The following is a 115,343-nucleotide window of genomic DNA, read 5'->3' as shown; positions in this document are numbered from 1 at the left end:
ATCGCGGAAGCGACCGGACTGGACATTGAAGAATTTCAGCGCGATATACATTCTGCCTGTACCCGGAAAGCCCTGAATTGTGATATCAGGACCTCCCGTGAAATGGAGGTCGATCAGGCGCCAACATTCGTTTTCTTTAACGATCATGTTGAGGATGGAGGACTGAAGGTTTCCGGGCTGTATCCCTACCAGGTTTACGAAGAAATCCTCTCCGACATGCTAGGACATGTGCCGGAGCCTTCTCACTCATTAACGCTTGAAAAGTTTCTTTCCCGCTATCCGCGAATTACGACGAAAGAAGTTTCTGTTGTATTCGACTGGAGTGAAAAAGAGGCTGAAAAGCAGCTGAAGCAGCTTCTGCTGATGAGAAAGATGAAGCATGTCCCACTAAAGAATGGGGCCTACTGGGAGTATGTATCTTCCTTTACCTAAAAAAATAAAAATCCGCGGAGATGCTTTACATCTCCGCGGATTTTTTTATTGAAGCAGCAGTTCTTCCAGTTCATTCAAGGTATCCTCAAACGACTTCATGGCCAGTTCAATCGGCTTAGAAGTAGTCATATCGACCCCTGCTTTTTTCAGAACCTCGATTGGATAATCCGAACTGCCGGATTTCAGAAACTGCAGGTAGCGTTCCACTGCAGGCTCCCCTTCCTCTGTGATCTGTTGGGACAAAGCAGCAGCAGCGCTGTAGCCGGTGGCATACTGATATACATAAAAGTTCATATAAAAGTGAGGGATTCTTGCCCATTCCAGCGCAATATCATCATCGAGTGTCATATGAGGCCCGAAATACTGTTCATTCAACTCATAATAAAGAGCATTCAGCAGATCCGGAGTCAGTGCTTCCCCTGCTTCTGCCTTTTCATGAATTAACTGCTCAAACTCAGCAAACATCGTCTGGCGGAATACTGTGCCCCGGAATCCTTCGAGGTACTGATTCAATAAATACGCTTTTTCTGTTTTGCTTGTCGTTTTTGCCAGTAAGTGACGGGTAAGCAGTGCTTCATTGACAGTAGAAGCTACCTCCGCCACGAAGATGGTGTAATCAGCATAAGGGTACGGCTGATTTTGATGAGTCAGATAGCTGTGCATTGAATGCCCGAGTTCATGGGCCAGCGTATACACATTGTTTATACTGTCCTGCCAGTTCATCAAAATGTATGGCATTGTTCCATATGCCCCGGAGGAATAGGCTCCACTCCGTTTCCCAACGTTTTCATAAACGTCCACCCAGCCTTTTTCAAATCCGCCGGCAATCGTTTCTGTATATTCTTTTCCCAACGGCTGCAGTGCTTCGAGAACGGTTTCTTTTGCTTCCTCGTACGTCATTTTCATATCAATATCTTTAACAAGCGGGGTATACAGGTCATAGTTATGAATCTCATCAAGTTCAAGCACCTGCTTACGCAGCTTTACGTAACGGTGGAGCAGCGGCAGGTAATCATGAACGGTCGAAACAAGCTGGTCATAAACCTTTTCCGGAATATGATTATTGCTTAGCGCAGCTTCTCTGGCTGAACGGTACTTACGAATACTTGCATTAAACGTATTCTTTTTCACCTGTCCGCCAAGCGTGCTTGAAATAGTATTTTTAAACCTGCTGTATGTGCTGTATACAGCCTTAAAAGCTTCTTCCCGCACACGACGGTTGTCGCTTTCCAAAAAGTTAAGCAGGCGCCCGTGGGTCACCTGGGCATCATTTCCGTTCTCATCCTTTATGGACGGAAACTCCAGATCTGCATTATTGAGCATGCCAAAAGTATTTCCAGGTACAGCCATCACTTCAGAAGCCTGGGCAAGCAGTGCTTCTTCTGATTCTGTCAAAACATGCGGACGTTCTTTATTGATCGCATCAAGTGCGTGTTCGTATAACCGGAGCTCCGGCTCTTCCTCATAAAATGCTTTAATCGTTTTTTCAGGAATAGTCAGGATTTCAGGCACGAGAAAAGCCGTTGCCTGTCCGAGCTGGCTGGCCAGTCTTCTTGCACGGTCCTCCATTCCCTGATACAGCGATTCGTTTGTATTCTGATCATAACGCATATGCGCATAAACAAATAAACGGCTGAACCGCTCTGTAATTTTATCCTGCTGCTGCAGGGCTTCATACAGCATATGACCCGAATCTCCGAGGCGTCCTTTATATGACTCGATTGCCGGAATCATGCTTTGAATGTGTTTAAATTCTTCTTCCCATTCTTCATTGCTTGAAAAAATATCCTCTAAATTCCATTTATACTGTTCACTGATTTCTTCGCGTTTTGGCAGTTGTTCTACAGCAGATGAACTCAATGGAACGCACCTCCCTTTATCTTTCTCTCCTATTGTATCGAACTATTTCCAGTTGTTCCAATGAATCGTTTTTCTGCTTCAAGCTTTTTGATATAAGCCGTAAATATTCCAGCGATGCTTTGATCCTGCGACCATCCCGTTTCCGCCAATGCTTCAGGCAGCAGGTCTTTCTTCAAATACCAGTGCCCGTGATGAAAATAAACCGTCTTCCGGACCTTCAGCCACTGCAAAAAATGCCAGACTGCCTGACGCAGGTAAATCTCTGCACGCAGACCAGAACGTATTAACGGAGCAAGCAGTGGATCTTTTTGCACTAAAATTAAAATATTGTTTAATGTATCACTTTTTTGGTGAATAATCCGGTAAAACAGCAGGGTCTGCCACACGAGCGGTGGTCCTCGGAAAATGTAACAATACGGCGTCGGCCAGCCCAGGTCCGCAGGATGCATACTAATATGAGAGAGGTGCCGGGTATATATCCCAAGACTCTCCCAATACTTTTCGCACCCGGAAAATTGATAAGAAGAAAAGCGCCAACTGTTTTTATGCGCCAGTATTTTATCAATAAAACTGAATGACAGCTGTGCAGGGGCGAAAAAATAATCCAGCTTTATGTCGGCTACCGGCAATCTTAAGGCATGGGCTACGATACGCTTGGGCGAAGCTTCAAATAATGGCTGCACGATTAAAAGCTCCCGGGAGGATGGCATCAGCACAGGTACTGCATTAAAATATCCGGAGAATATGGAAGACCATACCGCTTCATTCCAAAACCAGTGCCCGGGATTTTTTCGTTGCACTAGTTTCGGAGAAAAAAACCAAAGTGGAAGGATTCCTTTTTCTTTATATGTTCGGCTTCTCGTCAAAAGCTGCGGTGAATCAATCGCACTCCTCTGTATCTCGAGAGCTACGTTTTGTCCTCTCCACTGAACGAATACGTCTGCCCTTCTCCCTTCCTCAGGTAACTGTTTCTCAATAACGGGAGAAAGATTCTGTTCTTTAAGCCAGCTGGCGAGCAGAGCTTTCCCTTCAGTATGCTCTTCGGATTCTCCACCAAGCAGGCGGCAGTCTGCACGCCGGGAGTGAACAAAATGAGGACGGGTATTTGATTTGTTACGCAGATGCACTTCGTGCCCGCAGTCCGGGCAATAGTAAGGGGGATAAATAGTGGGATCCAGGCTTGAAACCGCCCGGCCGTTCGCAATGAGGGCATTAAACATGAGTATCAGCCTTTCCAGGAGGGGGTGTAATACGGGGATTTTTTATAAAATAAAAAGGCCAGCGTCACACGCCAGCCTTTTAGAGATACACACACTTATGAGAAGTTTTCATTGAAGGTTTGAAGACCATATTCAGATGCAATTGTCGTACCGTACTCACGTATACGGAAAATGGACAGGTCAGATTCATTTCCGTACTCCAGCACATGGCTTACCATGTTGTCCTGTTCATCCTCTGTATAACGCTGATCAAATACTAAATAAAGATAATACCGATTTTCAAAGAAGTATACTTCGTTGTGGACATCCGATACATGGAAGGCCTTACTCAGACTGATTAAGTCTTCCATATCCTGGAAGGAAATAACAATTTCCAGGTCTTCCGACTCAAGTGAGCCATTTCTGTCTGATTTGGACGAACGGTATTGTTCATCAAGCATATCCACAATGTTATCGTCCACCGGAGGTTCCTCTTTATTTTCTGATACCGGAATTTCCAGCTTCACATTTCCATCGGTAACCTGTCCTCTGGTAACTACGATTTCCATGCCCTGATCGAGTGCCTGTACCTGAATCCATAAAGGTCCTTCTATTTCAAAGTTTTCTAAGTCGTGAGCTTCGTTGATCATATCAAAGAATAATTCTTCTCCACGTTCACGGTTATACCAAATCTCATCCCGGTCGAAACCACGGTCTTCGATATCCGTGTACGTAATGTAAAACTTCACTGTCGACTCGTTGATTCTTTCGATTTCCACTATTTTTCTCCCTCCTCAAGCTAGGGTCGGTCTTCTACTTACTATGAAATACTATACCCTAACAATAACATATAGTAATCCTTTTAATCATAGCACCATACAGGACCCTTTGTGAGTTGTGCTCATCCCAGGATGCAACGTTCGTTGAGGGAGCGGAGCATCAATAATTTAACACTGGTTTGGTTTTATATTTTCAGATAAAATCACACTCATGTCAAGGAAAGAAACTCATTTTAGCAAAACAAAGCATAATTATAAAAAGAAGAAAAATCCCGACCGGCGCCGAAATTTTTCTTTCTTTTTAGTTTACCATTTTTTGCGCTTCCATCAAGTTAAAAGTACGAACTTTTCTTGGGAGAAAACGACGAATTTCAGCTTCATTATAGCCTACCTGTAAACGTTTATCATCATAAATGATCGGCCGTCTTAATAGACCGGGATGTTCGCTGATTAATTGGAACAGACGCTGCAGTGGAAGGTTTTCCATTTCCACGTCTAATTCCTGAAACACCTTCGAACGACGGGAAACGATTTCATCAGTGCCGTCCTCCGTCAGACGGACGATTTCTTTTACTTCATCCACTGTTAATGGCTCCGCAAAAATATTTCTTTCATTATAAGCAATCTCATGTTCGTCCAACCATGCTTTCGCTTTCCGACAGGATGTACAACTTGGAGATGTAAGCAATGTCACCATGTTAACAAATCTCTCCTTCCCCGACTATGGGAGTAAAATGGGCGAAAACAACGTATAATATTCTCTACTTTTAGTCACAAGATTATTATACAATAATTATTCTAATTTGAAAAGAGGTTTTAACTGGTTTGTGAATGATTGTACTTTTGGACTTTAATTCAACAATACTTTATTTATTCCTCTTCATCATGGTTTTGAAACTTTCTGAGCGCACAATTTGTTAACGTTTTGTGACAATTCATTTAAACTGTTCACTTTTTACATTAAATGAACGATTCTCAATTACCTGCTTTGTTTTTCAACAACTCATATAATTGTTTCCGCCCTTATTATGTATACGTTAGAAAATGGCTGGAGGTTCACCCTCCAGCCAAATTTCTTTAATTTTTTTCGTTATTGTACTGCATATAAACAACGTGAGTGGCTAAAAAGTCTTCCACTCCGTGCTTGCCATCGGCGCCGCCAAGTCCGGATTTCCGGAAACCGGCGTGATAGCCCTGCACAGCTTCGAAATTCTCCCGATTAACGTACGTTTCGCCAAAGCGCAGTTCGTTTACCACTCTCATAATTTCGTTCATATCTTCACTGTAAACGGAGGAAGAAAGACCGAATACGGTATCGTTGCCTTTCTCTATTGCTTCATCAAGCGTTTGGAACGTATCGATAGGAATAACCGGACCAAATATTTCTTCCTGCATAATTTCCATCTCATGCCGGGCGTTGCTGATTACTGTTGGTTTGTAAAAATAACCATTATTCTGATCGCCTGGTTCACCGCCAGCTACTACCTTCGCTCCGTCTTTTTTAGCATTTTCCACCATCGCATGCACTTCATCGAGGCGGTCTTTGCTTACAAGAGGGCCAACGTCAGCATTTTTGGATGCGCGCGGATCGCCCATTGTTTTTTGTTCAAATGCTTCCTGCAGTCGTTTGGTGAATTCTTCAGCAATACTTTCATGCACATACACCCGCTCTGCGTTCGTACAGGCCTGGCCATTATTGGCAAGTCTGGAGGTTGTAATATGCTTCACCGCAGTATCAATATCTGCGTTCGCTGTTACAATAGCCGGTGCTTTTCCGCCGAGTTCGAGATTAACTTTTGTAATGTTCTGCGCCGCAGCTTCCATAACTTTTGTTCCCGCAGTTACGCTGCCAGTCATTGTTACCATATCTACATCTTCATGCGAAGCCAGAGCGTTTCCTATTTCTGAACCTGTACCTGTAATCAGGTTATAAACCCCTTTTGGTACTTCATCCATTTCATCGATGAGCTTTGTGAATTCAACAGCTGTATTTGGTGTCTGCTGGCTTGGCTTCAGCACAATCGTACAGCCGGTGACAAGCGCTGTTGCTACTTTTCTGGCCAGGATAAACACGGGAAAATTCCATGGCACAATACCGCCTACAACGCCGATAGGTTTTTTGTAAATGAAAATATTCTCATTTTCCCGGTCACTTGGCAGAATTTCTCCTTCTATTCTTCTTGCCCATTCGGACATGTAGCGGAAATAGTCAATGGCAAGATCCACTTCACCGCTCGCCAATCCGTAATCTTTTCCCTGCTCTTCCTGAAGAAGGTCAATAAACCGGTCTCTGTTTTCTTCAATTTTATCTCCGAGGGCACGGACAATTTTTCCGCGTTCGATATTTGGTGTCAGTTCCCACCCTTTTTGAGCAGCGGAGGCGGCAGCAACAGCTTTATCCACGTCCTCTTTTGTCGCTTTTACCGTTCGTGAAATAGTTTCTTCCGTCGCCGGATTTTCAATTTCAATATATTCATCACTAGAAGCGTTTACGTATTCTCCGTTAATGTACAATTGATGTGTCTGCATCAGGAACCCTCCAATTTTTCTTCAACGGTTAGAGTGTTCCACCTTAATTTAACTTTTAAACCTTCCAGCATAAAAAAGCGCAGCCCGTCTGAGCTGCGCATGCATTGTATTAAGCGGAGTGTCTTGAAGGAGTCGGAACGCCCTTTTCGGGCGATTTTTCTTTATTCAGGCCCTTGAGGTTCTTCTTAAGCATATCCCGGAGTACTTCTCTTTTCATTTTCCTGCGTTTTTTTGCAACTGCGTTTTTCATAACCTCTTCGCCCTCCTTTCTAAGCGTTCTTCAATTCGTCTTTGTCATCATACGTAAGAACTTCCGTAACGTCCTGATAGGCTTTTCCGTAGATCTCTTCATCTTTATACGTATGAATGTTTTTGTACGTATGCTTCATTTTTTCATAGATAACTTCTTCCGACGCATCGTCCGGCGACCAATATAAAATTTCGAGCGTATTCACTTCATTGGTTGCCAGAGAGATTCTGCTGTAGCCAATGGATTTCGCCTGACGAAAGCCGGCTCTTTCATAAAAACGGAACCGTTTTGTCGTATCACTCTCTTCATAATCGAGAGGCTCCACTTCCAGAATAATCGGTTTATTCTTACTTTTCAGGCTATCAAGTAATTTCTGACCGAGTCCTTCCCCTCTTGCTTCTTTCGATACCAACAAATAATCGATAAAAACAAATTCCTCTGTCTCCACATACATCATAACATGAAGAGGTCCTTCATCTTTATGGTAAATATCACCTTTTTCATCCAGCAGCACTTCCATGTGTTTTTTCGATTTCATTTCTTCAACTGGAAAGTATTGGTTCAATTTTTCGTACCAGTTTAGTTTAGACATAATGACCCCCAAATTTGTGTTACATATATTATAACGCGAAATTCTGTATATAGTAAGTGCCTTCAGTACTTATTTAAGACGCTTAAGTGCGCTCTTTACGGGATATTGACTTCCCGGAGAGTTGTGGTTGCATTTACTCTTTCTCAGCTTTGCATACAGCAAAAAGGAGCGGTTTTTGACTCCCGCTCCTTTGGTTTTGTTTTTTTACGGCGTATAATCTGTACCTTTGGAATAAGAGTTCTGGGCGTCCCACAGCAGATACTCTTCAATACCATTATCCTGCAGCGCCTGAATCTGCGCCTCCACTTCGGTGCTTCCATACTGCAGATAATTACCGCTTCCTAAATAGCTTGCTGTAAAGTCCTGAATCCAGGGCCGGGTTATCGGTTGTTCATCAAGATCCGATAAAATCTTCATCTCTGCCTTCGCATAAGCATCGATAACCTCGTACGGCTTTGTATCCGGCTTATCGATATTAAAATAACCGCTTCCCCAATGGCTTGGGTAAATCATGGAGCTGATGACATCTACATTTTCAGAGATTAACCGAAAGTCCTGTCCGATGCCCGGGGCCTGTTCCTGAGTCGCAGAATAGCCGAAGATATCCGCCGATACATTTACATTGTATTTTGTTTGAAGCGTCTCTTCAGAGTAGGCGACAAAATCCGTAACAGCATCTACTCTTTCCTGCACGTTGTCGTCACCGCTGTCATAGTCCCCTGTGGAATAAGTGAGCTGGTCATCTCTCGTTTCAAATCCTTCAGGGAACCGGATATAATCGAACTGGATGTCCTGGAAGCCGAGCCTGGCTGCTTCTTCCGCTATTTGAAGATTGTAATCCCATACTTCTTTCATAAACGGGTTTGTAAACATATGGCCGCTTCCATTCGACCATGTATCCCCGTTACTTGTCTGGTAGGAGTATTCCGGATGCTTTTTGGCAAGTACATTATCTTTAAAAGCTGTAATGCGTGCGATTGGGTATATATCGTGTTCTTCCAATTTTTTCATTAGCACTTCGGGATCCTTGATCATATTTTTTCCTATATCAGGCAGATTTGATCCTTCCGGTACATTGAATGTTAAGTTGCCGTGATCATCTTTAATATCTATTACCATAGCGTTCAATTCCGTCGAATCAATGAGGTCAATTAATTTATCCATTCTGTCGCCTCCGGCCGAGTGACCAGTAACATATATCCCTTTGACCCCTTCTTCTGGATAGCTGAAATTAAGACCGGAATCATATGTAAATCGCGGCATGCTGCCTTCAAGCGTTAATGTATGTCCACCAGTCGTCATTGATGCCAGATCGTTCCCGTTTCCTTCTTCCGCGTTAGCCTCCGCTGCAGTTAATCCCGATGTAGCAGTCAATGCAGCAGTTAAGGCCCAAATACCCAACTTTTTTTTCATATTGTCCCTGCCTTCATTGTTTTTTGTAAAAAATACACTCTAATAGTCACTATTTAATGGAATATTTTTCTTAGTTTAATTATACGTTTAAATACACATATTACCAACCATATTTTTTATTTTCCGCTATTTTTTTATTAATTAATATTTATATTCAAAATGATAATTGAATGTTAGTTAATCTTTCATTTCCCTTGCATTCCAGTCGCATAGTTATTATAATGTTAAAAATATCTTTAAAAATTGCGAGACTTTCACAGGGTCCTCAGCCTTTATTGGCCGGGGCCCCTTTTGCAAAATAATCTATAAAGGAGGAGCACCAATGAGCAGAGTGACGATGATTGATATTTACAAACACCCTATTACTCAAAAATATGTCCGCCGTTCCGGACTTGCCCATGCCATCCGCGTGGCTGATATAGCATTAGAGCTTGCCAGAGAACGAAATGTGGATGTTGATTTAGCAGTAAAAGCCGGTTTTCTGCACGATATGGGCCATTATCTTTTTTACAAAAACGGAAAATGGGACTTCGAAGAATATCAGACGAACGATATTCACGCTATCAAAGGAGCAGAACGGGCGCACAAGCTCTTAATCCGGCTCGGCGAAGAACCTTCGCGGGCAAAGGAAGTCAGTATGGCTGTTTTACTTCATACTGATTCGTATCTCCCGGCTGCCAATATTCAGCGAACGCCGCTGCAGCAGGTAGTTGCCGATGCAGATGAACTCGATGAAGAGCCATCCGGACGCCATCACTACCGGACTATTACTGATGAAGATGCATTCACCCGACTGCATTCCCTCGACGAACGCGTTGAGCAGGCCGTTGCTGAAACTATGCATTCGTAAAACGTAAAGAACCCGCCTTCATGAAGGAAGGCAGGTTCCGTGTCTACATATTTTTTATTTTTTGTTGTTTTTCACGTAGTAAAAAAGGCTGCTCATGTCTTTTTCTCCAAACCCTTCGCGATCCGCCTCTTCGAATAAGGATAAAACTTCCTTTCCTGCCTTTGGAATTACTCCTACACGATTACTCATTTCATTAGCCAAGCCAAGATCCTTTAAAAGCAGTTCCAGAGCAAATCCGGGTTCCTCTTTGTTTTCCTGAATGAATTCCGTATAGTGCCGGTCATAGATTTTGCTCTGCCCCATACTGTTTGTAATAACGGAATGAAGCATTTCCAGATCAACTCCTGCTTTTTCCGCCATCGTTAATCCTTCGCTTACCGCTGCAGTATGCATACCCACCATATACTGATTAATCAACTTCACTTTCGTACCTTTGCCAATGCTGCCGGCATACGTAATATTTTTTCCTACCGCTTCAAAAATCGGTCTGGCTTTTTCAAAGGCCTCTTTGCTTCCGCCAACCATCACAGCAAGTGTTCCAGCTTCTGCTCCTGTCGTTCCCCCGCTAACCGGAGCATCCAGATAGTCTACACCCTTTTGCGCTGCCTCTGCTTCAATCTTTTCATGAAGCTCTGCAGACACGGTACTGAAATCAATGACAAGAAGTCCTGGTGAGGCATTTGTAATAACGCCGTTTTCACCGAGCATCATTTCTTCTACATGCTCTGGCTTCGGAAGGCAGGTCATAACGATATCCATCTGTCCAGCTGCCTCTCCCGGTGTAATACCGACAGTACCTCCTGCTTCCTGAAAGCGGTCTTCCTTTTCATTTCCTTTATTAATCCCGTAGACGTCAAATCCTTTATTCAAAATATTCACAGCCATTGGCATGCCCATGTTTCCAAGTCCGATGAAAGCAGCTTTTTTCATAAGTATTATTCTCCCTTCGTCCAGACATGTGATTTCATATCCCACTCATGCATATGATAATCCCGGGCACCAAGCTGTATGTAAGGATCCTGTTCTACAATTTCCCGGACAGCTTCCTCTTCTTCTCCGCGGTACATGATTAAGCCGCCGGTACCATCGACAAACCGTCCATAAGCAATCACATTTCCGTTCAGCTCTTCATCCTCGAGAAATTTCAAGTGCTGCGAGCGGAATTTTTGTGATTTTTCTTCATCCTTCATTGTAAGAAATACGGCAAATATCTTCATTATAGCCCTCCTTTGAATTCTTTCTACTTTATTATAGTCGTTGTTATCCAATATTTACATAGATGAAGGGGTTTTCACACGGCTTCCTTTTGACCTTCGGGGTAAGTTACGATACACTAACCCTGTTCTAAAGCGTTTTATGCTGAAATTATCGTTTGTGAGAGGGGACACCATCGTTGGTCTTTTTATTCTTTCTTTTGGCAGCTGTCGTTACAGTTATCGCAGCCACCAAGCTGTCTTCATACTCTGACATCATTAGTGAAAAATCTTCGCTTGGCGGTATGATGGTCGGCACCCTTTTGTTGGCCGGGGCCACTTCCCTGCCCGAAGTTACCACCAGCTTAACGGCTGTGTTTTTGGATAACCCGGACATTGCCGTGGGCAACGTGCTTGGGAGTAATTTATTTAACATTCTTATCATTGCTGTATTCGATATTTTTTATCGGCGCAAGCAGCTGTTCAACCGCGTCTCCCCTGGTCATACATATACTGCCGGGCTGGGAGCCGTGCTTGCTTTTGTCACGGGGGCGGCTTTTCTCCTCCAGCTTTCCTGGAGCGTTTTTGGCGTCGGTGTTGATGCGCTTATCCTTCTGGTATTCTATGCGGTAGGAATTGTCTGGGCAAACCGCCAGAACGAAGGCGTGATTCCTGACGAAGAAGAACAGGACGTGCCAAAGCCCGATCTCTCACTGCGCCAGGCCGGTACGGGATTTATAATCGCTGCTTTATTTACGCTCGCTGCCGGTACTGTTCTAACTACCACCGGTGACAGGATCGCTGTTATCACCGGACTCGGCTCGAGCTTTATCGGAAGTTTTTTAATCGCTGCTTCGACGTCCCTCCCCGAAGCCGTTTCTGTTTTTGTAGCAATGAAGCTGAGAAACTATAATCTGGCCCTGGGGTCCATTTTGGGCAGCAACCTTTTCAATTTGACTCTGCTTGCCCTGAGCGATATTTTCTATAGAGGCGAACCGATCATTTCCGCAGCAAGCCGGACGAATCTGGTGACTTCTCTCGGCATTACGCTGCTCGCAGCCATAGTATTTTACGCTGTTCTCCGGGGCAGTAAACGAAAAACACCGGCCATTTATCTTTGGCCCTCCATCACTCTTGTCGTCGTTTATTTTATTGCTTCCTATTTAACTTTTATTGGTCTCGGGTCAGAGTGGTGATGAAGCTATGACAGATCAGATACGTTTTTGGATGGCCGTTACAGCTTTCTTGTGGGCAGCAGCACTTGTCCTTCAGGTGAGATTGTCAGACTTCCCCTCCTGGCCGGGACTTCTGCTTTTTATCTTACTCGTGCTTGAATGGGCCGCCGTGCTTGTCCTTAAGTATAAAAGCCGGCAGAAATAAGTTTTTGACAACGAAAGGATGTATACTTATGAAAACCGTTTTTTCCGGTGTTCAGCCGAGCGGCACGCCCACCATCGGTAACTATTTAGGGGCGATAAAACACTTTGTGGATTTACAGAAAGACTACCGAAGCTTTTTTTGTATCGTGAACCAGCACGCTATTACAGTGCCTCAAAATAAGCAGGAGCTTCAGCACAACACCCGGAGTCTCGCGGCTTTATACATCGCTGCCGGACTTGACCCGGAAAAAGCAACTATTTTTGTTCAATCGGAGGTTCCTGCTCACGCCCAGCTTGGCTGGATGCTGCAATGCATTGCCTATATTGGGGAGCTTGAGCGCATGACCCAGTTTAAAGACAAGGCAGAGGGCCGCTCCGGTGTTCCCGGTGCTCTTTTGACTTACCCGCCGCTGATGGCTGCGGACATCCTTTTATATGGCACAGATATTGTTCCTGTCGGAGAAGACCAGAAGCAGCACCTTGAACTGACGCGGACGCTAGCGGAGCGGTTTAATCAACAGTACAACGATATATTCAACGTCCCGGAAACAAAAATAGCGGGCAGCGGAGCACGGATTATGTCTCTTCAAAATCCAGAGAAAAAAATGAGCAAATCCGACTCCAATCAAAAGGCTTTTATTTCCATGCTTGATGATGAAAAGACGATCATGAAGAAGATGAAGAGCGCTGTGACTGATTCCGGACGCGAGATCCGCTACGATCCTGAAAGCAAACCTGGAGTAAGCAACCTCCTCACAATTTACGCCATTTCTAAAAACATCAGTATCGAAGAGGCAGAACAAAAGCTCAGCCAAGAAAGCTACGGCTCTCTTAAAGAAGAAACCGGTGCCGCCGTTGCTGATATTCTCGTACCACTTCAGGAGCGCCATGCGGAGCTGATGAACTCTTCAGAACTCGATGACATCCTGGACAAAGGCGCAGAAACAGCCCGTCAGGCTTCCTCAAAAATGCTCGCAAAAGCTGAGCGTGCCATGGGGCTTGAACGAAAAAAACGGTAGGAGCTCCCAAGTCGGGAGCTTTTATTTTTTTCTTCCCGGGTATTAGTATAGGGAAAACACATCCAGCACATGGAGGGTCGCAAGTGACTGTACGAGAAGAAAAGCAAAAACAGCTGCGTGAACTGCTGAAGGAGTCTGAACAGCTGCAGCATTCAATCAATCAGCTTGCCCGGGAGCTTGCGAACGAAACCCGGGTTCTGCAGGTGCACTTATACAAAGAACAGAAAGACCAGCTTGAAGATATCACCCGGTATTTTGATGAAGTGAACATGGAGGCCGATCAGACGCGCCCCGAAGCCATTCTCACTATGGCCCTCAATCACTTCCACAACCATTTAATGCATGTGAAAAATAATGACTAAGGAGGCAGCTGCCATGGATGTAATTTTAACGCACCGCCATATGGACTTTGACGCCCTCGCTTCTGCTGTAGCTGCTTCCAGACTTTATCCTGAGGCCCGCCTCGTTTTGCAGGACGACCAGTCCGAGGAAGTCAACGAGTACCTCGCTCTTTTCAAGGATGAATTTCCGTTTGTTTCTTCCCGGCATATCGATTGGGATAATTTGCATACGGTGATTTTAACCGACGTCTCCGAGCCGGATCGGGCCAGGGACGGCCTTACCTTTTCCGCGGCTCCGTACTGGATCATTTATGATCACCATACAAATAAGGTAGCGCCTGATTCCACAGAAGCGGCCATTGATGCCCGAATTGAACCAACAGGCGCCGCTGTCACTATCCTCATTGAAGAATTGATGCAGCGCCAGCTTTCCCTTACTCCGGTCGAAGCTACCCTTTTTGCTCTCGGGCTTTACACTGATACCGGGTCGCTCGTTTATCCGAGTACAACGCTTCGGGATCTGCAGGCTGCTGTATTTTTAATGGAGCAGGGCATGAATTTAGATACCGTCGGCCAATACATGGAGGAGTCGCTTTCTCCGGATCAGCAGTATGCTCTGCGAGCCTACCTTGGGGCAGCAGAGGTCATTGAGCGCGAAGGGCTTCAGCTGTTGATTACAAAATTTGATTCCGGCGACAAGCATATCGGCGGCTTGAACACCGTTACCTCCAATTTAATAGAAACGACCGGTGCGAGCGCTGTCATTACTTTAACCAGAGCACAGGGCAAAATATTTGTTATCGGGCGCTCGGCCACCGACCGCATTCACCTCCCGGACATTTTAGCCCCGTTCGGCGGAGGCGGGCATTCCCGGGCCGGGTCGGCCACTATCAAGGATCAGCTGCTCGACGACGTTTACGACCAGATCAAATCACAGCTTCAATCTGCAGTCGGCCGCTCCATTACGGCTGAAGAGCTGATGAGCCGGCCGGTAAAAACACTGAAGCCGGAAACGACAATCAGGGAAGCGGAAGATATGGTTCTCCGTTACGGCCACAGCGGCTTTCCGGTAGTAAACGACCAGTATGAATTAGTCGGCATTATTTCCCGGCGCGACATTGATAAAGCCATGCACCATCAGCTCGGGCACGCCCCTGTCAAAGGCTACATGAGCTCCAACCTTCATACCGCCTCCCCCTATCACCGGTTTGAAGAACTGCAGCAGCAGATGGTCCACCATAACGTTGGCCGGCTTCCCATTATTGATCACCGCGGTGCATTAATCGGTCTCGTCTCGCGCAGCGATATCATTGCCCGGCTTCGTGAAGATTCCACTGCATCAGAAACCGTCAATATGGAAGAAAGCATGCGCACGACTTTGCCGGATTCCATCCAGCAGTGGCTTCGGGCTGTCGGAGAAGAAGGCGCCCGCCAGCATTTGCGCACATATCTGATTGGTGGAGTCGTTCGCGATATTATTTTGCAAAAGGAAAATGAGGATATCGACATTGCCGTTGAAGGTGACGGCATAGCCTTTGCTTCAGACATTGCCTCCAAATGGAACGGAGAACTCCACAAGCACGAAGCATTTGGCACTGCTACGATCATCTGGCCGGACGGATTAAAAATGGATATCGCAAGCTCCCGGACCGAATTTTATGAAAAACCCGGATCCCTGCCAGACGTGGAGAGCTCTACATTGAAAGAAGACCTGTTCCGAAGGGATTTTACGATCAATGCCATGGCCCTTGCCCTTCATCCCGAAGAGTTTGGGGATCTCATCGACCACTTTTCAGGACTTGAGGATTTAAAACGGGGAGCCATCCGGGTGCTGCACAATTTGAGCTTTGTGGAGGATCCGACCCGTATTCTCCGTGCCGTCCGCTTTGAATACCGTTTTGGATTTGCGATGGATCATGAAACAGAAGCGTTTATTGCGCAGGCGGTTAACGCGATTCATGCCCTGTCTACAGATAGAATACTCGCTGAATTTCAGCGTCTGACTGCAGAAATGCCTCCTGCCCAGTTGTTTTATCGTCTCCAGAAGCTTGACGTTTTATCGGCATTTCTCCCTGGTGCTGTATGGGACGATACAGCCGAGCGACTGCTGCCTTATATTACCGGGCTCCAATCATCCTTGTTTATGATCCTGCTGCCATTATTTCTGCAGGAAAGCGGCCGGGTGCTTTCTGCCGAGCGGGTCGCCGTGCGAAAGCAGGATAAACAGCTCGTGCGGCACGTGCACTACCTGCTCGATGAAAGCTGGGACGTCTCTATCGAAAGACCCGGTGATTTCCACCGCACTGCTGCCCATGTGTCTCCTCTTTCTGTTGAAATTGCTGCTTACTGCCTTGAGTACAGCGCCGGGCAGCCGGGAAAAGCGGCTTTGCTCAGACAATACCAGGACAAATGGCAGGACCTGCCACCGTGGGTTTCCGGCGCTGAACTTCAACGTCTCGGCCTCCGCCCCGGGCCGCTCTATAAATTCATTATAAGCGAAACCGAAAAAGGCATTATTAACGAAGAAATCACTTCATCCCGAGAAGCACTGGATTATGCTGAATCCCTTATTCACAGCTATCAGTCCTAAATGCAAAAAAGTCTGGGCGCGTTGGCCCAGACTTTTTTTATGACTGCCATTTTTTAAATGCCAGGGTAGCGTTATGTCCGCCAAATCCAAAGGTATTGCTTAAAACGGCCTGAATATCACCTTTCCGGGCTTCGTTTGGAACATAATCGAGATCACATTCCGGATCCGGCTCGTGCAGGTTAATAGTCGGCGGCACTACATTATCCTTTAAAGAAAGAATACTGAATATAGCTTCAATACCTCCGGTTGCCCCGAGCAGGTGACCAGTCATCGATTTTGTTGAACTCATCCATACACTGTCCGCATGATCCTGAAATACCTTTCGTACAGCTGTCGTTTCAAATTTATCATTGTATTGCGTGCTGGTACCGTGAGCGTTAATGTACTGAATGTCTTCTGCTGTAAGCCCTGCGTCGTCCATAGCCATCTGCATGGAGCGCTGAGCGCCTTCGCCGTCCGGTGCCGGAGCTGTCAGATGATACGCATCTCCAGTAGAACCGTATCCGACGATTTCAGCATAAATTTCCGCGCCCCTCGCTTCGGCGGACTCCAGGCTTTCAAGCATCAGTATGCCCGCTCCCTCGCCCATTACAAATCCGTCCCGGTTTTTATCAAACGGACGGGACGCCGTATTTGGGTCTTCATTCATCGTAATTGCCTTGGCCGAGCTAAAGCCTGCAATCGCCATTTTTGTAATCGGAGCTTCTGTGCCGCCTGTAATCATGGCATCGGCATCGCCGCGCTGAATCACTTTATATGCGTCTCCAATCGAGTTAGAGCCTGTGGCACAGGCCGTAACCGTACAGGAATTCACTCCTTTGGCCCCTGTATAAATGGACACCTGGCCGGAAGCCATGTCCGGGATCATCATCGGTACAAAGAACGGGCTCACACGTTTATAGCCGCGCTCCATGAAGTTTTGAAACTGGTTTTCATACGTTTCCATACCGCCAATGCCAGAGCCTATCCAAACGCCGGTCCGTGCTGCATTTTCCTCTGTAATTGTATACCCTGCGTCCTCAAGCGCCTGCATGGAAGCTACAATAGCAAACTGGGTGAAACGGTCCATTTTCCGCAGTTCTTTTTTTTCCAAATAGGCCGACGGATCGAAATCCGTTACTTCTCCCCCGATTTTCATCGGAAGCTCGGAGACATCCACCCTTTCGATAGCACTAATGCCGGAGACGCCGTCCACAGCATTTTTCCACGAGGATTCCACTGTCTGGCCCAGCGGGTTGACTGTCCCCATTCCTGTTACAACCACTCGCCTGTTTTCATTCATGCTACTCTCTCCTTTGTTATCTTCCGCATTCTCATGTATATACTCCCTGCCTATGTACGAACCAGGCTGGACGTTTTCATTAGTCTGGGAATAATTTTATACGAGTCACGCACGGTTGTCTACTTTCTGCACGCTGTTTTATTCATATAATCTTTATTCCTCTACGAACGAACGGTGGTATGTCCATTCGGCGATCAGCGCTCCCGTGATAGCTGTAAGAATGGCCGTCGTTTGGCTTCCCTGAAAAAAATAAACGATACCTAAATACACAGCGATCAATACGCAAATAAAAATAATCACCCCTGCTGCAGCACGTTTCACTGTCATGTCATCCCTCCCGCTGCTTACCGGCTTCCCGGCAATTATACAAGCAGAAACACGCTAATCCAAGTGATTATCCTCCTTTCTTCACATAAAAGAAACCGTCCCTGTATTATTAGGAACGGTTTCACAGTCTAGCTGATGACCGAAGCAAGTATAGCCTTTTGTACGTGCAGTCTGTTTTCCGCTTCATCATAAACAGCTGAATGGGGACCATCAATGACTGAAGCCGCCACCTCTTCTTCCCGGTGGGCCGGGAGGCAGTGCAAAAAGATGTAGTCTTTCGCAGCTTTCGCCGTAAGCTCTTCAGAAATCATAAAGCCTTTAAAAGCCGCGAGGCGTTTCGCCTGCTCCTCTTCATAGCCCATGCTCGTCCACACGTCCGTATAAATAACGTCCGCCCCTTTTGCCGCTTCTTCAGGGTCTGTCGTGCGGGTAACGGATGCTCCAGACTCCTCCGCTGCCTGCTCAATCTGCTTCCAGACGCCCGGCTCCGGACCGTACCCTTCCGGCGCTGCGAGCACCGCGTCCATTCCCATTTTGATGCTTGCTATGATCCAAGAATGGGCGACATTGTTTCCGTCTCCGATAAAAACACTTTTCAGGCCCTCGAAGCTCCCGTTCCGCTCCTGCACAGTCAGCAGATCGGCAAGTGCCTGGCACGGGTGATACAGATCCGTAAGGGCATTAATTACCGGCACATCTGCATGCTCTGCGAGTGCTTCGACTTTCCCGTGATCGTTTGTGCGGATCATCAACGCATCAACGTACCTCGAAAGCACTTTGGCTGTGTCTTTGATCGGCTCCCCGCGGCCGATCTGCATATCGCGGGGGCTCAGAAACAAAGAATGGCCTCCCATCTGAGTCATAGCTACCTCAAAGGACACTCGGGTTCTCGTCGACGCATTTTCAAAAATCATCCCGAGGGAGCGATGCGCCAGATGATTATAATACGCAGCAGGATTTTTCTTCATGTCTGCTGCCAGCTCCAGCAGTTGTTTGATTTCCTCCGCGGAAAAATCAAGCAGCGTTAAAACGCTCTGCTGATTCAGAGTTGAGGCGGAATTATTCAGATTTGTTGCCATTTGCTACACTCCTTTTTCGGACAAAGCGTAATTTTGCAGCCACGACTCAATTGGTGCAGGCAGCTCCGGCGCCCCTTGAATGGCCTGAACCATCACACTCAGCGTGCGTGCATTCGTTACGATCGTTTTACGTTCAATTAATGCTTTCTGACGACTCTCTTTTCCTGTTTTATGCCCGATCTCCGGAATACTGATTAATGCTGAAGCATCCTCTGAGTAAATCCATTCATCAAACGGCGTCTGCTGTGGAAACACTAATGTGTAACCCAGGCCTTCAAGCTTGTCCAGGGATGGTTTTGCTTTTTCATATTCCCCGTCAGCAATTTCGCAGTAGACGCTTCCGGTTTTTTTGAATAGAAGAGGGATTTGCGTTTCCGACCAGGCAAATGCTTTCTGAAAGGCTCCGGAAAGATCTTTTGATATGCCGATCAGCTCCCCGGTGGATTTCATCTCTGCTTCGAGCACCGGGTCAAGTCCGCTTAATTTATCGTTGGAAAAGACCGGGGCCTTCACTGTGTAATAGCCCGGCTCTTCGTGGAGCCCTTTTTCACTTGTCCATGTTTTAAGTGAATGGCCGAGCAGCAGGTGCACCGCTCCTTCAATCACTTTTTCGCCGGTGATTTTGGCAAAGACCGGTACCGTGCGCGATGCTCTTGGATTTATTTCAATCACATACAATTCGCCGGCGTCGTAAACGAATTGGATATTAAAGATACCGTGAAAATCCATGCCCTCCGCAATTTTCTGCGTATAGTCCACCAGAAGCTGTTTAATCTCTGCACTGATACTGAATGGTGGAGTTACAGCCATGGAATCGCCTGAATGAACACCTGCTTCCTCTACGTGTTCAAATATACCGGGTATCCATATGTCTTTGCCGTCTGTTAATACATCCACCTCAAGCTCTGTGCCCGGCTTATAGGAGTCGATTAATATTGGATACTCAATATCATTGGCTGGATCTTCGATATATTCCACCAGCTCTTCTTCTTTGGTCGCAATCGCCATCCCGCGGCCGCCGATGACGTAGGAAGGTCTGAGAAGCACCGGATAGCCGATTTCTTCCGCCTGCTTCAGCGTTTCCTCTCTGCTGTGGCCGGAGACACCCGGAATATGAGGAACGTTCACATGCTGCATAAACTGGTAGAAGCGGTCCCGGTCCTCGAGCTGATCAATAATATCGGACGTTGTGCCGAGCACTTCCATTCCTGCTTGTTCAAGTGATTCAGTCAGCGCGATCCCCGTCTGGCCGCCAAGCTGTACGATTACTTTCGTTACGTGCTCTTCTCTGGCTACGTGAAGCACATCCTCAGGTGTGAGCGGCTCAAAGTACAAATGATCCGCCATTTCAAAGTCAGTGCTCACCGTTTCAGGATTGTTATTTACAATTACCGCTTCGTAGCCGGCTTCTTTCAACGCGCGCGCCCCGTGCACCGAGCAGTAATCAAATTCAATGCCCTGTCCGATCCGGATCGGGCCGGAACCGACGACCAGCACTTTATTTTCGACCGGTTCGGCCTCGCGGTCGCTTTCCTTGTACCAGCTGGAATAGTAGTACGGTGTTTCTGCGGTAAATTCCGCTGCGCACGTATCCACCATATGATATGAAGGGAACATATTTAACTGCTCACGCAGCTCAAGTATTTCTCCGATTTTTATTCCGGACAGGGCGTGCAGCTGTTCATCCGTAAAACCAGCCTTTTTCCATACCAGCAGCTGCTCTTCGCTCCACTCTCCCCAGGAAAGCTCTGCAATATCTTTTTCTTTTTGAATAAGGGCAGAAAAGGTCCGAAGGAAAAAATACTGAATACCGGTTTTTTCATGAATTGTTTTCATATCCCCGCCGCGGCGAAGCCATTCCATAATGTAAAAGAATCGCTTATCGTTCTGCTGCAGGATTTCGTCTAAAATATTTTCATCAGCCGTTTCTTTGCATTCCGGCAAAGCAAGCCCGTCAAGTTTGATTTCAAGCGACCTTACCGCTTTCTGCAGAGCCGCCTCCAGATTTCTTTCAACGGCCATGACTTCCCCTGTCGCCTTCATCTGCGTGCCAAGGGTGCGGTCTGCGTAGGAAAACTTGTCAAACGGCCAGCGCGGAAACTTCACTACAACATAGTCAAGTGCCGGTTCAAAGCTTGCATACGTATGCCCGGTAACCGGATTCAACAGCTCATGCAGGTGATACCCGATGCTGATTTTGGCTGCCATGCGGGCAATCGGATATCCGGTTGCTTTAGAAGCAAGCGCGGAAGAACGGCTCACTCTCGGGTTTACTTCGATCAAATAGTACTGCTTGCTGACCGGGTCGAGCGCAAACTGGATATTGCATCCGCCCACAATCCCAAGTGCCCGGATAACCTTTAACGAGGAGCTCCGAAGCATCTGGTACTCTACGTCCGTCAGGGTCTGGGATGGGGCCACCACGATGGAGTCTCCGGTATGAACGCCTACAGGGTCGATGTTTTCCATGTTGCACACGGTGATGCACGTGTCATTGGCATCCCGCATCACTTCGTACTCAATTTCTTTAAACCCGGCTATGCTCTTTTCTACCAGGCACTGATGAATCGGGCTTGCCTCCAGCCCGCCTTCGATAATATAACGAAGCTCTTTTTCGTTCTGGGCAATGCCGCCCCCGCCTCCACCGAGTGTGTACGCCGGGCGAACGATAATCGGATATCCGGTTTTCTCCGCAAACGCGAGTGCTTCTTCTTTTTTTTCAACTACCTCACTTTCAGGCACCGGTTCGTTTAGTTCGTGCATGAGCGCACGGAATGCTTCTCTGTCTTCTCCCTGCCGGATGGATTCGATCGGCGTACCGAGAAGCTTCACCCCATGCTTTTCGAGCGTCTGCTGTTCGGAAAATGCAAGCGCGAGGTTTAAGCCAGTCTGTCCGCCAAGGGTGGCAAGCACTCCGTCCGGATGCTCCTGTTCAATGATCCGCTCCACTGTTTCTACGGTAAGCGGCTCAAAATATACTTTATCGGCACAGGTATTATCTGTCATTACAGTTGCCGGGTTGTTATTCAGCAGGATTACTTCAATATTTTCTTCTCTAAGCGCCAGGCATGCCTGGGTGCCTGAATAATCAAATTCCGCAGCCTGCCCAATGATGATCGGGCCGGAGCCGATCACCAATACTTTATTTATTTCTTTATCTCTAGGCATAGGTGGCTTCTCTCCCTTTATTCTCTATCGTTTCGAGAAATTCATCAAAAATTTCTTCGCTGTCTGCCGGACCCGGATGGGCTTCCGGGTGAAACTGAGCTGTCATGATTGGAAACTTCGTATGCATCATGCCCTCTACCGAACCGTCATTGACATTTTTGTACTTTATCCGGAACGACTCTTTTGAAAGAGACGCATCCGTGACAACATAGCTGTGGTTTTGAGAGCTCATAAATACTTTGTTCGTTTCCAGGTCCTGTACCGGCTGATTGGCACCGCGGTGACCGAAACGAAGTTTTTCTGTGTTTCCGCCAAACGCAAGCGCGAGGAGCTGGTGCCCCAGGCAGATGCCCAAAGTCGGGTAGGTTTCGGCAAGCTCCTTATAAGTGCTCAAGTACTGTTCAAGCTGCTTCGGGTTGCCGGGACCGTTGGAAAACAGCAGGCCATCAGGCGCCAGAGCTTTAATGGCTTCCTTCGTCGTATCGTAAGGCACAATCGTAACCTTGCATCCTTTTTTGTTCAGCTGATCCACCATCGACTGTTTGTAGCCAAAGTCCATTAATACTACGTGCCGGTCTCCGCTGCCGATCGTTATCTGTTTATCCACCGTTACAGTATCAATCACATCACGCTCTCCGAGCGGCTCGTATTCTCCGACATTCACAGACTCTGGATCCCCGGTCATTACTGCTCCCATATCGCCTTTTTCCCGGATATTTTTGACCAATGCCCGCGTGTCCACGTTTTCCATAACGGGAATTCCGGCTGCAAGCGCTGCCTCTGCCAGCGTCTGGTCTCCTTCATAGTGACCCGACGTAGCGCAGGCTTCGCTGACAATGATACCTGCCGGCTGCGGCTGCGTACTTTCATTATCTGTTGGATTCACACCGTAATTTCCGATTAGCGGATAAGTAAAAACAACTATCTGTCCGTGAAAGGAAGGGTCTGTCATCACTTCCTGGTAGCCGGTCATTCCTGTGAAAAATACAATTTCTCCATACGTATCCGGAAAGGCTTGCTGCCAGCTGCCTTCAAATATTTCGCCTGTTTCCAATTTTATATAACTTTTCATCTACAAACCCTCCTGGTACGTTTTTTATTTTTCAAGCACTTCTGTTAGTGCTGCTGCGGCTTTTTCCAAGTCATTGTGCGAAATTGTCAGCGGCGGCAGAAGTCTCAGCGTGTTAGGTCCTGCAGCAATCAGCAGAAATCCTTTTTTCTGCATGGCGAGCACGTAAGGTGCCGCGCTGTCGGTAAGCTCTATGCCGATCATAAGTCCTGGGCCGCGTATTTCTTTCACCACGGGCAGGGAGGAGATTTTTTCTTCAAGAAGCTTCGTGAAAAAGTTTCCCTTTTCTGCTGCCATCTTCGGGGCGTTGATACTGATAAGCTTCTGGAGCGTCCCTTCTACAGCAGCCATAGCCAGCGGATTTCCGCCAAATGTGGAGCCGTGCGAACCGGGTCCGAAGGCTTCCTGTAAATATCCTTTGCCGATCATCGCTCCTACCGGAAATCCGTTACCAAGAGCCTTTGCCGTTGTTACAATATCAGGATCCACGCCTGCCTGCTCATAGGCAAACATCGTACCGGTTCGTCCCAGGCCAGTCTGTACTTCGTCTACTATCAGCAGCGCTCCGTGCTGCCTGGCAACCTCCGCGGCTTTTTGAATAAATGCCGGGTCTCCCGGAATGACACCGCCCTCTCCCTGCACCGGTTCAAGCATAATTGCCGCGGTGTTTTCATCCACAGCCTTCTCCAGTGCATTCACATCGTTATACGGTAAATATTCAAAGTCTTCGAGCATGCGGCCGAAGCCTTGATGAATGGCATCCTGGCCGGTTGCTGCCATGCTTCCGTATGTCCGCCCGTGAAAAGACTGGACAAAGCTTTGGATTTTCGTACGCCCGGTATATTTTCTCGCGCACTTTATAGCTGCTTCATTTGCCTCCGTCCCGCTGTTTGCAAAAAATACAAGATCTAAGCCTGTAAGCTTCGTCAAAAGCTCTGCAGCACGCTCCTGCTGTTCATATTGAAAAAAATTGGAACCGTGCCATCCAGCGTGCAGCTGTTTCTCTACATGCTTTATCACATCGGGATCACCGTGGCCAAGGTTGACAACGCTAATGCCAGCCATTAAGTCCGTGTATTCTTCACCCTCCTTATCCGTTACGGTACAGCCTTCCGCATGCGAAAAAGTGAGTTCCCATCTTTTATACGTTTCGAATAGATGTGATTTCTGTTCTGTCTGCTGCATGGTTCTCCTCCTTTCAAGTCAGGGACGGAGCCTGGACCTGTTCTCTTATGATTGCTGTTCCCTTCAGCTTTCCTTCTGCTTCGTCTGTATGTCCGTCCGCACCAGCAATAACGACCTTTTCTAAATCCCCGGTCAGGCTTGCTGCTGCCGCCTGGACTTTCGGTATCATTCCGCCGTAAATTTCTCCATCGTGAATGTGCTGCTCGAGCTTTTCTACATGAATATAGTCAGCTTTGCTCCCGTCAATAAGCACACCTTCAACATCTGTAATAAACAGAAGCTCTTTTGCGCCTACTGCCTGTGCGACAGCCGAGGCAGCCGCATCAGCATTCACATTTAATTTTTTTCCGTTTTTATCCGCTGCAATAGGAGCGATCACCGGAACGAATCCGCTTTCCAGCATAGAGTGTATGCAGGAGGTATTAACGTTTACGACGTTGCCGACGAGCCCGAGATTCTGATCCTCCACCTGTTCTGCTTCCAGAAGCCCTCCGTCAATACCGGACATGCCAAAAGCCGGAGCACCGGCGGACTGAAGGGAGGAAACGAGACATTTATTCACTTTTCCGGAGAGAATCATTTCTGCTACTTCAAGCACCTCGGGCGTTGTTTTTCGCAGCCCGTTTACGAACTCACACTCAATCTGCATCTGTTCAAGCATACGGTTGATTTCAGGGCCTCCCCCATGCACAAGCACCGGATTCATGCCTTTTTCTTTCATCGCAGCTATACTTTTGAAAAACTCAGCTGTTAGTTTGTTTACCGTGGAACCGCCGCATTTGACTACAGTGATGCTGTTCATGCTCTTCTCCTCCTTCTTTCCCTACGTCCGGTATCCGGCGTTAATTCTTACATAATCATACGTCAGGTCGCATCCCCATGCTTTGCCGCTTCCATTGCCCACGTGGAGGTTCACCGTTATCTCCACCGTGTCATTTTCCAGATACGCTTTTGCATCCTCTTCGGAAAAATGCACTGGAGTGCTTGCTTTCAAGGTTTCTATCGGTCCTACGGATATATCCACCGTATCCGGATCAAGCTCTACTTCACTGTAACCGAGAGCGACAATCACCCGTCCCCAGTTGGCGTCTGTGCCGTATACAGCGGTTTTCACCAGGTCTGATCCGACAATCTGCTTGGCTGCCTGGCCGGCTTCTTCATCTGTAGCAGCACCTTCGACCTTCACTTCGATCAGCTTGGTGGCCCCTTCCCCGTCTCTCGCGATCTTTTTCGAAAGGGATTCACATGTCTCCTTCAATCCGGTAACGAACGCGTTCCAATCAGGGTGACCGGGGTGCAGCGGGCTGTTTTCCGCCTTGCCGCTCGCCATGACGACTACCATGTCATTCGTTGAGGTATCGCCGTCAATCGTGATCCGGTTAAACGTTTTGTTCGTTATTTCTGAAAGCGCCGTCTGCAGATGAGCGGGCTCAATGGCAGCGTCCGTCGTTACAAATCCTAGCATTGTAGCCATGTTTGGATGTATCATTCCGGAGCCTTTCGCTACGCCTCCGATAAACACTGCTTTATTGTCCACCCATGTCTGAAAGCATGCGTGCTTTCCAGCAACATCCGTCGTCATGATTGCTTCATTAAAATCCTGCGCCCGTTCGAATCCGGTTTCCGGCTCGAGGTGGGCAATGCCTTCATTTATTTTCTCCATCGGCATCGCTTCGCCGATCACACCGGTAGAAGTGACCGCTACCTGATGTTCCGGCAGACCGAATTTTTCGGCACTGTTTTTTCTCATGGTATAGGCATCCTCGAGCCCCTGTCTTCCTGTACATGAATTGGCGTTCCCGCTATTGACGACGATTGCCCGAAGCTTTCCCTCTTTGGCAATGCTTTCTTTCGTCACCTGCAGCGGTGCTGCCTGGATTTTATTCAACGTATATACAGCGGCACTCGACGCTGGCACGTCACAAATAATAGCTCCGAGATCTTTTCTTTTTCTTTTGACCTTTGTATGAATACCCGCTGCGGAGAAACCGGCAGGACTTAAAATGCTTCCTCCCGATACTTCTATTACCTGCTCTGTTGTCGATGCCTCTACCATGATTTTTCTTCCTTTCTTATGGATAAACCGGAAGCTGAGAAATTCCTTCCTTCTCATCTGCTCCCAGCATCACATTCATATTTTGTATCGCCTGCCCCGAGGCGCCTTTAACTAAGTTATCAATTACTGAAACCACCGTCAGCCGGTTGGTACGCTCGTCCACTGTCCAGCCGATATCGCAAAAATTACTTCCATATACTTCTTTAGTTGCTGGAAATGCTTTTTCTCCCCGTATTCTAACGAAAGGCTCCTTGTCATATGCCTGATGAAGCAGCTCTTCGATATGACCGCTTTTCGTCCCTTCGGTAAGCGGCATATACATAGTAGCTAAAATCCCCCTCGTCATCGGCACCAGGTGAGGGCTGAACGTAACGGGGTGATTTCCACCTGTATGCATGTCCAGTGCCTGTTCGATCTCTGGTGTGTGCTTATGCTCATTCACTTTATAAATTTTAAAATTCCCATCCATTTCACTGAAATGAGTGACCGCTGATGGCGTCCGACCCGCTCCTGTAGTGCCTGTTTTTGCATCAATGATGATATTCGAAGGATCAATCACGTCCTTATCCACCAGCGGCAGAAGGCCAAGAAGCACTGCTGTCGGATAGCATCCCGGATTTGACAATAGAGAAGCTTCTGCCACTTCGTTTCTGTTCCATTCCGTCAAACCATAGACGGCTTCCTGAAGCAGGGATTCCGGTGCGCTTTGACGCTGGTACCACTGTTCGTAAGTTCCTGCGTTCTTCAGCCGGAGATCCCCGGACAAATCAATCACCCTCGTGTGTGCTGCAATAGCTTCGCTCCATTCCGCTGATATACCGGGCGGCGTGGAAAGAAATACAACATCATATGCTGACCAGTCAGCCGCCTCAAGCGGCTTCAGAATTTCATTATATAAATCTTTCATATGCGGATACATATCAGAAAGCTTCGTATTTTGCTTCGAGGAGGAGTAAACATCTATTTGTTCAACGCCGCGATGCTGGGCCAGCATGCGTATTAACTCCACTCCTCCGTAGCCAGTTGCTCCAATAATAGCTGTATTCATAAAGTTGCACCTCTATTTATCTTTATACAATATGTTCTGGTGATTATTATAAGTCTGAATATATATTAATGCAACTGTATTTTTATTTTTTCTTCATATTTTTTCATTTCCGTCATAAGCTGAGTTTATTAAGCTTTTTCTAATTGTTCAGCCTTTTTCCGGGGAATATAGTTTATGTATGAAAATGTACAATTGATGTATAAATGAGTAGAATGCTTTCATCTTTTTTATCACGTGGCAGGTATTCCTTTTCTTTTCTTTTTGCTTTTGTTCCAGTAAAATAAAGAGCGGATCGTGAAAGACGCTGTTTCTATACAGTCGTACAGACGCATTTATATTTCCACCAGGAAAGAAGAGGTTTTTATGAAAAAACATTTGATAGCTCTTGATCTAGACGGGACGCTTTTAAAAGATGATAAAACAATTTCCACAAAGACCTGGAAAGTAATCCAGCAGGCTAAACAAGCCGGGCATACAATAGCTATCGCTACCGGCAGACCATACCGCGCCAGTAAAATGTACTACCAGCAGCTCGGCCTTTCCACGCCTATCGTTAATTTCAACGGAGCCTATGTTCATCATCCGGCCGATCGCTCTTTCCGCTCTTTCCATGAACCGCTTGACCTGGATCTTGCCAGGACAGTGATTGAGACCTGCCGCAAGCTAAATGTCCAAAACATGCTTGCTGAAGTTCTCGATGACGTGTACATGGATGAGCATGATGAATCCTTTATTGATCTTCTGGCTTTCCAGGGACCGGTAACCGGAGCCGGAAGACTTGAAAAAGTGCTTCCGAACTCTCCTACTTCCCTGCTCGTGTATCCACAGGAAGGGACAGCAGAACGCCTGCAGGATCTGCTCTCATCCAGTGAAGCCAAGGGCATGCATCAGCGCTCGTGGGGAGAGCCTCACCATATGATTGAAATAATAAAAAAGGGAAATCACAAAGCAAACGGCCTCGAAAAAGTCGCTGCCTATGCGGGGCTCTCAATGGAGGATGTAATTGCTTTCGGGGATGAGGATAATGATCTGGAAATGCTTGAAGCCGCTGGGACCGGGCTTGCCATGGGAAATGCGAGTACAGCTACAAAATCAGCGGCCAATGAAGTCATTGGTTCAAATGAAGAAGACGGCATCGCCCATTATTTAGAAGAGCGGTTAAAGCTTTCCGCGGACGACACAGTGCTTTTTAAAAATTAAATGCGTGATTTTAAATAAGGATGTGTTCAACGATGCAGGTGTATAAAGTACCTACAGATACCGAACAGTACGTGAGAAATCAAATAGCAGATCTGCTCATGGGGCAGATGGATTCCATCGGCATGAAGGATGCTTACCGGTTTCTGCAGCGGGCTATCGATCTTTCTCTTGATTCCGACTCCACCGCCCATATTTTTGTAGCTGAAACGGAGGAACAGATTGTCGGAGCTGCTTTTTTAAATATTGGCATCAGTCTTGAAAAGGGAGGGTATTATGTCTGGCTGAATGATCTCTACGTGGATCAGCAGTACCGGAACCGGGGTATTGCCAAGAAGCTTCTGTTAAAAATTATTTACTGGGCAGAGCATAATGACATCAAAGGCATTGAATTGGAAACCGGAGTGAACAACGCAGCCACAAAAGCATTGTATAATTCCCTCGGCTTTTACGACGTTATTTCCAAGCGTTACGGCTTCCGTTTTTAAGTTCTGTCTTCCCTTTGAGGGGGAAGGCTTTTTTTATTGCCGGTAAGCGGTATAAAAAAGCATAAGAACGCCTTTGACTTTTTCCGAAGCGGTATTAATATAGGCGTGAGAGTGATCCGCCCGGAAACGCAGCGCGTCCCCCGGCTTCATTAATTGTTTACTTTCCTCTTTCGTCTGTACCTCCATCTGCCCTTCGTGCACAAAAATGTATTCCTCTACTCCGAATGGGTGGGCAGAAGAATAATGGCTTCCCCCAGGAGCCAGCACAAATTCATACCATTCGACTGGAGCCTGTTCGTGTTTGGAAAAAATATTCCGGACTGCGTAGCCGTTCTCCCCTTCGAGCCAGGCAGCTTTATCAGCGGAAACAAATTCAATGTCCGGCCGCTGCTGCTGCAGAAATGCGGAAAACCCTACACCCATCCCTTCTGCAATCTTCCACATCGTCGTAATCGTCGGATTCGATGCCCCGCGCTCAATCTGTCCAAGCATCGGTTTGCTTACTCCTGTTGCTTCAGACAGTCTATCCAGACTCCACCCACGCTCATGGCGAAGCTGCCGTAATGTTTTGCCAATTTCTTTCCCGATTGATTCTTTCATTTTTTCACCTCTGTTGTATAATATAACATACAAATGTAAAATATGATTAAATAGAGAGGAGGCCCTTATGAGTAATACAGCTGCATTAGAACACTCCTGGGCCAACGGCCTTACGCAGGGTCTTCCTATCGCCGCCGGTTATGTACCTGCTGCTTTGGGGTTTGGTCTGCTTGGTGCCAACAGCGGTCTGTCCATATTTGAAACAGCACTTATGAGTATTATCATTTTTTCCGGTGCCGCCCAGTATATGGCTATTGGGCTGATTACTGCCGGGGCTGGTTTATACAGTACTTGGATTTCCACGTTTCTCATAAATATCCGGCATTTATTAATGAGCGCTTCTGCCAAACAATCTCTTTTCTCAGACTCTAAATGGAAACAGGCGGTTTTAGCATTTGGATTAACAGACGAAGTCTTTGCGTTGATCTCTTCCAGAAGGAATAAAACGACCGTATTTTTCGGGATTGGAGTCTTTTTGGCAGCATATATCAGCTGGGTTGCTTTTTCATGTGCCGGATATTATTTTGGCGCCTTCTTTCCCGGTTATCTGCAGATCAGCATGGATTTTGCTTTATATGCCCTGTTTGCCGCACTATTGTTTCCCGCAATTTTAAAATACCGGATGGCCCTTTACACCGCTGGCTTAAGCGCAGCTATCAACACGTTTCTTGGGATCTGGCTTTCTTCAGGATGGGCTATTCCAGCTGCAATGACAGCCTCAGTCATTATTGTCGTATATGTCAGTTCCTTTGAGCAGAAAAAGGGGGATCGGCCATGAACATGCTTCTTTTAATCATTGGAATGGGCGTTATTACATACGTAACGAGAGTGGTCCCTTTCTTTTCATTAAATATTAACCGGCTGCCCGTTTCCGTGCAGCAGGCACTCCAGCTCATTCCGTATGCAGCGCTCGGAGCTCTTCTGCTTCCGGGAGCCCTGCGTTCCCCTCCTGATGCCTGGTTCGGCATGCTCGGTCTCTGCATTGCCTTTTTGATCGCTTTTATAGGCGGAAGGTTCACTGCTATCATTTGCGGTACTATCGGTCTGCTTTCTCTTGCTGCTTTTTTTATTTATTGATACTAAAAAGCAGGAGCTTTGCCAGCTCCTGCTCTTACGGGGTGTCGGACGTTTCCAGAGCCGGGGTATCCAGATTTTCAGCAAGGATCCGGAATTCTGCCTGATACGACTTTTCAGGATCGAGAAGGTCTGCATCAAGCTCTCCGTCCCACCTTCGTATGTTTCCGGCATTGATCTCCACAGATTTCTCCGCCTGCGTGAACACCTTTCCCTCCGAATAAATATAAACTGGTTCGGATACGCCCTCTTCTTTAATAATAACTTCTATTTCCTGGCCATCCGGGAAATCCAGCTTCATTTCTCCGCTGCCCGTATTTTCAAATTCCAAATGCCAGGCGTTGCTTTCAGTGTCCAGAGTGCCGGCAAGCTCCCAATCATTTTTTGACATTGAGGCTTCCTGACTTCCGGCGGAAGGCTCTTGAGCAGTCTGTTCGCTGCCGCACGCAGCGGCAGGGAGCATACAGAAACATACCAGTACTGCAGCTAACCACTTTTTTACGGCCATCTCTCTCACTTCCCGACTTTTATTTTGATTAGTCGTCTTTACGGAACAGCCCGAACACCGTTGTCGTATTAATAATGTTTGTGAATGCCTCTGGATCTGCTTCCTGCACCACCTGCTGAAGCGTGTACATTTCGTACCGTGTAATCACTGTCATTAATATTTCTTTTTCGCTTGCATCAAATCCTCCCCGGGCAGGAATCCGTGTGATCCCCCTTGTCAGATTTTGATGAATGGCATCCCGCATCTCGTCCGGGTTTTTCGTTACGATTAAAGCTGTAAGCTTTACGTGTCGTGTGTGAATAGTATCTATGACCCTTGATCCGACATACAGTGTTACCAGGGTGTATAAAGAGCTTTCCCAGTTGTACAGAAAGCCGGCTGCTATAACGATGACCCCGTTCAGCAGCATGAAATACGTACCGACCGGACGATCTCCCATACGTGCCAGCACCAGGGCCACAATATCCAGGCCGCCCGCAGAAGCCCCCCACTTCAAGGCTACGGCAGCTCCTGCAGCTGTAATTGCCCCGCCAAAGACACTGTTTAATAAAATGTCTCCCGAAAGTTCCGTAATAGGTATAAGATCAAGAAAAAACGTTGTCAGCGCTACGTGCAAAAAGCTGTAGAACGTAAACAGCCGTCCTACTTTAAACCAGCCGAGCATAGCAATCGGTATATTGATCAGAAACAAAAGTACGCCGGTGGAAAGCGGAAGAAAGCCTGCAATAATCTGCGCAATCCCCGTAGCTCCACTCGCAAATACATTTGCCGGCTCCAAAAACAAGTTCAGGCCGACTGCCATAATCAAAGCCCCGAATACGATAACCAGGACACGTATGACTTCCGATACGATAGATGAATGGCTTGTAAGCATAGTTGTCCTCCTTTCTACTGCACGTTTACTTTAAATACGGGAGGCGGCCCATTCTGAGGCTGCGATCATCCCTTCTCTCGTTACTTTATGACCCGCTTCCTGCTGCAGATAATAGGCCTGCCCCGCTGAAGTTCTATCCGGAAGACGTTCATAAAAGCGATACGATAATTCATAAGGGACAACGTCATCTTCTTTTCCATGCCAAAAAAAGATAGGTTTTGCTTCCACTTTAGCGGGATCAAGGGAAAGATCATACGTGGCCAGTTTGTCTAACAAATCCTGCTCCTCACGTGCCGAGAGCTCCCAGTCAGACGTTTTCTTTAATGAACGTATCTGTTCTTCAGCCATTGCTTTCCAGGATGGCGACCCCATCATGATCATGCCTCCCTGAATCCACTCGAAGGACTTGAGCGCTCCGCATGAAATGATTCCTCCCATAGAAGTACCGGAAACATACACCCGGCCGCTGTCAATCCATTCATATGTAGTCATTTCATTCAGCAGAGCTTCAGTTTCCTCCACCGCCTGCATGACAATATCCCAAAAGGCATAGGTTCTACTGCCGGCGTCCATATCGCCTTCACGTTCTCCGTGATGAAGAGCATCCGGAAGCACTACCCGCAGCCCTCTTTCTGCCAAATAATAGGCGAAGGAAAGATTCTGCTCTTTACTGCTGCCAAGGCCATGCCAGAATAAAACCGTCGGCTGCGGATGATGTTTATCTGCCTGTTTAGAAATATGCAGGCTGGGAATATCTGCGATCGTTTGCTTTTCGATAGTAATCATGCCAGTCCATCCTTTACAGCCGTTATAGTAGTACACTCTGAATATTGTACCCCAGTAAAGCAATTATTGAAAAGACCGAAGCCTTCCATTTCCTTCAATCATCTTTAGGAACATAAAAAGACAGCTGCGTGCATTAAGCACTTCGACAGCTGTCTTTCCGTTGCCTATTTTTCATCTTTTTCCTTTGCTGTCCGGAGGGGTTCTTCCTCTTTTTCCTCTGCTTCTTCGTAATGAAGGACAGAGTATTGAGCACCTTCAGAAACCATTTTGTTGTCTTCAAAATCCTGAGGGTTCGGGTTACCTACAGTTTCATTCAATTCTTTATCTTCTTCTTCTTTCGTTTTGCCGCCTACTTTAGCCGCTGTTCGTTTTGATACATCTTTCACCTGCGCTCTTGTTTCTCCGTCTTTAAGGAAATAAACGGCTGCGCCAACAATCAGTGCTGTCAATACGGTCCATAAAATACTGTTTTTCTGCATACATACGCCTCCTGTCTCAATCAACTGTATTCAATGCTCTTTTTTGCTATTTCCCAAATCAATTAATACTAAACCCTTCATCTTTATAGAAAAGAAGACGCATTCAGCTTTTTCAGTGAGAATTATGATAGCTGTTATATTAAAAAAGCTGCAGAAATTACTCTGCAGCTTTCTTCGCGATTATTTTTTATATAAATCGTTTACGTCCTTTAACGGATTTTCCATGCCGGAATTCGTTTCTTCATCCCAGGCGAGCATCCCACCGGCAAAATTATAAACATTTTCAATGCCATTGTCCTGAAAATACTGGGCCGTATGCTGGCTTCTTGAACCGCTTCGGCAGATAAAAACGTATGATTCATCTTTTTTAAACTGATCGATCACTTCAGGGACCTGATTCATCGGAAGAAGAGGCACACCCGGTATATGACGTTCTTCATATTCGCCCGGCTCTCTTATATCAATCATGATCGGTGTTTTTTTACCGTTATTATATTGTTCTTTCAGTTCGTCTACATCCAACTGGCGGATTCCTTCTAAATCGTAAGCCAATGTCGTTCATCCTTTCTATTTTAGCTTTCTGGTTCATTCTATCACCCTGGCGCCAATTCGTTAAAAGTCTTATACCTTAGAATAATGCGTGTCTGATACAATAATGTAAGAATAGGAGGCGGTCAGCTTGCAAAATGATATTATTTCGCTATTTCCAGAAGCAGTGCCCCAGGAGCAATGGAAGGAAATCATCCAGCCGGAACAACACCTTTATTACAGGCTTCCGGATGGTGCACAATTGGCTATTCCCATTCATTCACTCTCGATCCGGGAAAAGCAGCTGCTCGAAACTGTGCTCACGCCCGTATCCCCCGGGAGCCGGGAAGACTCTCCCTGGGCGGCCTATCTTCAGGCAAAAAGTGATACGCTTCCTGAGCATATCCCCAGTCCGTTTCGTTTTTTATTTCTTGAAGGCTCCAGCCTTTACCGCTGGAAAAATGATATCTACGATACTCTTCTTGAATATTACCAGCGCTCTGTCATTCTTACCGTCCTCGGGGATGAAAAGCTTCTTGCTGTTATCCCGGATGATAACTCAGACGAGGAGGAAGTATTCGAGGCTCAGGAATTATCAACCCTGCTAATGGGAGACACGATGGTTGATGCTTCTGTTTATTGCGGAAGAAAGGTCTACCGCAGTGAAAATATTCGTTTAATTTATCAGCAGGAACAGGAGATGTTTTCATTCCTTCAGGAGCAGCAGCCTTCCAGACGCTCTTTTGCCCCATTTGAAGCGCTGCCCTGCATTCATATGGTTGAAAGTACCCGGTTCTCTAAAAAAGAACTTTTCCATTATGCTCTAAGCGGTCTCGAACAGGATGAAGAATTAATGCACACTCTTTATACTTTCTTCCTCGAAAACTTAAACAGCAGCGCCACCGCCAAAAGGCTCCACCTGCACAGGAATACGCTGAAATACCGCCTCGACAAAGTGACAGACCGGCTTGGCATCGACGTCAAACAGTTTCTGCACGCTGCCCCGCTCTTTTTACTTCTTCAGGCGCAGTATGGTTCGGGTATTGCATAGGCTATAATTTTTTTACTTTATTGGAGAGCGTACCAATCGCCTTCACATGAACGTCTACAGCATCCCCGTCCTTTAAATACTTAGGAGGATTGAACCCCGAGCCGACACCAGCCGGTGTACCCGTGGCAATAACATCACCCGGGCGGAGCGTCATACCCCTGGATAACTGTTCGATCAGCTCTTCAATATTAAAGATAAGATCCGACATACTGCCCGACTGTCTTTTTTCTCCATTTACGTAAGTTTCGAGCTTCCAGTCTGACGGCTGGCCGGAGGGGCCGACGGTAACATACGGGCCGATTGGACCATACGTGTCCCCGCTTTTTCCAAGGAAGAACTGCTGGTGCCGCTTTTGTACGTCCCGGGCAGTGATATCGTTGAACAAGGTGTACCCAAATACATAATCCATTGCATTTTCTTTTGAAATCTGCCGTCCCGCTTTTCCAATGACGACAGCTATTTCCCCTTCATAATCCAGAGCTTCTGTGAAAGATTCGTCCAGCTCTATCATTTCGCCGTGTGCGATTAATGACGAAGAAGATTTTGTAAACACCAGCGGTGCCTCCGGAGCATTTTGTGCCCCCATTTCAGCAGCGTGATCAGCGTAATTTTTTCCGATGCAGATAATGTTCTGCCCTTCCCGGTTAACCGGCGGGAGCACGTTTACACTTTCGGCAGCATGTGTCTTGAATTGGTGACGGCTTTCTGTATAGTCCTTCCACCGCTCTACAAGCAGTGCTTTTCCGTTAACGGTTTCTTCGAGCCATTTTCTCAAATCCCCGTCTTCGCCAATTTCTAAATCAACATACACATCAAATTCTTCATCGTACCCGGCAAGAAAAGAATGGCCGTTTTGTTCTACTGCTGCGATCCGCATGATTATTTTCCTCCTTGAACACTATTCTGTATGCTCAGCTTCAATCGTTACTCCGTCAAGCTCAAGGCTCTCCCCGTTCAGCAGACGGCTTTCGGCCTCCTGGGCGGGTGCCCGCCATTCCTGCTCGTATGCTTCTTCAAACTCTACGCGGGAATGGTTAAAAAACAGGCCATTTCCAGCTATATAAGGCTCGTACGATTCCAGAAATGCCTCTTCATCAGTTACCTGGACACGGACGAGAACATCACTGCCCTCCCACTGATCGTTTTTATAATATCCGAAAGCATACACGTTATCGAGTACCGCGTAAGAACCCAGGGGAATAATTGCTTTTGTTTCCTGAGCTTCTTCAAGGCTGTCTGAGGTTATTAATTGTTCCCCCGGCTGCAGGCGGTCGGCAAAGCTGAAGCTCAAATAAAAAAATAATCCCACCATAAAAACAGCCAGTAACGGGGAGAGCAGCCGCTCTATCCGCTTTGACCGGTTAGCGCCAGCCCGGTGCAGCGCATACGCTGCCACTCCTCCTATTACTAGTGTAACAATGGCGCAGATGACATAAAAAACCCAGGGAGTTATTGTCCAAATCATTGTCTAATCCTTTCTTTGTACCTTCGTTAAAAATTCCTTTCCTATCATACCATATCCTCCCTTCCCATCAGAAACAGAAGCTTTTCCCTTCAATCATATATACGGGTTTAGTTCTATATGAAAGCGGTAATACAAACTTAAATACCTCAGGGGGGATCGTTGATGAATAAACTGCATACCTCACTGGCTGTCTGGGCGCTCTTTTTGTTTGTTATGGCTTTTGTCCTCCCCTTTACGACAAACGGCGGCAGCACCCTGGCTGATTTAATGCACAGCTATACGATCTATGGCTTTTTTTCCCTCGTACCAATTATTGTTTACGGCACTATTCTTTCGATCTGTTCAGACTGGATCACCAACCTTTTCTTCAGGCGCATCCCCGAAGTCTCCCTCGTTCTGCACATGATTGGCGGAGCTTTTGTTTATGTTTTTTCCCAGCACTGGAACATCGCACTCATGGGCATTTTCGCTGCTGTTCTGTTTTTTACGCTCGACCAGCTGTTCGTCCTCTGGCACCAACGGTTTTCCTTTATGGCAAACGTTCCTTTTGTTCTCAGCTTCAGCAGTGTCCTTCTGATGTTTATCGGTGCTTCTTTTTCCTGAACAGATACAAATATGCTCCGGGGCTTCTCAGTCCCGGAGCATATTATTTATGAAGGGTTCACCCGGAAAAGAGGCTGCCCGTATTCTACTAACTCTCCGTCTTCTACTAAGATCTCTGCTATTTCTCCAGTGACCTCTGCTTCAAGCTCGTTCATTAACTTCATTGCCTCTACGATGCAGACGATGGTGTTCGGCTTAATCGCCGCTCCTTTTTCCACATAAGCTCCTGCTTCCGGTGAAGGTGAGCGGTAAAACGTGCCTACCATCGGTGATGTAATTTCATAATAATTGGACTCCGCTTCCTTTTCCCTGTTGTCTTCCGGCGTTTCTTCCTTTTTCATTTCAGACTGCTGCGGCGCGGGCTGGGCTGCTGGCTGCGGCGCCGGCTGGACGCTCTGCTGTGCCACAGGACGCATCGCTGCTTCTTTACGTATAGTAACCTTTTCTTTCATATCGTTGCGGATCTCGAGCTCTCCAACGGAGGACTCGTCCACTGCCTGAATGAGCTCTTTGATTTCTTCAATGGAATACATTAGGGTTCTCTCCTCTCAAAAATAAACACTTACACATGCGTTGAATTCAAGAAAAAACGCTGGTACTTTTGCTGTTTTCTGGCTTCTTCGGTAAGGACCGCATTCATCACGAGATCGCCAAATATGTTCGCGATATCCTGAAGTGAGTACAGGCCGCTTGATTTGTACCACTTGTATGTCCAGTTCATCATTCCAAATATCGCCATCGACGTAATTGGTACTGGGAGCTCCTTTCGGAACTCTCCTTCTTCAATACCGTTTTCGACCAATTGAAACATCGTGTTCTTGTATTCATCCCGTTTGGCTTCGAGCCGCTTGAAATAATCTGAAGACAAGTGCTTTCCTTCCTGATAAAACACTGTTACATGCGGACGGTACACTTCAAACATACGGACAAACGAGCGTATTACCTCATATAACCGCTCGGCCGGTGTGTCATATCTGGACTGCACTTCGTCTGCCTTTGTAAGCACATAGGTAATGAATGATTCATGAATAGTGTACAAAAGTTCTTCTTTGGACGTGAAATTGTGATAAAAACCGCCTTTGGATGTATGGCTTTGTTTCACAATGCGATCGACGGTGACCGCATGGAAGCCAAATTCTTCAAACAGCTCCAACGCTGCATCCGTAATCCGCTTTTTTGTCGATCTGGTCGCCATCGATCCTTCCGCCTTCCTATATGCTAGACACTGCTTTCTTCTTCCATAATAGAATGGGTGTCCAAAAAGTTTGTAGTAAAGTTTCCGGAAATAAAATCTTCATGGTTTAAAAGCTTCAAGTGAAACGGGATCGTCGTATCCACTCCGTCTACGACGAATTCAAGCAGCGCCCGCTTCATCCGGGCGATCACTTCTTCTCTGTTTTTCCCGCGGACGATCAGCTTGGCTACCATTGAATCGTAGTAGGGAGAAATTTTGAACCCTGTATACATCGCACTGTCCACCCGTACACCCAATCCGCCTGGAGGCAGATAAAGTTCAAGTTTCCCAGGAGAAGGCCTGAAATTTTTTGCCGGACTTTCTGCATTGATTCTGCATTCCATCGCCCATCCCTCAATTTCAATTTCATCCTGCTTCACCTGCAGTTCATGGCCGGCTGCTGCATAAATTTGTTCTTTGATTAAATCAACACCGGTCACTTCCTCTGTCACGGGGTGCTCCACTTGAATTCTCGTATTCATCTCCATAAAATAAAACTTTTTATGGGCATCCAAAAGGAATTCCACTGTGCCCGCTCCGCAGTAATCAACTGCTTTTGCAGCCTGAACGGCGGCTTCCCCCATTGCTTTTCTCGTTTCTTCATCGAGAGCAGGTGAAGGCGCTTCTTCTACAAGCTTTTGGTGGCGTCTTTGGATCGAACAGTCTCTTTCTCCTAAATGGATAACGTTTCCATGACTGTCTGCCATAACCTGAATTTCAATATGCCTTGGCTCCACAACCAGCTTCTCCATGTAAACTCCGGCGTCACCAAAGGAGCTCTCTGCTTCCTGACGGGCCATCTGGATGCATTTGTCCAGGTCTTCAGCGGCATGAGCTGCCCGCATTCCTTTTCCGCCGCCGCCGGCAGTAGCCTTGATCATCACTGGATAACCGATCTCTTCTGCAAGTGCATGAACATCCGTATTTTCATCGAGCAATCCATTACTTCCCGGCACAACCGGTACTCCTGCATCCCTCATTGTTTCTCTTGCCACGTCCTTCGTTCCCATCCGGCGGATAGCTTCCGGAGAAGGGCCGATAAACGTAATATCGTGGTCTGCACAGATTTCGGCAAATTCAGCGTTCTCTGCTAAAAAACCGTATCCCGGGTGGATCGCTTCAGCTCCTGTTTTTAAAGCAGTGGAAATTAAATTAGTCATTTTCAAGTAGCTTTCTGAGGAAGCATACGGTCCCACACAGTAAGCTTCGTCTGCCATGTGGACATGGAGGGCATCCTTATCCGCTTCAGAATATACGGCTACAGTTTCAATCCCAAGCTCCCGGCAGGCTCTTATAATGCGAACTGCGATCTCGCCGCGGTTGGCTATTAATATTCGTTTAAACATACTTCGTGCCTCTCTTTCTGTAAACAACCAGCGGCTGATTTCCGGCCCCGCTGACGATCTATCTCGAAAACCCTTGATATGTAAGGATTTTTCATAATTATACTACCCTTCATTTTATTCCTTTTGTCAATTCTTCTCAACAATTTTTTTAAAACTTTTCTTTTCTTTCCGTTAAGCATACATAATTCCCGTCGTTTTGTCTGGTATAATGTATGCTTAAAGAGAAAAGGAGCGGGTTCTTTTGACCAACACTATTACTGCGTATGTTGAAGATGAATATTCTGTTTTAGCCGATGTTATCATGTGCGAGCCCAGGCATATGGCTATCAAAGAAGTAATAAATGAAATGCAGAAGCAGCACGCTTCCGCCAATATCGATATAGAAAAAGCAGTGTTTCAGCATAAACAGCTTACAGCTGTCATTCAGGAATTCGGCGCTTCTGTACATTTTCTGCCTGCCTCCGCTTCTCTCCCCGAACAGGTCTTCACCCGGGACATTGGGTTTGTGATTGATGATCAATTGTTTTTATCAAATATGGGTACTTCTATTCGTTCGGCAGAAACCACGGCTTTAGCGGACTGGTATGAACAGCGTTACGGCCCGTGTACACATTTAAAAAGCGGCACCATCGAAGGCGGGGACGTTATGCTTTCAGAGAAGCTTCTTTTTGTCGGGCAAAGCTCCCGGACATCTAAAGAAGGCCTGGACGAACTTCAGAAAGCGTGTCCTGATAAGCAGATTATACCGGTACATTTCGATAACCGCCATCTGCATCTGGACTGTATATTTAATATTTTGGACAGTGCTACTGCTATTGCCTATGAAGCAGCCTTTGACACGGAGAGTCTGGAAGCAGTCAAGCAGTATTTTAATATTATTTCTGTACCTGAGGAGGAACAGAGCCGGCTGGGGACTAATGTATTCTCTCTCGGGCGCCGCCATGTCATCTCACTGCCGGAAAATATGCATGTTAACAAACAATTACGGGAATACGGTTTTATAGTTCATGAAGTGTCCTACGATGAAATTATAAAATCCGGGGGCTCTTTCAGGTGTACTACTCTCCCTTTGAGGCGGGAGAGAAAAAATCATCAATAAGGAAAGGAACGTGGAACAATGATCATGTCTGCAGAAGAAATTCAAAACGAGCTTAGCAATCTGCCAAAATGGAATAATCACGGGGACAAGGCCATTGTACGGGAGTATAAATTTTCTAATTATCTGGATGGTATTGAGTTTGTTAAAGAGGTGGCAGCGCATGCAGAAAATGTGCAGCACCATCCCAAAATTACCATTGATCATACCCAGATTACTATTTCTTTTACCACTGTAGATCAGGGCGGCGTCACCGAAAAAGATTTCAACGCTGCGAAGGAAGTAGAACGACTAGCCGAAGACGTCCAGTAACTCGCGGATTTTCTTTTCAATAATTTGTATATAGACAGCTGCCGGGTGAAATTCCGGCAGCTGTCTTTTTGTAAGACTAAAGTCACAAATAATACATATCTTTATACAGCCTTTTGTGTCATTATATATGTAACAGAGATACTTATATAATAATGAGCAGTCAATCAGCTGCGGAGGAGTTGATAAGAAATGAGAATAGGATCTTACGGCAAGGCTCATGCTCTTATCAGCATCGCCGTTTTTCTCGCAGTCATGGCTTTTATTTTTTACCCGATGCTGATGGCGGACGCCGATAGCTTTGACCGGCACAATGCCCTTGAGGATGTTGGACAGGTCCAGGCAGCTGTTGAACAGGATATTACTTCCATGCACGCTTTAAATGAAGACTGGGCCACCTGGGACGATTCTTTTCAGTTTATGACAGACCAGCATGAAGAGTACATACATACAAATCTGCAGAATGATACATTTATTAACAACGGCGTAAACATCATTCTGTTCGTTAATAAAGAGCTTGAAGCCGTCTACGAAAAAAAAGTGGATCTGCACAGCCAGGAAGAAGGAGATATAAGCCGTTCGCTCCTCTCTGGAGTACAGAAAGAATTGCAGAAGTCCGGGGATGAGCGGACTTTTCTGACTGGAAGCGGCTCCGGCGCCCATTATTTTTCTATTCAGCATATTCTGCCGAGCGACGGGACTGGAGACTTTAATGGTTATTTAGTTATGGGAAAAACAGTTGACGACAGATATATAGATACTGTGGGTGACTTGTTCTCCTTCCCGATCACTCTGCAGCCAGGAAATGGACCGTCCGGTACGGCCATTATTTCTGAAGATGCGGACACTATCGAAGGCACCTGGACAGCTGAAAACGCAGATGGCCGTTCTGCTTTCCAGCTGGGGATAATGAAAGACCGGGTATACTCCTCCGAACTTTCCGATACCGTGAATACAATGGTTTTTTTCATGCTTGCTCTGCTGCTTGCCTATTTCGCACTGACATACTCGCAGTTTAAATTCCTTGTGGAAAGACCGATTACTTCTTTATCAGAGCAGTTGAAGCATATTCGTCTCCATCATCTGCTTTCCCACAGGGTTTCTTTAAAACACCGGCCGGCCAGGGAATTAAAAGAGCTGGAGGAATCTATGAACAATATGCTTGAGCGTTCGGAATACGCTCACCTTGAAGTTACACATATGGCATATACAGACCACCTCACCTCTCTGCATAACCGTCATTATGTGCAGGAAGCTTTTCCAGGGTTTCTTGAAAACCATAAAAATAACACATTCGTTCTATTTTTTGACCTTGATGGGTTTAAACGAGTTAACGATAGCTGGGGGCACAGGGCAGGTGATGAATTAATCCGACAGGCTGCCGCCAGGTTAAACAGCATGTTTACCGGTCCTGATTCAATCACCGCCCGCCTCGGGGGAGACGAATTTGTTGTAGTTACAGCAGCCGAAAGCAGAGAACACCTCGCTGGCGTACTCGAAGAGGCCGTGACTTTTCTTAATAAACAATACTATTTTGACGATAAAGCTACGTTTATTTCAGCCAGTGCCGGGGTGAGCTCTTTTCCTGACGATGGGGAAAACTTTGACATTCTTTTAAAGCATGCCGACACCGCTATGTACGAGGCTAAAAAGAATAAAGACAGCAGAATTGTCTTTTATGATGAGTTGTCTCTTAATGATGATTATCAATTTTCTCTGGCAATAAGAAACGACATTATGTTTGCTCTCGAAAAAGAAGAATTCTATCTGGAATTCCAACCGATTATGGAGCCGGAATGCGAGAATGCGGACGGGGCTGAAGCTCTTCTTCGCTGGAAACATCCGGTTTACGGAAGCATTTCCCCCGCCACGTTCATACCGCTTTTAGAAGAAACAGGAGATATTCACAAAGTCGGCTCGTGGGTGATTCATTCTTCGCTTAAGGAAGCCCAAAAGTGGAGAGACTCCGGCTTCCCTTCCATCAAATTGTCTTTTAATGTGTCTAAAATACAGATTCAATCGCTTGATTATCTTATGGACTCCCTTGATAGCGCGCTGGCAGAAACAGGCTTTCCGCCTCATCTTCTGCGGGCGGAAATTACAGAGGACAATATCGATTATGATCCTCAAATGACTATTGATTTTATTACACAGCTGCAGCAGCGCGGAGTGAAAGTTGCGCTCGATGATTTTGGGGTGGGAAGCTCTTCACTGCATTCCCTCCGCGACCTTCCTATCAATCTGGTAAAGCTCGACCGCAGCTTTGTACGCCATATTCCTTCCACGACCTTTGATACAACGCTTTTAACTGGCATTTACCGCCTCATTGAAGAGCTTGATCTCGATGTCGTTACGGAAGGAGTGGAAAATGCCGCGCAGCTGGAATTTGTGCAGCAGTACAGCACCTCTTACGTCCAGGGATATTATTTCAGCCGGCCGGTGCCTTCAGTAGAGCTGATTGCTTTCATGAAAGAAAAAAATAAAAAGGATCCCTCCTTTATACATTGAAAAGAGCAGCTGCCTAATATACAGCTGCTCCCTCTTTTATTTAATAGGAATGCCTTTTTTCTACTGTCCCATCTTTTTTGTAAATAATGGCTTCTGTTCCTTTCTTTTCTGCCACTTCTTTTGCACGTTCGATAGCTTCTGATTTGCTGTCATAGACAATATCCGGTTTTTTCGCACTTTTTGCCCGCACAGCCCATCCGTCTTCATGTGCTTCTACCAGCTCTGCTTTTTCCATCAGTTCCGGATCCGAACCACTTTCTTTATCATCACGGGACTTAGGATCTTCCTCCTCCATGAATTCCGTCACTTCTTCTTTAGAAGCATTGCTGTACCATTCTTTTGCCTGTTCGGTTGCAATTGGAATTGCACGGCCTTCATCGTATCCATCGTCGAGCATCGAATTGGCTATATCAATTGCTTTTTTCTTTACCGGCTTGTCCAGGTTTTTTAGGGATGAAGGGTAGTCATTCATCGTCCATGGCATGTTTTTTCCTCCTCATCATTTTTGTTACGTTTCTTTTCCCATATTATGTGCATACAAAAACAGGATTTTCTCCAGAAGTCCTCTCTTTAATTTCTCCAAACCCCGGTTTCTTTCCGGAAATTTATAATAGAATCTGTTTAGGGCTCTGAAAAGCAGGGTACGAGAGAGTTAGACACTATTATATGGTCCGCACGCCCTGGTGCTCTGCCATGAATCATGGTACCATTTATTAGGCTGTAGGATTAATCGCATTTATTGTAAGGAGGAATGGTGAATCATGGGTATGATTGGCGGCATAGCTCTACTAATCATCGCGGTAGCTTTTGCAGTATTAGTTATTTTCTTAGCACGCGTCTTAAGCAACCTCACTAAAACATTAAATGGGGTGAACGAAACAGTAGACAAACTGCCTGAGCAACTCGATCAGGTAATGAATCAATCGGAGCTGATTTTACATAACAGCAACGAGACGATTCTGGATGTAAATGAAAAGCTCCACTCGTTGAGTCCGCTGTTTTACATTGTTGGCGACGCCGGGGAAGCTTCCAGAAAGCTCACTTCAAGCCTTGTTGATATGACAGCAGGCATGAAAAAGAGTTCCACCGAAGGCAAAGGCAAAGTGAATGAGCAGGCTCTTGGCGGTCTTTACGGCAGCCTTGCTTTAGGATACTATATGTACCAGAAGCGCCAGGCCATTAAGGACTGGAAAGAGGAGAATACAGGAAATGCATAAAAAAAGCCTCTGGTCGGGAGTTGCTGCTGGCTATGCTGTGTCAGTGCTTACCAGTCTGCTCACCGCTCCGAAAAGCGGGAAAGAATACCGCCGCAAAGTATCTTCCGGAGCAGGAGCTGTCCAGCAGACGCCTGCACGGGTGAAAGGGAAAGCAAAAGCCCGTTCCGACAAGCTGTATGAATCCGGAAAAATCCGGTATGAACTGCTTCACGGCAAACTCGATAATATCCGTCTGGAAGCCCGGATCAAAGGTGCATCAAGTATGCAGTATCAATCAATGCAAAAACCAGCTGATGAATAAAATCAGCTGGTTTTTCTTTTATTTTTTTATTCGTTTCCATCCTTTTTTCAAAGGTGGCAGCGAAATTTCTCCACGCTCAAAAACATTTTTAATAATAAATTCGCTGTAATGCACCGCCTGCTGGTAAGAAATCCGGCCGGGAAGTGGCGGCTGCATATCCACGACGCAGTCAATAACTACGGGTCTGGTGGCAAGCACTGCTTTTTGCAGCGCCTCATGCAGTTCGGTTTTTGTTCTGACCCTGTATCCTTCACCGCCGCAAGCTTTGGCGAATCCCGCAAAATCAATACCGCTGATGTCTGTTTCCGTATCCAGATGGCCCATCTGCTGCTGCTCGTATTCAATCATTCCAATTTTTTCGTTATTAAATACGACACAAATCATTGGAAGCTGATACTTTACGGCAGTGGCAAAATCCTGCATCCCCATGGCAAAACCACCATCCCCGGCAAGCATGACTGTCTGCTTTTCAGGCCAGGCCGCTTTGGCGGCAATCGCACCGGGAAGGGCGCACCCCATCGTAGCCATCCACCCTGATATTACAAACTCCTGTCTTTTCAGCTTTAAATAACGAGCAGCCCATACGGTGACATTTCCAACATCGACAGAGACTACAGCGTCTTCCCCCAAAAACTGCTGTACTTCATGAATCACCTGCGGCGGCTGCAGCCTGTCTGTTTCTTCTGTCATATCTTTTTCGAGCTCGTTCCACCACTCTTTTCTTTTTTCTTTATATTTCTGCATAAAGGCAGAAGGCTCCCGGCGTTCGAGATTTTCTGTATACCACTGAAGCACAGGTCCGAGTTCAGAGACTAAACCTACCGTTACAGGATAGTATTTCCCTATCACTCTGGGGTCAATATCAATTTGAATTGCTTTAGTATTTTTTGGCATGAAATCACGATAAGGAAAGGAAGTGCCGGCCAGTATTAACAAATCGGCCTCCTGCACCGCTTCGTATGACGGCGTTGTGCCAATCTGGCCATTCTGTCCAAGACTGTGCTCATGCTCATCCGGAACAACGCCCTTTGCAAGAAGCGTAGATGCTACTGGTGCCTGAATATGTTCAGCAAACGCCAGCAGCTCATCAGTGCTGTGCCTGGCCCCTTTCCCCGCCAGAATCACTGGCTTCTGCGCCCCGTGCAGCAGCCTCGCAGCCTCCACCATATCTTCCTTCTCCGGGCGGATCTTCGGCCTCGCAAACACGCCGGAAGATATCGGGGCTTCACGTTTTATTTCTTCAGCCGAAACATCATCCGGGATCACGAGCACAGCTACTCCTTTTTCTGTGTAGGCAGCACGTATCGCCTGATGCAGCATGTCCGGGAGCTGCGCGGCACTCTGGACACTTTCATTAAATACACTGACATCAGCAAACATCTGGTTCAGCTGGATTTCCTGAAAATTGTCTGTGCCGATGATGGACGTATCAACCTGTCCGACCAAAGCAAGTACTGGCACTTTATCTCTTTTCGCATCATACAGGCCGTTTAATAAGTGAACTCCTCCAGGTCCGGCAATCGAAGAACAAACGCCCAGCCTCCCTGTCAGCTTCGCATAGGCGGCAGCGGCAAGGGCTCCCGTCTCTTCATGACGAATCTGGATATACTTCAGACCGTCTTCATCCTTCCGTAATTCTTCCATCAATTCATTGATGGAATCTCCCGGCATGCCATACAGATGGCTAACGCCCCATTCCTTAAGTATTTCCACCACTTTATTTCCCGCTGTTTGATTCCCCATCGTCCCTTTTCCTCCTGTTTTCACAAATTTTCACAATTACTTATTTCTCTACCCCTCTTCTTATTTACTTCAAACCTTTACCGCTCTTCTCCTCTTCCTTATAGAAAAAGCCTCTCCCTTGTCGGGAAAGGCTTAGCGGTTGTCTACCGGCTCAGGATACAAATCATGCTGAAACAGCCGGTTTTCTGCAAGCTGCTCGTATTTAGTTCCGGCTCTGCCGTAGTTTACAAATGGATCAATCGAAATACCGCCGCGCGGAGTAAATTTACCCCATATCTCCAGATAACGGGGGTCCATCAGCTCTACCAGGTCGTTTACGATTGTATTAATCGAATCCTCATGAAAGCCACCGTGATTTCGGAAGCTGAACAAATACAATTTCAGCGATTTGCTTTCCACCATTTTTTCGTCCGGAATGTAGCTGATATACAGCGTGCCAAAATCCGGCTGCCCCGTTTTCGGGCAGAGGGTGGTAAATTCCGGACAATTAAATTTCACAAAATAATCCCGGTACGGGTGGGTGTTTTCAAATGCTTCAAGCAGAGAAGGGTCATATTCAAATGTATACGCCGTTTTTTCACTTCCCAGCTGATCTAACTGCTCAATATCGTCTCTTTCCGGCATGTTCTTTTCCTCCTTATACTCCCTGTTTGTTTCCCCAAAGAAGCGTATGCAGCTGCGGCAGCACCCGCACTCCGTTCAAACGCTCCTCCTGCAGAACTTTTTCTGTAAGCCATTCGTATTTAGCAAGCAGATGATCTCTCAGTTTCTCTACCTCCGGCGTTACAGTATCGTCATTTCCCACCTGCAGATACATTGTTACAGCGGGATAACGCTCATGTACTTCCATCGCGTAATTCAGATCGCTTTCATCAAAAACGACTACCTTCAGACTGACTTCTTTTTCTCTGCGCGAACACAGTTCTTTCATATAATAATCCAGCCTGGTCCAATCCGTTTTCATCAGCGAACTCGGCGGCTTCGGGGAAACTGTTACCTCATCGATTTCCTTCACCCAGTCATTCCAGATCGAGCCCTGTGTTTCAATCGCTGTCTCGATACCGTGTTCCTGCAAAAGCGCTACAAGTTCCCCGAGACCGGGGTGCATAGCCGGATTGCCTCCGGAAATAGTGACATGGTTAAAGCTTCTGCCGCCGGCTTCTTTTAATTTTTCATAAATGGCTTCCGCACTCATCGCTACAGCCTTTTGTGATCCATCCCATGTAAAGGCGGAATCACACCAGGAGCACCGGTAGTCACAGCCGCCGGTGCGTACAAACATCGTTTTTCGCCCGATAACCATGCCTTCGCCCTGGATCGTCGGACCGAATATTTCCAGTACAGGTGTTGGTTTCATTTAGGCAAAGTCCTCCTCTTTGGGCCGGAACACCGCATAGCTTGTCGGAGTCTCCCTAACGAGCACCTGCAGGCATTTAGGTTTATTCGACGTTTCATCGAGCTTCTGCTGTACTGTTTTCCAGATCACCTGCGCGACTACTTCCGTTGTCGGATAAGCAGCCTCGGTTTCTTCACTGGCAAACTCCGGGTGATCATTCAACAGAGTATGGTCATATCGTTTATGGATCCATTTTTTTAAAACGGTAAAATCAATTAAAAACCCGTTCCGGTTCAATTCATCACCGGCAACTGTCACGTTAATTGTATAGGTGTGTCCATGCACCCGGCGGCACTTTCCCGCTTCTTCAGAAGGAATATAGTGTGCCGCACTTAAATGCATATCCTTGTTTAATTCGTACCGGTAGTTGTGCGGCCACTGTGGATAATACGAATAAATCATAATTCTTTCCTTTCTTTTTGTTCCATATATTGCTCGTAGCCTGCACGGCGCAGTTGACAGGCCGGGCATTCCCCGCAGCCGTCCCCCGGTATGCCATGATAGCAGGTGAGCGTTTCATTCTTTACGTATTCAAGCCTCCCGAGCTGGTCGGCAAGCCCCCAGGTTTCTTTTTTATCGAGCCACATCAAAGGTGTATGCAGCACAAACTCTTTTCCAATAGCCAGATTTAGCGACACATTCAATGATTTCACAAATACATCCCGGCAGTCCGGGTATCCGCTGTAATCTGTCTCACATACGCCTGTCACAATGTGTTTTGCCTTTTTCTGCGAAGCAAGAATCGTCGCAAAAGAAAAGAACAACAGATTCCTGCCCTCTACAAACGTAGAAGGAAGCTCCCCGTCTTCTCCCGCCTCTACTTCAATATCGTCGCGAGTCAGCGCGTTCGGTGCCAGCTGACTTAAAAGCCCCATATCCAGTACATGGTGCTCAACATTTATATCCTCAGCAATTCGCTTTGCTACTTCTATTTCCTGATCGTGCCGTTGTCCGTAAGAAAAAGTTACGGCAATGACCTCTTCAAATTGTTCCAGTGCCCAGAACAAACAAGTAGTACTGTCCTGTCCCCCACTAAAAACAACGACCGCTTTGTCATTTTGAAAACCCAATTGTTATTCCTTCTTTCCACCAAAACATTTCACAGCGCTCCCATTATAACATCTTTTTTCGCCTGTGCCTCTGCTTACGCTTACCTCGAAAAAACCCGTGAACAGTAAAGGTCACGAGTCTTTTAAATCATTATTTCTCATTTCAGCTATGTATTAGCCCCGCGCAGTTTTATTCGTTTTCCTGATCCAAAAAGGCGTGACTTCCCATCGCATTCCGCTGTCCCTGGTATTTGCCCGCATAAGGAGAACCGGCTTTTTGATCCATCTCAGCGAAAACGAGCTGTGCGAGCCGCCTGCCGGACGTTAAACGAATAGGCAGACGATTGGCGTTATAAAGCTCAAGCGTGATTTCCCCTTCAAACCCCGGGTCCACCCAGCCTGCATTTTGAATAAAGAGTCCCATCCGTCCGATAGAGCTTCTTCCTTCCACAAAGGCTGTAATATGCTGGGGGAGCCTGATGTATTCTTTTGTGGTCGCAAGCAGAAACGAATGCGGGGGAATAATTACCTGATCACTTTCAAATTCCACATATTTAGCGGGCCGGTCCAGTTGAATGGACTCGATAGCGTTCTCGTCGATTTTTAGAAAGTGAGTACCCAGACGAATGTCCACCGATGCCGGCTGGATCTGATGGTCCTCTAATGGATCGATACTAAGATCGCCCTGTTCCATCATTGAACGGATTGTTTGGTCGGAAAGTATCACCAGCTCTGCCTCCTTCGCTTTTCTTTTCTTTCCCAGTATAAAGAACAATACAAAAAAACGCCAACACCGTAAAGACCGGCAGTGACTTTTTCTGATTTGTTATGACATGAAAAAAACACCCTTCAGGGAAGCCCAAAGGGTGCTGATATAAATCTTCATTCAAATTCAAGCTCTAATTTATAGCCTTGTTCGAATAATACTTTGCCATCTTTATATTCGCTCATCAATTCTTTATAAGCCTCTGTCCATTCCTGAAAAGCTTTTTCGTCATGCATATCCAGGGAGTCATCAATTTTTTGCAGAAGCCGCTCTCTGTTAAATTCAAACACAGCATACTCCATCATCATTTGAGCATATAGAGACTGAAGAATCTGCCTTGAAGGTCTTCTACCATTTTGAATTGGTTTCACTTTTTTCATAAAATGCTGCTCATGAGTTGGATGTAACATATTCGCCGAACCCCCTGTTCTTATTGCAGCACCCGCCGGGCGCTGATCTTTTTTAAAGCGGGCGACGCGCGCATGGCCTCCCAATGCCTATCTATTGATTGCCAATAAATTTTGTGTGTACTGCACTATACCCACCTTTGACGCCAGTAAAACTAATTGTCCGACAACTCCAAGAAGAATAAAAGCTTAATGTATCCGCTTACATAACTTCATTATAGACCATTTCCTGCAAAAATTCGAGCTATACAATTCAAAAAAATTCGGAGCAAATGAAAAATCTTATTGAAAAACGGGAACATGTATTCGTATAATGAATTTAATCATGCAACGCAAGGGGGAGAACAGAATGGTTATAACAGAAAAAGAACATATCGTTATCCATTATGCTGTCCTCCTTCCGATTGTAAAAAAAGTACTGACGCTCGATACACAGGCGCTTAAATCTTCTGACGTCCGCCTGCAGGAACCCTACGAACGGTTGTTTCAACAGGCTTTCGATACTCTTGGGCACGACCTCGATCAGCTGCGTCTCTACATGAAAAAAAAGAATATAAGGGTCGTTTTTGAAGAAAATGACGGTGTTTTCACACACTACGTGTACTATCTTAACAGCGGCTCAGGCCGGACCTCTCATTTAAACGCTAATTTAAAAAAACAGACAGAGCGCTGCCTTCATCTTTATTTCTCCGGCCGTTCCGCTTTATCAGACGATCAAGTCCTTCATCCGGCTCCCGTTTGACAAATCACGACTGCGGCGGTACATTAACGATACAATTACAGGAAAACGACCCCAAGCTTCAGACAAAGGAGAACGCCGTGTGAAAAAACAATTTGCCATTATCGGTCTCGGGCGATTCGGTGTCAGCGTCAGTACAGAATTGTACAAGCTCGGTCATGACGTGCTGGCCATTGACAATAATGAAGAAAAACTCGACGACATTACCAATCATTCTACGTACAGCGCCGTCGCCGACGGCACAGATGAAAAAGAACTAAGGAACCTGGGGATTACAAATTTTGATCACGTGATTGTCGCTATTGGTGATGATCTTCAGGCAAGCATTTTATGCACCCTCTTATTAAAGGAGATGGACATCCCTTCGGTCTGGGTAAAAGCGCAAAACTTTCACCACCACAAGGTTCTCGATAAAATCGGGGCAGATAAGATTATCCACCCGGAGCATGACATGGGCAACCGTATCGCCCAGCACCTCGTTTCTGACCGTGTCATTGACTATATTGAGCTCTCCGCAGAGTATTCCATTATAGAGATTACTGCACCAGCATCCATGCATAAAAAGACCCTCGCCCAGCTCGATATCCGGGCCAAATTCGGGGTTACCGTTCTCGGCATCCGCCGCGGCAAAGAGGTTAATATATCACCCACAGCCCAGGACCGCCTTTTCAAAGAAGACGTGCTTATTGCTATCGGTCACAATAACGACCTGCGGCGCTTTGAAGAGACAAACTAACCTTCAGAGTATGAAAAGAAGCAGCAGTCCCGTTTCAACAGGGCTGCTGCTTTATTATGTATAATTGGTTTCCTGGATGATTAACAAATGTCACCGTGACCGGGGCAAGCACGATGATATCTTTTCTTAAGAAAAAGAAATCGGCGGCTGATTTTTTGCCGTTGAAGCTGCAAACAGAGCATGAAGCATTTCCTTGTTTACTGTGAGGTCTTTGACCGTATACTTATCGAGTACCGACAAATACGCTTTCAAAGCCTCTCCCAAAACACCCTGGAGCCGGCATCTGCCTGCTAAAATACACTGGTTCGATTCTGGATCAAAGCATTCCACCAGCGTCAGATTATCTTCTGTCTGCCTTACAAGCCAGCCAATGTTAATTTCTTCCGGTTCTTTGGCCAAACGAATTCCTCCGTTCCGGCCTTTCACCGTGTGAATGACGCCAAGCTTCGACAGCTCATGCCCAACCTTAGTCAGATGGTTGTACGAAATGGAGTATGCAGTCGATATTTGTTTAATACTATGCAGGGACTCGTCTTCATCATGAGCGGCCAGGTACATTACCATCCGTAATGCATAATCCGTATAGGTTGTTAACTGCAAAGCCCTCGCTCCTTTTCATCCAGGATAGTGATAGTTTATCACACCGCGCAATTGTTAATCTAATTAACTGCCCACAAAAAAGAAGAGACAGCGTCTCCCCTTTTTTCATTATTCTTTTTAAAAATCTGTTCTTAAATGCTCTGGATGAGCGACGAAGCTACTGTGAAATAAATCAGCAGGCTGATAATATCAGTGAGCGTTGTAATGAACGGTCCTGAAGCAATGGCAGGGTCGAGCTTCAGCTTATTGATTACAAGCGGCACCAGCGTGCCGATAACACTAGCCACCCCAAGTGAAATCATGATGGAAAAACCGACAATTACTCCTATCAGGGGCTCCCCGTAAAAAAGATACAATAAGATCGTAATCACAATTCCTGAGGCCACCCCAATCATAATTCCCGTGGAAAATTCCCGGCTGATCGTACGCCACAGCCCTTTTCGTTCAATGTTTCCCGTTGCAAGCGCACGCACGGACACAGCAAGCGACTGCGTGCCCGTGTTCCCGGCTGACCCCATAATCATCGGAATAAACGCGGCAAGCAGAACGACACTTTCGAGGGTGCTTTCAAACCAGCCGATTACCTGGGCTGTAAACAGCCCTAAAAACATCAGCAGGATAATCCACGGAGCACGGAGTCTGGCTGCTTTAAATGCATTAACACTCACATCTGTGGAACCACGGGACCCGGAGATTTCTCCAATGTCTTCCGAAGCTTCTTCTGCGAGCACATCGAGTGCATCATCCACGGTTACAATTCCCGCAAGCCTCCCTTCACTGTCTATAACAGGAGTTGCCAGAAAATCATACTTCTGTATCAGCTGGGCGACCTCTTCCTGGTCATCATCTACGTGGACAGACACGACACGGCTGCTCATTACCTCAGAAACCGTGCGGTCTGAGTCTGCTACAATCAAGTCACGGATCGAAGCGACACCTGCCAGCTTCTCCTCTTCATCCACTACATACAGATAATAGATCGTTTCTGCATCCGGGCCCTCCCGCCGCAGATGGTCAATCACTTCATCAATTGTATCCGTTGCTTTGATGGAAACAAATTCTTTTGTCATGATGGCACCGGCCGTTTTATCTTCGTAGGCGAGCAGCTCCCGGACGTCATTGGCGTCCTCCTGATCCATCGCCTGCAGAATATGTGTCATCTGCCTCGGCTCAAGCTCCCCCAGAAAGTCGGCAACATCATCTGCATACATATTATTGTATACTTCGGCAGCATACTGATCGTTCAGCTGCAGAGCTACTTCCTTTTGCACTTCGGGTTCAAAGCTGTCGAATACTTCAGCGAATTCTTCCGGGGACAAAAACTTATACACTACTGCCCGTTCTTCATCAAGCTCGAGAAAAACTTCTGCCTGATCCGCAGGGTGCAAATCCAAAAATAATTCACGAAACGCTTCTATGCGCTCCTGCTGCAAAGACTCCGCTATTAATTCCACGAATTCCTCCCGTGCCTGTTCGTTTAATTTCTCCATCCTTTTTCCTCCTCTCCAGGCCAGACACGCAGCTGTACTTCTTCCGTCTGACACTTATTTCAAACAAAAAACGCCTTCCACCGTTGGGAAGACGTGCATAATCAGCCAGTCATCGTATATGCCCGTTCTGTTCCCTTTCGTCGAGCTTTAGCACTGCATAGCGTAGGAATATATTATCCAGCTTCATTAGAAAACACCTTAATTCGATGGATTCTGTTGACCCATTGGCGTCTTTAGACATTTTTGGGCATAAGCTTGTATCTACACAGGAGCCTCACCTAACGAGATTATAAATAGCAGTAACGTTGAATATAACGTTACGCTCTTTTTTTGTCAACGCAGGGAGCACCCTTGCCTACTGGATATATTCCCTTTTCTGCCGATATAAAAATAGAGATTTTGACTTTTACAGACAGGACGTCCAACTATGCGAAACGTATACTTGTTTTTTATGATTACTTTCCTGCTTACATGCTTCCTATCTCTCGGCGGACTCTTTTACTATTATTACACTATAACTGCTGGACAAAAAGAGAAAATCACCACGGAAACAGCGCCGGAGGATTCTTCTACTGTTTCCGGACCCCAGATTATTCTAATAGCGGGGACAGATAAAGAAGAGACAGTTTCCCGCGCTGATGTGATTATGATTATCTCTATCCATTCCGGGAACGAATCCACGCTGCTTTTTAATATTCCAAGAGACACTAAGGTTTCCATTCCAGGAAGAGACAGTATGGATAAAATAAATCATGCCTACAGCTATGGAGGCATGCCCTTACTGAAGAAAACAGCGGAAGAATTTCTGGACACCTCCATCGATTTTACCGTCGAAGCCGATATGGAAGGGTTCCGGGAGGTGGTTGATGCTTACGGCGGAGTTACAGTGCAAAACGATTTGGAATTCGTCAAGGACGAAGGAGAGCCTTTCACCTACACGAAGGGAAATCTCCATTTAAATGGCGAACAGGCCTTATATTACGTCCGCATGCGCAAGCAGGACCCACGGGGCGATCTGGGTCGGAACCTCCGCCAGCAGCAGGTGCTCGAAGCACTTCTTGAAAAAGCAAAAAGTCCGGCTACGCTCCGTAAAGCGGAAGAACTGCTTTACGCCCTCGGTGACCACATACAGACCGATATGACGTTTCAGGATATCCGCAGCTTTTCTTACCACTATACTCCTGCCCTCACCCAGATCCAGACGACTGAAATTCATGGAGCTTCTGCTGAAGAGAACGGGGTAAGCTATTATCTCGTTTCTTCGGAAGAGCAGGAGAAAGCACAGCTCCGCCTGGAGCGTCACCAGACTGGCAAAAGCTACTGACATTTCCGCCCCGCCGGTTCAGAGTGATTATTCCTGAAGTGCTTCACTTCGTTTCCAAATCAGAAAGGAGACCGCATTGTATCCGGCATGAGCAGCCGCAGCCCCCCACAGCGTTCCCTGCCATAAAAGCAGGCCTCCGAGCAGAAGGCCCAGGACAAAAATCCATGCATGAATCAGCTGATGACCGGCGTATTGAGGCACATGCACCAGCATAAAAATAAATGAAGCAACGCATAAAGCAAAGAGGTCCGGCAGTACAAGCACCAGTGTTCCAAGCACTGCTGCCCGAAACAATATTTCCTCTGATACTGCCGCCCCAGCTGTTACAGCCCAAAAGCTCCCCCGCCGGCGGATCAGTTCTTTTAAGAGATCGGTATATGTGTTGTCCGGCACGGCAAACCACTGCTTTTTATACGCCCCCCAGGCGAAAAATCCTGCCGCTATCCCCGTGCAGGCTCCGGTAAGACTATCGGCAGCAGCTGTATTAAAGGAAAATAAGCTGTTTATGTATGTTAAAGTTTCCCCCTGAAATACAGCAGCAATGATAACAATACCAACTGCAAACAGCAGGAAAAAGTTTAACCATAGGGCACGCCCGGAAATCCGGGGGCCTGAACTGTTCGTCATGGCGCTTTTGCCTCCCATGCGGTTATTATGTAAAAACAGCCGGCTGCGTTGGGCCGGCTGTTTGCTTTTCTTCCTATAATTCGTTGAGCGCTGCAATAATTTCCTGGTCGCCGCTGATCAGATCAAACTTTTTGCGGATAGTACCAGGTGTATCCAAAGATGCGGCGATCACTTTAGCCACATCAGCGCGTGGAATTTCGCCTTTTTCATTCAGTTTTTGTTTTAACTGTACAGTGCCGCTCGGATCATCGTTTGTGAGCACTCCCGGCCGTACAATGGTATAATCAAGGCCGCTTTCTTCAAGGTAATCATCGGCTACGCGCTTAGCAATAAAGTAATGGCGCATTTTTTCCGGGCCGTTTTCCGGTTCATCCGTATTCATCGAACTTACCTGAATGAAGCGTTTTACCCCATGGGCTTTGGAGGCTTCCACTGATTTTCTCGACCCCCACAAGTCAATAATGGTGGTTTTATCCGGTCCTGTATGGCCACCTGACCCAGCAGCAAAGACCGCTGCGTCTTTACCGGCAAACGCATCGGAAATGTCTCCTTCCAAATCACGGACTACCGTTTCGTCCGCCCCAAGGCTCTTCAATTCTTCTGACTGTTCTTCTTTTCTAATTAACGCCGTTACGTGGTGATCCGTGTCCTTCAATTCTTCCACCAGGTGACGTGCAATTTTTCCGTTCGCTCCAATTACCAGTACGTTCATTGTAAATCCTCCTTCGTTTAACATTCCATGGTGATATTCCCATAACCTTCGTAAAATAAACACAGCTCCCTCCCCCCCCTTTTGCTTCGGCACGTCAATATATACGGTGAAAGGAGGTGAGACACAATGGCTCAATTAACAAAAACTGATCTTTCTTTTGAATTTTATTTAGGACCTGGCGAAGACGGCAGCGGTGACTACAAACGAAAAACATTCCGCAGCATAAACCCTGAAATTTCAGACGATGACCTGCAGGAAATTGCGGATGGCCTTGCCGCACTTCAGCCGTACGTTGTACAAAGCGTGCAGCGCAACAACGAGTACACCATGCAGGCTCCGGCCCCGTTGTAAAACGGCAGTAGCTTTAAATACAGGAGGTGAAGATGATGAGCAAGCAACTGCAGCTGCGTTTTGAAAGTGATTTCGGCAAAGCTACTACTCTTTCTATCGAAAACCCGGCAGAACCGGTGGATGAAACAGCAGTAGAGGCATTAATGGACACCATTATTGCTAAGGAAGCCTTTTTCACAAGCGATGGCATTGTTACTAAAAAAGTGTATGCAAGAGTCGTAGAACGAAACGTAGACACTATCTGGGAAACCAATTAATCCGATTCCCTCAGCCCCCTCGGCTGGGGGATTCTTTATAAAGGAGGATTTTTCATGGAGGAATGGATACAGCTGGCCGGAGACCAGGGAGCGGCTGTTGCACTTGCCTTTTTTCTTGTTTACCGGATGGAGCGTAAACTCGATACGCTCATCTCGGCCGTGCAAAGGCAGAGTGAACAGCTTTTCTCATCTTCGGGAAGAGCCAGAGCACCAAAGAATTCCATGCATATCAAAAAACCATAAACAAAAGCCAGCCGGATTTCGGCTGGCTTTACTGATTTTTGTGGTGGGCAAAGAAGTAATTTTTTGAATGATAGCGTACACTCATTACGATACCTAAAATAAACATGGTGCCGACAAGCGAGCTTCCTCCGTAGCTGAGCAGTGGAAGCGTAAAACCGGTGACCGGCAGAAGGCCAAGGCTTTGTCCGATATTTTGAAATATCTGGAAAGCAAACAATCCAATAACACCTGCACAGATGTATTTGCCGTAAGCGTTATGCGACCGCATGCTGATCAGAAGAATTTGATACAGGAGCACAAAATAAAGGGTGATGACCATCGCACCGCCCAGAAAGCCGTGAACAGAGCTGATCACAGCAAAAATGAAATCCGTGTGGGCTTCCGGGATATACACCTGGTCCCCGTCGTTGCCAAACAGCCTTCCGGAGCCGATGGCAGTCAATGCTCTTGCTGTCTGAAAACCTGCGTCCTGATTTTCAAACGGATTCAGCCATCCCTGGATTCTGCTTACCTGATAAGGGTCCATATTGGAAAATACAAATCGCTCCATCAAATTAGGAAACTGAAAAAAAGAAATGACAAATCCAAGTATCGCTAAAAGTGGAGCGCCGATAGCTACTGTCAATATTTTGTAGGAGATCCCCGAAACCACCAGAAGAGAAACAAAAATAGCTCCTACGAGCATCACACTCCCCATGTCCGGCTGTGTTGCCAGAAGAAGAATGACCGGGAGGGTGGGCAGAAACATTTTCCCTATAAGTATAAAATCAGAGCGCATGTTTTTGCTCCCGCTGTACTCTGTATGGTGATTATAAATGATAGCACTCAGCGTCAAGATCAGAAAAATTCTCATAAATTCTGCCGGCTGAAACTGGCCGAGACCGGGGACTACATACCATGACTGTGCCCCGTTAATCACTGGGGCAATACTTGACGGAGCAACTAGCAGCCCTGCTAAAAGAGCCAGCCCAAAAGCATATAAAAACCAGTGCAGTATCAGATAATACTCAAAATCAAAATGTATAACTACCATCATAATAGCGAATGCCAGCACGAAAAAGATAATCTGCTGGATCATAAAATTGCCTTCGTATTGTTCGAGCTGCTGAGCCTGAAAAATATAGAAACAGCTGACTACTGCGAACAAAAACAATACAAACATCATATTGATATCATACTGCTTTTCTTCGGTTGATTGATGTAAACTCATGGAAGCATGTCCCCATTATATAAAATTTCGAACGCACGCTGCCTGGCGCCGCTGTTAACATCATACCTTGTTCTATCTGCGGCGTACAGTCCTGTGAAAATATTTCCACTATCCGCCCTATTCCCTAATTTATTTTTCACACATATGAAAAAGGGCTCCTTCTCCTATATTAAAGGAGAACAGCCCTGGGAATCAAACAGACGCCGTTTCCAAAGATTCGGCTACTGCATGCACATTTAAAAGAGTAAATACGCGGCTTTCTTTTTTGATTACGTTTTTTAAATACATTTGTTCTTCTTTCGAGACTGCTTGAGGAGGCGCGTCAATTTCACTTTCAAACACGTCCATCACATCGTTTGCCGCATCAACGATCAAGCCGATATGATTTCCTTCAAGAGCTAAAATTAAAATCCGTGTTTCTTCTGTATACGGGACTTCTTCATAGGAAAGTCTTTTTCGAAGATCAATAATTGGAATAATGACCCCCCGCAAATTAATGACGCCGCGTATACTTTTTTCAGCATTTGGTATACGGGTGAAATTCTGCATTCGTTCAATCGACTGGACATGATTTACTTCAACGCCGTATTCTTCGGCCTCCAATCGAAATATAATGACTTTTTTTACAACATTTTCTTCCGTCATAATACTTCCTCCTTACAATAGAGCGTTTGTGTCTACAATTAATGCTACATTACCGTCTCCGAGAATCGTGGCTCCTGATATGGCGCGTACGTCCCGAAGGTAATGGCCGAGTGATTTCAATACAACATCCTGCTGGCCGATAAAACTGTCGACAACCAGAGCAGCCATCTTTTCTCCTTTATGCACGACTACGACCGAATAATTTTCACGGTCCCACTCCCGTTCCACCGGAATTTCAAATACATCCTCCAAAAACATTACTGGAATAATATTTCCGCGAAAATCGATCATTTTCCGTTTGTGCACATAAAAAATGCTGCTGCTCTTAATACTTGCTGTCTCTACGATAGAAGTAAGCGGCAGTCCGTAATGCTCTTCACCCACATCCACAAGCATCACATCAATAATCGACAGTGTCAGGGGAAGCTGAATACTGAATTTGGTTCCTCGTCCTTTTTCAGAATGCACACTGATGACGCCGCCGAGTGATTCAAACGTATTTTTTACTACGTCCAAACCGACCCCGCGCCCTGACAGGTCAGTCACTTCATCAACAGTGCTGAATCCTGCTGAAAAAATGAATTGATACACGTCGTAATCCGTCAGCGTATCGGCATCCTCGGCAGCGATTACGTCATTTTCCACGGCCTTTTTGAGTACACGTTCACGGTCAATTCCGCCCCCGTCATCCTCAATTTCAATATACACATGATTGCCGCTGTGATAAGCACGAAGCTCGACATGACCCTCTTCCGGCTTGCCGTTCTGCTTTCTCTTTTCGGGCATTTCAATTCCATGATCGATTGAATTTCGTATAAGATGAACAAGCGGGTCCCCAATTTCATCAATAATCGAACGATCCAGTTCCGTCTCTGCACCAATGACTTCGAGCTCTATCTTTTTGCCAAGGTCTCTTGACAGGCTGCGCACCATCTTCGGGAAACGACTGAACACCTGATCCACCGGTACCATCCGCATATGTAAAATAATTTCCTGCAGGCTCCCGGTCGTCCGTGACATTCTTTCGACTGTTTCTGTCAGTTCGCTGCTTCGTATTTCCTCCGATATACGCTCAAGGCGCCCCCGATCAATAACCAGCTCTTCAAAAAGGTTCATTAATTTATCCAGCCGGTCAATATTAACCCGGATGGTTTTGTTCGTCTCTGTACGTTTACGTTCCAGTGAACTGGTTTCATTTACTTCCGGAGCCGGTTTTTCGACCAAACCTTCCTGATGGTCTGTGCTGCCCGTTATTTCAATTTCCTCTGCCACCACTGTTTCAATTTCCGAAATTGAAGCCACCTGGTTGATCAGGTCTTCCTTTGCAGCGGTCGTTACTACTGCTGTGGTAAATGCGTTATCGAATCGCTCCGCTTCAATATCTGAAGCCTCCGGCACTGATTTAATAACGTGACCGTCTGCTTCAAGAGCTTCAAATACCATGTAGGCACGTGCTGCTTTTAGAATGGCATTCTCCTCAAGGGTCACATGCACTGTATATGCCTGCATACCACTTTCCACGGACTGGGCGATCACTGCCCGGTCGTATTCATTCCAATCCATGTCAATGCCATTCTTTTCTTTTGTCCCCTGCTCTGCCCCGGGCCGGGTGCTTTGACCAAGCAGCTTTTCCGTAATAGCCTGTATATCCTTTTTCCCCTCACCGCCGGAAGCGATATCCTCTACGATTTCTTCAGCAACATCTGCTGCTTCAAGAAGTACATCCATCGTTTCTGCATCTGCAAGCCTCGTTTTTTCACGCATTTGGTCGAGAACATTTTCCAGAGCATGTGTAACATTCGTCAAATCCTCATATCCCATCGTGCCGGCCATGCCTTTCATCGTATGGGCCGAACGAAAAATTTCCCCTATGATCGTTTCATCCTGCGGCTGCTTTTCCAGCTCCAGCAGGTGAACGTTAATCGCCTGAATGTGCTCCTGGCTTTCTTCAATAAACATATCCAAATATTCTGTATGGCTCATGCCCGTACCTCCGCCTTTTGAACTCAATACTAGTTGATAGTGTGCTGCAGCTTCTTCTCTTTTTATATCGACAGACTGGAGCAGGTATTTGAGATAACAGCCGGTTAAAATTTTTTCTTTCAGCCCCTTCTCTGCCTTCAAGTTTGCAAAAGAGCTCCATACAGTACAAAAAAGCCTCCGCTATCAGGCGGAGACTGCATTGTATGCATTTCTAATTTAAATCAAAATGGTGCCCGTTCACTTCATAAACGACCCATTCTGCCAAGTTCGTCGTATGATCTGCAAAACGCTCAATATAACGCCCGATAAAAGACAGCTGAGTAATGTCTTCCAGCAGCACTTCATCCGCACTTTGCCGAAGCTGCTTCTGTATAAACAATTTATACTTACTGTCCACGTGATCATCCAAAGAAGCGACTCGCTGGGCATGCATCAGTTCCTGATTGTCATATGCCTCCATCGCCTGGTCAAACATCTGCCTGGAAATTTCCGCCATATCAATTAACTGGTCAATATCCTCCCGGCTTCTATTTTCGCTCAGCCTGGCTGAAGCTTTTGCAATATCCACCGCGATATCGGCCATGCGCTCGAGATCGCTGGCCATTTTTAAAGCAACAATACACCTGCGCAGATCTGTAGCCACCGGCTGCTGCTTGGCAATTGTTAATGTCGCCGCATCCATGATTTTCAATTCCATGGAATTGATATTTTTATCATCTGTAACAATTTCCCGGACAAGTGACTGATTATCATTGGTTTTCAACGCGAGCAGCGACTGCTCGAAAGCATACTTCACATATTTGCCCATATCGAGTGTTTCCTGCTTTAAATACGTTAAGTCCTGCTCATACGCCTTTCGAACGCCCATTATTCAACCTCTTTCTTCCGGATCAGCCGAATCTGCCGGAAATATAATCTTCTGTCTCTTTTTTCGCCGGCGATGAAAAGATTTTATCTGTTTGATCATGCTCTACAATAACGCCGTTTAAGAAGAAAGCAGTATTGTCTGAAATGCGGGCTGCCTGCTGCATATTGTGGGTAACAATGACAATCGTATAGTCTTTTTTCAGCTCCTGGACCAGCTCTTCAATCTTCAGCGTAGAAATTGGATCCAATGCAGAAGTAGGCTCGTCCATTAAAATGATGTCAGGTTCAATTGCCAGACAGCGCGCAATGCAAAGACGCTGCTGCTGACCACCGGAGAGCCCGAAAGCATTTTCTTTCAGCCGGTCCTTCGTTTCCTCCCAGATAGCCGCTTTTTTCAAGCTTTTTTCCACGATCTCATCAAGCGTTTTTTTATCCTTGATGCCATGAATTTTCGGACCGTATATTACATTTTCATAAATCGATTTGGGAAACGGGTTCGGGTTTTGAAACACCATTCCTACTTTAGTACGAAGATACTCGACACTGAAATTCTTTGAAAAAATCTCATTTTCCCGGTACTTAATGGAGCCGTTCGTTTTTACAATCGGATTCATTTCAGTCATCCGGTTTAAGGTTTTAATAAATGTCGATTTCCCGCAGCCCGAAGGTCCGATAATGGCTGTCACGGACTTTTCCGGAATCTCCATCGAAATATTCTGCAGCGCGTGGTTGTCAGCGTACCAGAGATTCAGCTGGTCTACGTTGTATGCAAGCGGCGCTTTTTCCTCTGTATTGAAATTGTCGTTTCCCTCTACTGAACGGTTTTCATGCTTAGTCTGCATAGTGCTTCCCCTTTCTTTGGTCCTTATATTAAAAGCGTTTTTGGAATTTAGTCCGGATAAATACGGCAATGGAGTTCATGAAAAAGAGCATGAGCAGTATGATAATAATGCCTGCCGCTGCAATGTTTTGGAATTCCTCCTGCGGCCGTCCGGTCCAGTCATAAATCTGAACTGGCATGGCAGTAAAGTTGGAGAACAGATCTGATGGCGTGGAAGCAACATATGTCAGTGCACCAATTACCAGAATTGGGGCTGTCTCCCCGATTGCCCGCGAGAGTGCCAGAATAGTTCCTGTCAGTATTCCTGGAAGAGATGTAGGAATAACAATCCGGAAGATTGTCTGCCATTTAGTTGCCCCCATAGCATAGGAGGCCTGCTTGACGTCTGTCGGAACCGCGTTAATAGCCTCCCTGGAGGCAACAACGATAATAGGAAGAACAAGCAGAGACAGGGTCAGGCCCCCTGCAAGAACACTTGCTCCAAGCCCCAGAAGACGATTGAATATCGTAAGTCCCAATAGCCCGAAGACCACAGAAGGAACGCCCGCAAGATTGGAAATATTCGTTTGAAGAAGATTGGTGAATCTGTTTACCGGAGCGTATTCTTCCATATAAACAGCTGTGCCGACTCCTAAAACAAAAGAAAGCGGTGCTGCTACCATCATCAACCAAATCGTCCCTGCCAGCGCAGCAAGCATTCCTGCATCCTCTGCGTTTCTTGAAGCAAAGTTTACGACAAGGCCCCAGTCTAAAAAACCAATTCCTTGAGTGAGTATTCGTATCAGCAATACGAGAAGCATCGCTATGCTAAAAGCCATAGCGGCAAAACAAAGCCCTTTAAACGCCTTATTCCAAATATGCCTTTTGCCCAGCCGCTGAGTATTTTCTTCGTATGCTTCCTTAGGTGCTGTTGTATCTGCAAATTTCATTTAGTAATCCTCCCGGAATCGTCGAGAAATGTAATGAGCCAACAGGTTCATCGCCAGGGTGAACACAAATAATGTCATACCTACAGCATAAATACTGTAATAAATCGGTGTTCCAAAACCAGCGTCTCCTTTGACCACCTGTACAATGTACGCTGTCATTGTCTGCACCGCTCCTGTCGGGTCAATTCCCATACTCGGGCTTGCACCGCCTGCCACTGACACAATCATTGTTTCACCGACAGCACGTGAAACGCCGAGGACGAAGGAGGCAATGATTCCCGATAAGGCGGCCGGCATAACTACCTTCACCGTGACCTCCATGCGTGTGGCCCCTAAAGCGAAAGCCCCTTCCCGGATCGAATTCGGCACTGAACTCATTGCGTCCTCTGAAAGGCTTGCAATCATTGGAATAATCATAACGCCTACTATAATCCCTGGACTTAATGCGTTAAAGACATCCACGCCGGGGATAACGGCCCTTAGAATCGGCGTCACAAAAGTAAGAGCAAAAAAACCATAAACAATAGTTGGAATACCAGCCAATACTTCTAAAACTGGTTTAACTGTTTTACGGACTTTTTCTGAGGCATACTCACTCAAATAAATGGCAGCTCCCAGCCCAAAAGGAATAGATACCATCATGGCAATACCTGCAATCATTAACGTACCGTTCACTAATGGCCAAATGCCGTACTGCGGCTCTGAAAAGAATGGATACCATTCAGTGGAAGCAAAAAAATCAGCAAATGGCACTCCCCGGAAAAAGGTTACTGTTTCAAATAGTAGAGTGAACACGATACCTACAGTAGTTAATATCGAAATAATTGCACACGATAAAAAGATAGCCGGCATCAATTTTTCCATAAAGCTTGAAGAGCCGGAGCCTTTTGTTTTCTGTTCGATTCTTTCGCTGATCGAGAGCTTTGAACGATCTTCCATTTTGCTGTCCATCCCCTTAACAGATGATTTCTTTCAGGCAAGTACAAAAGCAAGGAAGTCAAAGCTTCCTCGCTTTTTGCCCTTTACTGCCTTTTATTTACTCTCCGGCTACTTCATCAATTTTTTCTTCGTTTTCTTCATAAGCACTGTCAGGTGCTGCTGCATAGCCTACTTCCTCTGCCAGATCCCCGGCGTTTTCATTGGCAAAGCGCACATATGCTTCTACATCTTCATCATCTTCCACAGAAGAGTTTTTGAAGTAAGTAAACAGTGGACGTGCCAGTGGATAAGATTCATCAGTGATCGTTTCAGGCGAAGGCTCTACAGCTTCTTCATCGTCATCTGTAACTGGTACAGCTTTTAAATCATCTTCGTTTTCACTGTAGTAGGAATATCCAAAGAACCCAATAGCTCCCTGGCTGCCTGATACCCCGTTAACGAGAACGTTGTCGTCTTCGGACGTTGAAGCGTTACGGGAAAGATCATCGCCGCCAAGCACGTTCTCTACGAAGTAATCATGAGTGCCGGAATCCGTACCCGGAGCATAAAGGTCCAACTCTTCGTCCGGCCATTCTTCGTTAATATCGGACCACGTTTCTGCATCGCTGTCGTCGGAGTAGATCTGGTCGAGCTGATCATAGGTCAATTCATCCACAAAATCATTTTCCGGATTTACAGCAACAGTGATACCATCGTAGGCCATCGTAAGTTCAGTGTATTCAATTCCTTCATCCTCAAGGGCCTGCTGCTCCTCTTCAGAAATTTCACGGGAGGCGTTGTTAAGGTCCGTTTCGCCAGCAATGAAACGCTCAAAACCGCCACCGGAGCCAGAAACACCCACCGGTGCGTCTATATCTTCATTTTCTTTACCGAATTCCTCCGATACGGCTTCCATAATTGGAAAAACCGTGGAGGAACCATCAATAGCAATATCTCCGGAACCGCCGCCTTCCTGGCCTGCGCTTTCTTCTCCGCTTCCTTCACTGCCGGAGCTTTCTTCCGAGCCGCCGGGTTCTTCTCCCCCACCGCCACATGCGGATGCAAATACTGCCATTGAGGCTAATGTTGGAACCATCCATACTGTTTTGAGTTTCAAAGCAACTTCCTCCTCTTTGTTTATGTACTAATGGCAAAGCAACTCTTTTTGCTCCCAATGCTTAGTATAGGACTTAATTGTTAAGAGAAAATAGTTTGATTGTTAAGAATATGTAAAGGTGCATGCGGTACCGCTTTCATTTAAACGCAAAAAAATCATTTCCCGGAAGAAATGATTAACTGCCTCAGCTGATATTTATTTTAAGTCCGCCTGCTGCGAGCTCCACAGGTCCTGCGAAAATCCTTTCTGCTTCTCTTTTCAGCTGCGTATGGTCTCCGAAATGAGGCAGGTGGGTTAATATTAATTTACCTGCTTGAGCCCTTTTGGCGAGCTCCGCTGCTTCCTCTGAATTCATATGGCCGGCGAATGACCCGTCCTGCCCGGCATAAAAGCTGGATTCGGCGATAAGCACATTTACCTGCGCAGCCGCCTGCTCGAGCTCTGGTATATATGAAGTATCTGCAGTGAAAAACAGGCTGCCGGCTGCGCTTTCAATCCGAAACCCAAAGCAGGGGACGGCGTGTTTTACAGCTGTAGGAGTAATGGTGAACGGCCCGGCGGTAAAAGGCTCCTCTGCCCGGTATTCTGTCGGCTGTACGGCTTCTTTATAAAACAGGCGCTGAAAGCCTTCTTCATCCTCCCGGTGCGCGTAAACCGCGGTCTCATGCTGCTTTTCCGGCCAGAGGACGGGTTCGAGCAGACGATAGTACTGGAAAGCTCCGAAATCACCCACATGATCCTGATGATAATGGGACAGCAGCACAGCGTCGATGCCGCTAAGCTCAGTGTAATGCTGAAGCTGGGAAATCACTCCGCTTCCACAGTCGAGCAGCAGCTGAAAACCATCTTCTTCAATCAGATAACCGGAAGCCGCTTCCCCGGCTTCCGGAAACGCATGCCAAAAGCCAATAATTGTTACCTGCATCTTTCGCTCCCCTTTCAATAAAAAAATCCGTTCAAACAGAAAATATCTGTTTGAACGGATGCGAGTCTTATGCTTCTTTTGCATAAACGCTCACGCGTTTACGTTTTTTTCCGACACGCTCAAATTTCACAACACCGTCGATTTTGGAGAAAAGAGTATCGTCTCCACCTTTACCGACATTGTTGCCGGGGAAAATTTTCGAACCGCGCTGGCGGACGAGGATAGAACCACCGGTTACGTGCTGGCCATCGGCGCGCTTGGTACCCAAACGCTTGGAAATGGAGTCACGACCGTTTTTTGTACTACCTACCCCTTTTTTCTGAGCAAAGAACTGCAGGTCTAATTTCAACATCAACATTCACCTCCTATGCTCTTCAATTGATATAAATTCACCGTACTGATCAGCAATGGTCTCCAAAGAGATAATCATTCCCTCTGCCAAAAGCTGCATTTGACGCTTATCCTCTTCAGTGCTTTCTTCCGGAAGCACGCACTGAAAATAACCGCCTTCTTGGCCTAAATCCACTACGGGATCAGTATGGCAGAGAGATGCCATCGCGTTTACAGCCCCAAAAGATACTGCCGAAGCGCCGGCACATACCAAATCGTAGCCGTACGGCCCTGACTCAGCATGGCCGGTCATGGTAACAGAACGAATACGCTCTGCCCCGTCACGGCTAACAGTGACCCGTATCATAACTACGCGTCAATGCTGTTGATTGTAACTTTTGTGTAAGGCTGACGATGGCCCTGCTTACGGCGGTAGTTTTTACGTTTCTTGAATTTGAAAACGATGATTTTTTTGTTACGGCCCTGTCTTTCTACTTTGCCTGTAACTTTAGCTCCCTCAACAAAAGGAGAACCAACTTTTACATCGTCGCCTCCGACAAATACTACATTGCCGAACGTCACGTTCTCTCCAGCTTCTGCGTCTAATTTTTCAACGAAGATAGTCTGGCCTTCTTCTACTTTTAACTGTTTTCCACCAGTTTCAATAATTGCGTACATCTCTGCACCTCCTAATCACTTAGACTCGCCAATACAGGTGCCTTTCCAGGGCTTAAACCTGTTCTTGTGCGGTTGTAGTTTGGGTGCTTCCAAACAACTAACGTTACAAATAATAGCATATATTAAAAACGAAAGTCAATTCCCCGCTGCTTCATTTGAGCCTTCAATGCCTGATTTCTTTGTTCCGCCACTTCAAGGCTTCCCGCGTAGCGGACAACGACCTCCTGCTCCTTTGGTTCAGAAACGATAAACAAGCGGCCCGGGGCTATTTGCTGAAGATCATCATACAGTGCCCTTCCTTCCCTGAGGAGCAGTCGGTCCGGGACTTCCAGTACGATCGCATCCACGTCTTCTTCCATCCACGCACCAAGCATTCGTTTTGATCTTTCCACCAGTTCTTTTTCCGACAGCCTCCACCCTTTGCCGTACTCTGTGCCGTAAGGTTCGAGCAGGTGTTCTTCGAGACTCTGACGGGAACGCTGGCGGGTTACCTCCACAACGCCAAGACGGGAGAAGCCGGCAATCCGGATTTTTTGTGGGTCTTCAGCAGCTTTTTCTTCCAATACCTGCATTAAATGATGCCGGTCTTTTTCTTCATTCATCCGTATAAAGTCAATCATTATCATCCCGGAGAGATTTCTGACACGCAATTGATGCATCACTTCTGTGGCAGCTTCGAGGTTTGTTTTTACAATTGTGTGCCCGAGATCATGTTTTCCGGTAAACCTTCCCGTATTCACATCAATGGTAATACACATTTCTGTTTTTTCAATCTGTAAAAATCCTCCGCTTTTCAGCCACGCTATAGGCTTTAAGGCGCGCTCGAGATCAACTTCCACATTTTCTTTCGAAAAAATATTTTCCTGGTTCTCAAAAAGCACAAATTCCGGACGCTTTTCGGGCTCCCATCCGCTGAATTGTGTTTTTGCCGTCTCAATCGCTTCTCTTGTGTCCACAGCGACTCTTTTCACATATTCCAGAGGAGCATATGTCAGACATTTTTTTAAAAAGTGCTCCTCCTGCGATACCTTTCCCGGAGAGGACAGCTCTTCCCCCCGAAGCACCATCTCCTGCCAAAGGCTCTGCAGCTGGGAGACTTCCTTCTTTATTACATCCAGAGACTGGTACGTGCCCTCCGTACGCACAATCAGGCCGTCTCCGTTCAACGGCAGCGCTTTTTCCTGTTCGAGCCATTCTTCCTTTACTGCTCCTTCCACTTTTTGTGAAATAAACAGTCCCGGCTCATCCGGAAGATACACGCAGTATTTTCCCGGCAGTGACAAATTTTCCTTAAGCTTGGCTCCCTTGCTGGCCGTTTCTTCCTTCACGACCTGAACAAATAAATATTCGCCCTTTTTGATAAAATCTTTAATGCCCCGCTGCTTTTTTTCAGCAAGCGGCTCTTTCAGCAGCCGGTACGCCATAATATTGTCCCGGTGCAGGTATCCTTTTTTCCCTTTGCCGATATCTATGAATGCAGCATCCATGCCCGGCAGCACGTCCACTACTCTTCCTTTATAGATATCTCCGGCCGCCGTGTCATCCATTGCCGACTCAAAAAAGAACTCTTTCACTCTTCCATTATGTTTCAGGGCCGCTCTTGCTTCCCCGGCTTTCATATTTGCAATTAATTCCATTGAACGTTCCTCCAGTGGCGCATTTCTTTCCAAAAGGAAAAAGACTGCCACATGATGGTGGCAGTCATTCAGTTAGACTTATTTTCTTCTCTGACCTTCGCTTTTTCATGAAGCAGGGCGATCTGCGTTGTAAGCCGCTTCAATTCCTGTTCGGAAGCCGCTTCCTGCATTTGTTTATTTAAAAGTGCCAGTTTTTGGCGTTCTTCATCGGAAAGATAAGGGTGCTTTTCTATAACAGTCATCAGTGATTCCTCCTCCGCGCATTCGGATAGATAATCGAAGCCTTTCATTCTGTAAAAACCTTTATAAGAAAGACAGGCGATTCGGGAATCAACTCCAAAACAGCATGCCCTTTCGTTATTATTATACCACGCAGCTCTTAAAGAAAACAAAATTGACTCCTCTGCACAAACAAAAAGGACAGGAAGCATACTCCCCGTCCTTAACCTTTTATGATTTTATTCCGAATAAACTTTTCACTTTGGAGAAAAAGCTTTTCTTTTCTTCCACTGCCATAAGCGGTACCGATTCCCCGAGCAGCCGGCGGGCAATGTTACGATACCCAAGCGAAGCCCTGCTGTTTGGATTCATCGCAATCGGCTCCCCTTTATGTGCTGCTTTTAATACATGCTCTTCGTCTACAATCATGCCGAGCAGATCCACTGCGAGTGTAGCTACGACGTCTTCCACATCCAGTACGTTGCCTTCCCGTGAAAGATCACTCCGCACCCGGTTCACTACCAGCTTTGGCGGTTCAATATCTTCGTTTTCAAGCAAACCGATGATCCGGTCAGCATCTCTCACGGCTGCCGTATCCGGAGTGGTAACAACGATCGCTTTGTCCGCGCCGGACACAGCGTTTTTAAATCCCTGCTCAATACCGGCCGGGCAATCGATAAGAATAAAATCGTATTCCGGGCGGAGCGTTTCCACGATTTCCTCCATTTGTTCGGGATTCACCGCAGATTTATCCTTTGTCTGTGCTGCCGGCAGCAAATGCAGGCAGTCGAACCTTTTATCCCGGATCAATGCCTGCTGCACCTTGCAGCGTCCTTCCGCAGCATCCACCAGATCGTAAATGATCCGGTTTTCCAGACCCATAACGACATCCAAATTCCGAAGTCCGATATCTGTATCAATCAAACATACTTTTTGTCCCTGCAGTGCAAGTGCTGTACCGATGTTGGCAGAAGTCGTGGTTTTCCCGACTCCGCCTTTTCCGGATGTAATTACTATTGCCTCTCCCACCAACGGTTCCTCCTTTCAGACCTTACATGCTTCTCATTCCGGCTAACGGTGTCCGGAAGTTGTTTTTCGGCCTGACATGCTTATGTATATGAGACCGAGCGTAAATAATGCCCGAGCATTTTTGTTTCCTCAAATGCAATTGCCTTATATTCTTCTCCGGTAACATACGCATACCCCGGGCCTTCAATCGCAGGCTTCTGCTCCTGCTTTTCATGCTTTTCCGGCGCGTAGAAATACGTATCCGAGATAGAAATTTGTTTAGGAATCATCACAGAGGCACACACCACAGCATGACTTTCTCCCTCTGTGCCGGCTCTCGCTATTCCTTTTAATGCACCGATAACATAGATATTACCCGTTGCTTCAACCACTCCGCCGGGATTAACATCGCCAATAATAAGGATGTCGCCTGTTTTGCGGAGTACCTGCCCCGAACGGACAATCTGTGTGACAGACGTTACTGTTGCTTTTTCAATTACCTCTTGTGCTTCATCCTTTGTTATCACGTTCGAATGAACCTCATGCACCCGCACTGAACCCGTTTTGTTCAGAACTTCCGTAATTTCTTCTTCGTGACTTTTACTCAAATAACGGTTCCCGGCGTCCACACGGACTTCTACTTGCGGCCCGTTTTCAAACAAACGCTGCTCCCGTTCAATCTTCTTCTTCAATTCCTCAAGAAGTTCATGATAAGAGCACTGATCATTTAATACAATGGTTAGTCCTTCTTTAGTACCTTTGATCGTTACATAATTTCCATTGTTATTCGTCATATTTTCACCCCTGAACCCTTAAGCGCTCTCCATTCTTAGTAAATGTCGTTCTTTCCATTATACGGTTTCATTTCACAGGAATAAACAGCAAACCACTTCTTTTTTAAAAAATTATCGCTGCCTGATTTTTTCTTCGTCTTCAATCCATTCAAAAATACGGCGGAAAGGAACGAGCAGCAGTAAAGCAGCAGCCCCGTTAATAAGCCACGAAGCAATCATCCGCTTCACTAAAAACTCTCCGAAGGAAAGTTCGGCAATGCCCAGCAAAAAATAAATAAAGTAAATCAGCAGTTCAAATACAAAAAGCGCACAGAATATGATAAGCCACTGCCATCCATAGCTGTTCCGGACCACCGGCAGAGAGTAGGAGCTCATGTACGCAATGAAGCCGAAGCAGAACGTATAAACACCGAGAATCTGCGTGTACGTGAAATCATAGAGAAAGCCAACGAAAACACCTGCCCATACTCCTGCAACCGGGCCGCGGTATATGCTGGTCAAAATCACTCCAATAAGCGCAAATCTCGGCATCCACACCCATCCACTTTCATTTTCCTGTGGAAAGAGGATTTCAAACCATGTTCCTTCAATAAGAAATAAACAAAAGATCGCTACGGGGATAAGAAAGCGTGTCATGAGCCCCCGCCGCCTTCTTCACCGACTGGGTCCACGGCTTCTTCCTCTTCGTCCTCCTGCTCCTGGTCTTCTTCGAGCGAAGGAAATTCTTCACTCAAATCTTCAATATTCCGGTCCAGAACATTTACATACGTCAAATCACTGAAGTCTGCCGCTGGTTCAATAAGGGCGTTATACGTTAAACCGTATTCATCGGGCTCCACGCTCTCTACTTCCCCGATTGGAATACCGCTTGGAAACGCTCCGCCCATTCCTGAAGTAACTACCTGCTGGCCTTCTTCGATTTCTGCATCACTGCGGATTTTCCGGAGCATGAGGCCGTCCCGGTCTTCATCCCATCCTTCAATGAAAGCATTAACCGTTTCATCACCGGCGGTCACACTGGCGCTGATACGGTTTGTCCGTTCCCCGTCCGATAGTAATTGGACAGTGGAGGAAAATTCAGAAGCCTCAGCCACACGTCCGATAAGACCTTCATTTGTAACTACGGCCATATCCTGTTCAATACCGTTCTGGGTGCCCTGATTAATACCGATGGTCTGTGTCCAGCGGTCTGGGTTCCGGTAGACGACAAGCGCCTGGCGGCTTTCATAGTCGCTCAGCATTTCCTGTGTATCTGCCGATTCACGGAGCGTTTCATTTTCCTGCCGGGTGTTTTCAAGCTCTGCCGAAGTGGCAGCATACTTTTCCAGCTGTTGTTTCAGGGTTTTATTTTCCTCGTATGTATCCAGTAAATTTTCCACAGCTTCAAAGCGATTAGCTGCAAAATGAGCCGGGCGGCTGATGGTCGATTGAAAAACGCCTACAGAGTCTCTCACGAACTCTTCCGGCCACGGCACCGATTCCCGTTCCCTCATGGAAAACCCTACGAGTATAACAAGAAGAATAATGCTTACCATCAAGATGATCAATCGCTTGTTGTTAAAAAAGTGCGGCATGGTTCCCCACCTACTCTAAAGATAGATTAAGCATTCCGGCCTGAGCGGGATGTAATTCCTGCTTTCGAGCGGAACAAATGAATATTTTCCAAAGCGCGTCCTGTACCAAGTGCCACACAATCCAGCGGCTCCTCCGATACTAACACCGGCATGTTCGTTTCTTCGCTGAGAACCCGGTCAATGTGCTGCAGAAGAGCCCCTCCTCCTGTTAACAGGATACCACGGTCCATAATATCCGCTGCTAATTCCGGCGGCGTCTGTTCAAGTGTACTCTTCACCGTATCAATTACAGTCGAAACCGTGTCTTTCAGACATCCTGCGATCTCTTCAGAGGTAATTGTAACTGTTTTTGGAAGTCCGGTCACTACATCTCTTCCGCGGATTTCCATTGTATCATTGTCTTCATTTTCTGCGGGAGGTGCAGCAGCACCAACTTCAAGCTTAATGGCTTCCGCGGTACGCTCTCCCACCATGACGTTGTACGTTTTTCGGATATACTGGATGATCGCTTCATCCATTTCATCTCCGGCAATGCGGATCGATTGACTCGTGACAATTCCCCCAAGGGAAATAATAGCCACCTCTGTCGTTCCACCACCGATATCAACGACCATGCTTCCTGTAGGCTCCCACACAGGCAGATCGGCTCCAATCGCTGCTGCAAACGGTTCTTCGATCGTGTAAGCCTCTCTTGCCCCTGCCTGCTTGGTGGCATCCTCCACGGCTCTCTTTTCAACTGCCGTAATACCTGACGGCACACATACCATTACGTTTGGCTTTCTGGAGAATATTGAACGTTTTTTGACCGACTGCCCAATAAAATATTCCATCATGGTTGCCGTTGTATCAAAATCAGCAATGACGCCGTCTTTCATTGGGCGTATTGCCGTAATGTTTCCCGGCGTGCGTCCAATCATATTTTTCGCACTGCGGCCTACAGCTTCAATATTTCCCGTATCTGTCCGCATAGCCACTACCGAGGGCTCACGAAGAATGACTCCTTCTCCTTTGGCGTAAACGAGCGTATTTGCCGTGCCTAAATCGATCCCCAGGTCTCTCGTTCCAAACATCTATGTATATCTCCTCTCGTCTTGCAAAATACACGGTCATTCTTTTCAGCAGGTATTGTTCATTAGGTCATCTAACGATTTATTATGTTGGATTATGTCTTTTCCGGCACGTCCTGTATTTCCATATGTAGCGGGCACGTTCAGCGGTCCCTGGATGAATGATCTCATCTCCGGGGTTTCCGTCCCTCTGACGCTCTCCCGTTATTATGCATTAAAGCACAGCTGCTCCTGCATGCACTATTTTTTATTATACTGAAAAATATTTGAAAAACATAGGGTCAATGCACCTGTTTTTTTAGGATAGGCTTATTTTCACAACTTCCAGTTTTACATAAACCCCTGTTCTTTCATACTCTTGAAGCACTGATCGCCGACAATTACATGATCGAGCAGCTCGATGCCGAGCAGCCTTCCGCATTCTGCCACCCGTTTAGTCACCTGAATATCCTCACTGCTTGGTGCCGGATCGCCGGAGGGGTGATTATGAAGGCAGATAATTGACGCTGCCGATCGCCGCAGCGCTTCTTTGAACAGCTCTCTCGGGTGGACGATACTTGAATTCAGGCTGCCGATAAATAATGTCTGCTTATGGATAATTTGATTTTTAGTATTCAGGCACAGTACGACAAAATGCTCCTGCTGTAAAAATCTCAAGTCTTCCATCATATATTCCGCTGCGTCTTCAGGTGAACGTACAACGTATCTGTCGGGATATGAATAGCGAAAGATACGTTTTCCCAATTCCAGTGCTGCCTGCAGCTCCAGGGCTTTTGCTTTTCCAATCCCCGGAATTTCCATCAGTTCCTCCCTGGTGGCTTCTTTCAGTAACGGCAGAGCATCGAAACGCTCCATTACCTCAGCAGCCAGTTCCAGAACCGGTGCCTGCTTTGTACCTGTGCGCAGGAGCACTGCCAGCAGTTCCTGTTCCGTCAGTGCCTCTGCTCCTTTTTGTTCCATTTTTTCGCGGGGTCTGAACAGTTCTGTCCCATCGGGGATTGCAGTCGTTTTCATCAGTGATCGTCTCCTTTATATGTGGGGGGTTAAAACGGGGGTTATAAAAAAGCCAGGTACCATTTCAGGCATGCTTCTCCGGCAAATAAAGTAAATAAACTGCCGGCTGCAATGGCAGGCGCAAACGGGAATGGCGTTCCTTTTTTGAAAATGCTCAATGGATATAAAAGAAAAATAACGATAGAAGCGATGAACACAGCAGCTATAAAATTAACAGCAAGAAGGTAAGGGCCAAAGAAAAACCCGAGAACAGTAAATATTTTCAGGTCACCTCCACCCATTCCTCCCCTCGTAGCCAGGATAATGACTGATAAAAGAAATAAGCCGGTGAATGCACCTATGAAGCTCCCGCTCCAGGCAGGCTCCTCCAGCCAGAAAAATTTTAACAGCACCGCTCCAAGAAAAAACAAAAACGATACCCGGTCCGGAATGATCATAGCTGTAATATCACTGATGGTAATAATAAAAAGGTAGGAAATAAGAAGTAAAGCTGCAGCGAATTCTGCAGTTAGTCCGAAGCGGACATAAGCGAGGAAAAACAAGACGCCGCCGGCGCCTTCCATAAGAGGATAAATTGCGGAAATACGGTTTTTGCAGAAGCGGCATTTACCGCCCAGATACAAATACGAACAGCAGGGGACTAAATCTCTTTTTTTAATCGGCTGGATACATACCGGGCAGCGCGATGGGGGCGACCACACGGATCCGCCGGCAGCCAGGCGCATGCCTGCGGCGTTACAGAAAGAACTCACTACCATCCCTGCCGCTGTAAAATATACAGCGAGCAATACGTTCATCACAACACCTCTTCCATTTTTTTCTTATTATAGCATGGTTTCCCTTTAATTAGCTCAAAAATATAATAAAAAGCAGAAGCCTCATGCTTCTGCCTTCGCTTTCTTATTGACTCCACTCCTGCGTAAGCTGGGAGATGAAATACAGGGAGCCGGCAAACACAATTACGTCCTCCTGGTCCCGGGCTGTATTTGCTTTTTCCCATGCTTCCTGCCAGCTTGATGCTTTTTGAACATCTGCTGTATTCGCTTCCGCAATATCCTCCGGTGCTGCTGCCTGCGGAAAATCAAACGGAACTGCCGTGATGGATTCTATCTCCAGGCCGCCCAGCTGATCAAGCACCGGCGCTTGTAATTTGTCCGTTTTCATTCCGACAATAAAATGAAACCGGCTGTTTGGATAATGCTTAGCCAACGCTTCTTTAAGACTTTTCATTCCTTCTTCATTATGAGCACCATCGAAAAGAACATGCTCTTCGCCAGGCGCTTTTTCAAGTCTCCCCGGCCAGGCAGCTTTTTTCAGGCCGGCACGAATGTGCTCATCCTCTGCGGGCAGCGCGTAATACATTTTCAGGTAACGCGTTGTAATTACTGCTGCTGCCGCATTCTCCACCTGGTGCTCCCCGAGCATGGAGACTTCGAGGTCTTCCATATCTCCGAGAAGGGAGTAAAAGGAAAACCGGGTTCCTGACTCTAACGGTTCGAGGCGGCGAACGTGAAACTGACGGCCAAGCTGATAAAATTTCGAACGCTGGTAATCGGCAGCTTCCTCAAAAATGCCGGCAAGCTCTTCATTCTGCTCACACGTCACTACAGGCACTCCGCCTTTAATAATGCCGGCTTTTTCCCGGGCTACTTCTTCGAGCGTATCTCCGAGTATTCCCTGATGGTCGTGCCCAATATTTGTGATAACGCTCACCATCGGGTGGATGGCGTTCGTGGCGTCCAGGCGACCGCCAAGTCCAACCTCCCATATGACTACGTCCGGAAACGTTTTTCTGGCAAAATACATTGCCGCAATGACGGTAATCACTTCAAACTCCGTCGGTGATCCAAATGGCGTTCGGGCAATGCTTTCCACTACCGGACGAAGAACGGCAGCCAGCTCCAGAAAATCCTCCTCGCTGATCGGTTCTCCATCTGTCGCAATACGCTCACGAAAATGATGGATATACGGTGATGTGAACGACCCGCAGACAATGCCTGCTTCTGTCATAATATTTCTCGTAAATGCTGCGGTGGATCCTTTTCCATTCGTTCCGCCGATATGAATGCCTTTCAGCCGGCGTTCCGGGTTACCGACGGCTTCAAGCATCATATTCATACGGTCAAGCCCCGGACGGATGCCGAACGTTTCGAGTGAGTGCACCCATGCTTCTGCTTCCTTGTATGTGTGCAAAGTAGACCTCCCTTTAAACAGCCATGCTGCACGCCCCCAGTCCGGGGGCGTCTGCTGCTTAGCTTTTTTGCAGTTCTTCCATTCTGGCTGTTACTTTTTCTCTTTTTTGTTCGTAATCCTTCTGCTTTTCTTTTTCTTCCTCGACGACGTGCGCGGGAGCTTTGCTGACAAATCCTTCGTTGTTCAGCTTTTTCGTGACCCGCTCCACTTCTTTATCGAGCTTGTCTTTTTCCCGCTGCAGCCGCTCTATTTCTTCATCTACATTAATCAAACCTTCGAGCGGCAGAAAGATTTCCGCCCCGCTCAATACGTGGGAGATAGATTTTTCCGGAGCTTCCAGCGCTGCATCGATAGTCAGCGTCTCCGGGTTTCCAAACCGTACAATATAGTCACGACCCCGTTCGAGTCGTTCCGAAGCCTGGCTATTGGACGGCTTCAGGCTCATTGGTACTGCTTTGGACGGCGGAACGTTCATTTCCGCCCGCGTATTCCGGACCGAACGAATAACCTCCTGAATTAATTCCATATCACGTACCGCTTCTTCGTCAAACAGCTGCGAATCCGCTATCGGCCAGGAAGCACTCATAATCGACGTTCCTTCGTGAGGAAGATGCTGCCAGATTTCCTCCGTGATAAACGGCATCATCGGATGAAGCATGCGCATCGTCTGGTCAAACACATGAACAAGCACAGACTGAGCCATACGTTTTGGTTGTTCGTCTTCGCCGTACAGCGGAAGCTTGGCCATTTCAATGTACCAGTCGCAGAGGTCATCCCAAATAAAGTTATAAAGCGTCCTTCCGGCTTCCCCAAACTCGTATTTCTCCATCAGCTCGGTGGCGTTCTGCTTTGTTTCCTGCAGACGGTGTAAAATCCAACGGTCCGCAATCGTTTTTGTGCCTTCGAGCTCGATGTCTTCCGCCGTTACACCTTCCACATTCATCAACGTAAAACGGGCGGCGTTCCATATTTTATTGCCAAAATTCCAGTTGGCCTCTACTTTTTCCCACTGGAAACGAATATCGTTACCCGGGGTTGTACCCGTAGCGAGCAGAAAGCGCAGAGCATCCGCCCCGTACTGATCGATAACATCCATCGGATCTACTCCGTTGCCGAGGGATTTACTCATTTTCCGTCCCTCACTGTCACGTACCAGCCCGTGAATAAGCACGTCCTCAAACGGGCGTTCACCGGTAAACTCCAGCCCCTGAAAAATCATTCGCGACACCCAGAAGAAAATGATGTCGTAGCCGGTCACAAGAGCACTGGTCGGGTAGTAGCGCGCATAGTCCGAGCTTTCTTCCGGCCATCCCATCGTGGAAAATGGCCATAAAGCCGAGCTGAACCACGTATCAAGCACGTCCTCATCCTGTTTCCATTCATCCGGATTTTCCGGTGCCGTGCGTCCGACATAAATTTCGCCTGTTTCTTTATGGTACCAGGCGGGAATGCGGTGTCCCCACCAGAGCTGACGGGAAATACACCAGTCCCGGATGTTTTCCATCCACTGCAGATACGTCTTTTCAAAGCGTTCTGGCACAAAGGTTACTTTTTCTTCCTTCTGCTGAAGTTCTACTGCCTGTTCCGCAAGCGGCCCCATGTTTACAAACCACTGCGTGGAAAGGTATGGCTCAACCACTGCACCGCTCCGTTCAGAATGACCAACAGAGTGCATGTGCTCTTCGATGTCAAACAGAATATCCTCGGCCTGCAGATCCTTCGTCAGCTGCCGGCGGCAGTCAAAGCGGTCCATGCCTTCGTAGATGCCGGCATTCTCATTCATGCTGCCGTCTTCATTCATCACAAGTACACGCAAAAGATCATGACGATTGCCCATTTCAAAGTCATTTGGATCATGCGCTGGCGTGATTTTCACTGCCCCCGAACCAAAATCCATGTCCACATAGTCGTCTGCGATGATCGGAATTTCTCTTCCGATGATCGGCAGTACAGCCGTTTTCCCGATGAGATGCTTATAGCGATCGTCCTCCGGATGTACCGCGACTGCCGTGTCTCCGAGCATCGTTTCCGGACGGGTCGTTGCTACTTCGATCGAGGTATTTTCACCTTTAACCGGGTAGCGCATATGGTAAAAGTGACCCTGCACTTCTTTGTATTCCACCTCGATATCTGAAAGCGCCGTCTGCGTTTCTGGATCCCAGTTGATAATGTATTCGCCCCGGTAGATAAGCTCTCTTTCGTACAACGAAACAAAGACTTCACGTACCGCTTCCGACAGGCCTTCATCAAGCGTGAAACGCTCCCTCGAATAATCGAGTGAAAGCCCGAGCTTGGCCCACTGGCTGCGGATAAAATCTGCATATTCCTCTTTCCATCCCCACGTTTTTTCCAGGAATGCTTCCCGTCCAAGCTCGTAGCGGCTCGTGCCTTCTTCCTTCAGCTGAGCCTCGACCTTGGACTGGGTGGCAATGCCGGCATGGTCCATGCCTGGCAGCCATAAGGCGTCATAGCCCTGCATGCGTTTCATGCGGATTAAAATATCCTGAAGCGTCGTGTCCCAGGCATGCCCCAGGTGAAGCCGGCCGGTCACATTCGGCGGCGGGATAACAATGGTATACGGCGTACCGTCTGTCTGTCCTGCTTCAAACTGTCCTGTTTCTTTCCAGAAGTCGTACCAGCGGTTCTCTGTTTCTTTCGGATCGTACTTTTTCGCCATTTCTGTTTCTTGTTTTCCCATATAAATCCCCTTTCTTCTCATAAAAAAACTCTTCATCCCGAGTAAGGACGAAGAGTTTTCGCGGTACCACCTTAATACCTGCGGCAGCGCAGGCACTTTCCCATAACGGCGGTTACCGTCTTTTCTTACTGTATTCGTTCAGAAAAGAAGCTCGAGGGCGACTTTCCGCACGGGTCGTTAAAGAATCTCTCAGCCCAGGATTCTTTTTTCTGTACAACGAACCTGCGTGCGTACTCCTCCCTGTTTCTGCATTTATTATTAATATTGATTTAGTGCCTTTATTTTACGAAACCAGGACGCATGCGTCAACTCTCTTACCCGTGTTCTTTATTCGCAGCAAGGCTTGCAAAGACGCGGTCAGCCGCCTCAATGGTCTTATCGATATCCTCTTCACTGTGTTCTGTTGATAAAAACAATCCTTCGAACTGCGAAGGCGGAAGTGAAATGCCTTCTGCCATCATTCCGCGGAAATAACGCGCGAACATTCCCAGATCAGATTTCTTCGCAGAAGCAAAATCCACTACAGGTTCATCGGTAAAGAACAGGCCGATCATCGCTCCAGCACGGTTGATCTGATGAGGGATTCCATGCTTGGAGGCTGCGCGGTTCAGTCCTTCTTCAAGCTGGGCTGCCCGGGCGCGGAACGTTTCATAGCTGCTTTCATCCACCTGCCTGAGTGTTTCAAGTCCGGCTGTCATCGCCAGTGGATTGCCGGAAAGAGTGCCTGCCTGATAGATAGGCCCGTCCGGGGCAATATGCTGCATGATATCGGCACGGCCTCCGTAGGCGCCTACTGGAAGCCCACCGCCGATGACCTTTCCAAGACATGTGAGGTCGGGAGTCACACCGTAGTGGCCCTGGGCACTGTTATAGTCCACCCGGAAGCCGCTCATAACTTCATCAAAAATCAGTAGACTGCCGTACTGCTCCGTTATATCACGAACGCCTTCGAGAAATCCTTCACCCGGGGTGACAACACCCATATTCCCGGTAACAGGCTCGAGGATGACACCGGCGATTTCATCACCGTATTCATCAAATGCCTTCTGCAGACTGTCGAGATCGTTGTACGGAACGGTAAGCGTGTTCTGGGCGATCGAGCCGGGAACACCTGGACTGTCCGGCAGACCAAGAGTCGCCACTCCCGAGCCGGCACGAATGAGTAGAGAGTCTCCGTGGCCGTGATAGCAGCCTTCCATTTTCACGATTTTGTCCCTGCCCGTAAATCCTCGGGCCAGACGAAGCGCACTCATTGTCGCTTCCGTACCGGAATTCACCATCCGGACGACCTCAATAGAAGGTACACGGTCCACGACAAGCTCTGCAAGCCCCGCTTCTGTTACGTGCGAAGCGCCAAAGCTCGTGCCTTTTTCAGCCACAATTTTTAAACTGTCCACAACGTGCTCATTTGCGTGGCCGAGAAGAAGCGGCCCCCAGGACATTACGTAATCAATGTATTCATTGCCGTCGATATCTTTAATGCGGGATCCTTTGCCTTCGTCCATATAAACGGCCGGATGACCGACAGATTCATATGTCCGCACGGGGCTGCTGACTCCGCCCGGCATTACTTTTTTTGCGCGTTCATGTGCATGTATTGAATTATGATACGATTTCATGTCATACCTCCTGGATACTTAAAAGTTATCTTTTTTGCTATTCCCGTACTTAGTATAACGAAAACAAGCCCTGGACTGAATACCTTCCAGAGCTTGTTTCTATTATTTATTGTCTTCCTGCATATAGCGGACAGCGTCCTTGGCGAAATACGTCACAATCAGATCAGCTCCAGCACGCTTCATGCTTGTGAGCTTTTCCATGACAATATCCTTTTCGTTCACCCACCCGTTCTGGGCGGCGGCTTTAATCATCGCATATTCCCCGGAAACGTTATAAGCCACCACTGGATAACCGGTGCGCTCCTTCACTTCTCTTACGATATCGAGATAAGCAAGGGCCGGCTTCACAATGAGAAAATCGGCTCCCTCTTCGACATCAGTTTCCGCTTCTTTTAACGCTTCAAGCCGGTTCGGAGGATCCATCTGATACGTTTTCCGATCCCCAAACGAAGGAGTGCTGTGAGCCGCGTCACGGAAAGGGCCGTAAAAAGCGCTGGCATATTTAACCGTGTAGGACATAAGCGGCACCGTGACGTGCCCTGCTCTATCAAGTCCTTCCCGGATAGCCGCTGTAAAGCCATCCATCATGTTCGACGGCGCAATAATGTCTGCTCCGGCTTCCGCCTGGGAGACCGCGGTTTCTGTTAGGTTTCTCAGTGATTCATCGTTATCCACGTAGCCGTTATGAATTACCCCGCAGTGCCCGTGGTCTGTATACTGGCACAGACAGGTATCCGCAATCACCGTTAATGCCGGATGATTTTCTTTAATCTGCCGGATCGCCCGCTGGACAATTCCGTCTCTTAGAAACGCCGGGGTTCCTTCTGCATCTTTTTCTTCCTCATGAGGCACGCCAAACACGATGACGCTCGGAATACCGAGGGCTTCCAATTCGTCCATTTCCGTATCCAAATAATCCAGGGAAACGTGATAGACCCCCGGCATGGACGGCACTTCTTTACGCACATTTTCCCCTTCGACGACAAAAATAGGATAAATCAAATCGTTGGGTCTTAATTCATTTTCCCTTACCATTGCTCTTATACCTGGCGTTGTCCGCAACCTGCGGTGCCGGCGGAAATGTAAATCAGCCAATGTGAAGCCTCCTAAGTAATTTCCTTGGTTTTTTCTATCATTCCTTCAACAGAATGAATTCCTGCTTCGTACACATACTTGAACCCGCTCTCGCGGGCAGCGCGTCCGGTCGATGGGCCGATTGCCACTACGGGAATAGTCAAAAGCGCCTGCCGGTAATCTCCTGCAAGCCGATACAGTGCATCTACAGAGGAAGGGCTCGCAGCCGTCAGTACGTCCACTTCCCGGGTCTTTAAGACCGTCTGCAGAAGAGCCCCATTTTTTTCTTCCGGTACCGTCGTATACAAATGCCATACCCATACGCTGATGCCCTGGGCCGTAAGTGAGCGGTACAAGGTATCAGCTGCCTGGGCGCTTTGGGGAAGAAGCACATTCTCCCCGCGGCCGATCACTCGTGCGGCTGATTCAGCTAACGAAACGGCTTTATATTTTTCCGGCATCAGCTCTACATGAAAGCCTTCCTGTTCCAGCGCTTGCTTGGTCTTGGGCCCCACAGCAGCTGTTTTTAAGCCTGGAGGGATACCCAGACCATACCGCTTTTGCCACTCCGCCAGATAATAGACGGTATTCACACTGGTTACCAGCATCCAGTCTATATTTCCGCTCTGCCACCGCTCTGCTATCGTCTTTTCCCTGCCCCGTACCGGTACGGTCGTAATAACCGGAACCGCTTTGACACAACAGCCTGCAGACTGAAGACCCTGCACCAGACTTGCATTCTGGCCGGCTCCTCTTGTCACCAGTACTGTTGCTGTCACTATTCTTCCCCCATCTCTTCCCGGGCCTGTTCCAGAATTTCTTTGCCGCCCCGTCCAAGCAGGGCGTTTGCGGCTTTTCTGCCCATTTCTTCCGGATTGTCACCCGTGAGCTTTTCTTTTAGTATTTTGCGTCCATCCGTGGATCCAATCATGGCGGTTAATTGTACATTACCCTGCTTATTAAGCGTGGCGTATCCACCAATCGGCACCGCACATCCTCCCTCTACGGCTTTCAGGAAGGCCCGCTCTGCAGCAACACATACCGCTACCGGTTCATCATGAAGGTGTTGAATGATCTTTAATATATCTTCGTCCCCGCTGCGGCATTCAATACCAAGTGCGCCCTGCCCTACGGCCGGCACACACATATTGGGCTCGAGAAATTCCGTGACAATCTCATCGCTCCAGCCCATGCGCTCCAGGCCGGCGGCGGCTAGGATAATAGCATCAAAGCTTTCCTCACGCAGCTTCCGGAGCCGGGTTTCAATATTGCCCCGAATCCACTGGACGTTTAAATCCGGGCGCTCTGCTTTAATTTGGGATGTGCGCCGCAGACTGCTCGTACCAACTACTGCTCCAAGCGGCAGATTATGAAACTTCACATGATCGTTTGCAATATAGGCATCCCGCGGGTCCACCCGGTTTGTGACGGCGCCGACCTCAAAGCCTTCCGCCATCTCTCCCGGGAGGTCCTTCATGCTGTGTACGGCTATATCGATCTCGCCATCTGCAAGCGCCTGCTCAATTTCCTTTACAAACAGGCCCTTTCCGCCAACTTTAGATAGCGTCCGGTCCAGAACACGGTCACCTTTTGTAGAGATTTTTTTCACTTCAAAACGATAAGGAAGGTCCAGCTTTTCAAGCTCCTGCTGCACCCACTCCGTTTGTTTTAATGCCAGATTACTTTTTCTAGTGCCCAGGGTAATTGTGCGCATGCGTTTAGCCATTCCTTTCTAAGCATCCATAGTTATTATAAGTACCATATATGAAACTGACTCAAATCACTGGAAATAAAATAGTTAATGAGTAAAACAAAAAAACAGGCAACGTTTAAAAGCGCCATCCGGTACCCGCGCCAGTGATGAACGGCCAGTAAATATATATACGTACTGTAAAAGCCAAGCAGAATGATCGAACCGATGACTTTTGCGTCCTGCCAGGGGAGAGAGTCGTACCATTTCCCTGCCCAGAGAAAACCAAACACCAGCCCCGCGAATAAAAGAGGGACTCCAATCACCGTGGTCGTTCCCGCCAGCTTTTCCATTTTCGGCAGGTTTTCCATTCTGATTAACCGTTTCCCCCACTGCTTCCTTTTTAAAAGCTGATGCTGCAGCACATACATTGCGGAGAATACAAATGCCAGGGTAAATGAAGCATAAGAAAGCAGAATAAAAATAATATGCACCACGAGTGTCTCAGACAAGAGCAGCGTTTCAAGCTCATTTGGAATATCGCCGTTAAACGAAAAAGAGCTGAACGTCATCAGCAGAAATCCGATCACATTTAAAAAGAAAACCAGTACATCCATTCGAAAAAACCAGTTCACGATAAGTGAAATGGTCACAAGCGACCACGCATAGAAATACATGCCTTCAAAAGGCGTGATTACTGGTGCACGATCATACATAAATATTCTAAGTACTAAAAAGGCCGTCTGCGAAGTCCAGACAATAGAAAGCAACCAGAAGGCGAGTCGGTTCACCTTCCGGTTGGTTTGAGAAAAATCAACGAAGTAGCAAAGGACGCTCAGGCCGTATAGTACAATCGTTACGATATAAATAATTCCCTCGGCTGCAACCATCCTGACGCCCCTCTCTTAGGAACGAACAGCGACATCTGTCGCGTAAGCATATGGAAGGCGGAACCCACGTGATTCTCTGGAGGCATTCCATTCCTCTTCCGCCTCTTCCTTGCGTATTTGGCGCTCCTCTGCTGCTCTTGCTTCTTCTACTTCCTCTTCAAGAGCAAAGATTTCGGTAAACAGCTGCAGCATTTCTTCTGCATCGTTGTTATCAGCCATTTCTTTAGCTTTCGTTATCGGATCCTTGATCATTTGATTGATAATGCTTTTTGTGTGCTTACGCAGCACTTTCTTTTCCCGTTCGGTCAGCTCCGGAAGCTTCCGTTCCACACTATCCATGGTATCTGCCTGAATAGCCAGAGCTTTTGTCCGAAGAGCTGAAATCACCGGTACCACTCCGAGAGTATGCACCCAGTCCTTGAAATCCGAGACTTCAGCATGAATCATTCTCTCCATCAGTGCTGCAGCTTTTTTGCGTTCTTCCATATTGGAATTCACAATATCCTGCAGATCATCAATGTCATACAAAAAAACGTTATCGAGCTGATTCAATGCTGGATCCAAATCTCTTGGAACCGCAATATCAACCATAAACAGCGGTTTGCCTTTTCTTTTTTTGCTGGCAGAAGCCACCTGCTCTTTACTCAGTACATATGAATCCGAACCCGTGGAAGAAATTAAAACATCTGCCTGCCAAAGCGCATCAGTCAGCTCCTCCATTGGTTTTGCTTCACCGTTAAACTGCGTGGCAATCTGTTCTGCTTTTTCATACGTGCGGTTAAACACTGTCACTTCGGCAGCACCGCCGGAATGCAGATGCTTAGCTGTCAATTCGCTCATTTTTCCGGCACCCAAAACAAGCACCCGCTTGTTTTTGAACGAGCCGACGACTTTTTTACCAAGCTCAACAGCTGCATAGCTGACTGATACAGGATTGTCGTTAATTTCTGTTTCGTGATGGGCCCGTTTGGAATACGTGACTGCACGTTTAAACAGTTCATTAAATATCGTGCCGGTCGTTTCATTCTCATGTGCTGTAGCAAGGGCATTTTTCACCTGGCCCAGTATTTGTGTTTCACCAATCACCATGGAATCAAGACCGCTTGCAACCTGAAACAAATGCTGCACCGCTGCATCATTTTCGCGTATATTTAAAAATGGGCCAAAGTCTTCCTGTGGCATTTCGAACCAGCGGCCCAGAAATTTTTTCACAAAATGTCTTCCTGTATGCAGCTGGTCGACGACTGCATACACCTCTGTCCGGTTACAAGTAGATACGATGACGCATTCCAGGATACTTTTCATGTCACGAAGCTCCTGCAGTGCCTGAGGAAGTGTATCCTCCTGAAAAGCCAATCGCTCTCTCGTTTCAACTGGAGTTGTTTTATAGTCTAATCCAGCGACAATAATATGCATGTTCGTATCTTCACCCCCTGCGTCATCAGTACCATGTTTAATGCAACCACCAAATGTTCAACTCTATTTATACGTTCCACTCTTCACACAACCCATTGTATCACACAACTATTTGTCTTTTGGCATTAATTTGTGAACAACGGCTGACAGTTTTTCTTCTGTATCTTTCTTTTACTCACCGTTCCAATGTATATCTTCCACTTATCATTTTCAAATAAACTGCTCAATGGCCCGCCACGCTTCATCTTTACCCTGGGCGGTTTCTGCAGAAAACACGACTGTCTGGTCCTCCGGCTTCAGCTTAAGTGTTTCTTTAACACGCTTTAAATGACGCGGACGTTTATTTTTCGTGATTTTGTCCGCTTTTGTTGCAATAATAACTACCGGCAGCTCATGAAATTTCAAATAATCGTACATGGCTATATCGTCTTTTGTCGGCTCGTGGCGAAAATCGATAATCATAAAAGCAGCTTTCAACACCTCTCTGCTTTTGAGATACTCCTCCATCATTTCGCCCCAGGCTGCCCGTTCGCTTTTTGATACTTTCGCATAGCCGTAGCCGGGAACGTCTACAAACAAAAAGCGGTCTTCGATATTATAAAAGTTGAGCGTACGTGTTTTGCCGGGCTTTGAAGAGGTCCGGGCCAGGTTTTTTCTCGCTAACAGGGAATTAATAAACGAAGACTTCCCAACGTTGGACCTTCCGGCCAGAGCTATTTCCGGAAGTCCTCCTTCAGGGTATTGCTTAGGGCTGACCGCGCTTATAACCAGCTCCGATTTATGAACTTTCATTTTTCTCCTCCAATGCTTCTTTTAACACTTCATCGAGATGCTTCACCGTGATAAATGTAATATCTTTTTTGATGCTCTCCGGTATATCTTCTAAATCTTTTTCATTATCGGCGGGGATTAGGATCGTCGTCAGTCCGGCCCGATGAGCGCTCATTGATTTTTCCTTCAGTCCGCCGATCGGAAGCACTCTGCCGCGCAGAGTAATTTCGCCGGTCATCCCTACTTCCTTTTTCACTTTCCGGCCGGACAATGCGGACACCAAGGCTGTTGCAATCGTAATACCGGCGGAAGGTCCGTCTTTGGGAGTGGCCCCTTCCGGAACGTGAATATGAATATCCCATTTTTCCTGGAAATCCGGATCGACGCCCCACTCATCCGCTTTGGAGCGAATATAACTGAATGCTGCCTGCGCGGATTCCTTCATGACGTCACCGAGCTTTCCGGTTAACTGCAGCTGTCCGTTTCCTTTTGCGAGAGACACTTCAATAGATAAAGTCGTTCCACCGGCAGCTGTATAGGCAAGACCGGTAGCCGCTCCCACCTGGTCTACCTCTTCTGCACGTCCGTAGCGGTACCGCGGACGCCCAAGCAGTTCTTCGATTTTCGCCGGCGTTACTACTACTTTTTTGTTTTCTCCCATCACAATCAGCTTTGCTGCTTTCCGGCACACCGCTGCAATTTCTCTCTCGAGTCCACGGACTCCTGCTTCTCTCGTATACTCGCGGATCAGCTTCAAAAGAGCTCCCTGGCGGAACTGGATGCTTCCTTTGGTTAAGCCATTTTCTTTAATCTGCTTTTCCACAAGATGATTTTTGGCGATGCCTTCTTTTTCAATTTCGGTGTAACCGGCAATGCGGATGACCTCCATCCGGTCGAGCAGCGGCTCAGGGATGGTGTTCATATTGTTTGCCGTGGTAATAAACATCGTTTTGGAAAGATCATAAGGCTCTTCCACATAATGATCTTCAAATGTATTATTTTGTTCCGGGTCAAGCACCTCAAGCATTGCTGAAGACGGGTCTCCCCGGAAATCACTGGCCATTTTGTCGATTTCATCAAGCAGAAATACCGGATTGACGGTCCCGGCTTTTTTCATTCCCTGAATAATACGTCCGGGCATAGCACCGACATAGGTTTTGCGATGCCCGCGAATTTCTGCTTCATCCCGGATGCCTCCAAGGCTCATTCTGGTGAAATTACGGTCGAGCGAACGCGCAATGGAACGTGCCAGGGAGGTCTTCCCAACACCCGGCGGTCCTGTCAGACATAGAATAGGGCCTTTCACTGATTCTGTCAGCTGCTGCACGGCTAAATGCTCAAGCACCCGGTCCTTCACTTTTTCGAGTCCGTAATGATCTTCATCGAGAACCCGCTGGGCACGCTTAATATCGAGCTGGTCTTCTGTTTCCTCATACCACGGTATATCCACAAGCCATTCGATATATGTCCGGATAACGGAAGTCTCTGCAGAAGCCCCTGGCATCTTTTCATAGCGGCGGAGCTCCCGCTCAGCTTTTTCCTGAACCTGTTCGGGCATTTTTGCCTGCTGAATTTTTTCTCTGAGTTCATCGACTTCACTTTCTTTTCCGTCAGTCTCTCCGAGTTCTTTTTGGATCGCCCGCATTTGTTCGCGCAGGTAGTATTCACGCTGCGTTTTTTCCATTGATTTTTTCACGCGCTGCCCAATTTGATTTTCAAGACCTAATACTTCCTGTTCTTTCTGCAGAATATCGATAATTTTACGCAGACGCTCCGAAGCGGTGAATTGTTCGAGCAGCTCCTGCTTCTCTGCAACCTTCAACGGCAGATGAGAGCTGATCATATCAGCGAGCCGGTCGGCCCCTGCAATGTCCTGCACCGATTGGATCGTTTCACTGGAAATGCGCTTAGAAGCAGTCGCATACTGTTCAAAAGCTTCCAGCGCCTTTCTCATTAACGCCTGTTCCTCAGCCGAATCTGCGTTCTCTTCCGTAGGCAGTACTTCCATTTCCACTTCAAAAAAAGCGTCCTTATCGATAAATTCTTTTATCTCTGCGCGCTCCAGACCCTCCACAAGTACACGGATGGTTCCGTTTGGAAGCTTAAGCATCTGCTTAATTTTTGCCACCGTACCGACATGGTACACATCAGCTTCGCCCGGATTATCTACTGATAAATCTTTCTGTGTTACAAGCAGAATCCGGCTGTCTTTCGCATTCGCCTGCTCAAGGGCTTCCACCGATTTATCCCTACCCACATCCAAATGGAGCACCATCGACGGGAACACCAGCAGCCCGCGAAGCGGCAGCATCGGTATGGAGATCGTTGTTGTATTTGGCATTCGCTAACACCTCTATTGTCAAATTATGTTCGTTTGCTGTGCAGTGATGCGGTTGTTACGTACTAAAGGTATACTATTTATTTTATCCTATTTATAAAATTACTGTCTATGAAACATTACTCATTGACAGGAAGTCGTCTATAAATGCTATGTATAAATAATCAGAACCCCCGCACCATACGGATGCGGGGGTTTCTGTATAAGGTCCCTTTTCATTCAGGCGAAAAACCGTTTATGCACTTTCTTTTGGTTTGTACTGTTTTAACGTTACTTCTTTGCCATCTTTTGTTTTCAGAAGAGGCGACCCATCACTATCTACGCTTTCTGCTGTAATAGTGCAGGAAACAATTTCTTCTTTAGAAGGCAGATCATACATTACATCAAGCATAATTCCTTCGATGATGGAACGCAGACCACGTGCTCCGGTCTTCCGTTCAATTGCTTTCCGCGAAATCGCACGCAGCGCGTCTTCGGTGAATTCAAGCTCAACTTCATCCATTTCGAGCAGTTTCTGATACTGCTTGACGAGCGCGTTTTTCGGCTGGGTCAGGATCTCAATCAATGCTTCCTCGTCTAATTGCGACAGGCTGGAAATAACAGGGATCCGGCCGATAAATTCAGGAATAAGACCATAGCGCAGCAGGTCTTCCGGAAGAATCCGGCTCATATATTCATCGTGGCCCATTTCAGCATTTTCAGACTCTGCTCCAAAACCGATAATTTTACGGCCAAGGCGTTCTTTTACAATCTGTTCGATGCCATCAAACGCACCACCGCAGATGAAGAGCACATTGCTCGTATCGATCTGGATAAATTCCTGATGAGGATGCTTTCTGCCTCCCTGCGGAGGAACACTGGCTGTGGTGCCTTCCAGAATTTTCAGAAGCGCCTGCTGAACCCCTTCTCCGGATACGTCACGGGTGATGGAAGGGTTTTCCGACTTACGGGCTACTTTATCGATTTCATCGATGTAAATAATCCCTTTTTCTGCTTTTTCTGTATCATAATCAGCTGCCTGGATCAGCTTCAGCAGAATGTTTTCCACATCTTCACCCACATACCCTGCTTCTGTTAAGGAAGTTGCGTCTGCGATCGCAAACGGAACGTTCAAAATACGGGCCAGCGTCTGCGCTAATAGCGTTTTTCCGCTCCCGGTCGGGCCTAAGAGTGCTATATTACTTTTAGCCAGTTCCACGTCGTCGGTTTTCTTTGTGGAATTCACACGTTTGTAGTGGTTATAGACAGCTACAGAGAGCGATTTTTTTGCTCTTTCCTGGCCGATGACATAATCATCGAGTGTTTCATTGATTTCGTACGGCTTCGGAATTTCTTCGAATTCCACTTCTTCTTCTGAACCTAATTCTTCTTCCACGATCTCCGTGCACAGTTCGATACATTCGTCACAAATGTATACACCGGGCCCGGCGACCAGTTTACGAACCTGATCCTGAGTTTTTCCACAGAAGGAACATTTCAATTGTCCTTTTTCTTCATTGAATTTAATCAACTGGTTCACCCCTCACCTAAATATGAAACAATTAAAGCAGTGTCATGTATACAATCAATCCGTATGATTAAGCCCTTCGATGACTTTTCTCAACGCGGCATATTCTCTGCTCTGTCTAAACACAATTATTAATTCTTCGTTTACTATATAGGAAGTTTTTAAATAACACAATTATTGCGCTTGAGTTGAATTGTATCATACTTTCCTATGGAAATCGAAACAATACCCTTTAGTCAGAGCGGCCGGAACATGCTGATTTTTGACCGTTTCAGGCGGAAAAATCCTGAAGGCATACTTCACCCTCAGGATTTTTGCAGCATTTCTGCTTTATTCGTTTTCTGCTCCTTCAGCTTCCGGTTCTTCTTTCTTCGGTACAGTTTTGCTGTGCTCAACCAGATAATCGATAGCACGCTGCAGACGAAGATCCTGCTTCAGCATATCCACGCCGCCCTGCATTTCGATAAGGCTGCGAATTTCTTCTTTATCGCGCTGATACATATCAGCCATTTTTTGAAGTTCGTTTTCCACATCTTCTTCACTTGCTTCGAGGTTTTCCTGCTCAGCTACAGCTTCAAGAGTCAGATTCATCCGTACGCGCTTTTCAGCTTCCGGCTGGAACTGCTCTTTCATGCCTTCTTCGTCCGTACCGGTAACCTGCTGGTACATTTCCAGAGTCATTCCCTGGGACTGAAGGCGCTGGCTGAATTCCTGAAGCATGCGGTCAGATTCTGTATTGATCATTGCCTGTGGAATTTCTGCAGAAGCTTTCTCTGCTGCTGCTTCAACTACAGCATCGCGCTCGTGATGTTCTTTTTCATGCTCACGGTCGTGTTCGAGCTGATGGCGTACTGCCTGTTTAAGCTCGTCGAGCGTTTCTGCTTCATGCTCTTCTACGTCTTTCGCAAATTCATCGTCGAGCTCTGGAAGCTCTTTACGCTTGATTTCGTGAAGTTTAACATGAAAGACAGCTTCCTGTCCGGCAAGATTTTCAGCATGGTACTCTTCCGGGAAAGTAACTGTAATATCTTTTTCTGTTCCCGGCTGCATGCCTACAACCTGCTCTTCAAATCCTGGAATGAAGGAATTAGAGCCGATTTCGAGCGAATGGTTTTCCGCACTGCCGCCTTCAAAGGCTTCACCGTCGACAAAACCTTCGAAGTCGAGTACAGCGGTATCTCCGTCCTGCACTTCGCCCTCTTCCACTACGGCAAGATCTGCGTATTTGCTTTGAAGATTTTCAAGCTCCTGGTTTACTTCTTCTTCTGATACAGAAGTATCGAACTCTTCTACTTCCAGTCCTTTAATTTCGCCGAGTTCTACTTCCGGCTTTACAGTTACTGTAGCAGTGAATTTCAGGTCTTTGCCTTTTTCCACTTCTTCCACATCGATTTCCGGGCGGTCCACTGGCTCAATACCCGCTTCATCAACTGCTTCGGCATAAACATCCGGAAGCAGGATGTCGAGGGCATCCTGGTATAGAGACTCTACTCCAAAACGGCTTTCGAAAAGCTTCCGTGGTACTTTCCCTTTACGAAATCCTGGAATAGATACATCGTTTTTCACTTTATCAAATGCTTGATCCAGAGCTTTGTCAAACCGTTCCGATTCTACGTCTACGGTTAAGACTCCCTGGTTTCCTTCTTTCTTTTCCCAACTGGCATTCATTCAAATTCCCTCCAAATAACTAGGTTCTACCGTGTAAACAACTACCCTATTATAACATAACACTAAACCATTTCAATGAATGATTCATTTTCCGCTAAACTTACTCCCACAAGGGATTAAACATCACTTTCAAATAGGGGCTTTTCAGATTTCCTGAATGAACCCCTGGATTCTTTCGTATTCCTGCTGCATCGATTTAAAGCTTGGTTCAGCTACTCCGTAAAAACTCCTGATAGTCTGTTCGTCCGGGAGCGGCTCAAACTGCCGGAACGTCTCATAATGCAGCACTGCTGCAAGCACTTCAATCTGAACCGAAGGAGGAAAGGGATAATAATACAATAGCAGCTGCTGCAGCAGCTCTTTCGCGTGCTGCAGAAGTACTGGATCCTTGTCCCCGAGTGAACGGTCGAGCAGAAACGAGGACTCTTTATATGAGCTGCTTTCTTCTAAAGCCGGAAGCGTTGACGGAGCGAACTCCCCTTTCCTGCCCAGCTTCTGTACCCAGACGGCGTCTTCGACCCGCCAGTCCTTCAGAAGCAGAAGAAGGAAGCTTTTCATTAATGGCGATGTCTCCGGACGGCCCAGCAGTTCTCTTATTGCAGGCATCCATTTTTCCGGCCCTTCTTTTCGAAGTACATTTAACACATGAAGCTTCTGGTCCTCTGTCCCCATTTGAAGCACCATTTCCCATTCCACCGGAAGCGAGGAGTGTCCCTCAGGCGTTGTATCATATTCTTCCGTTTCTGCTTCCATCTGAGTCATGCCGTCGGCCAGGACATATAATTCCTGGAACTGTTCTCTCAGATGGGCAGGCACTTCTTTTGTATTCTGCACTTCATCCAGCGTTTCAATTACCTGGTCGTACCTGCCAAGCTGGGCTAACACCGGTACGTATACGTGCAGAATTTCGATGAAGTCACTGGTGTTGTCTTTAAGTAGTTCTTCTGCCCACCCCGCTGCTTCCTGCAGCTGTCCTGCTTCCGCATAAGCTAAAAGAAGACCGTAGGAGGCGTCCGGGTTATCACTCTCATGAAGCAGTGCCTGGCGAAAAACATGTACAGCCTGCTCCTTTTCCCCGGACTTCAGCTGTTCGAGTCCCTGCTTAACCAATTGCCCGGCTGTTCCGGGGAAAGAAACAACCTTCTGATTCAGCCTTTTATCCATCTGAAGCCTCCTTCTTTGCAAATCCGCTATCCAGTAGATCTTAAACCTTTTGTATGGGCAGACCAAATAGTATATGTATGTATGAATAACTGCGTTCATTAGAGCTTAATGTAAAAATGAAGACGGCCGCTGTGGGCCGCCTTCCCCCGTTAAACTTTGACCCGTTTTTCATAAGCTTCAATATCTTCTTCATATTGAAGCGTAATACTAATTTCATCCCATCCGTTTAACAGCATTTCCTTCCAATAGGGATCTATCTCAAATGTTGCCTGAAAATCGGCATCCTTATCAAAGATTTGCTGATCCTGTAAATCTACTGTCAAGTGGTATTCTTTATCATTCCCATTCTGCATCAGTTCATAAACCTGATCTTCGGGCAGCCTCACCGGCAGTATCCCGTTTTTGACGCAGTTATTGTAAAAAATATCTGAATAACTGGGAGCAATAATAACGCGAAACCCATAGTCCTGCAGGGCCCACGGGGCGTGTTCCCTCGAAGAGCCCGAGCCAAAATTATGATCGGCAATCAAAATTGAGGCATTGGCTGCTGACGGGTAGTTCAGCTCAAACGAAGGATCTTCTTCTCCATCTGACTTGAAGCGCCAGTCGAAAAATAAAAACTGGCCGAACCCGGTACGTTCTACGCGTTTCAGAAACTGCTTCGGAATAATCTGGTCCGTGTCCACGTTTGCCCGTTCAAGTACTGCCGTGTTTCCTTCGTGCACTGTGAGTGCTTCCATGCTGCCACCTCCTTATGAAGAAATCGTTTGATCTAATTTTCGTACATCCACAAAGTGTCCATAAATAGCAGCCCCTGCTGCCATAGCCGGACTGACCAGATGGGTTCTTGCACCTTTTCCCTGTCTGCCTTCAAAATTTCTGTTGGACGTGGAGGCACAGCGCTCTCCCTCCGGCACAAAATCAGGGTTCATACCAAGGCACATGCTGCACCCGGAGTCTCTCCACTCAAATCCAGCTTCCTTAAATACCTGATCGAGTCCTTCTTCCTCTGCCTGCATTTTCACCTGCTGGGATCCGGGCACCACCATCGCGCGGATACCGTCGGCTACTTTGTTACCGCGGATAATTTTAGCAGCCTCACGAAGATCTCCGATACGTGCGTTGGTACAGGAACCAAGAAACACATGCTGCACATGAATATCTGTAATTTTCGTCCCCGGCTCCAAAGCCATGTAGTCAAGCGATGTTTTGATCACTTTTTTCTCCGTGGCACTTTTTCCATCTTCCGGGTAAGGAACCGTACCGTGAATACCTACACCCTGGGACGGGTTGGTTCCCCAGGTCACCATCGGTTCAATTTCATCTGCAGGGATCACTACGCGCTCGTCGTATTCAGCTCCTTCATCTGTAGCAAGCTGACGCCACTGCTCCACTTTCTCCTCAAATTCTGCACCTTCCGGCACGAACCGGCGGCCTTTCAAGTAATCGAACGTCACCTGATCCGGGCTGATCAGGCCAGCACGAGCCCCGGCTTCGATGGACATGTTACAGATCGTCATCCGCTCTTCCATCGTCAGACCGCGAATTGCCTCACCGGTATATTCCAAAACATAACCGCTGCCAAAATCAACACCGAATTTAGCGATGATCGACAAAATAATGTCCTTCGCTGTGACCCCAGTGCCCAGTCTCCCGTCCACGTGGACCTCCATCGTTTTAGGAGGAGACTGCCAAAGTGTCTGAGTGGCAAGCACATGCTCCACTTCACTTGTGCCGATACCAAAGGCAAGGGCTCCAAAAGCTCCGTGGGTCGACGTATGGCTGTCGCCGCACACGATCGTTTTCCCTGGCTGGGTCAGTCCGAGCTCTGGGCCGATAATGTGGACAATGCCATTGTTCGGGCTGTGAATGTCAGCAAGCTCCACCCCAAATTCCTTACAGTTGTCAAACAGCGTATCGATCTGTTTTTTTGAAATGGCATCCGTAATAGACTCCCGGTTCAGCGTCGGTACGTTATGGTCCATAGTCGCAAATGTCAGGTCCGGACGCCTCACCGGACGCCCGCTCAGCCGAAGGCCTTCAAATGCCTGCGGGGACGTGACTTCGTGGACCATATGAAGATCAACATACATTAAATTCGGTTTGCCCGCTTCGGCACGAACAGCATGTTCGTTCCAAATTTTATCGATGATTGTTCTCGGCTTCATGGAACTTCCTCCTTTTATTATTTTCCTGCCAGCCGTGCAATATGACTGCACACGGCTTTTGTGACTTCTTCCGTTGAAGCAGCAGATGTTTTACCTCTGCTTAAGTCTGCCGGAAGCAGACCTTCTAAGAGGACCTGTTCAATAGCTTCCTCCACTACATCCGATTCCCGCTGAAGTCCAAAGGAATACTTCAGCATCATTGCACTCGAAGCAATCGTAGCCAGAGGATTCGCTGTTCCCTGTCCGGCGATGTCAGGAGCCGAGCCATGGACCGGCTCATATAAAGCGGGCTTTTCACTGCCCATGCTCGCAGACGGAAGCATGCCGAGTGAACCTGTCAGCATCGACGCTTCGTCGCTTAAAATATCCCCGAACATGTTTTCCGTGACGATGACGTCCAGCTTTTTCGGATTATACATAATCTGCATGGCCGCGTTATCCACTAGCATATGCTCAAGCTCCACATCCGGATAGTCTTTAGCTGTTTCTTCAGCCGTTTCCCGCCAAAGGCGGCTTGATTCAAGAACGTTTGCTTTGTCGACTGATATTACTTTTTGCGTGCGTAAACGGGCAATTTCAAAGGCCTGCTGAACAATTCTCCGGATTTCTGATTTTTTATAAACCAATGTGTCCACCGCTGCTTCTTCGCCGTTGATAGTCCGGCGTTCTCTCGGCTCCCCGAAATAAAGTCCTCCGGTCAATTCCCGGACAATCATTACATCGACTCCGTCGATCACTTCTTCACGCAGGGGTGAACTGTGCAGCAAACTTTTGAAACTGCGGACCGGGCGCAGATTGGCAAACAGTCCTAACTCTTTCCGGATACGGAGCAGTCCTTTTTCCGGACGTTTTTCTCCCGGAAGGTGGTCCCACGCCGGGCCACCAACTGCACCGAGCAGAATGGCATCGCTTCCTTTACAAATATCGAGCGTGTGGGCAGGGAGTGGATCATCGTAATCATCCACTGCTCCTCCGCCAATATCTGCATATTCAAATGTGAATGAATGGTTAAACGATGTTTCAATCTGCTTCAGCACCTGTGCTGCTGCCTCTACTACTTCCCGTCCGATACCGTCACCGGGCAGGATCGCAATCTTTTTTTCCATTTCGATCTCTCCCTTGTCCGCTGCTTCAGTAATTATTTTATGGCGTGGATATATTTGCTACTTTAGGCTGATTTTCTGCACGACGCTGGTTTAACACCCGGTTCACAGCGTTAATATACGCTTTTGCGGAAGCTTCAAGTACGTCATTATCTGTGCCGCGTCCACTGGATTCATTTTCTTCAAATGCCAGCCGTACAAATACTTCTGCCAAAGCGTCCCGGCCGCCGGTCGTGGACTGGATACGGTAATCCTGGAGCGTAAAGCCTTCCCCTACAATTTTTTCAAGCGTGTTGTAAAGGGCCTCCACGCTGCCCGAGCCAGTACCTGCGTGTTCGATACGCTCTCCTGCCTGATCCAGCACCGTAACTGTGGCTGTCGGTATATTTGAGGTGCCGTACGTCACCTGCAGTGTCTCAAGAGAATAATATTTCATTGCATCGCCGGCTTTTTCATCGGCCATTAAAGCAAAAATATCTTCATTTGTAATTTCTTTTTTCTTATCTGCAAGCTCTTTGAATGATTTAAATACTTTATTGATTTCTTCTTCGGTGGCATTGTAGCCAAGAGAAATAATCTTTTCTTTAAAGGCGTGACGTCCGGAAAGCTTGCCGAGCACCATCCGGTTCGCTTCTACACCGACGAGCTCCGGCGTAATAATTTCATACGTGGATGTTTCTTTCAGCACTCCGTCCTGATGAATTCCTGATTCATGCGCAAATGCGTTGTCGCCGACAACGGCTTTATTGTTTGGAACCTGCATCCCCATCAGTGAACTGACAAGGCTGCTTGTCCGTTTAATTTCGTTCAGCGTAATATTAGTGGACTTACCGTAAAAATCACTACGGATATGAAGAGCTACAGCAATTTCTTCCAAAGAAGCATTGCCGGCACGTTCCCCAACCGCATTAATCGTGCATTCCACCTGTTCGGCGCCGCCTTCTACAGCAGCCAGCGAATTAGCAGTAGCCATGCCGAGATCGTCATGACAGTGCGCAGACAGTACAGCTTTATCTGCGTTCGGCACTTCGCTTTTAATATAGCGGAACATGCTGCGAATCTCCTCCGGCATAATAAATCCGACCGTGTCCGGCAGATTTACTACGTCTGCTCCGGCATCAATGACTGCTTCGACAACTTCTGCCAGGAACGGAAGCTCAGTCCGGCAGGCATCCTCTGCAGAAAACTGGACTTTGGCAAAACGCTCTTTTGCATAGCGCACTGCGTTCACCGCTGTCTCAATCACCTCTGCCTGGGTCATATGAAGCTTATGCTCACGGTGGATGGGGGAGGTGGCCAAAAATACGTGGATTCTTGGCTCTGCCCCTCCTTTTAACGCTTCCCAGCAGGCATCGATATCAGAAGTCAGCGCCCGGGACAACCCGGTTACTGAACTGTTTTTGACAGTATCCGCAATTTCCTTCACAGAACGAAGATCGCCTTTAGAAGCGGCTGGAAATCCCGCTTCAATAATATCAACACCCAGACGTTCGAGCTGTTTCGCAATTTGAAGCTTTTCTTCAAAGTTCAGGTTGACGCCCGGCGTCTGCTCTCCATCTCGAAGCGTCGTATCGAAAACGTTAATGTTTTTCACAGCATTACACTCCCTTGGAATTTGGGTTAACAAACGGCATCATTTCGCGGAGTTCGCGGCCTACCTGCTCAACGAGGTGATTTCTTTCACGGGCGTTGGTAGCGTTGAACTCTGGGCGGTTCGCCTGATTTTCCGCGATCCATCCTTTGGCAAAACGGCCAGTTTGAATATCAGTCAGGATGCCTTTCATCGCCTGTTTAGTATCTTCTGTTACGATGCGTGGACCAGCCTGAAAATCTCCCCACTGAGCGGTATCTGAAATGGAATAGCGCATGCCTTCAAGGCCGCCTTCATACATTAAATCAACGATCAGTTTCAGCTCGTGCAGACACTCAAAGTAGGCAATTTCCGGTTGATACCCGGCTTCAACAAGCGTTTCGAATCCGGCTTTAACAAGCGCGGACGTTCCGCCGCAAAGAACAGCCTGCTCTCCGAAAAGGTCAGTTTCTGTTTCTTCCTGGAACGATGTTTCCAAAATTCCGGCACGTCCCGCACCGATTTGTTTTGCATAAGCAAGCGCAGAGTCTGTGGCGTTTCCACTTGCGTCCTGGTACACAGCATACAGAGCAGGCACTCCGGCTCCCTGTTCAAATGTCCGGCGCACGATATGTCCCGGCCCTTTCGGCGCTACCATGAACACGTCCACATCTTCCGGCGGCTGGATCTGGCTGAAATGAATATTGAAACCATGCGCAAACGCGATCGCTTTTCCAGCTTTAAGCTCCGGCTTGATTTCTTCTGTGTAAATCGTCGGCTGATACTCATCCGGAAGCAGGATCATGATAACGTCTGCTTTCGCTGACGCTTCTTTTACCGAATATACTTCAAACCCATCTTCCGACGCCTTGTCCCACGACTTTCCTTGACGGAGCCCAATGATAACGTGAACGCCGCTTTCCCGGAGGTTTTGTGCGTGAGCGTGCCCCTGTGAGCCATACCCTACGATTGCTACTGTTTTCTCCTGGAGTGCTGCCTCATTTACATCGTTGTTATAAAATACCTTTGCCATTGCTGGAACCTCTCCTTTTATGAATACTCATTAATTAATAATGGAATACCTGGTTTGATCACTGCTTTTTTTAGTAGCCCGTTGAAAGGCTGTCACACCCGTCCGGGCCATTTCTTTAATGCCGTAAGGCCTTAACAGGTCGATGAGCGCTTCCACTTTCGGGGTATCTCCGGTCACTTGAATCGTGACGCTTTCTCTTCCCACATCGATAACTGTGGCCCGGAACGGGGCAATTAAATCCGATATTTCTCCACGCTGGCCGGAAACTGTCATGACTTTAATCATCGCAAGTTCTCTGGCTACAATCGCTTCATCGGTAATATCACGGACTTTTAATACATCCACCTGCTTATTCAGCTGCTTGATGACCTGGTCTAGCCCCCGCTGGTCGCTCACATTTACTACAAATGTCATCCTGGACACTTCCGGGTTTTCCGTCATTCCAACCGTAATGCTTTCAATATTAAAATGACGGCGGGCAAACAGACCCGTAATGCGGTTCATCACTCCTGTTGTATTGTTTACTGTCGCTGTAATGGTCCGCCTCATGGTTTCACTCCTTCCATTTGATGGTGCCCCTGCCCGGGAGCGATCATCGGATACACGTTTTCTTCTTCGTGCACTCTGCAGTCGATAAGCACCGGGCCGTTGTAATTGAATGCTTCTTCAAGCACCCCCGCTACTTCATTTTCGTCGGTAATTTTATACCCTTTAATATCATACGCTTCCGCCATCTTCACGAAATCCGGCTGGATCGGAAACAGGGAGTTGGAATACCGCTCTTCATAGAAGAGCTGCTGCCACTGGCGGACCATACCAAGGGAAGCGTTGTTGACCAGAAGTACTTTCACCGGAAGGTTCAGCTCCTGCAGGATGGAAAGCTCCTGCATCGTCATTTGGAAGCCGGCGTCTCCCAGAATAGCTACCACCTGACGGTCCGGCTCAGCAAACTGGGCACCGATAGCGGCTGGAAAACCGAAGCCCATCGTTCCAAGACCGCCGCTTGTTACCCAGGCGTTCGGATGATCGAATTTGTAATACTGGGCTGCCCACATCTGATGCTGGCCGACGTCCGTGGTGATGATTGCTTCACCGTTCGTTTTTTCGTAAACAAGCTCTGTAAGCTTTTGCGGTTTAATATATTCAGAGCCTTCTTTGTACCAGAGCGGGAACTCCTGCTGCCATTCGTCCACTTTCATTCTCCAGCGCACGCTTTCGCCCGGCTTCGGATTCACTTCATTTAACAGGCGTAATGCTTCTTTGGCGTCTCCTACTACCGGAATATGCGTCTCGATGATTTTACCGATTTCTGCCGGATCAACGTCAATATGGGCGACTGTTGCCTGCGGGGCAAAGTGCTCGAGATTGCCGGTGACACGGTCATCGAAGCGGGCACCTACATTGATAAGCAGGTCGGCTTCATGGAGAGCCATATTGGCTGCGTACGTTCCGTGCATCCCCGCCATGCCGAGTGCCAGCTCATGAGTGCCTGGAAAACCGCCAAGTCCAAGAAGCGTAGAAGCGACTGGGATCTGCTGCTGTTCAACAAATTCAAGCAGTTCCGGGGAAGCTCCGGCATGCAGAATGCCTGCTCCTGAAAGTATAACCGGGCGTTTGGCTTTCGATACCGCCTCAGCAAGCTTACGGATTTGAAGCTTGTTCGGCGTATACGTTGGCTGGTACCCGGGGAGATTCGGCTCGTCGTCGTAATGAAACATCCCGGAGGCAATGGATACGTCTTTAGGCAGATCGATTACGACTGGTCCCGGACGGCCGGTAGTAGCAATATGGAATGCTTCCCGGATAATTCTCGGAAGGTCTTCCACCGTTCGAGCCTGGAAATTATGCTTTGTGATCGGCATCGTAATGCCCAGGATGTCCGCTTCCTGGAAGGCGTCCGTACCAATCACTGATGTTGCCACCTGGCCGGTCACAACCACAAGAGGGAGAGAATCAATCATGGCGTCGGCAATGCCGGTTACCACATTTGTAGCTCCGGGTCCTGATGTTACTACACAAACACCGGGCTTCCCTGAAACTCTTGCGTATCCTTCTGCTGCATGAATGGCGCCCTGCTCATGACGTGAGAGGATATGCCGGATACCGGTACGGTAGATTTCATCGTACGTCGGAAGAATGGCTCCGCCGGGATAGCCAAAAATGGTATCTACATTTTCCCGGGCCAACGCCTGGATCAGCATGCTTGAGCCACTCATTTCCTGGTTTTCATCTTTCAATTCGCGCCCTTTTACTTCTCTCACTCTTGTGTTCATACTCGCTCCTCCTTTTATACTCAAATCACTTTTTTCTCCATGCCTGCTTCAATGCCGCCACCCTTAAAAAGGACCTCTCCGGATAATAAAAAACGCCCTTTCACCTCCAATAGACAGCTGCTGCTGCTCTAAAGGGGCGAAAAGACGTCTGCTTTTCACGGTACCACCCTTTTTTACAATAAGCTCGCACTTATTGCCTTAAGAACCGTTTTTCCGGTTCGGTTTGCCATAACGGAGGCCGTGTCGGCATCCGGCCTTCCTTACTCAGGTTCAGGAAAGCTCTCAAGGGGGAGTTCAATACGATTTCCTGCTGCTCTTTCAGCCACGGCAGCTCTCTGTGAAGGAAAATCTATTATTTACTGGTCCCTGTCGTCGATTTATCAATACTATTTAATTATATTGTACATCTAATCAGGCAATTAGCCAATCTCTATGCGGGAATTGTCTGAATAAACTTTTACTCCGTCTTCTACTACCTTTTGTCTGAACGCGCGCAAGAGCCGGTTCGTCTCTTCTCCCGGCTGGCCATCGCCGATTACTCTTCCATCTACCTTTACAACGGCAATGACTTCTGCAGCTGTCCCGGTCAGAAAAACTTCTTCTGCGGTGTAGACATCGTGCCTTGTAAACGCTTCTTCGCGCACATCATATCCCATATCCTCGGCCATTTCCAGAATCGCCTGCCGGGTGATGCCCTCTAAAGCCCCGATGTACCCTGGTGGTGTCATCAGCACGCCATTTCTAATAATAAAGATATTGTCTGCGGAGCCTTCCGCCACATAGCCCTGGTCGTTAAGCATTAAAGCTTCACTGACCCCTGCAAGGCTTGCTTCCATCTTCACCAGTATATTATTTAAATAATTTAATGATTTCACTTTCGGACTCAGCACATCCGGCCGGTTCCGCCGGGTAGCGACTGTCACAATCTCAAGACCGTGCTCGTAAAATTCTTTTGGATAGATTGCAAGCTCCTCTGCTATAACTATAATAGAAGGGTTCGCACACGATGCCGGATCCAGGCCAAGATTTCCTACACCTCTTGAAACAACAAGCCGGATATAAGCATCTTCAAGTTTATTTTTCTGCAGCGTCTGCCTGATAATTTCCGTCATATCTTCTTTTGATTGAGGAATATCAAGCATAATTGATTTCGCAGAGTGGTATAAACGCAAGAGGTGTTCATCCAGTTTGTAAATATTTCCGTTATATACGCGAATGCCTTCAAAAACACCGTCGCCGTATAAAAAACCATGATCATATACGGAGATTTTGGCATCTTCCTTTTTGACGAACTCTCCATCCAAAAATATCCATTGTTCCGCCACTGATATCACCTCTGCGTCCCTTCAATCTATCGTCTGCCTTCTTAATGCATAGGGTAACGTGTACACCCTCAAAAGGCAAATGTTCTTTCTCTGAATACATTTTTAACGTTTGACGTATATATTACGCCGAATACAGTTTATGGTCAACCATTTTGTATAAACTTTTTAGATAATTTGTACTTCTGCATCAGATATATGCTCTATTGTCCATGATCTCGAAATATAATCTGACACTTTTCTTTTCTAAAGCCCGAGAAAAAGTACCCTGAAGCGTTTTCTCCGGCTTATTTTCCCGCTGCCGGAAATAAATAAAAAGAGACAGAAAAGGAGATCCCCTTCTGTCTCTGAACATATCATTAATTAAATTAGGAAATGGTGTCCCAGGCAGGACTCGAACCTGCGGCCTACAGCTTAGAAGGCTGTTGCTCTATCCAGCTGAGCTACTGGGACCTCTGTTTTTTGCGACATTCATTATGTTAAAATATTTTTCCTTAAAAGTCAATAAAGGTTTCCGGAGGGATTTTATTCTCCCTCTGGAAACGGAAAGCTTTGCGAAAGTTCAAGAAGCTCGCTGCCTGACTCTCTTTCATAGAAATGAACGTTGATCGACTGGCCCTGGTTAGAGACATTTACAATAGCATATGTCTGTTCAGGACGCTCCTGTGGGAGAAGCAGGCTTCCTGGATTCACAAAAATCGTTCCATCCTCCTCAAACGCCCCAGCTATATGAGTATGCCCGGAACAAACCAGATCGGCATTGATCTGCTCAGCCTTGGAAAAGAGCGAAGCATAAGACGTTTTCACCTGGTACAAATGACCGTGGGTAAGGTACGTTTTAATATGGCCTACGTCCACTGTTAATTCATCAGGGAAGTTTCCCGGACTGTCTACATTGCCCTGGACGATATGCACATCGTTTAACAGTTTATTTTCAGGCGATGCTTCCGAATCCCCGCAATGCAATACAGCACTTACCTCACCCTGATGACGGTCAAGTACCTGCTTTAATACTTCTTCACTTCCGTGATTGTCGCTTACCACTAAAATGTCCATTCGTTCTGCCTCCAGCTCTCTATGATTCGTAAAAATTATTTTCAGTCGTCCTGCAGAAGATTTTTTCCCTGGACCCGTAGCTTTTCAAGTGCATTGCCCCTGTGGCTGATACGGTGCTTTTCTTCTGCAGTCAGCTCTGCCATCGTTTTCCCGTAGTCCGGCAGGTAAAACACAGGATCATAACCAAAGCCGTTATTTCCAGCTTTCGCTTCTGCTATCTCCCCTTCACATGTTCCCGTAAATGTATGCACGCTGCCGTCTGGAAATGCCACAGCCAGCACACATACAAAACGGGCACTCCGCCCGCCACGGGGCACCTGCTTCATTTCGTGCAGCACTTTTTCTATATTCGCTTCATCATCTTTTTCTTCTCCTGCATAACGAGCGGAGTAAACACCCGGACGTCCATCTAAGGCGTCAATCTCCAGCCCGGAATCATCTGCAACTACCGTGCAGTTGAGATGATCTCTTACAGCCTCGGCCTTAATAATCGCATTCTCTTCAAAGGTGGCTCCGGTTTCTGGAATGTCATCAATATTTTTCTCCAGTAACGATTCCACTTTATACCCGCTGCCAAACATGTGTTCAAACTCTTTGACTTTTCCCGGATTTTTCGTAGCTATTACTACCGTGTTCATTTATAACTCCCTTCCGCTGTCATCGTCTGAAAAGCTCTCCTGGATAGAAGCTGCCGCAGGCCCGATAACCTGCTTTTGAAGCTGGATGATTTCATACATTCCCGCCTCTGCAGAGTCGAGCATACTGTTAAGCTGTCTTCTTGTGTACGAGGCTTCTTCGCCCGTGCCCTGTACTTCCACGTACTCGCCTTTTCCCGTCATTACTACGTTCATATCTACATTTGCCTGTGAATCTTCTGCATAGGCAAGGTCGAGGATCGTTTCCTGTTCCGCGTTAAGCCCTACAGAAACAGCTGCTAAATAATCTGTAATAGGGAAGCCTTTAAATTTCCCCTGCTCATGGTAGGACTGCACAGCCATAGCGAGAGCAATAAAAGCTCCTGTCACCGAAGCCGTACGCGTTCCCCCGTCTGCCTGAATCACGTCGCAGTCAATCCAGACGGTGCGTTCCCCGAGAAGCTTCAGGTCCACGACCGCACGGAGAGCCCGCCCGATTAAGCGCTGGATTTCCATCGTTCTTCCGGTAAGCTTGCCCCGGGCCGCTTCGCGGATATTACGGGTTTCTGTTGCTCTTGGCAGCATCGAATATTCGGCTGCGATCCAACCCCTCTTCTCTCCGCGCATAAAAGGCGGAACCCGTTCTTCAATACTCGCTGTACAAATTACCTTTGTCTGTCCAAAGGATATAAGTACTGAACCCTCCGGATGCTTTAAATAATCTGTTTCAATTTGAATAGAACGAAGTTCATTCCATTCCCTTCCGTCCAATCGATTCATACAATCTTCCTTTCTTTTCACTTCCGGCAAAACGGTCGTCATTATCGAGTTGAATAGACACGACCTGCTCTATATCCTGGTCCATCCATTGGTTTGCTATACTCCGAAATTCTTTTTCGGGCCCGGTCGTGTAAAACCTGTGAAACGGAGGGGTTTCTCCCGTATTTAACGTTTCATGATAATTAAGCAGTGTGCTTACTTCCCTGGCTGTTTCATCACCGGATGAAATTAACTGGATGTCCGGTCCAACCGCTTCCTGAATTACGTCTTCGAGCAGCGGATAATGAGTACAGCCTAAAATCAGCGTATCATATGAAGCTTGTTTTAAAGGCAGCAGTGTCTGCTTCACAATATCAAGAACGGCTCTGCCCTCGTACTGCCCCTGTTCTACGAGCGGTACGAAGGGCACGCAGGCAAGCGAGGTGATTTCGACCTCTTCATTAATAGATTTCAACGCCCGTTCGTAAGCACCGCTGTGAATGGTTCCGCTAGTGCCAATCACTGCTACCTGATCTGTTTTTGTCACCTTCAACGCGGATATAGCCCCCGGTGTTATCACACCTATGACCGGAATATCCAATATTTGTTTTACTTCCTCAAGCACCACGGCCGTTGCCGTGTTGCACGCAATCACAAGCATTTTAATATTTTCAGACTGCAGCCGTGCAATCATCTGCCAGGTGAACTCCCGTACTTCTTCAATCGGACGAGGTCCGTATGGACACCTGGCAGTGTCCCCTATGTATATCATTTCTTCTTTCGGCAGCTGCCTTAAAATTTCGCGGGCAACAGTCAGGCCTCCAAGACCTGAATCAATAACGCCAATAGGTTGTTTCATATTCGCTTCTCTCCATTTTCAGACCTTGTTATCCGGCTTGGATACCAAACAGGCTTTCTAACCTTTCCTGTGTGAATCCTGAGCTGCTGACAATTTTATAATTTCCGTTCAACAGCTTATTCAACTGAAAAACATCAACTTTTTCAGTATACAAGAAAATACACGTTTCATCACCCACAAAAAAGCCCGGAACCTACCAACGGTTCCAGGCTTTTTGTATTTTTCTCATTCCAGCTTATTGAATGACAAATCCTCTGCTCTCAACAAGTTCAGCAATTTCATCTGCTGTGGAACATTTCATTGCTTCCTCTACGAGACCCTCTGCGTCCGTTTTTTTCAATGAACGGAGCTGGGTTCTTGCTGGAAGTACTGAGGTCGCACTCATACTGAATTCATCCAATCCGAGTCCTAAAAGAAGAGGAACCGCTACAGGCTCGCCGGCCATTTCGCCGCACATACCTGCCCATTTGCCTTCTTTATGAGCGGCATCGATCACATTTTTAACTAAGCGAAGGATTGCCGGGTGATAAGGCTGATACAAATGAGCTACTTTTTCGCTCATACGGTCTGCAGCAAGTGTGTATTGGATCAAGTCGTTTGTCCCAATACTGAAGAAATCCACTTCTTTGGCAAAAATTTCTGCTGCTGCCGCCGTGGAAGGAATTTCTACCATAATACCTACTTCAATATCTCCGGAGACCTCGATGTTTTCATCCTGCAGCTCTTTTTTGGCTTCTGCAAGCATCGATTTTGCTTCACGCACTTCTTCTACTGTTGCCACCATCGGGAACATTATTTTTAATTTCCCATAAGAACTGGCCCGCAGCAGAGCACGCAGCTGCGTCCGGAACATATCCTTCTCTTCAAGACAGAGACGGATCGCACGAAAGCCGAGAAATGGATTCATTTCTTTTGGCAGGTCCAGATAAGGGAGCTCTTTGTCACCACCGATATCAAGTGTACGTATAACGACTGGCTTCCCTTCCATACGCTCAAGCACTTCTTTGTAAGCTTCGAACTGCTCTTCCTCGGAAGGAAGTTCATTTCTGCCCATATACAAGAACTCTGTCCGGTACAAACCGATACCTTCAGCACCGTTAGCCAGGACACCGTCGAGATCATTCGGGGTGCCGATATTGGCTGCTAATTCCACCGTATGGCCGTCGTCTGTTTTTGTCGGTTCGTTGACCAGTTTTGCCCACTCTTCTTTCTGGCGGTTAAACTGCTCCAGCTTTTCTTTATACTCCTGCACTTCATCGTCGCCCGGATTGATGATTACCCGGCCTTCAAGGCCGTCAACAATCAAAAGATCGCCCTGATTAATCGTGCCCGTTGCTTCTTTCGTTCCAACTACAGCCGGAATTTCCATCGATCTGGCCATAATCGCAGAGTGGGAAGTACGCCCGCCGATGTCTGTAGCAAAACCCTGCACATATTCATTCAGTTGAGCAGTATCAGACGGGGTCAGATCATCAGCAATAACGACTACTTCCTGATCAATTGTTGCCAGGCTGGTATTTTCGAGACCAAACAAATGCATAAGTACACGCTTTGACACATCCCGGATATCTGCAGCACGCTCTTTCATGTATTCATTATCCATGTTCTCAAACATATCTACATACATGTTCGCTACTTCACTGAGAGCGTATTCTGCATTGGCACTTTCCTCCGTAATTTTACTGGAGACACCGTCCATAATCTCAGGGTCTTCCAGCACGAGCAGGTGTGCAGAGAAAATCTCAGCCTGATCTTCTCCCATGTCCTGAAGTGTTTTTTCTTTAATAACCTGAAGTTCCTGCTTGGACTCCTGGACTGCTTCTTTAAATCTTGCAATTTCGTCCTGGGCGTTATCCACCGGTTGTTTACTTACATCCAATTCCGGTTGTTCCAAAAGGAAAGCTTTTGCAATCGCTATTCCTTTCGAGGCAGCAATTCCGGTCAGGCTGGCACTCATTATTCTCCAAGCCCTTCTTTAATCACTTGATCCACTGCTTCCATAGCGTCTTCTTCGTCGTTGCCTTCGATTTTAACCGTGACCTCGGAGCCTTTTCCAACGCCAAGAGACATAACACCCATGATGGATTTAAGGTTTACCGATTTGCCGTTATATTCTAAAGAAATATCTGAAGAAAACTGACCGGCTTTGTTTACGAGCTGTGTCGCTGGGCGCGCGTGGATTCCTGTTTCGTTTGTAATAGTAAATGTTTTTTCCTGCATGATTCATACCCCTTTTCAATATAGATCGCTTTCACTAAGAAATGCGCACCATGTACGTTTTTCTCGAAAGCAGGCTTTTTATATTGTACTTCACCCTTAATAAAGTCGCAACTGCGAACTGCTCCATAAATCCAGAGCGTACGGTGCACTACTATTATCAGCGGTTTCAGTATGTAAATACTTCTACATTGTACCACTCTGATTTAAGGGAAACAAGAACAGACGCAGTGGCCGCCTTCTTCAAAAAGACGCCAGGTTTTTCCGACTCGCCAGGAAGATCATTTTTATAAACCATAAATCAAAAGACAGCCCGGAGGCTGCCTTTTGATCAATTAGTTCCCGCCGCCAAAAAAGTTTTTAAACGACTGAATATTTGTTTCGCGGTTCATTGCTGCAATGGAAGTCGTTAAAGGAATGCCCTTCGGACAAACTTCCACACAGTTCTGGGCGTTACTGCAGCCGCTGATACCGCCCTCACCCATCAAGGCTTCCAGACGCTCGGATTTGTTCATTTCCCCGGTCGGATGGGAGTTGAACAAGCGAACCTGGGAAATAGCCGCAGGACCGATAAATGAAGAGTCATCGTTTACGTTCGGGCAGGCCTCGAGGCATACTCCGCACGTCATACATTTGGAGAGCTCATACGACCACTGGCGTTTATTTTCGGCCATTCTCGGTCCGGGACCAAGATCATACGTACCGTCAATTGGAATCCATGCTTTAACCTTTTTCAGGGAATCAAACATCCGGCTTCTGTCCACCTGAAGGTCTCTCATTACCGGGAATGTCTTCATCGGCTCCAGACGGATCGGCTGTTCAAGCTGATCAATCAAGGCCGTACAGGACTGGCGGGCTGTACCATTTACAATCATCGAGCATGCGCCGCATACTTCCTCGAGACAGTTCATATCCCAGATAACAGGATTGGCCTGGTTACCCTGGCTGTCGACAGGGTTTCTGCGGATTTCCATCAGTGCGGAAATAACGTTCATATTTTCTCTGTAAGGAACTTCAAATTCCTGATCATAGGAAGGACTGTCCGGGTCATCCTGCCGGGTAATAATAAACTTTACTTTTTTAGTATCGGTTTCTTCTGCGTTACGCGTTTCTTGCGCTTGTGCATCACTCATTAGTTACTTGCTCCCTTCTCAGAAGATGCTTTTCCTTGGGAATAATCCCGTTTTCTCGGCTTGATCAGCGAAGTGTCAACCTCTTCGTACTCAAATTCCGGATGATTGGTCTGCGGATTGTAATGAGCCTTCGTTGTTTTCAGGAAGTCTTCATCATTACGCTCCGGAAACTCAGGCTTATAGTGAGCACCGCGGCTTTCATTACGGTGATAAGCTCCCAGAGTCATCACGCGGGCCAGGTGGATCATTCCTTTAAGCTGACGGGTGAACATTGCGGCATGGTTATTCCATTTGGAGCTGTCATGCATGTTAATGTTTTCCCAGCGTTCGAGAAGCTCCTGGAGTTTATCGTCTGTTTCGAGCAGCTTATCATTTTCCCGGACCACAGTCATGTTGTTTGTCATCCATTCACCGAGTTCATTATGAAGTGCGTAGGCATTCTCAGTGCCGTCCATGTTCATAATTTTGTCGAACTCCTGCTGCTCTTCCTGTTTCTTTGTTTCAAAAAGCGAAGAAGAAAGATCTTCCGCTGATTTTTCCAGGCTGTTGGCATACTCCACCGCGTTCGGCCCGGCAACCATCCCGCCGTATATAGAGGAAAGCAGGGAGTTTGCTCCGAGGCGGTTACCGCCGTGCTGGGTGTAGTCACATTCCCCAGCAGCGAAAATACCCGGAATGTTTGTCATTTGGTTATAGTCAACCCACATGCCGCCCATCGAATAGTGTACGGCAGGGAAGATTTTCATTGGCACTTTCCGCGGATCGTCGCCCATGAATTTTTCATAAATTTCCATGATCCCGCCAAGCTTCACGTCGAGCTCATGCGGATCTTTATGGGAAAGGTCCAGATAAACCATGTTTTCTCCGTTAATACCAAGTTTTTGGTTAACACAGACATCAAAGATTTCACGTGTTGCAATGTCACGCGGAACCAGGTTACCGTAAGCCGGATATTTTTCCTCCAGGAAGTACCATGGCTTACCGTCTTTGTATGTCCAGATGCGTCCGCCTTCTCCCCGCGCAGATTCACTCATCAGACGGAGTTTGTCATCGCCAGGGATGGCAGTAGGGTGAATCTGGATAAATTCACCGTTGGCATAATTGACGCCCTGAAGATAAAGCGATGAGGCGGCAAAGCCAGTATTGATCATGGAGTTCGTGGATTTACCGAAAATGATGCCGGGTCCGCCAGTAGCCATAATGATCGCGTCAGCCCGGAACGTTTCAATTTCCATCGAACGCAGGTTCTGGGCAGCAATCCCTTTACAGGTCTGCTCCTCATCCAGAATAGCTGAAAGAAATTCCCATCCCTCATATTTGTTGACCAGGCCTTCCACTTCATAACGGCGAACCTGCTCATCGAGCGCATACAACAGCTGCTGGCCGGTCGTTGCTCCGGCGTAAGCTGTACGGTGGAACTGGGTGCCGCCGAAACGGCGGAAGTCGAGCAGTCCTTCAGGGGTCCGGTTGAACATAACGCCCATACGGTCCATCAGGTGAATGATCCCCGGAGCTGCTTCGGTCATAGCTTTCACCGGAGGCTGGTTTGCAAGAAAGTCGCCCCCGTATACAGTATCGTCAAAGTGCTCCCACGGGGAGTCCCCTTCCCCTTTTGTATTGACGGCACCGTTCATGCCGCCCTGAGCACAGACAGAGTGAGAACGTTTTACCGGTACAATTGAAAACAAGTCCACTTGAGAACCTGCTTCAGCGGCCTTGATTGTTGCCATCAGTCCTGCCAGTCCGCCGCCTACGACAATAACTTTTCCATTACTCATGCGGATGTTTCACTCCTTTAGTTTATTTAAAAACCGATCTTATACGAATGCGAAAATAGCACGAAGGCCAATCACAGACATTGCTACGAAAACGGCCAGGGTGAAGTATGTTGCAGCCAGCTGGGCTTTTGGTGTAACCGTAATGCCCCATGTAACCAAAAAGGACCATAAGCCGTTTGAAAAGTGGAATGTAGCAGCCAGTATACCTACAATGTAAAATGCAAGCATCCATGGGTTCGCTACGATATCAGCCATCATCTGGTAGTTTACATCCGCACCGAAAAACTGTGCCTGCACCCATGTGTCCCAGACGTGCCAGGTAATAAACACTAACAGGAATACCCCGGTAATACGCTGGAAAATGTACATCCAGTTACGAAAGTAGCCAAAACGCTTCGCATTCGCCTTGCCCTGAAATACGATATAAAGTCCATAAATCCCGTGAAATAGTATGGGAATATAAATGAGAAACATCTCTAAAAAGATACGAAACGGTAAATTTTCCATAAAGTGAGCCGCTCCGTTGAACGCTTCAGCACTCCTGGTCGCGAAATGGTTTACTACGAAGTGCTGCATCAAAAATAGTCCAATTGGAATAATACCAAGAAGCGAGTGCAGCCTCCGGGCGGCAAATTCCTTATTTAAAGCCATATTCATCCTCCTCCATTAGCATAAAAATTCTCTCCATCCTGTTTTTCTGCATTGCTTTCTTTTCCGGCTCCATTACCCCCCTGCTGAACTTTCCACCGCCCGCACAATAAACAGAATTAAAGCTTCCTGTTTTATATGTACTTGTGTACCGGCCGTGTCTCCTGCCTCTTTTCCGTTTTGCAAAATGCATATGCATGCACGATACAACCAATTAGTCACAAAATGGAAAAGAATTATTCAAGGAATTGTGCGAAACGTTACGTTAATTGTACTCCCCCTAAAATTACCCGTCAAGAAAACGTATACAGCATCTTAAATGCATATTATTCATACTTTATGCGATTCACTTTCCCGGCAATTAAGAGAGCCGGAGAATCCCCTCTCCGGCTAACCAATAATTATGCGTTCTGTTGGATATCTATAATGTGATTTCGTTTCTTTCTTTTTCACTGAGAATAAAAACACCAGTATTCCCACCCGTCCGATGAACATCAGGCACATGAGCAGGACATGGCTTGGTGTGGAAAAATCATCCGTCAGCCCAGTCGAAAGCCCGCAGGTTCCGAAGGCCGAGCTTGTTTCAAAAATAATATCAATTAATTCCACTTCCGCATTGCCACGTTCAAATGCACTGATTAGAGTAATCGCAGCCAATAAGCCTACAATGAAAAAGGATATAACAATAAAGGTCCGCTGCTTATCCTCCGGGTCAATCTGGCGGTTAAAAACTTTGACATCCGAACGTCCAAGCGCAAAGCTCCGAATCGTTAAAAACATTACAGCAAGCGTCGTCGTCCGGATGCCTCCTCCGACACTCGACGGACTCGCCCCAATAACCATCAGGCCGGACATCAGCAAAAGAGTAGGCAGAGAAAACGCCGAAACATCCATTACCGATAAGCCGGCACTCCTTGTCGTCGCTGAGTTAAACATCGAAAAGAAAAACTGCTGATGCCAGGCCATACCGTCATAATAAAAGCCAAATTCAAGTGCCCATATGCTGACGGCCCCGAGCACAAACACGAGAAAATACGTGGTAGTCGTCACTTTCGTAAACAGACTGAAATTAAACCGCTCCCTGTTTGTCAAATATTCTCTGACCTCCATCAGAACCGGAAAGCCAATTGCTCCGGCAAAGATCAGAGTCATGACAACAAACAGGACATAGTAGTCCTCAGCAAATGGGATCAGCGACTGTCCCGTTACATCAAAGCCGGCATTGGTAAAAGCACTCAGTGCGGCAAATCCGCCCTGGTAATAAGCTTCCCATGTCGAGTCAAAATAACGAAGAAAGTATGTACCGAGTATCAGCATACCCATTGCTTCAATTCCTAAAGCAAGAAGCAATATATTTCTCATCAGCTTGACCATGCCTGAAAACTTATACTGATTTTGGTCGACCATAATCAGTAACCGCTGGGATAAATTAATTTTTCTTCCAAAAACCATCCACACAAACGTGCCCAGAGACATAATTCCAATGCCGCCTACCTGCATCGCCAGTGCCAAAAACGTAATCCCAACAGCGCTCAGGGTGTCAGATACCTGGATGACTGTCAGACCTGTTACGCTCACGGCGGATACTGAGGTAAACAAAGCTTCTATATATGTTAATTCATGCCCCGGCTGATGCGAGATCGGAAGCCAGAGCAGTAAGCTGAACAATAGCATTGAAAAAACGTAGGCACCGATGATCATGCGAAATGGTGTCATTTTTTCTGCAAAAATATTTTTCATATCGGTCCCTCCGTCATAATCGTGCATTAGTATATCATGTATGATTTTGGGAATCTATAGAGATTTCCAACTCCAGCATGTATAATATTAGGTGAAGAAAGTGGTGATGGAAATGGAAGAAGAAACAAATAAACCGGCTCCCTCCGGATACGAATTACTGCGGAAAAATGTTCTTCCTGATATTTTAGGCTCTGACGAGCATGCGATATTATACTGGGCCGGCAAACAGCTCGCCCGCCGCTATCCATGCAGCACCCCCGGAGAGGTCGCTGATTTTTTCCGTAATGCCGGCTGGGGAGACATTGTATGGAAAAAAGAAAGAAAAAAAGACGTCATTGCTGAACTGTCTGTTTACGGAAAGGAAGATTCGTTCACGAAAGCTTTAGAAGGCGGATTTTTGGCAGAACAGTGGTCAAAAATGAAGGATACATACGCGGAAACTTACATAGAAGAAAATAAAAAATCCACGACTATGCATATAAAATGGGAGTAACCTAAACCAGACCGCATAGCAAAACGTT

118 protein-coding genes, 1 tRNA gene, 1 riboswitch and 3 other annotated features (1 of these 123 running past the window's edge) are annotated in these 115,343 nt (G+C 47.0%); of the genes, 25 read left to right on the top strand and 94 right to left on the bottom strand.

Translation table 11 applies throughout. From position 1 onward, the window contains the following. Positions 1–432, top strand: partial view of a ClpXP adapter SpxH family protein gene (locus tag ACTRXH_RS00595; RefSeq protein WP_474280020.1) — the 3' end only. Its footprint begins 489 nt before the window's first position; the window shows 432 of its 921 coding nt (coding positions 490–921); the start codon falls outside the window, past its left edge; it ends in the stop codon at positions 430–432. A 45-nt stretch (positions 433–477) separates the two neighbouring features. Here ACTRXH_RS00595 and pepF read toward each other — a convergent pair whose 3' ends face one another. The 7 genes from pepF to ACTRXH_RS00560 all read right to left on the bottom strand — a co-directional run bounded on the left by pepF (position 478) and on the right by ACTRXH_RS00560 (position 9,054). Next, entirely contained in the window at positions 478–2,292 is a 1,815-nt protein-coding gene (pepF, locus tag ACTRXH_RS00590; RefSeq protein ID WP_474279179.1) for an oligoendopeptidase F, read from the bottom strand. 29 nt (positions 2,293–2,321) lie between these two features. Continuing rightward, positions 2,322–3,512 carry a competence protein CoiA gene (locus ACTRXH_RS00585; protein ID WP_474280018.1) on the bottom strand — a complete coding sequence of 397 codons (1,191 nt, stop codon included), beginning with the start codon at positions 3,510–3,512 and terminating at the stop codon, positions 2,322–2,324. 95 nt (positions 3,513–3,607) lie between these two features. Continuing rightward, positions 3,608–4,270: an adaptor protein MecA gene (gene mecA / locus ACTRXH_RS00580; RefSeq protein WP_322526415.1), complete on the bottom strand. Its 663-nt coding sequence runs from the start codon at positions 4,268–4,270 to the stop codon at positions 3,608–3,610. A gap of 301 nt (positions 4,271–4,571) precedes the next feature. Next, positions 4,572–4,967 carry a transcriptional regulator SpxA gene (spxA, locus tag ACTRXH_RS00575; protein ID WP_022795164.1) on the bottom strand — a complete coding sequence of 132 codons (396 nt, stop codon included), beginning with the start codon at positions 4,965–4,967 and terminating at the stop codon, positions 4,572–4,574. Between the two features lie 380 nt (positions 4,968–5,347). Further along, a complete protein-coding gene (gene aldA, locus ACTRXH_RS00570) occupies positions 5,348–6,799 on the bottom strand; it encodes an aldehyde dehydrogenase (RefSeq protein ID WP_474262042.1) in 1,452 nt (483 codons plus the stop codon). 269 nt (positions 6,800–7,068) lie between these two features. Beyond that, the gene (locus tag ACTRXH_RS00565) at positions 7,069–7,641 is read right to left on the bottom strand and encodes a GNAT family N-acetyltransferase (RefSeq protein WP_091614512.1); all 573 of its coding nucleotides are present in this window, start codon (positions 7,639–7,641) and stop codon (positions 7,069–7,071) included. A 204-nt stretch (positions 7,642–7,845) separates the two neighbouring features. Then, on the bottom strand, positions 7,846–9,054 hold the full coding sequence (locus ACTRXH_RS00560; RefSeq protein ID WP_474280016.1) for a putative glycoside hydrolase: 1,209 nt from the start codon (positions 9,052–9,054) through the stop codon (positions 7,846–7,848). Between the two features lie 322 nt (positions 9,055–9,376). On the opposite strand from ACTRXH_RS00560, the gene ACTRXH_RS00555 reads away from it, so the two are divergent. Continuing rightward, complete coding sequence (locus ACTRXH_RS00555) at positions 9,377–9,904, top strand: HD domain-containing protein (RefSeq protein ID WP_474262040.1); 528 nt, start codon at positions 9,377–9,379, stop codon at positions 9,902–9,904. A gap of 54 nt (positions 9,905–9,958) precedes the next feature. On the opposite strand, the gene ACTRXH_RS00550 is transcribed toward ACTRXH_RS00555, so the two are convergent. Then, positions 9,959–10,834, bottom strand: a complete 876-nt coding sequence (locus ACTRXH_RS00550; RefSeq protein ID WP_474279188.1) for an NAD(P)-dependent oxidoreductase — start codon at positions 10,832–10,834, stop codon at positions 9,959–9,961. 5 nt (positions 10,835–10,839) lie between these two features. After that, positions 10,840–11,121 (bottom strand): YciI family protein, encoded by a 282-nt coding sequence (locus ACTRXH_RS00545; RefSeq protein WP_474262038.1) that lies wholly within the window; start codon positions 11,119–11,121, stop codon positions 10,840–10,842. Between the two features lie 176 nt (positions 11,122–11,297). Here ACTRXH_RS00545 and ACTRXH_RS00540 point away from each other — a divergent pair, with 176 nt between their 5' ends. The 5 genes from ACTRXH_RS00540 to ACTRXH_RS00520 all read left to right on the top strand — a co-directional run bounded on the left by ACTRXH_RS00540 (position 11,298) and on the right by ACTRXH_RS00520 (position 16,426). Next, the gene (locus ACTRXH_RS00540) at positions 11,298–12,293 is read left to right on the top strand and encodes a sodium:calcium antiporter (protein WP_474280014.1); all 996 of its coding nucleotides are present in this window, start codon (positions 11,298–11,300) and stop codon (positions 12,291–12,293) included. Positions 12,294–12,300: 7 nt separating this feature from the next. Then, complete coding sequence (locus ACTRXH_RS00535; protein WP_474262036.1) at positions 12,301–12,477, top strand: hypothetical protein; 177 nt, start codon at positions 12,301–12,303, stop codon at positions 12,475–12,477. Between the two features lie 28 nt (positions 12,478–12,505). Continuing rightward, positions 12,506–13,495, top strand: a complete 990-nt coding sequence (gene trpS, locus ACTRXH_RS00530; protein WP_474280011.1) for a tryptophan--tRNA ligase — start codon at positions 12,506–12,508, stop codon at positions 13,493–13,495. An 83-nt stretch (positions 13,496–13,578) separates the two neighbouring features. Next, positions 13,579–13,857, top strand: coding sequence for a hypothetical protein (locus ACTRXH_RS00525; protein WP_474262034.1), 279 nt, complete (start codon positions 13,579–13,581; stop codon positions 13,855–13,857). A gap of 13 nt (positions 13,858–13,870) precedes the next feature. Then, complete coding sequence (locus ACTRXH_RS00520) at positions 13,871–16,426, top strand: CBS domain-containing protein (RefSeq protein ID WP_474280009.1); 2,556 nt, start codon at positions 13,871–13,873, stop codon at positions 16,424–16,426. A gap of 37 nt (positions 16,427–16,463) precedes the next feature. On the opposite strand, the gene fabF is transcribed toward ACTRXH_RS00520, so the two are convergent. From fabF to argC, 9 genes are all read right to left on the bottom strand, one after another. Beyond that, entirely contained in the window at positions 16,464–17,708 is a 1,245-nt protein-coding gene (gene fabF, locus ACTRXH_RS00515) for a beta-ketoacyl-ACP synthase II (RefSeq protein WP_474262032.1), read from the bottom strand. 153 nt (positions 17,709–17,861) lie between these two features. Next, positions 17,862–18,035, bottom strand: a complete 174-nt coding sequence (locus tag ACTRXH_RS00510) for a hypothetical protein (protein ID WP_474262031.1) — start codon at positions 18,033–18,035, stop codon at positions 17,862–17,864. Between the two features lie 128 nt (positions 18,036–18,163). Next, a complete protein-coding gene (gene argF, locus ACTRXH_RS00505; RefSeq protein ID WP_474280007.1) occupies positions 18,164–19,114 on the bottom strand; it encodes an ornithine carbamoyltransferase in 951 nt (316 codons plus the stop codon). A 3-nt stretch (positions 19,115–19,117) separates the two neighbouring features. Further along, complete coding sequence (locus ACTRXH_RS00500) at positions 19,118–22,282, bottom strand: carbamoyl phosphate synthase large subunit (protein ID WP_474280005.1); 3,165 nt, start codon at positions 22,280–22,282, stop codon at positions 19,118–19,120. Beyond that, on the bottom strand, positions 22,275–23,354 hold the full coding sequence (locus tag ACTRXH_RS00495; protein ID WP_474262028.1) for a carbamoyl phosphate synthase small subunit: 1,080 nt from the start codon (positions 23,352–23,354) through the stop codon (positions 22,275–22,277). Before ACTRXH_RS00495 ends, ACTRXH_RS00500 begins: the two co-directional genes overlap by 8 nt. A 24-nt stretch (positions 23,355–23,378) precedes the next feature. Beyond that, a complete protein-coding gene (locus ACTRXH_RS00490) occupies positions 23,379–24,536 on the bottom strand; it encodes an acetylornithine transaminase (RefSeq protein ID WP_474280003.1) in 1,158 nt (385 codons plus the stop codon). 13 nt (positions 24,537–24,549) lie between these two features. After that, positions 24,550–25,338, bottom strand: a complete 789-nt coding sequence (gene argB, locus ACTRXH_RS00485; protein ID WP_474262026.1) for an acetylglutamate kinase — start codon at positions 25,336–25,338, stop codon at positions 24,550–24,552. 21 nt (positions 25,339–25,359) lie between these two features. Next, positions 25,360–26,592, bottom strand: a complete 1,233-nt coding sequence (gene argJ, locus ACTRXH_RS00480) for a bifunctional glutamate N-acetyltransferase/amino-acid acetyltransferase ArgJ (protein WP_474280001.1) — start codon at positions 26,590–26,592, stop codon at positions 25,360–25,362. A gap of 16 nt (positions 26,593–26,608) precedes the next feature. Then, on the bottom strand, positions 26,609–27,640 hold the full coding sequence (gene argC / locus ACTRXH_RS00475; RefSeq protein WP_474262024.1) for an N-acetyl-gamma-glutamyl-phosphate reductase: 1,032 nt from the start codon (positions 27,638–27,640) through the stop codon (positions 26,609–26,611). A 363-nt stretch (positions 27,641–28,003) separates the two neighbouring features. Between argC and ACTRXH_RS00470 the strand changes: the two genes are divergently transcribed. Both ACTRXH_RS00470 and ACTRXH_RS00465 read left to right on the top strand, forming a co-directional pair. Continuing rightward, positions 28,004–28,840, top strand: coding sequence for a Cof-type HAD-IIB family hydrolase (locus ACTRXH_RS00470; RefSeq protein WP_474279999.1), 837 nt, complete (start codon positions 28,004–28,006; stop codon positions 28,838–28,840). 32 nt (positions 28,841–28,872) lie between these two features. Next, positions 28,873–29,325, top strand: a complete 453-nt coding sequence (locus ACTRXH_RS00465; protein ID WP_022793227.1) for a GNAT family N-acetyltransferase — start codon at positions 28,873–28,875, stop codon at positions 29,323–29,325. A gap of 33 nt (positions 29,326–29,358) precedes the next feature. Here ACTRXH_RS00465 and ACTRXH_RS00460 read toward each other — a convergent pair whose 3' ends face one another. Further along, on the bottom strand, positions 29,359–29,925 hold the full coding sequence (locus ACTRXH_RS00460; protein WP_474279997.1) for a helix-turn-helix domain-containing protein: 567 nt from the start codon (positions 29,923–29,925) through the stop codon (positions 29,359–29,361). A gap of 67 nt (positions 29,926–29,992) precedes the next feature. Between ACTRXH_RS00460 and ACTRXH_RS00455 the strand changes: the two genes are divergently transcribed. Both ACTRXH_RS00455 and ACTRXH_RS00450 read left to right on the top strand, forming a co-directional pair. Next, positions 29,993–30,703, top strand: a complete 711-nt coding sequence (locus ACTRXH_RS00455; RefSeq protein WP_474279995.1) for an AzlC family ABC transporter permease — start codon at positions 29,993–29,995, stop codon at positions 30,701–30,703. Further along, a complete protein-coding gene (locus ACTRXH_RS00450; protein ID WP_462865454.1) occupies positions 30,700–31,002 on the top strand; it encodes an AzlD domain-containing protein in 303 nt (100 codons plus the stop codon). The genes ACTRXH_RS00455 and ACTRXH_RS00450 overlap by 4 nt, the downstream gene beginning before the upstream one ends. Before the next feature lie 34 nt (positions 31,003–31,036). Here the strand turns inward: ACTRXH_RS00450 and ACTRXH_RS00445 are convergent, their stop codons facing one another. The 5 genes from ACTRXH_RS00445 to ACTRXH_RS00425 form a co-directional block, all read right to left on the bottom strand. Continuing rightward, a complete protein-coding gene (locus ACTRXH_RS00445) occupies positions 31,037–31,507 on the bottom strand; it encodes a BsuPI-related putative proteinase inhibitor (RefSeq protein WP_474279993.1) in 471 nt (156 codons plus the stop codon). A 28-nt stretch (positions 31,508–31,535) separates the two neighbouring features. After that, the gene (locus ACTRXH_RS00440; RefSeq protein WP_322526440.1) at positions 31,536–32,381 is read right to left on the bottom strand and encodes a YitT family protein; all 846 of its coding nucleotides are present in this window, start codon (positions 32,379–32,381) and stop codon (positions 31,536–31,538) included. Between the two features lie 30 nt (positions 32,382–32,411). Next, complete coding sequence (locus tag ACTRXH_RS00435) at positions 32,412–33,167, bottom strand: alpha/beta fold hydrolase (protein ID WP_474279214.1); 756 nt, start codon at positions 33,165–33,167, stop codon at positions 32,412–32,414. Between the two features lie 164 nt (positions 33,168–33,331). Further along, positions 33,332–33,646 carry a hypothetical protein gene (locus tag ACTRXH_RS00430; RefSeq protein ID WP_022793220.1) on the bottom strand — a complete coding sequence of 105 codons (315 nt, stop codon included), beginning with the start codon at positions 33,644–33,646 and terminating at the stop codon, positions 33,332–33,334. Between the two features lie 180 nt (positions 33,647–33,826). Next, a complete protein-coding gene (locus tag ACTRXH_RS00425; RefSeq protein ID WP_474262017.1) occupies positions 33,827–34,198 on the bottom strand; it encodes a rhodanese-like domain-containing protein in 372 nt (123 codons plus the stop codon). Between the two features lie 127 nt (positions 34,199–34,325). Here ACTRXH_RS00425 and ACTRXH_RS00420 point away from each other — a divergent pair, with 127 nt between their 5' ends. Continuing rightward, positions 34,326–35,225, top strand: coding sequence for a PucR family transcriptional regulator (locus tag ACTRXH_RS00420; protein WP_474279991.1), 900 nt, complete (start codon positions 34,326–34,328; stop codon positions 35,223–35,225). Between the two features lies 1 nt (position 35,226). Here ACTRXH_RS00420 and ACTRXH_RS00415 read toward each other — a convergent pair whose 3' ends face one another. Next, complete coding sequence (locus tag ACTRXH_RS00415) at positions 35,227–36,102, bottom strand: fumarylacetoacetate hydrolase family protein (protein WP_474279218.1); 876 nt, start codon at positions 36,100–36,102, stop codon at positions 35,227–35,229. A gap of 21 nt (positions 36,103–36,123) precedes the next feature. Next, positions 36,124–36,690, bottom strand: coding sequence for a hypothetical protein (locus ACTRXH_RS00410; protein WP_474279989.1), 567 nt, complete (start codon positions 36,688–36,690; stop codon positions 36,124–36,126). Positions 36,691–36,852: 162 nt separating this feature from the next. Here ACTRXH_RS00410 and ACTRXH_RS00405 point away from each other — a divergent pair, with 162 nt between their 5' ends. After that, the gene (locus ACTRXH_RS00405) at positions 36,853–37,293 is read left to right on the top strand and encodes a hypothetical protein (protein ID WP_474262013.1); all 441 of its coding nucleotides are present in this window, start codon (positions 36,853–36,855) and stop codon (positions 37,291–37,293) included. 47 nt (positions 37,294–37,340) lie between these two features. Here the strand turns inward: ACTRXH_RS00405 and accB are convergent, their stop codons facing one another. From accB to accC, 3 genes are read right to left on the bottom strand one after another with little or no spacing between them, the layout of a single operon-like run. Beyond that, positions 37,341–37,826, bottom strand: coding sequence for an acetyl-CoA carboxylase biotin carboxyl carrier protein (accB, locus tag ACTRXH_RS00400; protein ID WP_474262012.1), 486 nt, complete (start codon positions 37,824–37,826; stop codon positions 37,341–37,343). 29 nt (positions 37,827–37,855) lie between these two features. Further along, on the bottom strand, positions 37,856–38,488 hold the full coding sequence (locus ACTRXH_RS00395) for a TetR/AcrR family transcriptional regulator (protein WP_474262011.1): 633 nt from the start codon (positions 38,486–38,488) through the stop codon (positions 37,856–37,858). A 23-nt stretch (positions 38,489–38,511) separates the two neighbouring features. After that, positions 38,512–39,873, bottom strand: a complete 1,362-nt coding sequence (accC, locus tag ACTRXH_RS00390) for an acetyl-CoA carboxylase biotin carboxylase subunit (protein ID WP_474262010.1) — start codon at positions 39,871–39,873, stop codon at positions 38,512–38,514. 241 nt (positions 39,874–40,114) lie between these two features. Between accC and ACTRXH_RS00385 the strand changes: the two genes are divergently transcribed. From ACTRXH_RS00385 to ACTRXH_RS00375, 3 genes are all read left to right on the top strand, one after another. Further along, a complete protein-coding gene (locus tag ACTRXH_RS00385; protein WP_474279220.1) occupies positions 40,115–40,972 on the top strand; it encodes a dimethylarginine dimethylaminohydrolase family protein in 858 nt (285 codons plus the stop codon). A gap of 18 nt (positions 40,973–40,990) precedes the next feature. Then, a complete protein-coding gene (locus tag ACTRXH_RS00380; RefSeq protein WP_474279987.1) occupies positions 40,991–41,281 on the top strand; it encodes a 4a-hydroxytetrahydrobiopterin dehydratase in 291 nt (96 codons plus the stop codon). A gap of 189 nt (positions 41,282–41,470) precedes the next feature. After that, complete coding sequence (locus ACTRXH_RS00375) at positions 41,471–43,786, top strand: bifunctional diguanylate cyclase/phosphodiesterase (protein WP_474279985.1); 2,316 nt, start codon at positions 41,471–41,473, stop codon at positions 43,784–43,786. Between the two features lie 40 nt (positions 43,787–43,826). On the opposite strand, the gene ACTRXH_RS00370 is transcribed toward ACTRXH_RS00375, so the two are convergent. Further along, positions 43,827–44,270 (bottom strand): DUF2188 domain-containing protein, encoded by a 444-nt coding sequence (locus ACTRXH_RS00370; RefSeq protein ID WP_474262006.1) that lies wholly within the window; start codon positions 44,268–44,270, stop codon positions 43,827–43,829. 277 nt (positions 44,271–44,547) lie between these two features. Here ACTRXH_RS00370 and ACTRXH_RS00365 point away from each other — a divergent pair, with 277 nt between their 5' ends. Continuing rightward, the gene (locus tag ACTRXH_RS00365) at positions 44,548–45,003 is read left to right on the top strand and encodes a DUF948 domain-containing protein (RefSeq protein WP_474262005.1); all 456 of its coding nucleotides are present in this window, start codon (positions 44,548–44,550) and stop codon (positions 45,001–45,003) included. Further along, positions 44,996–45,304, top strand: a complete 309-nt coding sequence (locus tag ACTRXH_RS00360) for a YtxH domain-containing protein (RefSeq protein WP_322526456.1) — start codon at positions 44,996–44,998, stop codon at positions 45,302–45,304. The genes ACTRXH_RS00365 and ACTRXH_RS00360 overlap by 8 nt, the downstream gene beginning before the upstream one ends. 18 nt (positions 45,305–45,322) lie before the next feature. Here ACTRXH_RS00360 and ACTRXH_RS00355 read toward each other — a convergent pair whose 3' ends face one another. The 7 genes from ACTRXH_RS00355 to ACTRXH_RS00325 form a co-directional block, all read right to left on the bottom strand. Then, positions 45,323–47,047 (bottom strand): pyruvate oxidase, encoded by a 1,725-nt coding sequence (locus tag ACTRXH_RS00355; RefSeq protein WP_474279983.1) that lies wholly within the window; start codon positions 47,045–47,047, stop codon positions 45,323–45,325. Positions 47,048–47,179: 132 nt separating this feature from the next. Next, positions 47,180–47,671, bottom strand: a complete 492-nt coding sequence (gene queF / locus ACTRXH_RS00350; protein WP_474279228.1) for a preQ(1) synthase — start codon at positions 47,669–47,671, stop codon at positions 47,180–47,182. A 13-nt stretch (positions 47,672–47,684) separates the two neighbouring features. After that, complete coding sequence (gene queE, locus ACTRXH_RS00345) at positions 47,685–48,404, bottom strand: 7-carboxy-7-deazaguanine synthase QueE (RefSeq protein ID WP_474279230.1); 720 nt, start codon at positions 48,402–48,404, stop codon at positions 47,685–47,687. Then, entirely contained in the window at positions 48,405–48,845 is a 441-nt protein-coding gene (gene queD / locus ACTRXH_RS00340) for a 6-carboxytetrahydropterin synthase QueD (RefSeq protein WP_462865486.1), read from the bottom strand. It abuts the gene before it with no gap. Further along, positions 48,842–49,513, bottom strand: a complete 672-nt coding sequence (queC, locus tag ACTRXH_RS00335; RefSeq protein ID WP_474262001.1) for a 7-cyano-7-deazaguanine synthase QueC — start codon at positions 49,511–49,513, stop codon at positions 48,842–48,844. The genes queD and queC overlap by 4 nt, the downstream gene beginning before the upstream one ends. 169 nt (positions 49,514–49,682) lie before the next feature. After that, on the bottom strand, positions 49,683–50,219 hold the full coding sequence (dcd, locus tag ACTRXH_RS00330; RefSeq protein ID WP_474261999.1) for a dCTP deaminase: 537 nt from the start codon (positions 50,217–50,219) through the stop codon (positions 49,683–49,685). A gap of 155 nt (positions 50,220–50,374) precedes the next feature. Further along, the gene (locus ACTRXH_RS00325) at positions 50,375–50,668 is read right to left on the bottom strand and encodes an IDEAL domain-containing protein (RefSeq protein ID WP_322526463.1); all 294 of its coding nucleotides are present in this window, start codon (positions 50,666–50,668) and stop codon (positions 50,375–50,377) included. Between the two features lie 346 nt (positions 50,669–51,014). Between ACTRXH_RS00325 and ACTRXH_RS00320 the strand changes: the two genes are divergently transcribed. Continuing rightward, complete coding sequence (locus tag ACTRXH_RS00320) at positions 51,015–51,407, top strand: YhjD family protein (RefSeq protein WP_474261998.1); 393 nt, start codon at positions 51,015–51,017, stop codon at positions 51,405–51,407. A gap of 79 nt (positions 51,408–51,486) precedes the next feature. Beyond that, on the top strand, positions 51,487–52,140 hold the full coding sequence (locus ACTRXH_RS00315; RefSeq protein WP_322526465.1) for a potassium channel family protein: 654 nt from the start codon (positions 51,487–51,489) through the stop codon (positions 52,138–52,140). Between the two features lie 126 nt (positions 52,141–52,266). Here the strand turns inward: ACTRXH_RS00315 and ACTRXH_RS00310 are convergent, their stop codons facing one another. Both ACTRXH_RS00310 and mgtE read right to left on the bottom strand, forming a co-directional pair. Further along, a complete protein-coding gene (locus tag ACTRXH_RS00310) occupies positions 52,267–52,740 on the bottom strand; it encodes an RrF2 family transcriptional regulator (protein WP_474261997.1) in 474 nt (157 codons plus the stop codon). A gap of 131 nt (positions 52,741–52,871) precedes the next feature. Next, positions 52,872–54,230 carry a magnesium transporter gene (gene mgtE / locus ACTRXH_RS00305; protein ID WP_474261996.1) on the bottom strand — a complete coding sequence of 453 codons (1,359 nt, stop codon included), beginning with the start codon at positions 54,228–54,230 and terminating at the stop codon, positions 52,872–52,874. Positions 54,231–54,355: 125 nt separating this feature from the next. Then, a riboswitch (M-box (ykoK) riboswitch) is annotated at positions 54,356–54,523 on the bottom strand. 134 nt (positions 54,524–54,657) lie between these two features. Between mgtE and ACTRXH_RS00300 the strand changes: the two genes are divergently transcribed. Beyond that, the gene (locus tag ACTRXH_RS00300) at positions 54,658–55,554 is read left to right on the top strand and encodes an LCP family protein (protein ID WP_474279238.1); all 897 of its coding nucleotides are present in this window, start codon (positions 54,658–54,660) and stop codon (positions 55,552–55,554) included. 27 nt (positions 55,555–55,581) lie between these two features. Here the strand turns inward: ACTRXH_RS00300 and ACTRXH_RS00295 are convergent, their stop codons facing one another. Both ACTRXH_RS00295 and ACTRXH_RS00290 read right to left on the bottom strand, forming a co-directional pair. Further along, a complete protein-coding gene (locus tag ACTRXH_RS00295; RefSeq protein ID WP_474279981.1) occupies positions 55,582–56,181 on the bottom strand; it encodes a CPBP family glutamic-type intramembrane protease in 600 nt (199 codons plus the stop codon). A gap of 73 nt (positions 56,182–56,254) precedes the next feature. Continuing rightward, positions 56,255–56,893, bottom strand: a complete 639-nt coding sequence (locus tag ACTRXH_RS00290) for an SDR family oxidoreductase (protein WP_474279242.1) — start codon at positions 56,891–56,893, stop codon at positions 56,255–56,257. Between the two features lie 126 nt (positions 56,894–57,019). Here ACTRXH_RS00290 and ACTRXH_RS00285 point away from each other — a divergent pair, with 126 nt between their 5' ends. From ACTRXH_RS00285 to ACTRXH_RS00275, 3 genes are read left to right on the top strand one after another with little or no spacing between them, the layout of a single operon-like run. Then, positions 57,020–57,244 (top strand): DUF1659 domain-containing protein, encoded by a 225-nt coding sequence (locus ACTRXH_RS00285; RefSeq protein ID WP_474261989.1) that lies wholly within the window; start codon positions 57,020–57,022, stop codon positions 57,242–57,244. Positions 57,245–57,279: 35 nt separating this feature from the next. Continuing rightward, positions 57,280–57,501 carry a DUF2922 domain-containing protein gene (locus ACTRXH_RS00280; protein WP_462865510.1) on the top strand — a complete coding sequence of 74 codons (222 nt, stop codon included), beginning with the start codon at positions 57,280–57,282 and terminating at the stop codon, positions 57,499–57,501. A gap of 54 nt (positions 57,502–57,555) precedes the next feature. Further along, positions 57,556–57,744, top strand: a complete 189-nt coding sequence (locus tag ACTRXH_RS00275; RefSeq protein ID WP_474261984.1) for a hypothetical protein — start codon at positions 57,556–57,558, stop codon at positions 57,742–57,744. 28 nt (positions 57,745–57,772) lie between these two features. Here ACTRXH_RS00275 and ACTRXH_RS00270 read toward each other — a convergent pair whose 3' ends face one another. From ACTRXH_RS00270 to ACTRXH_RS00010, 53 genes are all read right to left on the bottom strand, one after another. After that, positions 57,773–58,954: an FtsW/RodA/SpoVE family cell cycle protein gene (locus tag ACTRXH_RS00270; RefSeq protein ID WP_474261982.1), complete on the bottom strand. Its 1,182-nt coding sequence runs from the start codon at positions 58,952–58,954 to the stop codon at positions 57,773–57,775. Between the two features lie 192 nt (positions 58,955–59,146). Continuing rightward, entirely contained in the window at positions 59,147–59,599 is a 453-nt protein-coding gene (locus tag ACTRXH_RS00265) for a chemotaxis protein CheW (RefSeq protein ID WP_474261980.1), read from the bottom strand. 12 nt (positions 59,600–59,611) lie between these two features. Next, on the bottom strand, positions 59,612–61,582 hold the full coding sequence (locus tag ACTRXH_RS00260; RefSeq protein ID WP_474279979.1) for a chemotaxis protein CheW: 1,971 nt from the start codon (positions 61,580–61,582) through the stop codon (positions 59,612–59,614). A 211-nt stretch (positions 61,583–61,793) separates the two neighbouring features. Then, a complete protein-coding gene (gene phoU / locus ACTRXH_RS00255; protein WP_474279977.1) occupies positions 61,794–62,450 on the bottom strand; it encodes a phosphate signaling complex protein PhoU in 657 nt (218 codons plus the stop codon). A 22-nt stretch (positions 62,451–62,472) separates the two neighbouring features. Continuing rightward, positions 62,473–63,291 carry a phosphate ABC transporter ATP-binding protein PstB gene (pstB, locus tag ACTRXH_RS00250; RefSeq protein WP_474279975.1) on the bottom strand — a complete coding sequence of 273 codons (819 nt, stop codon included), beginning with the start codon at positions 63,289–63,291 and terminating at the stop codon, positions 62,473–62,475. A 28-nt stretch (positions 63,292–63,319) separates the two neighbouring features. Beyond that, entirely contained in the window at positions 63,320–64,219 is a 900-nt protein-coding gene (gene pstA, locus ACTRXH_RS00245; RefSeq protein ID WP_474261974.1) for a phosphate ABC transporter permease PstA, read from the bottom strand. Beyond that, the gene (pstC, locus tag ACTRXH_RS00240) at positions 64,220–65,170 is read right to left on the bottom strand and encodes a phosphate ABC transporter permease subunit PstC (RefSeq protein WP_462865526.1); all 951 of its coding nucleotides are present in this window, start codon (positions 65,168–65,170) and stop codon (positions 64,220–64,222) included. It lies immediately after the preceding gene. A gap of 85 nt (positions 65,171–65,255) precedes the next feature. Further along, complete coding sequence (locus ACTRXH_RS00235) at positions 65,256–66,254, bottom strand: PstS family phosphate ABC transporter substrate-binding protein (RefSeq protein ID WP_474261972.1); 999 nt, start codon at positions 66,252–66,254, stop codon at positions 65,256–65,258. 184 nt (positions 66,255–66,438) lie between these two features. After that, positions 66,439–67,179, bottom strand: a complete 741-nt coding sequence (locus ACTRXH_RS00230; RefSeq protein WP_474279973.1) for an MBL fold metallo-hydrolase — start codon at positions 67,177–67,179, stop codon at positions 66,439–66,441. A gap of 67 nt (positions 67,180–67,246) precedes the next feature. After that, positions 67,247–67,531 (bottom strand): 50S ribosomal protein L27, encoded by a 285-nt coding sequence (rpmA, locus tag ACTRXH_RS00225; RefSeq protein ID WP_022793178.1) that lies wholly within the window; start codon positions 67,529–67,531, stop codon positions 67,247–67,249. A 6-nt stretch (positions 67,532–67,537) separates the two neighbouring features. Further along, a complete protein-coding gene (locus ACTRXH_RS00220) occupies positions 67,538–67,876 on the bottom strand; it encodes a ribosomal-processing cysteine protease Prp (protein WP_474261969.1) in 339 nt (112 codons plus the stop codon). A gap of 2 nt (positions 67,877–67,878) precedes the next feature. Next, complete coding sequence (gene rplU, locus ACTRXH_RS00215; RefSeq protein ID WP_322526483.1) at positions 67,879–68,187, bottom strand: 50S ribosomal protein L21; 309 nt, start codon at positions 68,185–68,187, stop codon at positions 67,879–67,881. 11 nt (positions 68,188–68,198) lie between these two features. Continuing rightward, positions 68,199–68,271: a sequence feature (ribosomal protein L21 leader region), on the bottom strand. 38 nt (positions 68,272–68,309) lie between these two features. Then, positions 68,310–69,824 carry an Rne/Rng family ribonuclease gene (locus ACTRXH_RS00210; RefSeq protein ID WP_474279971.1) on the bottom strand — a complete coding sequence of 505 codons (1,515 nt, stop codon included), beginning with the start codon at positions 69,822–69,824 and terminating at the stop codon, positions 68,310–68,312. A 68-nt stretch (positions 69,825–69,892) separates the two neighbouring features. Next, positions 69,893–70,066: a hypothetical protein gene (locus ACTRXH_RS00205; RefSeq protein WP_022793174.1), complete on the bottom strand. Its 174-nt coding sequence runs from the start codon at positions 70,064–70,066 to the stop codon at positions 69,893–69,895. 208 nt (positions 70,067–70,274) lie between these two features. Beyond that, positions 70,275–71,072, bottom strand: coding sequence for a septum site-determining protein MinD (gene minD / locus ACTRXH_RS00200; RefSeq protein WP_319631120.1), 798 nt, complete (start codon positions 71,070–71,072; stop codon positions 70,275–70,277). Between the two features lie 80 nt (positions 71,073–71,152). Continuing rightward, positions 71,153–71,845, bottom strand: coding sequence for a septum site-determining protein MinC (minC, locus tag ACTRXH_RS00195; protein ID WP_474261965.1), 693 nt, complete (start codon positions 71,843–71,845; stop codon positions 71,153–71,155). Between the two features lie 111 nt (positions 71,846–71,956). After that, positions 71,957–72,481 (bottom strand): rod shape-determining protein MreD, encoded by a 525-nt coding sequence (gene mreD, locus ACTRXH_RS00190; protein WP_474261964.1) that lies wholly within the window; start codon positions 72,479–72,481, stop codon positions 71,957–71,959. Beyond that, positions 72,478–73,419: a rod shape-determining protein MreC gene (gene mreC / locus ACTRXH_RS00185; RefSeq protein WP_322526487.1), complete on the bottom strand. Its 942-nt coding sequence runs from the start codon at positions 73,417–73,419 to the stop codon at positions 72,478–72,480. The genes mreD and mreC overlap by 4 nt, the downstream gene beginning before the upstream one ends. 26 nt (positions 73,420–73,445) lie before the next feature. Further along, positions 73,446–74,489, bottom strand: a complete 1,044-nt coding sequence (locus ACTRXH_RS00180; protein ID WP_474279969.1) for a rod shape-determining protein — start codon at positions 74,487–74,489, stop codon at positions 73,446–73,448. A 327-nt stretch (positions 74,490–74,816) separates the two neighbouring features. Next, positions 74,817–75,500 carry a RadC family protein gene (gene radC, locus ACTRXH_RS00175; protein ID WP_474261959.1) on the bottom strand — a complete coding sequence of 228 codons (684 nt, stop codon included), beginning with the start codon at positions 75,498–75,500 and terminating at the stop codon, positions 74,817–74,819. 41 nt (positions 75,501–75,541) lie between these two features. Continuing rightward, complete coding sequence (locus tag ACTRXH_RS00170) at positions 75,542–76,297, bottom strand: prepilin peptidase (protein ID WP_474279967.1); 756 nt, start codon at positions 76,295–76,297, stop codon at positions 75,542–75,544. Between the two features lie 103 nt (positions 76,298–76,400). Beyond that, positions 76,401–77,693 carry a bifunctional folylpolyglutamate synthase/dihydrofolate synthase gene (locus ACTRXH_RS00165; RefSeq protein ID WP_474261955.1) on the bottom strand — a complete coding sequence of 431 codons (1,293 nt, stop codon included), beginning with the start codon at positions 77,691–77,693 and terminating at the stop codon, positions 76,401–76,403. Between the two features lie 58 nt (positions 77,694–77,751). Continuing rightward, positions 77,752–80,391 (bottom strand): valine--tRNA ligase, encoded by a 2,640-nt coding sequence (locus ACTRXH_RS00160; RefSeq protein ID WP_474279965.1) that lies wholly within the window; start codon positions 80,389–80,391, stop codon positions 77,752–77,754. A 40-nt stretch (positions 80,392–80,431) separates the two neighbouring features. Continuing rightward, positions 80,432–80,647 (bottom strand) — a binding site (T-box leader). Positions 80,648–80,705: 58 nt separating this feature from the next. Further along, positions 80,706–82,010 carry a glutamate-1-semialdehyde 2,1-aminomutase gene (hemL, locus tag ACTRXH_RS00155; RefSeq protein WP_474279963.1) on the bottom strand — a complete coding sequence of 435 codons (1,305 nt, stop codon included), beginning with the start codon at positions 82,008–82,010 and terminating at the stop codon, positions 80,706–80,708. 102 nt (positions 82,011–82,112) lie between these two features. Beyond that, positions 82,113–83,105 (bottom strand): porphobilinogen synthase, encoded by a 993-nt coding sequence (hemB, locus tag ACTRXH_RS00150; protein ID WP_474261949.1) that lies wholly within the window; start codon positions 83,103–83,105, stop codon positions 82,113–82,115. An 11-nt stretch (positions 83,106–83,116) separates the two neighbouring features. Next, positions 83,117–83,863, bottom strand: coding sequence for a uroporphyrinogen-III synthase (locus ACTRXH_RS00145; protein ID WP_474279961.1), 747 nt, complete (start codon positions 83,861–83,863; stop codon positions 83,117–83,119). Then, a complete protein-coding gene (gene hemC / locus ACTRXH_RS00140) occupies positions 83,863–84,798 on the bottom strand; it encodes a hydroxymethylbilane synthase (protein ID WP_474262073.1) in 936 nt (311 codons plus the stop codon). The genes ACTRXH_RS00145 and hemC overlap by 1 nt, the downstream gene beginning before the upstream one ends. Before the next feature lie 35 nt (positions 84,799–84,833). Next, a complete protein-coding gene (locus ACTRXH_RS00135) occupies positions 84,834–85,664 on the bottom strand; it encodes a cytochrome C assembly family protein (protein ID WP_474261945.1) in 831 nt (276 codons plus the stop codon). Between the two features lie 15 nt (positions 85,665–85,679). Next, complete coding sequence (hemA, locus tag ACTRXH_RS00130) at positions 85,680–87,080, bottom strand: glutamyl-tRNA reductase (RefSeq protein ID WP_474261943.1); 1,401 nt, start codon at positions 87,078–87,080, stop codon at positions 85,680–85,682. A gap of 210 nt (positions 87,081–87,290) precedes the next feature. Next, positions 87,291–87,872 carry a ribosome biogenesis GTP-binding protein YihA/YsxC gene (gene yihA, locus ACTRXH_RS00125; protein WP_322526498.1) on the bottom strand — a complete coding sequence of 194 codons (582 nt, stop codon included), beginning with the start codon at positions 87,870–87,872 and terminating at the stop codon, positions 87,291–87,293. Beyond that, a complete protein-coding gene (gene lon, locus ACTRXH_RS00120; protein ID WP_474279959.1) occupies positions 87,859–90,192 on the bottom strand; it encodes an endopeptidase La in 2,334 nt (777 codons plus the stop codon). Before lon ends, yihA begins: the two co-directional genes overlap by 14 nt. 232 nt (positions 90,193–90,424) lie before the next feature. Further along, positions 90,425–91,699, bottom strand: a complete 1,275-nt coding sequence (gene clpX, locus ACTRXH_RS00115) for an ATP-dependent protease ATP-binding subunit ClpX (RefSeq protein WP_022793156.1) — start codon at positions 91,697–91,699, stop codon at positions 90,425–90,427. A 327-nt stretch (positions 91,700–92,026) separates the two neighbouring features. Beyond that, positions 92,027–93,364 carry a trigger factor gene (gene tig, locus ACTRXH_RS00110; protein WP_474261941.1) on the bottom strand — a complete coding sequence of 446 codons (1,338 nt, stop codon included), beginning with the start codon at positions 93,362–93,364 and terminating at the stop codon, positions 92,027–92,029. Between the two features lie 144 nt (positions 93,365–93,508). Next, positions 93,509–94,528, bottom strand: a complete 1,020-nt coding sequence (locus ACTRXH_RS00105; RefSeq protein WP_474261940.1) for a tetratricopeptide repeat protein — start codon at positions 94,526–94,528, stop codon at positions 93,509–93,511. Positions 94,529–94,677: 149 nt separating this feature from the next. Next, positions 94,678–95,268 (bottom strand): 3-isopropylmalate dehydratase small subunit, encoded by a 591-nt coding sequence (leuD, locus tag ACTRXH_RS00100; RefSeq protein WP_462865561.1) that lies wholly within the window; start codon positions 95,266–95,268, stop codon positions 94,678–94,680. 12 nt (positions 95,269–95,280) lie between these two features. Then, complete coding sequence (gene leuC, locus ACTRXH_RS00095; RefSeq protein ID WP_474261939.1) at positions 95,281–96,696, bottom strand: 3-isopropylmalate dehydratase large subunit; 1,416 nt, start codon at positions 96,694–96,696, stop codon at positions 95,281–95,283. Between the two features lie 17 nt (positions 96,697–96,713). Beyond that, positions 96,714–97,802, bottom strand: a complete 1,089-nt coding sequence (gene leuB, locus ACTRXH_RS00090) for a 3-isopropylmalate dehydrogenase (protein WP_474261938.1) — start codon at positions 97,800–97,802, stop codon at positions 96,714–96,716. A 37-nt stretch (positions 97,803–97,839) separates the two neighbouring features. Next, a complete protein-coding gene (locus ACTRXH_RS00085) occupies positions 97,840–99,393 on the bottom strand; it encodes a 2-isopropylmalate synthase (protein WP_474261937.1) in 1,554 nt (517 codons plus the stop codon). Between the two features lie 4 nt (positions 99,394–99,397). Further along, on the bottom strand, positions 99,398–100,402 hold the full coding sequence (gene ilvC / locus ACTRXH_RS00080; RefSeq protein ID WP_474261936.1) for a ketol-acid reductoisomerase: 1,005 nt from the start codon (positions 100,400–100,402) through the stop codon (positions 99,398–99,400). 30 nt (positions 100,403–100,432) lie between these two features. Next, positions 100,433–100,951 (bottom strand): acetolactate synthase small subunit, encoded by a 519-nt coding sequence (gene ilvN / locus ACTRXH_RS00075; protein ID WP_322526507.1) that lies wholly within the window; start codon positions 100,949–100,951, stop codon positions 100,433–100,435. Then, the gene (gene ilvB / locus ACTRXH_RS00070; RefSeq protein WP_474261935.1) at positions 100,948–102,675 is read right to left on the bottom strand and encodes an acetolactate synthase large subunit; all 1,728 of its coding nucleotides are present in this window, start codon (positions 102,673–102,675) and stop codon (positions 100,948–100,950) included. The genes ilvN and ilvB overlap by 4 nt, the downstream gene beginning before the upstream one ends. A 129-nt stretch (positions 102,676–102,804) precedes the next feature. Further along, positions 102,805–103,057, bottom strand: a binding site (T-box leader). Between the two features lie 37 nt (positions 103,058–103,094). Then, positions 103,095–104,000, bottom strand: coding sequence for a branched-chain-amino-acid transaminase (gene ilvE / locus ACTRXH_RS00065; protein ID WP_474262072.1), 906 nt, complete (start codon positions 103,998–104,000; stop codon positions 103,095–103,097). Between the two features lie 373 nt (positions 104,001–104,373). Further along, positions 104,374–104,450: transfer RNA gene (locus ACTRXH_RS00060), tRNA-Arg, on the bottom strand. A 72-nt stretch (positions 104,451–104,522) separates the two neighbouring features. After that, complete coding sequence (locus tag ACTRXH_RS00055) at positions 104,523–105,053, bottom strand: metallophosphoesterase family protein (RefSeq protein ID WP_474279957.1); 531 nt, start codon at positions 105,051–105,053, stop codon at positions 104,523–104,525. A gap of 41 nt (positions 105,054–105,094) precedes the next feature. Then, complete coding sequence (locus ACTRXH_RS00050; protein WP_474279955.1) at positions 105,095–105,691, bottom strand: XTP/dITP diphosphatase; 597 nt, start codon at positions 105,689–105,691, stop codon at positions 105,095–105,097. Then, complete coding sequence (rph, locus tag ACTRXH_RS00045) at positions 105,692–106,468, bottom strand: ribonuclease PH (RefSeq protein ID WP_474279953.1); 777 nt, start codon at positions 106,466–106,468, stop codon at positions 105,692–105,694. Next, positions 106,437–107,306 carry a glutamate racemase gene (gene racE / locus ACTRXH_RS00040; RefSeq protein ID WP_474261931.1) on the bottom strand — a complete coding sequence of 290 codons (870 nt, stop codon included), beginning with the start codon at positions 107,304–107,306 and terminating at the stop codon, positions 106,437–106,439. Before racE ends, rph begins: the two co-directional genes overlap by 32 nt. Before the next feature lie 235 nt (positions 107,307–107,541). Then, complete coding sequence (ptsP, locus tag ACTRXH_RS00035) at positions 107,542–109,263, bottom strand: phosphoenolpyruvate--protein phosphotransferase (protein ID WP_474261930.1); 1,722 nt, start codon at positions 109,261–109,263, stop codon at positions 107,542–107,544. Continuing rightward, positions 109,263–109,526, bottom strand: coding sequence for a phosphocarrier protein HPr (locus tag ACTRXH_RS00030; protein ID WP_298783538.1), 264 nt, complete (start codon positions 109,524–109,526; stop codon positions 109,263–109,265). The genes ptsP and ACTRXH_RS00030 overlap by 1 nt, the downstream gene beginning before the upstream one ends. Before the next feature lie 332 nt (positions 109,527–109,858). After that, positions 109,859–110,656 (bottom strand): succinate dehydrogenase iron-sulfur subunit, encoded by a 798-nt coding sequence (gene sdhB / locus ACTRXH_RS00025; RefSeq protein WP_322526515.1) that lies wholly within the window; start codon positions 110,654–110,656, stop codon positions 109,859–109,861. Then, the gene (sdhA, locus tag ACTRXH_RS00020) at positions 110,656–112,434 is read right to left on the bottom strand and encodes a succinate dehydrogenase flavoprotein subunit (protein ID WP_474279951.1); all 1,779 of its coding nucleotides are present in this window, start codon (positions 112,432–112,434) and stop codon (positions 110,656–110,658) included. Before sdhA ends, sdhB begins: the two co-directional genes overlap by 1 nt. A 39-nt stretch (positions 112,435–112,473) precedes the next feature. After that, positions 112,474–113,085, bottom strand: a complete 612-nt coding sequence (locus ACTRXH_RS00015) for a succinate dehydrogenase cytochrome b558 subunit (protein WP_474261928.1) — start codon at positions 113,083–113,085, stop codon at positions 112,474–112,476. A 387-nt stretch (positions 113,086–113,472) separates the two neighbouring features. Continuing rightward, entirely contained in the window at positions 113,473–114,822 is a 1,350-nt protein-coding gene (locus tag ACTRXH_RS00010; RefSeq protein WP_474279949.1) for a TrkH family potassium uptake protein, read from the bottom strand. A 106-nt stretch (positions 114,823–114,928) separates the two neighbouring features. Between ACTRXH_RS00010 and ACTRXH_RS00005 the strand changes: the two genes are divergently transcribed. After that, entirely contained in the window at positions 114,929–115,315 is a 387-nt protein-coding gene (locus tag ACTRXH_RS00005) for a DUF2507 domain-containing protein (RefSeq protein ID WP_474280730.1), read from the top strand. The last annotated feature ends 28 nt before the right edge of the window (positions 115,316–115,343 follow it).

It is taken from the genome of Marinococcus sp. LNHM5E3-2.1 (genome assembly GCF_056034365.1).
The sequence above is the reverse complement of the archived record's forward strand: the minus strand, read 5'-3'. Positions and strand labels throughout refer to the sequence as shown.

Bases quoted from the DNA above. Each gene is read 5' to 3' on its own strand.
- accC (WP_474262010.1), bottom strand. From the start codon at position 39,873: ATGTTTAAACGAATATTAATAGCCAACCGCGGCGAGATCGCAGTTCGC.
- ACTRXH_RS00380 (WP_474279987.1), top strand. From the start codon at position 40,991: ATGATCATGTCTGCAGAAGAAATTCAAAACGAGCTTAGCAATCTGCCA.
- tig (WP_474261941.1), bottom strand. From the start codon at position 93,364: ATGAATGCCAGTTGGGAAAAGAAAGAAGGAAACCAGGGAGTCTTAACC.
- racE (WP_474261931.1), bottom strand. From the start codon at position 107,306: ATGAAACAACCTATTGGCGTTATTGATTCAGGTCTTGGAGGCCTGACT.
- ilvN (WP_322526507.1), bottom strand. From the start codon at position 100,951: ATGAGGCGGACCATTACAGCGACAGTAAACAATACAACAGGAGTGATG.
- ACTRXH_RS00395 (WP_474262011.1), bottom strand. From the start codon at position 38,488: ATGGCGACCAGATCGACAAAAAAGCGGATTACGGATGCAGCGTTGGAG.
- spxA (WP_022795164.1), bottom strand. From the start codon at position 4,967: ATGGTGACATTGCTTACATCTCCAAGTTGTACATCCTGTCGGAAAGCG.
- pstB (WP_474279975.1), bottom strand. From the start codon at position 63,291: ATGCAGACTAAGCATGAAAACCGTTCAGTAGAGGGAAACGACAATTTC.
- ACTRXH_RS00260 (WP_474279979.1), bottom strand. From the start codon at position 61,582: ATGAGCCATACAGAATATTTGGATATGTTTATTGAAGAAAGCCAGGAG.
- argF (WP_474280007.1), bottom strand. From the start codon at position 19,114: ATGGCAACAAATCTGAATAATTCCGCCTCAACTCTGAATCAGCAGAGC.
- argB (WP_474262026.1), bottom strand. From the start codon at position 25,338: ATGAACAGCATCACTGTAGTCAAATGCGGCGGTTCCACGGTAAACAAA.
- argC (WP_474262024.1), bottom strand. From the start codon at position 27,640: ATGAATACAGCTATTATTGGAGCAACTGGCTACGGAGGAGTGGAGTTA.
- ACTRXH_RS00490 (WP_474280003.1), bottom strand. From the start codon at position 24,536: ATGCAGCAGACAGAACAGAAATCACATCTATTCGAAACGTATAAAAGA.
- minC (WP_474261965.1), bottom strand. From the start codon at position 71,845: ATGACGAATAACAATGGAAATTATGTAACGATCAAAGGTACTAAAGAA.
- ACTRXH_RS00470 (WP_474279999.1), top strand. From the start codon at position 28,004: ATGAAAAAACATTTGATAGCTCTTGATCTAGACGGGACGCTTTTAAAA.
- leuD (WP_462865561.1), bottom strand. From the start codon at position 95,268: ATGGAAGCACTCACAGTGCACGAAGGAAACACGGCAGTACTTGAACGG.
- hemA (WP_474261943.1), bottom strand. From the start codon at position 87,080: ATGCATATTATTGTCGCTGGATTAGACTATAAAACAACTCCAGTTGAA.
- rplU (WP_322526483.1), bottom strand. From the start codon at position 68,187: ATGTACGCAATTATTGAAACTGGTGGAAAACAGTTAAAAGTAGAAGAA.
- ACTRXH_RS00030 (WP_298783538.1), bottom strand. From the start codon at position 109,526: ATGCAGGAAAAAACATTTACTATTACAAACGAAACAGGAATCCACGCG.
- ACTRXH_RS00220 (WP_474261969.1), bottom strand. From the start codon at position 67,876: ATGATACGGGTCACTGTTAGCCGTGACGGGGCAGAGCGTATTCGTTCT.
- ptsP (WP_474261930.1), bottom strand. From the start codon at position 109,263: ATGAGTGCCAGCCTGACCGGAATTGCTGCCTCGAAAGGAATAGCGATT.
- accB (WP_474262012.1), bottom strand. From the start codon at position 37,826: ATGTATTCCATTGAAGAAATCAAAGAGCTCATTCAGGCAGTGGACGAG.
- ACTRXH_RS00300 (WP_474279238.1), top strand. From the start codon at position 54,658: ATGCGAAACGTATACTTGTTTTTTATGATTACTTTCCTGCTTACATGC.
- ACTRXH_RS00550 (WP_474279188.1), bottom strand. From the start codon at position 10,834: ATGAAAAAAGCTGCTTTCATCGGACTTGGAAACATGGGCATGCCAATG.
- ACTRXH_RS00360 (WP_322526456.1), top strand. From the start codon at position 44,996: ATGCATAAAAAAAGCCTCTGGTCGGGAGTTGCTGCTGGCTATGCTGTG.
- ilvC (WP_474261936.1), bottom strand. From the start codon at position 100,402: ATGGCAAAGGTATTTTATAACAACGATGTAAATGAGGCAGCACTCCAG.
- ACTRXH_RS00010 (WP_474279949.1), bottom strand. From the start codon at position 114,822: ATGAAAAATATTTTTGCAGAAAAAATGACACCATTTCGCATGATCATC.
- mgtE (WP_474261996.1), bottom strand. From the start codon at position 54,230: ATGGAGAAATTAAACGAACAGGCACGGGAGGAATTCGTGGAATTAATA.
- sdhB (WP_322526515.1), bottom strand. From the start codon at position 110,656: ATGAGTGATGCACAAGCGCAAGAAACGCGTAACGCAGAAGAAACCGAT.
- leuB (WP_474261938.1), bottom strand. From the start codon at position 97,802: ATGGAAAAAAAGATTGCGATCCTGCCCGGTGACGGTATCGGACGGGAA.
- ACTRXH_RS00050 (WP_474279955.1), bottom strand. From the start codon at position 105,691: ATGAACACGGTAGTAATAGCTACGAAAAATCCGGGAAAAGTCAAAGAG.
- radC (WP_474261959.1), bottom strand. From the start codon at position 75,500: ATGAAAACGACTGCAATCCCCGATGGGACAGAACTGTTCAGACCCCGC.
- ACTRXH_RS00555 (WP_474262040.1), top strand. From the start codon at position 9,377: ATGAGCAGAGTGACGATGATTGATATTTACAAACACCCTATTACTCAA.
- ACTRXH_RS00370 (WP_474262006.1), bottom strand. From the start codon at position 44,270: ATGCCATGGACGATGAATGACTACCCTTCATCCCTAAAAAACCTGGAC.
- ACTRXH_RS00290 (WP_474279242.1), bottom strand. From the start codon at position 56,893: ATGAACGTACTGGTAATTGGAGCGAACGGAAAAATTGCACGTCACCTG.
- ACTRXH_RS00465 (WP_022793227.1), top strand. From the start codon at position 28,873: ATGCAGGTGTATAAAGTACCTACAGATACCGAACAGTACGTGAGAAAT.
- ACTRXH_RS00455 (WP_474279995.1), top strand. From the start codon at position 29,993: ATGAGTAATACAGCTGCATTAGAACACTCCTGGGCCAACGGCCTTACG.
- ACTRXH_RS00055 (WP_474279957.1), bottom strand. From the start codon at position 105,053: ATGGACATTTTAGTGGTAAGCGACAATCACGGAAGTGAAGAAGTATTA.
- trpS (WP_474280011.1), top strand. From the start codon at position 12,506: ATGAAAACCGTTTTTTCCGGTGTTCAGCCGAGCGGCACGCCCACCATC.
- rpmA (WP_022793178.1), bottom strand. From the start codon at position 67,531: ATGTTGAAATTAGACCTGCAGTTCTTTGCTCAGAAAAAAGGGGTAGGT.
- ACTRXH_RS00495 (WP_474262028.1), bottom strand. From the start codon at position 23,354: ATGAAAAGTTATATAAAATTGGAAACAGGCGAAATATTTGAAGGCAGC.
- ACTRXH_RS00325 (WP_322526463.1), bottom strand. From the start codon at position 50,668: ATGTTACATCCAACTCATGAGCAGCATTTTATGAAAAAAGTGAAACCA.
- ACTRXH_RS00450 (WP_462865454.1), top strand. From the start codon at position 30,700: ATGAACATGCTTCTTTTAATCATTGGAATGGGCGTTATTACATACGTA.
- ACTRXH_RS00135 (WP_474261945.1), bottom strand. From the start codon at position 85,664: ATGGTTGCAGCCGAGGGAATTATTTATATCGTAACGATTGTACTATAC.
- ACTRXH_RS00545 (WP_474262038.1), bottom strand. From the start codon at position 11,121: ATGAAGATATTTGCCGTATTTCTTACAATGAAGGATGAAGAAAAATCA.
- hemC (WP_474262073.1), bottom strand. From the start codon at position 84,798: ATGCGCACAATTACCCTGGGCACTAGAAAAAGTAATCTGGCATTAAAA.
- ACTRXH_RS00160 (WP_474279965.1), bottom strand. From the start codon at position 80,391: ATGGGAAAACAAGAAACAGAAATGGCGAAAAAGTACGATCCGAAAGAA.
- ACTRXH_RS00415 (WP_474279218.1), bottom strand. From the start codon at position 36,102: ATGCGGATCGCAGCAGTAGAACAAAACGGCCATTCTTTTCTTGCCGGG.
- ilvB (WP_474261935.1), bottom strand. From the start codon at position 102,675: ATGAACACAAGAGTGAGAGAAGTAAAAGGGCGCGAATTGAAAGATGAA.
- ACTRXH_RS00180 (WP_474279969.1), bottom strand. From the start codon at position 74,489: ATGTTTGGAACGAGAGACCTGGGGATCGATTTAGGCACGGCAAATACG.
- ACTRXH_RS00285 (WP_474261989.1), top strand. From the start codon at position 57,020: ATGGCTCAATTAACAAAAACTGATCTTTCTTTTGAATTTTATTTAGGA.
- ACTRXH_RS00535 (WP_474262036.1), top strand. From the start codon at position 12,301: ATGACAGATCAGATACGTTTTTGGATGGCCGTTACAGCTTTCTTGTGG.
- ACTRXH_RS00365 (WP_474262005.1), top strand. From the start codon at position 44,548: ATGGGTATGATTGGCGGCATAGCTCTACTAATCATCGCGGTAGCTTTT.
- ACTRXH_RS00430 (WP_022793220.1), bottom strand. From the start codon at position 33,646: ATGCAGAAAAACAGTATTTTATGGACCGTATTGACAGCACTGATTGTT.
- ACTRXH_RS00520 (WP_474280009.1), top strand. From the start codon at position 13,871: ATGGATGTAATTTTAACGCACCGCCATATGGACTTTGACGCCCTCGCT.
- ACTRXH_RS00355 (WP_474279983.1), bottom strand. From the start codon at position 47,047: ATGGGGAATCAAACAGCGGGAAATAAAGTGGTGGAAATACTTAAGGAA.
- ACTRXH_RS00435 (WP_474279214.1), bottom strand. From the start codon at position 33,167: ATGATTACTATCGAAAAGCAAACGATCGCAGATATTCCCAGCCTGCAT.
- mreD (WP_474261964.1), bottom strand. From the start codon at position 72,481: ATGACACGCTTTCTTATCCCCGTAGCGATCTTTTGTTTATTTCTTATT.
- queE (WP_474279230.1), bottom strand. From the start codon at position 48,404: ATGAAACCAACACCTGTACTGGAAATATTCGGTCCGACGATCCAGGGC.
- ACTRXH_RS00105 (WP_474261940.1), bottom strand. From the start codon at position 94,528: ATGGATAAAAGGCTGAATCAGAAGGTTGTTTCTTTCCCCGGAACAGCC.
- ACTRXH_RS00560 (WP_474280016.1), bottom strand. From the start codon at position 9,054: ATGAAAAAAAAGTTGGGTATTTGGGCCTTAACTGCTGCATTGACTGCT.
- ACTRXH_RS00410 (WP_474279989.1), bottom strand. From the start codon at position 36,690: ATGATTTGGACAATAACTCCCTGGGTTTTTTATGTCATCTGCGCCATT.
- ACTRXH_RS00265 (WP_474261980.1), bottom strand. From the start codon at position 59,599: ATGACGGAAGAAAATGTTGTAAAAAAAGTCATTATATTTCGATTGGAG.
- queF (WP_474279228.1), bottom strand. From the start codon at position 47,671: ATGCCGGAAAGAGACGATATTGAGCAGTTAGATCAGCTGGGAAGTGAA.
- queD (WP_462865486.1), bottom strand. From the start codon at position 48,845: ATGATTTATTCGTATTATCCACAGTGGCCGCACAACTACCGGTACGAA.
- ACTRXH_RS00295 (WP_474279981.1), bottom strand. From the start codon at position 56,181: ATGACGAACAGTTCAGGCCCCCGGATTTCCGGGCGTGCCCTATGGTTA.
- rph (WP_474279953.1), bottom strand. From the start codon at position 106,468: ATGAATCGATTGGACGGAAGGGAATGGAATGAACTTCGTTCTATTCAA.
- ACTRXH_RS00500 (WP_474280005.1), bottom strand. From the start codon at position 22,282: ATGCCTAGAGATAAAGAAATAAATAAAGTATTGGTGATCGGCTCCGGC.
- fabF (WP_474262032.1), bottom strand. From the start codon at position 17,708: ATGAATGAAAACAGGCGAGTGGTTGTAACAGGAATGGGGACAGTCAAC.
- aldA (WP_474262042.1), bottom strand. From the start codon at position 6,799: ATGCAGACACATCAATTGTACATTAACGGAGAATACGTAAACGCTTCT.
- ACTRXH_RS00005 (WP_474280730.1), top strand. From the start codon at position 114,929: ATGGAAATGGAAGAAGAAACAAATAAACCGGCTCCCTCCGGATACGAA.
- ACTRXH_RS00405 (WP_474262013.1), top strand. From the start codon at position 36,853: ATGAATAAACTGCATACCTCACTGGCTGTCTGGGCGCTCTTTTTGTTT.
- ACTRXH_RS00320 (WP_474261998.1), top strand. From the start codon at position 51,015: ATGGTTATAACAGAAAAAGAACATATCGTTATCCATTATGCTGTCCTC.
- yihA (WP_322526498.1), bottom strand. From the start codon at position 87,872: ATGAAAGTTCATAAATCGGAGCTGGTTATAAGCGCGGTCAGCCCTAAG.
- hemL (WP_474279963.1), bottom strand. From the start codon at position 82,010: ATGAAATCGTATCATAATTCAATACATGCACATGAACGCGCAAAAAAA.
- sdhA (WP_474279951.1), bottom strand. From the start codon at position 112,434: ATGAGTAATGGAAAAGTTATTGTCGTAGGCGGCGGACTGGCAGGACTG.
- ACTRXH_RS00440 (WP_322526440.1), bottom strand. From the start codon at position 32,381: ATGCTTACAAGCCATTCATCTATCGTATCGGAAGTCATACGTGTCCTG.
- pstA (WP_474261974.1), bottom strand. From the start codon at position 64,219: ATGAAATTTGCAGATACAACAGCACCTAAGGAAGCATACGAAGAAAAT.
- ACTRXH_RS00510 (WP_474262031.1), bottom strand. From the start codon at position 18,035: ATGACAGTGAAACGTGCTGCAGCAGGGGTGATTATTTTTATTTGCGTA.
- leuC (WP_474261939.1), bottom strand. From the start codon at position 96,696: ATGAAGCCGAGAACAATCATCGATAAAATTTGGAACGAACATGCTGTT.
- ACTRXH_RS00375 (WP_474279985.1), top strand. From the start codon at position 41,471: ATGAGAATAGGATCTTACGGCAAGGCTCATGCTCTTATCAGCATCGCC.
- ACTRXH_RS00565 (WP_091614512.1), bottom strand. From the start codon at position 7,641: ATGTCTAAACTAAACTGGTACGAAAAATTGAACCAATACTTTCCAGTT.
- ACTRXH_RS00170 (WP_474279967.1), bottom strand. From the start codon at position 76,297: ATGAACGTATTGCTCGCTGTATATTTTACAGCGGCAGGGATGGTAGTG.
- ACTRXH_RS00205 (WP_022793174.1), bottom strand. From the start codon at position 70,066: ATGACTGTTATAGAAAAGCACCCTTATCTTTCCGATGAAGAACGCCAA.
- ACTRXH_RS00015 (WP_474261928.1), bottom strand. From the start codon at position 113,085: ATGGCTTTAAATAAGGAATTTGCCGCCCGGAGGCTGCACTCGCTTCTT.
- argJ (WP_474280001.1), bottom strand. From the start codon at position 26,592: ATGGTAGAGGCATCGACAACAGAGCAGGTAATAGAAGTATCGGGAGGA.
- lon (WP_474279959.1), bottom strand. From the start codon at position 90,192: ATGCCAAATACAACAACGATCTCCATACCGATGCTGCCGCTTCGCGGG.
- ACTRXH_RS00585 (WP_474280018.1), bottom strand. From the start codon at position 3,512: ATGTTTAATGCCCTCATTGCGAACGGCCGGGCGGTTTCAAGCCTGGAT.
- ACTRXH_RS00270 (WP_474261982.1), bottom strand. From the start codon at position 58,954: ATGAGTTTACATCAATCAACCGAAGAAAAGCAGTATGATATCAATATG.
- ACTRXH_RS00460 (WP_474279997.1), bottom strand. From the start codon at position 29,925: ATGAAAGAATCAATCGGGAAAGAAATTGGCAAAACATTACGGCAGCTT.
- ACTRXH_RS00280 (WP_462865510.1), top strand. From the start codon at position 57,280: ATGAGCAAGCAACTGCAGCTGCGTTTTGAAAGTGATTTCGGCAAAGCT.
- ACTRXH_RS00210 (WP_474279971.1), bottom strand. From the start codon at position 69,824: ATGGAATTAATTGCAAATATGAAAGCCGGGGAAGCAAGAGCGGCCCTG.
- phoU (WP_474279977.1), bottom strand. From the start codon at position 62,450: ATGGGCGTTCGAAAGGCGTATGAGCAGGACTTAACGTATTTAAAGCAG.
- ACTRXH_RS00275 (WP_474261984.1), top strand. From the start codon at position 57,556: ATGGAGGAATGGATACAGCTGGCCGGAGACCAGGGAGCGGCTGTTGCA.
- pstC (WP_462865526.1), bottom strand. From the start codon at position 65,170: ATGGACAGCAAAATGGAAGATCGTTCAAAGCTCTCGATCAGCGAAAGA.
- ACTRXH_RS00230 (WP_474279973.1), bottom strand. From the start codon at position 67,179: ATGCAGGTAACAATTATTGGCTTTTGGCATGCGTTTCCGGAAGCCGGG.
- mreC (WP_322526487.1), bottom strand. From the start codon at position 73,419: ATGCCGCACTTTTTTAACAACAAGCGATTGATCATCTTGATGGTAAGC.
- ACTRXH_RS00445 (WP_474279993.1), bottom strand. From the start codon at position 31,507: ATGGCCGTAAAAAAGTGGTTAGCTGCAGTACTGGTATGTTTCTGTATG.